At 51.8% G+C, this 115,343-nt stretch carries 95 protein-coding genes (2 of these 95 only partly in view); 23 read left to right on the forward strand and 72 right to left on the reverse strand.

The window, feature by feature from the left end; genetic code table 11:
• From cysK to H8B09_RS15260, 5 genes are all read right to left on the reverse strand, one after another.
• Positions 1 to 395 carry the 5' end (the start) of a cysteine synthase A gene (gene cysK, locus H8B09_RS15240; RefSeq protein WP_191204356.1) on the reverse strand. Its footprint begins 523 nt before the window's first position, so the window shows 395 of its 918 coding nt (coding positions 1–395); it begins with the start codon at positions 393 to 395; its stop codon lies beyond the left edge, outside the window.
• The gene (locus tag H8B09_RS15245; protein WP_224753621.1) at positions 289 to 1,662 is read right to left on the reverse strand and encodes an MFS transporter; all 1,374 of its coding nucleotides are present in this window, start codon (positions 1,660 to 1,662) and stop codon (positions 289 to 291) included. Before H8B09_RS15245 ends, cysK begins: the two co-directional genes overlap by 107 nt.
• A gap of 72 nt (positions 1,663 to 1,734) precedes the next feature.
• The gene (locus H8B09_RS15250; protein ID WP_191204357.1) at positions 1,735 to 2,298 is read right to left on the reverse strand and encodes a hypothetical protein; all 564 of its coding nucleotides are present in this window, start codon (positions 2,296 to 2,298) and stop codon (positions 1,735 to 1,737) included.
• A 112-nt stretch (positions 2,299 to 2,410) separates the two neighbouring features.
• A complete protein-coding gene (locus H8B09_RS15255) occupies positions 2,411 to 2,830 on the reverse strand; it encodes a DUF350 domain-containing protein (protein ID WP_191204358.1) in 420 nt (139 codons plus the stop codon).
• 13 nt (positions 2,831 to 2,843) lie between these two features.
• A complete protein-coding gene (locus H8B09_RS15260) occupies positions 2,844 to 5,213 on the reverse strand; it encodes an endonuclease MutS2 (protein ID WP_191204359.1) in 2,370 nt (789 codons plus the stop codon).
• Between the two features lie 164 nt (positions 5,214 to 5,377).
• Between H8B09_RS15260 and H8B09_RS15265 the strand changes: the two genes are divergently transcribed.
• Positions 5,378 to 5,743: a phage holin family protein gene (locus H8B09_RS15265; protein WP_191204360.1), complete on the forward strand. Its 366-nt coding sequence runs from the start codon at positions 5,378 to 5,380 to the stop codon at positions 5,741 to 5,743.
• 221 nt (positions 5,744 to 5,964) lie between these two features.
• Positions 5,965 to 6,345, forward strand: coding sequence for a cupredoxin domain-containing protein (locus tag H8B09_RS15270; RefSeq protein WP_191204361.1), 381 nt, complete (start codon positions 5,965 to 5,967; stop codon positions 6,343 to 6,345).
• A gap of 149 nt (positions 6,346 to 6,494) precedes the next feature.
• Here H8B09_RS15270 and H8B09_RS15275 read toward each other — a convergent pair whose 3' ends face one another.
• From H8B09_RS15275 to H8B09_RS15330, 12 genes are all read right to left on the reverse strand, one after another.
• Positions 6,495 to 9,260, reverse strand: coding sequence for a hypothetical protein (locus tag H8B09_RS15275; protein WP_318152638.1), 2,766 nt, complete (start codon positions 9,258 to 9,260; stop codon positions 6,495 to 6,497).
• Between the two features lie 247 nt (positions 9,261 to 9,507).
• Positions 9,508 to 11,949 (reverse strand): phenylalanine--tRNA ligase subunit beta, encoded by a 2,442-nt coding sequence (gene pheT / locus H8B09_RS15280; protein ID WP_191204363.1) that lies wholly within the window; start codon positions 11,947 to 11,949, stop codon positions 9,508 to 9,510.
• A gap of 59 nt (positions 11,950 to 12,008) precedes the next feature.
• A complete protein-coding gene (gene pheS / locus H8B09_RS15285) occupies positions 12,009 to 13,043 on the reverse strand; it encodes a phenylalanine--tRNA ligase subunit alpha (protein ID WP_191204364.1) in 1,035 nt (344 codons plus the stop codon).
• Positions 13,044 to 13,466: 423 nt separating this feature from the next.
• Positions 13,467 to 14,108, reverse strand: coding sequence for a YcnI family copper-binding membrane protein (locus H8B09_RS15290; protein WP_191204571.1), 642 nt, complete (start codon positions 14,106 to 14,108; stop codon positions 13,467 to 13,469).
• A 1,440-nt stretch (positions 14,109 to 15,548) separates the two neighbouring features.
• Positions 15,549 to 16,277: a response regulator gene (locus tag H8B09_RS15295; protein WP_191204365.1), complete on the reverse strand. Its 729-nt coding sequence runs from the start codon at positions 16,275 to 16,277 to the stop codon at positions 15,549 to 15,551.
• On the reverse strand, positions 16,267 to 17,115 hold the full coding sequence (locus tag H8B09_RS15300) for a sensor histidine kinase (protein WP_191204366.1): 849 nt from the start codon (positions 17,113 to 17,115) through the stop codon (positions 16,267 to 16,269). Before H8B09_RS15300 ends, H8B09_RS15295 begins: the two co-directional genes overlap by 11 nt.
• A 51-nt stretch (positions 17,116 to 17,166) precedes the next feature.
• A complete protein-coding gene (locus tag H8B09_RS15305) occupies positions 17,167 to 18,828 on the reverse strand; it encodes a copper resistance CopC/CopD family protein (RefSeq protein ID WP_318152630.1) in 1,662 nt (553 codons plus the stop codon).
• 485 nt (positions 18,829 to 19,313) lie between these two features.
• Positions 19,314 to 19,730, reverse strand: coding sequence for a gamma-glutamylcyclotransferase family protein (locus tag H8B09_RS15310; RefSeq protein WP_191204367.1), 417 nt, complete (start codon positions 19,728 to 19,730; stop codon positions 19,314 to 19,316).
• Between the two features lie 22 nt (positions 19,731 to 19,752).
• A complete protein-coding gene (locus H8B09_RS15315; RefSeq protein ID WP_191204368.1) occupies positions 19,753 to 20,520 on the reverse strand; it encodes a LamB/YcsF family protein in 768 nt (255 codons plus the stop codon).
• A gap of 737 nt (positions 20,521 to 21,257) precedes the next feature.
• On the reverse strand, positions 21,258 to 22,319 hold the full coding sequence (locus H8B09_RS15320) for a 5-oxoprolinase subunit C family protein (protein WP_191204369.1): 1,062 nt from the start codon (positions 22,317 to 22,319) through the stop codon (positions 21,258 to 21,260).
• Positions 22,320 to 22,398: 79 nt separating this feature from the next.
• Positions 22,399 to 23,178 carry a 5-oxoprolinase subunit PxpB gene (gene pxpB, locus H8B09_RS15325; protein ID WP_191204370.1) on the reverse strand — a complete coding sequence of 260 codons (780 nt, stop codon included), beginning with the start codon at positions 23,176 to 23,178 and terminating at the stop codon, positions 22,399 to 22,401.
• Positions 23,179 to 23,424: 246 nt separating this feature from the next.
• On the reverse strand, positions 23,425 to 24,741 hold the full coding sequence (locus tag H8B09_RS15330; protein WP_191204371.1) for a VWA domain-containing protein: 1,317 nt from the start codon (positions 24,739 to 24,741) through the stop codon (positions 23,425 to 23,427).
• A 116-nt stretch (positions 24,742 to 24,857) separates the two neighbouring features.
• On the opposite strand from H8B09_RS15330, the gene H8B09_RS15335 reads away from it, so the two are divergent.
• Positions 24,858 to 25,166: a hypothetical protein gene (locus tag H8B09_RS15335; protein ID WP_191204372.1), complete on the forward strand. Its 309-nt coding sequence runs from the start codon at positions 24,858 to 24,860 to the stop codon at positions 25,164 to 25,166.
• A gap of 104 nt (positions 25,167 to 25,270) precedes the next feature.
• On the opposite strand, the gene H8B09_RS15340 is transcribed toward H8B09_RS15335, so the two are convergent.
• Positions 25,271 to 26,152, reverse strand: a complete 882-nt coding sequence (locus H8B09_RS15340; RefSeq protein ID WP_191204373.1) for an SDR family oxidoreductase — start codon at positions 26,150 to 26,152, stop codon at positions 25,271 to 25,273.
• Between the two features lie 138 nt (positions 26,153 to 26,290).
• On the opposite strand from H8B09_RS15340, the gene H8B09_RS15345 reads away from it, so the two are divergent.
• A complete protein-coding gene (locus H8B09_RS15345) occupies positions 26,291 to 27,322 on the forward strand; it encodes a helix-turn-helix transcriptional regulator (protein WP_191204374.1) in 1,032 nt (343 codons plus the stop codon).
• A 187-nt stretch (positions 27,323 to 27,509) separates the two neighbouring features.
• Here the strand turns inward: H8B09_RS15345 and H8B09_RS15350 are convergent, their stop codons facing one another.
• Together H8B09_RS15350 and H8B09_RS15355 are read right to left on the reverse strand one after the other, a co-directional pair.
• A complete protein-coding gene (locus H8B09_RS15350) occupies positions 27,510 to 29,594 on the reverse strand; it encodes an ABC transporter ATP-binding protein (protein WP_224753622.1) in 2,085 nt (694 codons plus the stop codon).
• 92 nt (positions 29,595 to 29,686) lie between these two features.
• Positions 29,687 to 31,432 carry an ABC transporter ATP-binding protein gene (locus tag H8B09_RS15355; protein WP_191204375.1) on the reverse strand — a complete coding sequence of 582 codons (1,746 nt, stop codon included), beginning with the start codon at positions 31,430 to 31,432 and terminating at the stop codon, positions 29,687 to 29,689.
• Between the two features lie 574 nt (positions 31,433 to 32,006).
• Between H8B09_RS15355 and H8B09_RS15360 the strand changes: the two genes are divergently transcribed.
• Entirely contained in the window at positions 32,007 to 33,857 is a 1,851-nt protein-coding gene (locus tag H8B09_RS15360; RefSeq protein WP_191204376.1) for an ABC transporter ATP-binding protein, read from the forward strand.
• Between the two features lie 226 nt (positions 33,858 to 34,083).
• On the opposite strand, the gene H8B09_RS15365 is transcribed toward H8B09_RS15360, so the two are convergent.
• The 29 genes from H8B09_RS15365 to ilvB all read right to left on the reverse strand — a co-directional run bounded on the left by H8B09_RS15365 (position 34,084) and on the right by ilvB (position 74,148).
• On the reverse strand, positions 34,084 to 35,049 hold the full coding sequence (locus tag H8B09_RS15365) for an aldolase catalytic domain-containing protein (RefSeq protein WP_191204377.1): 966 nt from the start codon (positions 35,047 to 35,049) through the stop codon (positions 34,084 to 34,086).
• Positions 35,050 to 35,235: 186 nt separating this feature from the next.
• The gene (locus tag H8B09_RS15370; RefSeq protein ID WP_191204378.1) at positions 35,236 to 37,674 is read right to left on the reverse strand and encodes a beta-mannosidase; all 2,439 of its coding nucleotides are present in this window, start codon (positions 37,672 to 37,674) and stop codon (positions 35,236 to 35,238) included.
• A gap of 62 nt (positions 37,675 to 37,736) precedes the next feature.
• Positions 37,737 to 38,834, reverse strand: coding sequence for an SGNH/GDSL hydrolase family protein (locus tag H8B09_RS15375; protein WP_191204379.1), 1,098 nt, complete (start codon positions 38,832 to 38,834; stop codon positions 37,737 to 37,739).
• A gap of 54 nt (positions 38,835 to 38,888) precedes the next feature.
• The gene (locus H8B09_RS15380) at positions 38,889 to 41,156 is read right to left on the reverse strand and encodes a DUF5060 domain-containing protein (protein WP_191204380.1); all 2,268 of its coding nucleotides are present in this window, start codon (positions 41,154 to 41,156) and stop codon (positions 38,889 to 38,891) included.
• Positions 41,157 to 41,194: 38 nt separating this feature from the next.
• Positions 41,195 to 42,223, reverse strand: coding sequence for a carbohydrate ABC transporter permease (locus tag H8B09_RS15385; RefSeq protein ID WP_191204381.1), 1,029 nt, complete (start codon positions 42,221 to 42,223; stop codon positions 41,195 to 41,197).
• Positions 42,224 to 42,252: 29 nt separating this feature from the next.
• Positions 42,253 to 43,155, reverse strand: a complete 903-nt coding sequence (locus tag H8B09_RS15390) for a carbohydrate ABC transporter permease (protein ID WP_191204574.1) — start codon at positions 43,153 to 43,155, stop codon at positions 42,253 to 42,255.
• Positions 43,155 to 45,731 (reverse strand): DUF5696 domain-containing protein, encoded by a 2,577-nt coding sequence (locus tag H8B09_RS15395; protein WP_191204382.1) that lies wholly within the window; start codon positions 45,729 to 45,731, stop codon positions 43,155 to 43,157. The genes H8B09_RS15390 and H8B09_RS15395 overlap by 1 nt, the downstream gene beginning before the upstream one ends.
• A 21-nt stretch (positions 45,732 to 45,752) precedes the next feature.
• Positions 45,753 to 46,373 carry a Yip1 family protein gene (locus H8B09_RS15400; protein ID WP_191204383.1) on the reverse strand — a complete coding sequence of 207 codons (621 nt, stop codon included), beginning with the start codon at positions 46,371 to 46,373 and terminating at the stop codon, positions 45,753 to 45,755.
• Positions 46,363 to 47,826, reverse strand: coding sequence for an NHL repeat-containing protein (locus tag H8B09_RS15405; protein WP_191204384.1), 1,464 nt, complete (start codon positions 47,824 to 47,826; stop codon positions 46,363 to 46,365). Before H8B09_RS15405 ends, H8B09_RS15400 begins: the two co-directional genes overlap by 11 nt.
• A gap of 18 nt (positions 47,827 to 47,844) precedes the next feature.
• A complete protein-coding gene (locus H8B09_RS15410; RefSeq protein ID WP_191204385.1) occupies positions 47,845 to 48,717 on the reverse strand; it encodes a carbohydrate ABC transporter permease in 873 nt (290 codons plus the stop codon).
• Between the two features lie 4 nt (positions 48,718 to 48,721).
• The gene (locus H8B09_RS15415; RefSeq protein ID WP_224753678.1) at positions 48,722 to 49,615 is read right to left on the reverse strand and encodes a carbohydrate ABC transporter permease; all 894 of its coding nucleotides are present in this window, start codon (positions 49,613 to 49,615) and stop codon (positions 48,722 to 48,724) included.
• 96 nt (positions 49,616 to 49,711) lie between these two features.
• Positions 49,712 to 52,648, reverse strand: a complete 2,937-nt coding sequence (locus H8B09_RS15420; protein ID WP_191204387.1) for an extracellular solute-binding protein — start codon at positions 52,646 to 52,648, stop codon at positions 49,712 to 49,714.
• 73 nt (positions 52,649 to 52,721) lie between these two features.
• Positions 52,722 to 54,113 (reverse strand): ABC transporter substrate-binding protein, encoded by a 1,392-nt coding sequence (locus H8B09_RS15425; RefSeq protein WP_191204388.1) that lies wholly within the window; start codon positions 54,111 to 54,113, stop codon positions 52,722 to 52,724.
• Positions 54,114 to 54,618: 505 nt separating this feature from the next.
• Positions 54,619 to 55,620 carry a LacI family DNA-binding transcriptional regulator gene (locus H8B09_RS15430; protein WP_191204389.1) on the reverse strand — a complete coding sequence of 334 codons (1,002 nt, stop codon included), beginning with the start codon at positions 55,618 to 55,620 and terminating at the stop codon, positions 54,619 to 54,621.
• 121 nt (positions 55,621 to 55,741) lie between these two features.
• Positions 55,742 to 57,073 (reverse strand): MFS transporter, encoded by a 1,332-nt coding sequence (locus tag H8B09_RS15435; RefSeq protein WP_191204390.1) that lies wholly within the window; start codon positions 57,071 to 57,073, stop codon positions 55,742 to 55,744.
• Between the two features lie 226 nt (positions 57,074 to 57,299).
• Entirely contained in the window at positions 57,300 to 58,811 is a 1,512-nt protein-coding gene (locus tag H8B09_RS15440) for a leucyl aminopeptidase (protein WP_191204391.1), read from the reverse strand.
• A gap of 67 nt (positions 58,812 to 58,878) precedes the next feature.
• On the reverse strand, positions 58,879 to 60,255 hold the full coding sequence (locus H8B09_RS15445; RefSeq protein WP_191204392.1) for an ATP-binding protein: 1,377 nt from the start codon (positions 60,253 to 60,255) through the stop codon (positions 58,879 to 58,881).
• Positions 60,256 to 60,257: 2 nt separating this feature from the next.
• On the reverse strand, positions 60,258 to 60,665 hold the full coding sequence (locus H8B09_RS15450; protein WP_224753623.1) for an ATP-binding protein: 408 nt from the start codon (positions 60,663 to 60,665) through the stop codon (positions 60,258 to 60,260).
• Positions 60,666 to 60,950: 285 nt separating this feature from the next.
• Positions 60,951 to 62,489: an anti-sigma factor domain-containing protein gene (locus tag H8B09_RS15455; RefSeq protein ID WP_224753624.1), complete on the reverse strand. Its 1,539-nt coding sequence runs from the start codon at positions 62,487 to 62,489 to the stop codon at positions 60,951 to 60,953.
• Positions 62,483 to 63,313 carry an RNA polymerase sigma factor SigI gene (gene sigI / locus H8B09_RS15460; RefSeq protein WP_318152631.1) on the reverse strand — a complete coding sequence of 277 codons (831 nt, stop codon included), beginning with the start codon at positions 63,311 to 63,313 and terminating at the stop codon, positions 62,483 to 62,485. The genes H8B09_RS15455 and sigI overlap by 7 nt, the downstream gene beginning before the upstream one ends.
• A gap of 164 nt (positions 63,314 to 63,477) precedes the next feature.
• Positions 63,478 to 63,891, reverse strand: a complete 414-nt coding sequence (locus tag H8B09_RS15465; protein ID WP_191204395.1) for a hypothetical protein — start codon at positions 63,889 to 63,891, stop codon at positions 63,478 to 63,480.
• A gap of 219 nt (positions 63,892 to 64,110) precedes the next feature.
• Positions 64,111 to 64,659 carry a peroxiredoxin gene (locus tag H8B09_RS15470; RefSeq protein WP_191204396.1) on the reverse strand — a complete coding sequence of 183 codons (549 nt, stop codon included), beginning with the start codon at positions 64,657 to 64,659 and terminating at the stop codon, positions 64,111 to 64,113.
• Positions 64,660 to 64,781: 122 nt separating this feature from the next.
• Positions 64,782 to 65,861 carry a 3-isopropylmalate dehydrogenase gene (leuB, locus tag H8B09_RS15475; protein ID WP_110042699.1) on the reverse strand — a complete coding sequence of 360 codons (1,080 nt, stop codon included), beginning with the start codon at positions 65,859 to 65,861 and terminating at the stop codon, positions 64,782 to 64,784.
• Between the two features lie 120 nt (positions 65,862 to 65,981).
• On the reverse strand, positions 65,982 to 67,553 hold the full coding sequence (locus tag H8B09_RS15480) for a DUF2339 domain-containing protein (RefSeq protein ID WP_191204397.1): 1,572 nt from the start codon (positions 67,551 to 67,553) through the stop codon (positions 65,982 to 65,984).
• A 597-nt stretch (positions 67,554 to 68,150) separates the two neighbouring features.
• The gene (locus H8B09_RS15485; RefSeq protein WP_224753625.1) at positions 68,151 to 68,816 is read right to left on the reverse strand and encodes a response regulator; all 666 of its coding nucleotides are present in this window, start codon (positions 68,814 to 68,816) and stop codon (positions 68,151 to 68,153) included.
• 54 nt (positions 68,817 to 68,870) lie between these two features.
• Entirely contained in the window at positions 68,871 to 70,271 is a 1,401-nt protein-coding gene (locus tag H8B09_RS15490; RefSeq protein WP_191204398.1) for a sensor histidine kinase, read from the reverse strand.
• A 387-nt stretch (positions 70,272 to 70,658) separates the two neighbouring features.
• A complete protein-coding gene (gene ilvC / locus H8B09_RS15495; RefSeq protein WP_191204399.1) occupies positions 70,659 to 71,651 on the reverse strand; it encodes a ketol-acid reductoisomerase in 993 nt (330 codons plus the stop codon).
• Between the two features lie 266 nt (positions 71,652 to 71,917).
• Positions 71,918 to 72,403, reverse strand: a complete 486-nt coding sequence (ilvN, locus tag H8B09_RS15500; protein ID WP_191204400.1) for an acetolactate synthase small subunit — start codon at positions 72,401 to 72,403, stop codon at positions 71,918 to 71,920.
• On the reverse strand, positions 72,400 to 74,148 hold the full coding sequence (ilvB, locus tag H8B09_RS15505) for a biosynthetic-type acetolactate synthase large subunit (protein ID WP_191204401.1): 1,749 nt from the start codon (positions 74,146 to 74,148) through the stop codon (positions 72,400 to 72,402). Before ilvB ends, ilvN begins: the two co-directional genes overlap by 4 nt.
• Positions 74,149 to 74,649: 501 nt before the next feature.
• Here ilvB and H8B09_RS15510 point away from each other — a divergent pair.
• Positions 74,650 to 75,150: a GNAT family N-acetyltransferase gene (locus H8B09_RS15510; protein WP_191204402.1), complete on the forward strand. Its 501-nt coding sequence runs from the start codon at positions 74,650 to 74,652 to the stop codon at positions 75,148 to 75,150.
• 29 nt (positions 75,151 to 75,179) lie between these two features.
• On the opposite strand, the gene H8B09_RS15515 is transcribed toward H8B09_RS15510, so the two are convergent.
• On the reverse strand, positions 75,180 to 75,614 hold the full coding sequence (locus H8B09_RS15515) for a hypothetical protein (protein WP_191204403.1): 435 nt from the start codon (positions 75,612 to 75,614) through the stop codon (positions 75,180 to 75,182).
• 533 nt (positions 75,615 to 76,147) lie between these two features.
• A complete protein-coding gene (locus H8B09_RS15520; RefSeq protein WP_191204404.1) occupies positions 76,148 to 76,822 on the reverse strand; it encodes an HAD family hydrolase in 675 nt (224 codons plus the stop codon).
• Between the two features lie 337 nt (positions 76,823 to 77,159).
• Between H8B09_RS15520 and H8B09_RS15525 the strand changes: the two genes are divergently transcribed.
• Complete coding sequence (locus H8B09_RS15525) at positions 77,160 to 78,101, forward strand: hypothetical protein (protein WP_191204405.1); 942 nt, start codon at positions 77,160 to 77,162, stop codon at positions 78,099 to 78,101.
• A 523-nt stretch (positions 78,102 to 78,624) separates the two neighbouring features.
• On the opposite strand, the gene rplT is transcribed toward H8B09_RS15525, so the two are convergent.
• The 5 genes from rplT to H8B09_RS15555 form a co-directional block, all read right to left on the reverse strand.
• The gene (rplT, locus tag H8B09_RS15530) at positions 78,625 to 78,984 is read right to left on the reverse strand and encodes a 50S ribosomal protein L20 (protein ID WP_191204406.1); all 360 of its coding nucleotides are present in this window, start codon (positions 78,982 to 78,984) and stop codon (positions 78,625 to 78,627) included.
• 63 nt (positions 78,985 to 79,047) lie between these two features.
• Positions 79,048 to 79,248: a 50S ribosomal protein L35 gene (gene rpmI / locus H8B09_RS15535; protein WP_015842912.1), complete on the reverse strand. Its 201-nt coding sequence runs from the start codon at positions 79,246 to 79,248 to the stop codon at positions 79,048 to 79,050.
• A 25-nt stretch (positions 79,249 to 79,273) separates the two neighbouring features.
• Positions 79,274 to 79,846, reverse strand: coding sequence for a translation initiation factor IF-3 (gene infC, locus H8B09_RS15540; protein ID WP_191204577.1), 573 nt, complete (start codon positions 79,844 to 79,846; stop codon positions 79,274 to 79,276).
• Between the two features lie 229 nt (positions 79,847 to 80,075).
• The gene (locus H8B09_RS15545) at positions 80,076 to 81,317 is read right to left on the reverse strand and encodes a glycosyltransferase family 2 protein (protein WP_191204407.1); all 1,242 of its coding nucleotides are present in this window, start codon (positions 81,315 to 81,317) and stop codon (positions 80,076 to 80,078) included.
• A gap of 360 nt (positions 81,318 to 81,677) precedes the next feature.
• Positions 81,678 to 82,862, reverse strand: coding sequence for a glycosyltransferase family 4 protein (locus H8B09_RS15555; RefSeq protein ID WP_191204409.1), 1,185 nt, complete (start codon positions 82,860 to 82,862; stop codon positions 81,678 to 81,680).
• Positions 82,863 to 83,169: 307 nt separating this feature from the next.
• Here H8B09_RS15555 and H8B09_RS15560 point away from each other — a divergent pair, with 307 nt between their 5' ends.
• Positions 83,170 to 83,730: a phosphatase PAP2 family protein gene (locus H8B09_RS15560; RefSeq protein ID WP_191204410.1), complete on the forward strand. Its 561-nt coding sequence runs from the start codon at positions 83,170 to 83,172 to the stop codon at positions 83,728 to 83,730.
• Between the two features lie 11 nt (positions 83,731 to 83,741).
• Here the strand turns inward: H8B09_RS15560 and trmB are convergent, their stop codons facing one another.
• Both trmB and H8B09_RS15570 read right to left on the reverse strand, forming a co-directional pair.
• Positions 83,742 to 84,521 (reverse strand): tRNA (guanosine(46)-N7)-methyltransferase TrmB, encoded by a 780-nt coding sequence (gene trmB, locus H8B09_RS15565; RefSeq protein WP_191204411.1) that lies wholly within the window; start codon positions 84,519 to 84,521, stop codon positions 83,742 to 83,744.
• Between the two features lie 169 nt (positions 84,522 to 84,690).
• A complete protein-coding gene (locus H8B09_RS15570) occupies positions 84,691 to 84,888 on the reverse strand; it encodes a hypothetical protein (RefSeq protein WP_191204412.1) in 198 nt (65 codons plus the stop codon).
• Between the two features lie 284 nt (positions 84,889 to 85,172).
• Here H8B09_RS15570 and mnmL point away from each other — a divergent pair, with 284 nt between their 5' ends.
• The 5 genes from mnmL to H8B09_RS15595 all read left to right on the forward strand — a co-directional run bounded on the left by mnmL (position 85,173) and on the right by H8B09_RS15595 (position 90,454).
• Positions 85,173 to 86,129, forward strand: coding sequence for a tRNA modification radical SAM protein MnmL/YtqA (mnmL, locus tag H8B09_RS15575; RefSeq protein WP_191204578.1), 957 nt, complete (start codon positions 85,173 to 85,175; stop codon positions 86,127 to 86,129).
• Between the two features lie 4 nt (positions 86,130 to 86,133).
• Positions 86,134 to 86,724, forward strand: a complete 591-nt coding sequence (mnmM, locus tag H8B09_RS15580) for a tRNA 5-(aminomethyl)-2-thiouridylate-methyltransferase MnmM (protein WP_191204413.1) — start codon at positions 86,134 to 86,136, stop codon at positions 86,722 to 86,724.
• A gap of 42 nt (positions 86,725 to 86,766) precedes the next feature.
• The gene (locus tag H8B09_RS15585; RefSeq protein ID WP_191204414.1) at positions 86,767 to 87,156 is read left to right on the forward strand and encodes a VOC family protein; all 390 of its coding nucleotides are present in this window, start codon (positions 86,767 to 86,769) and stop codon (positions 87,154 to 87,156) included.
• 125 nt (positions 87,157 to 87,281) lie between these two features.
• Positions 87,282 to 88,256: a type I phosphomannose isomerase catalytic subunit gene (locus tag H8B09_RS15590; protein WP_191204579.1), complete on the forward strand. Its 975-nt coding sequence runs from the start codon at positions 87,282 to 87,284 to the stop codon at positions 88,254 to 88,256.
• A 167-nt stretch (positions 88,257 to 88,423) separates the two neighbouring features.
• Positions 88,424 to 90,454, forward strand: coding sequence for a YhgE/Pip domain-containing protein (locus tag H8B09_RS15595; protein ID WP_191204415.1), 2,031 nt, complete (start codon positions 88,424 to 88,426; stop codon positions 90,452 to 90,454).
• 51 nt (positions 90,455 to 90,505) lie between these two features.
• Here H8B09_RS15595 and H8B09_RS15600 read toward each other — a convergent pair whose 3' ends face one another.
• Complete coding sequence (locus H8B09_RS15600) at positions 90,506 to 92,299, reverse strand: B12-binding domain-containing radical SAM protein (protein WP_191204416.1); 1,794 nt, start codon at positions 92,297 to 92,299, stop codon at positions 90,506 to 90,508.
• 234 nt (positions 92,300 to 92,533) lie between these two features.
• Here H8B09_RS15600 and H8B09_RS15605 point away from each other — a divergent pair, with 234 nt between their 5' ends.
• Positions 92,534 to 93,511, forward strand: a complete 978-nt coding sequence (locus H8B09_RS15605) for a hypothetical protein (protein ID WP_191204417.1) — start codon at positions 92,534 to 92,536, stop codon at positions 93,509 to 93,511.
• A gap of 111 nt (positions 93,512 to 93,622) precedes the next feature.
• Here H8B09_RS15605 and H8B09_RS15610 read toward each other — a convergent pair whose 3' ends face one another.
• The 5 genes from H8B09_RS15610 to H8B09_RS15630 form a co-directional block, all read right to left on the reverse strand.
• Positions 93,623 to 95,767: a peptidoglycan D,D-transpeptidase FtsI family protein gene (locus tag H8B09_RS15610; protein WP_191204418.1), complete on the reverse strand. Its 2,145-nt coding sequence runs from the start codon at positions 95,765 to 95,767 to the stop codon at positions 93,623 to 93,625.
• Positions 95,768 to 96,062: 295 nt separating this feature from the next.
• Positions 96,063 to 97,601: a stalk domain-containing protein gene (locus H8B09_RS15615; RefSeq protein WP_191204419.1), complete on the reverse strand. Its 1,539-nt coding sequence runs from the start codon at positions 97,599 to 97,601 to the stop codon at positions 96,063 to 96,065.
• Positions 97,602 to 97,762: 161 nt separating this feature from the next.
• Positions 97,763 to 99,898: a peptidoglycan D,D-transpeptidase FtsI family protein gene (locus H8B09_RS15620; RefSeq protein WP_191204420.1), complete on the reverse strand. Its 2,136-nt coding sequence runs from the start codon at positions 99,896 to 99,898 to the stop codon at positions 97,763 to 97,765.
• A 110-nt stretch (positions 99,899 to 100,008) separates the two neighbouring features.
• A complete protein-coding gene (locus H8B09_RS15625; RefSeq protein ID WP_191204421.1) occupies positions 100,009 to 101,196 on the reverse strand; it encodes a transglutaminase domain-containing protein in 1,188 nt (395 codons plus the stop codon).
• Positions 101,197 to 101,279: 83 nt separating this feature from the next.
• Positions 101,280 to 101,717 (reverse strand): hypothetical protein, encoded by a 438-nt coding sequence (locus tag H8B09_RS15630; RefSeq protein ID WP_191204422.1) that lies wholly within the window; start codon positions 101,715 to 101,717, stop codon positions 101,280 to 101,282.
• 211 nt (positions 101,718 to 101,928) lie between these two features.
• Here H8B09_RS15630 and H8B09_RS15635 point away from each other — a divergent pair, with 211 nt between their 5' ends.
• The 3 genes from H8B09_RS15635 (at position 101,929) to H8B09_RS15645 (ending at position 103,923) form a co-directional block, all read left to right on the forward strand.
• Positions 101,929 to 103,134 carry an MFS transporter gene (locus H8B09_RS15635; protein ID WP_191204423.1) on the forward strand — a complete coding sequence of 402 codons (1,206 nt, stop codon included), beginning with the start codon at positions 101,929 to 101,931 and terminating at the stop codon, positions 103,132 to 103,134.
• A 138-nt stretch (positions 103,135 to 103,272) separates the two neighbouring features.
• A complete protein-coding gene (locus H8B09_RS15640; protein ID WP_191204424.1) occupies positions 103,273 to 103,395 on the forward strand; it encodes a sporulation protein YjcZ in 123 nt (40 codons plus the stop codon).
• Between the two features lie 156 nt (positions 103,396 to 103,551).
• Positions 103,552 to 103,923, forward strand: a complete 372-nt coding sequence (locus tag H8B09_RS15645) for a toprim domain-containing protein (protein WP_191204425.1) — start codon at positions 103,552 to 103,554, stop codon at positions 103,921 to 103,923.
• 55 nt (positions 103,924 to 103,978) lie between these two features.
• Here the strand turns inward: H8B09_RS15645 and H8B09_RS15650 are convergent, their stop codons facing one another.
• Entirely contained in the window at positions 103,979 to 104,599 is a 621-nt protein-coding gene (locus H8B09_RS15650) for an SCO family protein (RefSeq protein ID WP_191204426.1), read from the reverse strand.
• A 27-nt stretch (positions 104,600 to 104,626) separates the two neighbouring features.
• Complete coding sequence (gene cyoE / locus H8B09_RS15655; RefSeq protein ID WP_191204427.1) at positions 104,627 to 105,487, reverse strand: heme o synthase; 861 nt, start codon at positions 105,485 to 105,487, stop codon at positions 104,627 to 104,629.
• Positions 105,488 to 105,973: 486 nt separating this feature from the next.
• Here cyoE and gerQ point away from each other — a divergent pair, with 486 nt between their 5' ends.
• On the forward strand, positions 105,974 to 106,510 hold the full coding sequence (gerQ, locus tag H8B09_RS15660) for a spore coat protein GerQ (protein WP_191204428.1): 537 nt from the start codon (positions 105,974 to 105,976) through the stop codon (positions 106,508 to 106,510).
• A 3-nt stretch (positions 106,511 to 106,513) separates the two neighbouring features.
• On the opposite strand, the gene H8B09_RS15665 is transcribed toward gerQ, so the two are convergent.
• Entirely contained in the window at positions 106,514 to 106,828 is a 315-nt protein-coding gene (locus H8B09_RS15665) for a hypothetical protein (protein ID WP_191204429.1), read from the reverse strand.
• Between the two features lie 120 nt (positions 106,829 to 106,948).
• On the opposite strand from H8B09_RS15665, the gene H8B09_RS15670 reads away from it, so the two are divergent.
• Positions 106,949 to 107,935 (forward strand): metal-dependent hydrolase, encoded by a 987-nt coding sequence (locus H8B09_RS15670; RefSeq protein ID WP_191204430.1) that lies wholly within the window; start codon positions 106,949 to 106,951, stop codon positions 107,933 to 107,935.
• 152 nt (positions 107,936 to 108,087) lie between these two features.
• Here the strand turns inward: H8B09_RS15670 and H8B09_RS15675 are convergent, their stop codons facing one another.
• Positions 108,088 to 108,306: an alpha/beta-type small acid-soluble spore protein gene (locus tag H8B09_RS15675; protein ID WP_191204431.1), complete on the reverse strand. Its 219-nt coding sequence runs from the start codon at positions 108,304 to 108,306 to the stop codon at positions 108,088 to 108,090.
• Between the two features lie 142 nt (positions 108,307 to 108,448).
• Between H8B09_RS15675 and H8B09_RS15680 the strand changes: the two genes are divergently transcribed.
• Positions 108,449 to 108,637, forward strand: a complete 189-nt coding sequence (locus tag H8B09_RS15680) for a DUF5325 family protein (protein ID WP_191204432.1) — start codon at positions 108,449 to 108,451, stop codon at positions 108,635 to 108,637.
• A 136-nt stretch (positions 108,638 to 108,773) separates the two neighbouring features.
• Here H8B09_RS15680 and trpS read toward each other — a convergent pair whose 3' ends face one another.
• Positions 108,774 to 109,763, reverse strand: a complete 990-nt coding sequence (trpS, locus tag H8B09_RS15685; RefSeq protein WP_191204433.1) for a tryptophan--tRNA ligase — start codon at positions 109,761 to 109,763, stop codon at positions 108,774 to 108,776.
• Positions 109,764 to 110,550: 787 nt separating this feature from the next.
• Between trpS and H8B09_RS15690 the strand changes: the two genes are divergently transcribed.
• The gene (locus H8B09_RS15690) at positions 110,551 to 111,588 is read left to right on the forward strand and encodes a permease (RefSeq protein WP_191204434.1); all 1,038 of its coding nucleotides are present in this window, start codon (positions 110,551 to 110,553) and stop codon (positions 111,586 to 111,588) included.
• 28 nt (positions 111,589 to 111,616) lie between these two features.
• Positions 111,617 to 112,093 carry a DUF1980 domain-containing protein gene (locus H8B09_RS15695; protein ID WP_191204435.1) on the forward strand — a complete coding sequence of 159 codons (477 nt, stop codon included), beginning with the start codon at positions 111,617 to 111,619 and terminating at the stop codon, positions 112,091 to 112,093.
• A gap of 99 nt (positions 112,094 to 112,192) precedes the next feature.
• On the opposite strand, the gene H8B09_RS15700 is transcribed toward H8B09_RS15695, so the two are convergent.
• Complete coding sequence (locus H8B09_RS15700; protein ID WP_191204436.1) at positions 112,193 to 112,612, reverse strand: O-methyltransferase; 420 nt, start codon at positions 112,610 to 112,612, stop codon at positions 112,193 to 112,195.
• A gap of 374 nt (positions 112,613 to 112,986) precedes the next feature.
• Between H8B09_RS15700 and H8B09_RS15705 the strand changes: the two genes are divergently transcribed.
• Entirely contained in the window at positions 112,987 to 114,240 is a 1,254-nt protein-coding gene (locus H8B09_RS15705) for a methyl-accepting chemotaxis protein (RefSeq protein WP_191204437.1), read from the forward strand.
• A 100-nt stretch (positions 114,241 to 114,340) separates the two neighbouring features.
• On the opposite strand, the gene H8B09_RS15710 is transcribed toward H8B09_RS15705, so the two are convergent.
• Positions 114,341 to 115,000, reverse strand: coding sequence for an SGNH/GDSL hydrolase family protein (locus H8B09_RS15710; RefSeq protein ID WP_191204438.1), 660 nt, complete (start codon positions 114,998 to 115,000; stop codon positions 114,341 to 114,343).
• A 48-nt stretch (positions 115,001 to 115,048) separates the two neighbouring features.
• A protein-coding gene (locus H8B09_RS15715; RefSeq protein ID WP_191204439.1) for a fumarylacetoacetate hydrolase family protein crosses the window boundary here: on the reverse strand, positions 115,049 to 115,343 show its end. It continues 599 nt past the right edge of the window; the window shows 295 of its 894 coding nt (coding positions 600–894); the start codon falls outside the window, past its right edge; its stop codon occupies positions 115,049 to 115,051.

Raw genomic sequence — 115,343 nt, forward strand, 5'->3', positions numbered from 1 at the left:
TCCAGTGCCTTCGCTATAGCGCCAGGCATCCGCTGCGCTGCTGGCGTGAGAACTACTTCAGCGCCGTATGCTTGGAGCATCTTAATCCGTTCCACCGACATGTTGTCCGGCATTACGAGAATGAGCCGATATCCTTTGGCCGCCGCATTCATTGCAAGTCCAATGCCCGTATTCCCGCTTGTTGGTTCAATAATGGTGCCGCCAGGTACGATCATTCCTCTTCGCTCGGCGTCTGCGATAAGCGCGGATGCAGCCCGATCCTTTACGCTCCCACTCGGATTAAGCTTCTCAAGCTTGACCAGCACCTCCGCGTCCTCTTCGGTTACCAGCCTTCTTAGCCGAACCGCTGGCGTGTCTCCAATGAGGTCCGTTATCGATTGCACGATGCGTGGCATGCGCGCCCTCCTTTCGTTGTGCTGCTTGGAATCCATCTTCTCCAGCAGCCGTTCTATTCAATAAATGTCTTGTGGCAATCCATCCGATAATCGGCATGCTGCCGACTCCGAATAACAGCCACGTAATTGCAGCCGGCGAATGCGTACGAGTTAGTACAAGCAGATAAGCCGTCATGCCGATCGCTCTGCCGAACGTGAGTGCTAGCTCTCGCAGCACGATCAATTCCTCACGCTGTCTTACCGACTCCTCATTACGACCAATTAAATCAAAAACTGTTGATGTCATTGGGATCATATAGAGCGGTATAAGCAGCGCCGTGCCAATACCGAAGACAAGCAGCATCGGGTAAGTAATGCCGAAGAACAACGGTAGAATGACTGCTGACAGCGCGATAACACCGATCAGCATCGCGCCGCTGCGTTGTTTCATTTTAAGAAAACGACCCGTGAGCCAGAAGCTGACGAGAGCTACAGCAGACGTAATTAAAGCATAGTTGCCGACTTTTTGTTCCGTATGTGTCGCTACATAAACGGTCAAGCCGACTAGAAACATAAAGACACTGTCGCGTATGCCCTGCGTCGTAATCGCAATGGCGAATCGGCGCCATGGATTGCCTCGCTCCTTCAGCTGTCTGAACGGAAGCATCCAATCATAATGCCCTTCCGGCCCTCGATTCTTCAGCCCAAGCGAACCGATCACTGCACCGGCAAGCACGATCAAGGAAGCAGTGAAGATGACTCGGTACCCGACCCCATCTCGCATCGACGTAATAATGAAGCCAGACAACCACGGCGCAATAATACCGGCAGCCGCCCCGAGAAGACCGGCAAGACCGTTATAGCGATCGCGATTGTCCGCCTCCGTCACTTCGAAGTAGATAATATTGTACGAGAGCCAGAACAAGCCAAGGGCAAGTCCATCCAATATGCCGATTGGCACGACCCAGCGGTAGGCAGAAGGACCAAGCATAAGCACCGTAAAATAAAAGCAGCCCGACAGCACAATGCCGAGCCGAAATACAATCATTTTGTTATGTTCCTTGACCCACTTGCCTGCGAGCCAGAACAGTAATCCGCTTACGATATATTGGCTCATGCAAAACCAGCCGATGCTTGCGAACGACTCCTTCGCCTTCCACAAATAAACGGGTATAAACGTGCCTGATAATGCACTAGCGGCCGCGTACATCCCATGGACAGCAATGAGCCGGCGGGATTGTCCATCCAGCCGACCAGGCATACGTTTATTCGCAGCTTCTACAGTCAATTCACATAACCTCCCGATTAAGACATCATCCTGTTTAAGATGTCCCGAACCAGGAGCGAGCATGCTTCATAATTACTTCGACGACTTCTCCAGAAGCTCCGTCAACTGTTGACGCGCTGCAAACGACAGCTTCGTCGATGTTTCGAAGCAGGTTGGACATACGTACAGCACCGTCTCGAATGGCGCAGCGAGCAATGGTTGTCCAAGCGCTGGCGGTTCCGCTGACTTGAAGCTGTCGCGCGTTACTTGATTGGTGCCAATCTCCAACATGTAGCCGCGGCAGGAAGGGCATTCCGGCACTTCGAGCTGGTCATCCTGTACACGCTCGATCTTCTCTTCTACCGCGAAACTCGAACGTCTCGCTTGACGGAAACCGTCGCCTGCCTTAGCCGATTCCGTCCATTCATTCGAATCATCCGACCATTCATTTTCTTCCTCATGGTCGTGACTGTGTTCCAGCTCTTCGTCGGAATCATCAGATCCCTGATCGATACCGATCTGCAGTGTCCGATAGCCAGACAGCTCATTGTTGCAATGCGGGCAGAATGGCTCTGGACCCAATTCCTCGTCCCATACAATTTCGGAATGGCACCATGGACAAATCGTTCCATTGTGCTGATGTTCGCCGCTGCTCATCTTACTTCACCTCTAGTTATTGGATAAATAATATACACCCAGCGCTACGAAAAGAAGCGCGAAGGCAAACAGCGTTCCCCACAAATACTTCACGTTATAATCCCCCGTGCAATTAGTTGATGGTCGCGCCTATTACAAAAGAAAGCGCTACGGAAATAACCATAGCAATGAATCCAACTGCGCGATTGTCTTGCTCAATTTCGTGATCGATACGGAATACAGGTGTAACGAATTCGAATAGAATGTATGCGGCAAGCAGAATGGCACAGCCGAATGCCGCCCACCCGATACACTCATAGATCGATTGGTCCGCAGCAATGGAGAAGCGGAAAATGTTGCAAATGCCCAACATTTTGCCCCCGGTCGCCATTGCAACGGATAAGTTGCCCTTCTTGATTTCTTCCCAGCATGAATAAGAGGTAACCAGCTCAAACAAGTATAACACGACTATGAGCGCGAGCACGGCAACCGACACATAAGCCATCGAGGCGACAAGCGGGTTGTCAAGAAATCGATCGAGTTCGCGTTCCATCTGCTTCCTCCCGTCAGTTGAGCTCGGCTACCGTCACTCCGGCTCCGCCTTCCCCATACTGTCCAAGCCGGTAAGACTTCACATGCTTATGCCGACGCAGATAATCTTGAATGCCCGTGCGGAGCACCCCGGTTCCTTTGCCGTGGATCAAATGTACGCGTCCGAATCCAGCCAAGAACGCTTCATCAAGGAAACGATCCGCTTCGATCAGCGCCTCATCAAGCGATGCGCCCCGCAGATCCAGCTCCATCGTTGCATTCTCGTCGCGCGTACGCTTCAGGCTTGCCGCCTGCTTCGGCTGCTGCTGCTTCGCAGCCGCTTCATTCGTTTTCAGCAGCTCCAGATCATCCAGCGCAACCTTCATCTTCATAATGCCAAGCTGCACCAATGCTTCCGAGCCAGCCAGTTCAATCACAATGCCCTTCTGATTCAGGCTGTACACACGAACCTCATCCCCTGGCTCAATTCGAGCCGGCTTCGCTCCGCGTTTGCCTCCTGTTGGCTTCGGACGATGCAGCTCTGGCGCTGCTTCATCCAGTCTGCGACGCGCTTCAATCAGCTTATGCTCCTTGACAGATGCGCCTTCCTCCATCGCCAGCTTGCGCAGGTCCGCAATGATCTGCTCTGCCTCTGCTCTCGCCTTCCGAACCGCTTCGCGTGCGTCATCCTGCGCTTTGCGCAGCAGCTTGTCGCGCTGTTCCTCGAAGCGTTCGCGTTCTGCTTCATGCTTCGCACGAAGCTCTTCGAGCTCGCGGCGGAGCGCTTCAGCTGTGTTGCGCTCGTTCTCGGCGCTAAGACGATCCTCTTCGAGCGATGCGATCATGTTCTCGACGCGTGTATCTTCTTCGCTGACCTCACCGCGCGCATGATCGATAATCGCCTTCGGCAGTCCAAGTCTCTCCGCAATAGCAAACGCGTTGCTTCGGCCAGGAACGCCAACAAGCAGCCGGTAAGTCGGGCTAAGCGTCGCTACATCAAATTCCATGCTGGCATTGATGACGCCTTTGCGATTATAAGCATAAGCTTTCAGCTCGCTATAGTGAGTGGTCGCGATAATCCGTGAACCAAGCTTATGAATGTGTTCGAGAATCGCGATTGCAAGCGCCGATCCTTCTGCCGGGTCTGTACCTGCGCCAAGCTCATCAAGCAGGACCAGACTCTTGGGCGTCATTGCCTTCAGAATTCGAATAATATTCGTCAAATGACTGGAGAAAGTACTAAGGTTCTGCTCGATGCTCTGCTCGTCGCCGATATCGGCATAGATCGCGTCGAATACGCACATCTGGCTGCCATCTTCAGCCGGAATGAATAAGCCTGACATCGCCATCAAGCTCAGTAAGCCTACCGTCTTCAACGATACCGTCTTACCGCCTGTGTTCGGGCCGGTGACGATAATGGCAGAGAACGAATTGCCGAGTTCAACATCCGTTGGCACAACAGCTTCGGTTGCAAGCAGCGGATGACGGCCGCGCTTCAGCTTCAGGAAGCCGCGGTCATTCATTCGCGGCAGCGTTGCACGCATTTCGTGCCCAAGCCGTGCCTTCGCGAATGCGAAGTCGAGCGCGCCAAGACCTTCAGCATCGGCAAGCAGATCTTCGCTCACATCAGCTGTAAGGGCGGTAAGTTTCTGCAGCACTTTCTCGATCTCGCGCTCTTCATTGGCGCGCAGTTCACGCAGCTTGTTATTCATCGAGACGATGACTTCCGGCTCGATGAACATCGTTGCGCCGGAGCTCGATTGGTCATGAACGATACCGCCAAAGTTCGAGCGGTACTCGGATTTGACAGGAATAACATAGCGGTCATTGCGCAGCGTAATAATGGCGTCCTGAAGCATTTTCTGAACAGAGCTTGAACGAATCATCTGCTCCAGCTTCTCGCGAATGCGGGACTCGCCGTTGCGAAGCTCGCGTCTGACCGCTGCCAGCTCAGGGCTTGCCTGGTCCATGACTTCCGCGTTCTCGTCAATACAAGCAAGAATCGCATCCTCTGTTGGCTTATGCTCAGACAGCGGCTCGGCGATTTCCGCAAGCAGCGGAATCGGATCCGCGTCATGCAGCTGCAGCACATGCTTCTTCACTCTGCGGCCAGCTCGAATCGTCTCCGCAATCTCAAGCAGCTCCGCCGGATTGAGCGTACCGCCAATGCGGGCGCGCTTGAGCGACATCGACACGTCCGCGATTCCTCGAAAAGGCGGCGAACCTTTGAGCCGGTCCGCCTTGTAAGCCTCATCTGTCGCCTGCAGCGAGTGCTTGACGATCGAGAGATCGGGGCTCGGCTTCAATTGTTCGATCACTGCTCTGCCAAGCGGCGTTGCGGCGTGAGCCGAAAGTTTATGAATGATTTTATAATAATCCATTGTATGCAAAATTTTGTGATCCAAGGCTTCAAACAGCTCCTCTCAACGTTCATTATAGCCGATGCGTGAACTGGATGCTATGACGTAACCTTCCATACATGCGACAGGCGCTAGTGGGGATGATATTTAGTATCATGCCCGGCATTTTATAGCTCGGATATGAGACACCCTAAGGAGGAGGACCCATCATGCATTTTCTAGGCCATGTCGTTCGATTCATTGTCGCAGCGATTGTGCTCATGCTTGTTGGTTTTATCGTTCCTCAATTCAGCGTCGGCGGATTCTGGAGCGCCTTGTTCCTTGCGCTAGTTATCGCCGCTCTGGGCTGGATTGTTGAAGGTATTTTCGGTACGAGGGTGACACCATTTGGACGTGGCATCGTCGGCTTTATCGCCAGTGCCGTGGTCATATGGGTCGCGCAGTTTATCGTTGGAGGCGTTCACGCAACGTTGCTTGGTGCTATCCTTGCTGCACTAGTCATCGGAATCGTGGACCTGTTCATCCCGATCAGCACACCGTTCGAGGCAGGACGCAGCGAACGGCACCGCGACTAATTATACATCGCGAATGAATCAGCCAGTCCCCTTGCTCTGTGGGCAAGGGGTTCTTGGCTTGTTCCCTCCTTCTTACGGTGAACAGCATCATAAAGCTTCACGATTTTGTAACTGCGGCGATCGCCGCTTATCGTATACAATAAGAAGGACATGCTTATCTTATTGCCGCACTTTACGACTGAAATACGAGAAACCATATCATGAGGGGAGTCTAACCGACGATGAATATGAAGAAATCAATCGCAGTCAGCGCGCTGGCCGTCATGCTTACGCTGGCGCTTAGTGCCTGCGGATCCAGCTCTACAACGATGAATGCTAACATTTCGGAGCCATCCGAAGCGACAGAACAACTCGTAATCCATGCGAAGAACTGGGAATTCGATCAAGAGGAATACAAGGTGAAGTTAGGCGAAGCTGTTAAAATCTCGGTAGAATCCGACTCCGGCTTCCACGGCGTGAAGATCAAAGACACGAGCTTCGACATTAAGACGAACGAATCCAAGATTCTGTCGTTCGATAAAGCAGGCACTTACGAAATCTACTGCAACATTGCGTGCGGCACCGGCCATACGCGCATGAAAGCGAAGATCATCGTGGCGTAAGGGGCGAAGCCCCTTACGACCTTAGCACCTTGTGTGCTGCTTGTTAAGCGAATTCGAAATGTGATACATAAAAGGACAGTCACATCACGATGCGGGACTAATCGTACCGCCTTCCGTGAGTGCCTGTCCTTTTGTCTTTCATGCGACGCTTAGCTGGATTCGATTAATTCGATCCACTCATTGTACTCCGTCTGCAGCTTCGTGTATTCCTGTTGAAGCTTGCTCAGCTCTGTGCGCAGCATATTCGTCTCACGTTCATGCTCGATGCGTGCCTCTTCCAATGTTTGCAGCTGTGCGCCAAGCTCAGAAGACTGCTCCGCCTCCGCTGCCGCAGCTTGCCGATATTGATCGAGCTCGGCCTGCAGTGCCTCCAGATGCGCATCGGATTGCTGAACCTTCGCCTCAAGCTTCGATTCACGCTCCTGCACTTGCGCTTGCTTCTTCGCCATCTCCTCCGCGGATTGCTGCGCCGCTCGCTCAAGCTCAGCAATGCGTGAAGTCAGTCGGCCATGCTCTTCTTGCTGGAGTGCAAGTAGACGGGACGCTGCCGCTGCATGCTCGATCTGATGCTCCAGATGCTCGCCCAGAAGCGTAAGCTCTTGCTCAAGGGCATCGGACTTATTCACCAGATTCTCGCTTGCTTGAACAGCGTTAATCAACTCGGCTTGCTTCGCTTCCAGCTCAAACTGTTTCTCTTCAAGTTCAGCTTGCTTCGAATGAAGCTGCTTCTCCATCCATTGCTGCTTCTGCATCAACTCCGAGATCTCGCCAGCAAGCGTCTGCTCCCGTTGCTGCAGCTGTTCGCCTAAGCGTCTAATCTCACCACGCAGCGTCTCTTCCTGCTCCATTGCTGCCATAAGCTGCTCATCGGATTCCGCCGTTTGGCGGTCCCAATATTGGCGTGCCTGATCCAGCTGCGATTGGTACGACTCGTTCTGTTCTTCCAGCTGCTTTCGCAGACTCCGCTGCACCTCTTCAGCTTCAGCCAACAGTTCTTGCTGTTCTGATGCCTGCTGCTCCATCTGACGCGCCTGCTCATCTGCAATTGTGCCATATTGCTCGCGGAGCTCCGCCATGGCCTCACGGTGCTGGGACTCCAAGCGATCCACATGTTCAATGCACTGCTGTTCCAGTGTGTTCAGCTGCTCTTGGCAGCGTTGTTCAACCGCTTCCAACTGCTCATCATTCGCGCGATGGGCGGCTTGAAGGCGTTCCTCATAGCGGCCGTTCTCAGCGGCAAGCTGCTCTTGATGCTCCTGCTTAACGGCAGCAAGCTGCAACTCGAATTCACGATACGTCTCCGCAATGTGCTGCTCATGTTCATATCCAGCCGCCGCTGCTTGCTCCTCATAACGACGAACTGCTTCATCCAGCTGCGCTTGATGCTGCTTCGCCATTCGATCAAGCAGCTCTTGGTGCTGGCTCTCTAGCTCAGCAACATATTCGGTCAGCTCATTCTCGAACGCTTCGGTTTTCGCTTTCAATTGTTCATCCGCCGCTGCTTGCTGTCTAGCTGCCACGCGTTCAAGTTCAGCCTGATGCTCTTCACGCGTACGTACCTGCTCCGCTTGATGCTTAGCATTCACCTGCTCCAGTACAGCCTTATGTTCCGCCGCTATACGTTCCAGCTCTGCCGTATGTTCGGCAATCGCAAGCTCCAACACTTCGCTATGCTCCGCATTCATACGCTCCAGAACTACACGATGCTCAGCATTCGTATGTGTCAGTTCAGCCGTACGATCAGCCTCGATACGAGCAAGCTCGCTCTGGTGCTGGGCAGCCAGTTGTTCCAGCTCAAGCTTCATCAGCGCAAGCTGCTCGCTGCATTCTTCATTCGCAAGCTCCAATACTGCAGCATGCTCAGCTCCTGTGCGCTCCAATATGGATGCATGCTCCGTCTTCATCCGTTCCAGCGCGGCCGCATACTCTGCAGCATGCTGTTCCACTTCCGTCTGCGCGGCAGCAAGCTCTTCAATCAGCTGTTCCTCATCTGCTCGAGCCTGTACCAGCTCCGCTTGCAGCTTCTCTTCATTCTGACGAAGCGCCTCGAGCTCTACGGTAACTGTCTCACTGCTTGTACGCAGCGCTTCAAGCTCAGCAGTCAACTGTTCTTCGCTCTTCCGAAGCAACGCAAGCTCGGCAGTCAGCTTCTCACGGTCGCGATCTGCCGTTTCGCCGCGTGCGACAATCTTGCGGTCATATTCATTGCGCAGCTCTTGCAGCTTCTTCTCAGCGCTATTACGCTGCTCTGCCAGCAGACGGTCTGCGGCAGCACGCTGCTCCTGAAGCTTGCGCTCCGCCTCCGCGCGGGCTGTGCCCGATTGGCGGCCAAGCTCTTCGCGCTGTGCAGCAAGCGCCTTCGCGTGCTCTTCAGCAGCGAGCTCCAGCTTCTGCTGTGCCTCTGCTTCAAGCTCGGCAATGCGCTGCTCGTGCGCTTGCCGAGCTTCCTCAAGCTGCTTGCTCGCAGCGGCCTCCGCCTGCTCCAGCTGTAAACGCAGCTCCGCAACTAACGCTTCTGCTTTCTCAGCCTGCTCACGTTCAACACGTGCGCAAGCTTCCACGCCGGCCTGCTCCGCTGCAGCAACTCGCTGCTCGGCTTCTGCCAGCATGTCCTGCCATTGCGCTGCATCTGTCCGAATTCGCTCCAGCTCTTCCGCAAGCACGCCATTGCGCGCTTCCTCTACGAGCAGACGATCCGTCTCCCGCTGCAAACGCATGACGTCTTCCGCCATATGTACCGCTGCAAGCACAGCGATCTTAGGCATATCAAGCCTCGGGTATCCTTTGGCCAGCTTATGCATATTCTCGTCGACCAGCGCCGCTACCCGCTTGATATAATCGGTGCTGGACCGGCCTGTCAGCTTATATTGATATCCGTATATGTCAACCGTTACGCGTGTCCGATCGGCATCCATCAAAGCAATATCCTCCTAGTTGTAATTAAAGTCGCATTTCGTGCTGCAAGCTTGCCTGTGACTATTTCATCAGACGGTGTGTGAGTCAGCGACTCCTTGAAATTAGGGTCGTAGGCGGTAGTATACATTAACCCAATCCACCTACTCCTAAAAGATTCGGAAGCTTATACCTGATTTAGTGGTTAAAAAAAAGCCACATCGCTGTTCCTTTCGGAACTATTTCGATGTGGCTTGGAATGTTTCCTGCCTACTTCCGCAATTCTGCACCAAAAGTTTGCTCAATTGCCGTAACGACTGCGCCATGCAGCTCCGTTACCTCTTCATCCGTCAGCGTACGCTCTGCATGACGGTATACCAGCGATAAGGCAACGCTCTTTTTGCCAGCGCCAAGCTTCTCACCTGTGTACACATCGAAGACACGAATCGACTCGAGCAGACCAACTGCAATCTCGCGCGCCTTCTCAAGCAAGCGGCCAGCTTCAACTGCCGAATCAACGACGACTGCAATATCGCGTTCCATTGCTGGGTAACGAGGCAGCGTCTGATAAACAATCGCACTATTCGCATACTCATACAGCGGAGCTAGCTCCAGCTCAGCTGCGTACGTATCCGGCAGATCCATCTGCTGCTGCAGCTGCGGATGCAATTGACCGACATAACCGAGCGTAACTTCGCCAGCTTCCGTCTGCAGCTTCACAGCTGCGGTACGGCCTGGATGGAATCCTTCTGGAGTCGCTGCTTCGTAACGAATGCGGCTGCTAACGCCAAGCGTCTGCATGACCGTCTCGATAATGCCTTTTGCATGATAGAAATCATAAGCTACAGCTTTCTGATTCCACGATGCCTGCACGGCATTGCCCGTCAGCAGCAGGCCGAAGCGATGCTTCTCATGTGGAAGCTGAGTCAGTGTCTCTTCTTCCGTGTGGTAGACGCTGCCAAGCTCGAATACGGCAAGGTTGTCGTTCTTGCGATTGCGGTTGTACACCGCCATATCAAGCAGTTGAGCGAGCAGCGACGTGCGGAGCACGCTGCGTTCTTCGCTCATCGGCATTGCCAGACGGATCGGACGCACATCGCCGGTCAGCGCTGGGAACAGTGCCGTACGCTCTGGACCCGTGAACGAATAGCTGATCACTTCGTTTAGTCCGGAGTCCGTCAGACGTTTGCGCAGCTCGCGGCGAATCGCTTGCGGTTTCGTGAGTGCGCCTGGCGTCGTACTGCCTTCGATTGGCGTTGTCGGAATGTTGTCATAGCCGTACAGTCGAGCTACTTCTTCAATGAGATCAACATCGCGTGTAATATCGCCACGGCGCGTAGGCACCGTAATCGTGAATGTGCCGTTGCCATCGATGTCGCCTTGGAAACCAAGACGCGTGAAGATCGCTTCTACTTCTAGCTTCGACAACGACGTGCCGAGGTACGAATTGATTTTGCTCAGCGTAACTTGGACAACAGCAGGCTCATGCGTTGCTGCAACAGCTTCAACGATGCCCTCTGCTACATGTCCGCCTGCAATCTGTTCGAGCAGCGAAGCTGCGCGGTCAAGAGCAGGAATAACGCGGCTTGGATCAACTTCCTTCTCGAAGCGTGCGCTCGATTCAGAACGAAGGCCAAGCTGACGCGATGTACGGCGCACCGTGCTGCCGTCGAAACGAGCCGATTCCAGAATAATGTCTGTCGTATCTGCCGTTACTTCGCTGTTTCCGCCGCCCATAACACCAGCCAGCGCGATCGCTTTCTCACTGTCTGCGATAACAAGCATTTGCGGCTCAAGCTTACGCTCTTGATCGTCCAGCGTCGTAAGCGTCTCGCCTTCCTGCGCAAGACGAACAACGATCCGGCCGCCAGCTACTTTGGATGCGTCGAACGCATGAAGCGGTTGACCGTACTCGAGCATAACGTAGTTCGTAACGTCAACGACGTTGTTGATCGGACGAATGCCTGCCGCCATCAGACGGTTCGCCAGCCAGAGCGGCGACGGAGCGATCTTAACGCCACGAATGTAGCGTGCTGTATAATGCGAACACAGTTCCTTCGCTTCGATCGATACATTCAGGTAGGAGGATGCCAGTTCCGGCGAATCCATAATCGCTGTCTTCGGCAGCTTTATTTCACGTCCCGTAAGCGCCGCAACCTCATAAGCTGCGCCCAGCATGCTGAGGCAGTCCGAACGGTTCGGCGTCAGGTCGAGCTCAAGGACCTCATCATCGATTGCAAGCGTCTTGCCGATCGGTTGACCGATTGGCGTCTCCGCAGGCAGGACGAGAATGCCTTCTTGCTGTTCCTTCGGCAGCAGCTTCTCGTTGAGGCCAAGCTCCTTCGCCGAGCAGATCATGCCTTGCGATTCAACGCCGCGCAACTTCGCGCGCTTGATGTTCAGATCGCCCGGCAGCTTCGCGCCTACCGTTGCGACCGGCACCTTCTGGCCAGCATCCACATTGCGAGCGCCGCATACGATTTGCAGATTTTCACCCGTACCAACATCCACTTGGCATACATTGAGCTTATCTGCGTCGGGATGCTTTTCCTTCGATACAACATAACCAACAACAACCCCGGATACGCCTTTGTTGCGCGATTCAACCACATCGATCTCGATGCCGCCGCGCGTCATCTGCTCCGCAATCTCCTTCGCAGTGAGATCCGAAACATCTATATATTCATTCAACCATTGATAGGATACATTCATTTCGTTTAACGTTCCCTTCTATCCCGTATATTGCAGCTAATCGGCTGACTGCCGCCTTATCACATTCGTGCGAACTGATTCAAGAACCGCTGGTCGTTCGTGTAGAAGTGGCGAATATCGTCGATGCCGTATTTCAGCAATGCGATCCGCTCAACTCCCATGCCGAAAGCGAAGCCGCTAACTTCGTTCGGATCATAGCCGCCCATCTCAAGAACGCGCGGATGAACCATGCCGCAGCCGAGAATTTCGAGCCAGCCTGTATGTTTGCACATCCGGCAGCCGTGTCCGCCGCATTGCGAGCACGTCACGTCAACTTCAGCGCTTGGCTCTGTGAATGGGAAGAAGCTTGGACGAAGGCGAATTTGTGCTTGACTGCCGAACATCAATTGTACGAATTGGAGCAGCGTGCCCTTCAAGTCGCTCATTCGGATGTTCGGGCCAACGACCAGACCTTCGATCTGATTGAATTGGAACGAGTGCGTCGCGTCGTCATCATCGCGTCGGTATACTTTGCCCGGGCAGATAACTTTGATAGGCGATTTGCCATTCGCCGCTTTCATCGTGCGGATCTGAACCGGCGATGTCTGCGTACGCATCAGAATCTCATCTGTAATGTAGAACGAATCCTGCATATCGCGCGCAGGGTGGTTCTTCGGCAGATTGAGCGCTTCGAAGTTGAAGTAATCCGTCTCCACCTCAGGACCTTCTGCAACCGAGTAGCCAAGGCCGATGAAAATATCTTCGATCTCCGTAACAACCTTGTTCAGCGGATGCACAGCGCCTGTTGGCAGCGCATGGCCTGGCAGGGAGACGTCAATCGTCTCTTCGCGAAGGCGTGCAGCCGTTTCTTCTTGACGGTACGCTTCCTGCTTCTCTTCGATAACCGCTTCAATTGCAGCGCGTACTTCATTACCCACTTGACCGATAATCGGACGCTCTTCTGCGCTTAAGCCGCCCATGCCGCGGAGAATTTCCGTCAGCGCGCCCTTCTTGCCCAAATACTTAACACGCAAATCGTTTAATTGCTGCTGTCCTGCAACCTGCTGAAGCTCTTGCAATGCTTCAACGCGCAGCGCCTCCAACCGTTCCTTCATGCTTGATCCCTCCATCAAATGTCCAACTATTCATCCATTCTGCTTGAACTACTTCTCGAATGAACGCAAAAAAGGCCCTTCCTCCCCGTTAGGGACGAAAGGACCGTGGTACCACCCTATTTCAAGCCACGCTGCATGATGCTGCAAACGTCTGATCCGACTGCAGTGAGTCAAAGACCATTTGGCTTCTCTTACCGGATAACGGCCGGCGCCGGACTTCCTACATACGCCCCGCTTGCGGTTCGCGTTCAAAAGTCTGCTCGGGAGCGAACTTCAGCAGACTGTCATCGCAAAGACGCTCTCAATCTATGGCGTCTTCTCCCTGTCCGAACAGATAAGCTTACTCTTCTCCGTCATTGCAATACATCTATTAGTACTACTATTATCCGTTATTATAACCAATTCTCTCGGATCTTAGCAAGCCTAACGTTTCTTGCGTGCAAGCGAGACGAGCAGCGAAGCAGCACCAAGCACTACGGCTACGATGGACAAAATAAGAGGCGTCTTGCTGTCGCTGCTGTCGTCCGACTCCACAGCCGCTGTCGATGCCGTGCCGTGGCTGTCGCCATGCGCATCGCCGCCTTCTGCTGCAGACGTTACTGTCGTTACCGAAGCAGGTTTATCCGCTCCGTCGCCGCCAACCCATTCTACCACTTGGCCGTCGCTGTACGTTTGGTAAGCTTTCCAGACGAGTTGCGTTGCATCGTCGGCAACTTTGCCGCTTACACGGAAATCTGTAAATTCTGTTGCCGCCAAGCCACCGTCTTCAGCCGTCCACGTAATCGACGTAATGACGTTGTCTGCGCTGCGCTCCAGCTCATATTTCCAACCCGGCTTCGGTTCTACGCGGCTCACGTTGATTTCCGCCGGAACGTTTACTTTAACCTTAACCGTATTGATGTCCTTCTCTTCGCTTGGTACACGTACGGCCAGTACTTGATATGTACCTGCTTGCACCTGCGTTGGTTGAACCGTTACATGGGCGCTTGCAATACCCGAGAATGCAAGCATGCTCACCGCCATTGTTGCTGCTACTGCAAACTTCTTCATCGACTGTTTCTTCATCTTCATCGCCATCCTTCGTTTCCGTATCGTCTTGCTCTTATGACGCTAAGTATACCGTTCAGCCGCCATCGTCAACATGACTCGAAAGGGCTAGGGGATGTGTCAACATCGTGAAATAGGGGCTGTGCCCCTCATGACCCCCTAAATTGAATGATTAGGGGCTTCGCTTCGAACCCTAAATTGAAATTATCTAAATCTAAAATTCTTTTTAAAATTCTACTGAAAGAGTTCTACCCACCCAAACCCTCCCTGCAAGGGAGGGCCCCATGGGACTCCCGTCCCCTGGACCCCGGAAGGGGCGTGGGATCGGCTAATGGAGGTATTGAGTTTACAACGTAGTGGGAGCGCGTACCCCTGTGGGGTACAGCTTTTGTTCGTATGGTTAGGGGCTGCGCCCCTTATGACCCCAGTTTAGTTGAGTAATGATTAAGGGCTACCGCCCTCACTGTAACCCAATTGTTCTACCCACCCAAACCCTCCCTGCAAGGGAGGGCCCCATGGGACTCCCGTCCCCTGGACCCCGGAAGGGGCGTGGGATTGGCTAATGGAGCAGTTGAGTTACAACGTGGTGGGGGTCGCGTACCCCTGAGGGGTACAGCTCTTGTTCGACGCGTGTGGTTAGGGGCTGACGCCCCTTGCGACCCCAGTGCGGTTAGGGGCTGTGCCCCTCTCGACCCCAGTTTAGTTGAGTAATGATTAAGGGCTACCGCCCTCACTGTAACCCAATTGTTCTACCCACCCAAACCCTCCCTGCAAGGGAGGGCCCCATGGGACTCCCGTCCCCTGGACCCCGGAAGGGGCGTGTGATCGGCTTACAGAGTTGTTAAGTTACAACGTGGTTGGAGCCGTGTACCCCTTTGGGGTACAACTCTTGTTCGAGCGTGTGGTTAGGGGCTGCGCCCCTTACGATCCCAGTGCGGTTAGGAGCTGTGCCCCTCTCGACCCCAGTTTAGTTGAGTAATGATTAAGGGCTACCGCCCTCACTGTAACCCAATTGTTCTACCCACCCAGCCCCTCCCTGCAAGGGAGGGTCCATGGGACTCCCGTCCCCTGGACCTCGGAAGGGCGTGGGATTGGCTAATGGAGGTGTTGAGATACAACGTGTTGGGGGTCGCGTACCCCTGTGGGGTACAGCTTTTGTTCGAGCACGGCGCCTAATAATGACTGGTTAGTTTCAGTGCCACTACATAATCGTAAGTGCATTTCTGCACCTACATAAATCATATAGCCCGCAACGGTCCTATGTAGGTGTATTTTTGCACCTACTCCCACCATTTCGTTGGTTACCGGCTTATGTAGGTGCACTTCTGCACCTACATCACCGACTCGTGCTTTCTGCAGCTAGTCTCGAAATATCCCAACATAAAAAACCGAGATAAGCGCAGCCGGCAGCGCTTATTTCGGTTTGGGCTATGACTTATTGAGAGGTGATAACGTCAATTAGGTACGGTCGTCCATCCCCTGTTGAATCGCGTAACGAGCGAGCTGGACGCGGTTGTCGAGATGGAGCTTCTGCAATATGTTTTTCAGATGATTCTTGACCGTATGCTCGGAAATACCAAGCGTAGCGGCAATTTCTCGGTTTGAATCGCCGTAGGCGACCCGCTCGAGAATTTCTTTCTCCCGCTCGGTCAGCGGCGTCGTTGACGAGACATTCAAGCGGGGCTCCGGCCTTGGGGAGCCGCCGAGCGGATTTGTTGGTGCGCGGCCGGATTGGCCTAACGCACCCGTGAATTCGAGCAGCAGCCTGGCTGCCAGCTCCTTCGACATTGGCGCCTCGTCGTATGCGACTGCACGCAAGTATTCGAGCCATTGGGAGGGCGTAATATTTTTGAGCAAATAACCTTGCGCTCCCCTCTTGATCGCCTCGAATAGATCGGCAATATCGTCGGAAACGGTCACCATCACGATCTTCACCGCCGGCCAACGGGACTTGATGCGCTGCGTTGCCTCCAGTCCGCCCATGCCAGGCATCCGGATGTCCATCAGCACCAGATCCGGCTGCTGCTGCTCCATCAATTCAAGCGCCTCTTCACCACTCTTCGCCTCTGCGATGATCTCAAATGATCGATCGCCGGACAAAATCTCACGCATTCCCTCACGACCATGCGGATGATCATCCACAAGCATGACGCGGGCAACAGACTGCGACGGTTTGCTATCGTTCATGGCGGCCCCCTCTTGTTTTCTCAACCGTAATTATGGTTCCCTGTCCCGTTGTTCCGTTAGCCGTAAACGTCCAGCCCATTGACTGCGCACGGTCACGCATCATCCGGATGCCGAAACGTCCCTTCGCCCACAGCGCATCGGTATCAGCCCCGACGCCGTTGTCGCGCACCGTCACATGAAAACCACCTTCCAGCGGCTCGCTGGCAATGACAAGCTCCGAAGCATTCGCATGCTTGCGTACGTTCATGACTGATTCTCTCAGAATAGCAAGCAGCTCAACCTGCTCTTTGCCATTCAGCAGGGCATCGGACAACCGCCAATCCAGCTTTACCTGCAGCCGACCGTTCACTCTAGCATCCTCGGCAAGCTCCCGAATCGCATTCATCCATGGCACATCCGTCGTTACCGGCGCCGCCTGCAAATTCGCAATCGACTGCCGTACGTCTGCGTACACATGCCGAACCGTCCCGCGGATTTGTTCCGCCGCTGCTGCACGATCACTGCTTTCCTCCGCATGCTCGAGCTTATCCAGCTTAACCGACAACAGAAACAGTGACTGCGAAATGCCATCATGCAGTTCGCGGGCAAGCTGCTCCCGCTCCTCGAATACAGCCTTCATCGCTTTCTCGCGCTGGAGCATGCTCTGCGTGTCTTCCATCATGCGGAATAGCTTGGTCAGCAGCGTTAACGTGACGATAAGCACGAGAAGAGGAGCTAGGAAGTTACCCAGCTCCATCGACAAGTACGGCAGCAGAAATTGATGCCGTACGTATTCCCATAAACCAAGCGTGATCGTTGGAATGAGCAGGATCGCCCATTTGATTTTGTTATAAGACATCGGTTTAACAACCTCTCATCGGGCTGGCCCCGTGGATCAACGACTTTCGTCTTAATAGTTGCGGAAGCTCGTCGTCTCAACCAGTTCGTTGTCGTTCTTATCCATTACCCGAATTTCTGCCGTCCATTGGCCTGGGTACGGAATGTACGGTCCTGACGCCAGATAAGCATATTTGCCATAGCCATCGAACGCTTCGATCTCTTGATCGTCATACGCCTCGAGCGGAATATCGATTGGCGCATCCTCATGCTGTTCCGAACGGAAGCGAAGCACGACGGATTTAGGAGCGCCGGTCACGTCGGGAAGCCAGATTTTGAGCGTAATCTTGTTGTCTCCCGGTACGTTCGGCGTTACGCGCAGCGATACGTGCATCTCAGCTCCCATTTTATGATAGGATACAGGTTCGTTCGCCGGCAGCGGGCTAACGTATGTGAACAGAGATGTGATAACAATAATGAGCGCCATAAGCACGCCATCGACTCGGAGAATCGTGGCAGAGGGCAGGTCGCCCCGTCTCACTCTCATGCGAAGCAGCGCTCCAACGATGATGACGAGCAGTGTAAGTCCCGCCTTGATCGTCAGCATCACGCCCCACGAAGTGAGCCATATATACGACAGCTTCGGCAGAAATAGCAGTGTCATGCCTACACCCGTCAACACAAGCGCAGCAAGGGACAGCACCGCTCCACCCGAGAAGCGGACAGCAAAGCGGCCAGCTTCCTTCCGGTCTTTGATCCACAATGCCAGCAGCAGCGCAAGTCCGCCTGCCCATAGCGCAGCAGCTGTAAGGTGGACGAAATCGAGACCAACCGTGAGTACCTTTGGATTATTTGCCTCAGCATGACCGCTCCAGCTTTCAACAGCGATCAACAGAACCGCCCATATCACGCTAACGGTCCGACCTCCGCGAAGAACGAGGAAGCCTATGAGCGATAGAACGACTGTTGCCAACCATGCCATGCCAACCGATGTTCGCGACAGCAGCTTGAGCCATTCGCTCAGCGGCTCATCCTCCATCACCTCACGGGCATGGAAGAACACATACAGTATCGAGCCGAACAGGAATGCGCGCACTGTACCAAGCGACCAGGTCTTGGAGAGTTGAAGCGACGCGCCTTCGAAGCGTGTAATGGACTTCCAGAGCATGACACCTGCCGCTAGCAGCAGCGTCGCGTAGTAGAAGAAGCGAACGGCATAAAGGATCAGCTCCGACGAAGTGAGCGCGGACGCAGTTGAACCATGTCCGGCATGTCCCAGCTGCGTATGCAAATCGAACGTTGCTGCATCTTTGGCCGCCGGCGGGTTGCCGACTACGAATACATAAGAACCATTAACGGGATGCCCGTCCTCCGAAATAATCCGATATGTAACGGTATATACCCCTTCGTCAAGATTTGCCGGCTTCACGGCAATCGATGTCCGGTCTTTATTCGCCTCAATGGCCGACACTTTTAATTGGCGGGACAACGAATCCAGCAGCTCGATGCCGCCAACTTTTGTCTCCACCGCTTCATTAAAAGTCAGTCGAATCTCTTCCGGGCTTTGCGCCAGACGAGCGCCAGCCTCCGGCGCTGTCTCCAACAGCTGCGAGTGGGCACTCACAGTCGATGCCGGCCACACAAGCCAGCAAGCAAGCAAAAGCACGCCAAGCGTGAATAGTTTCATAAAGCGGTTATAACGGTAATGACGATGATGTAATGCGTTGGTGTTCACAAACGGGCACGTCCTTTCTTGGTAAAATAGGGCTCCGCCCCTTGGAACCCATTGTTGTCTAGATGATTTGTGATTACTGCCCAACTAAATCCTCTCTGTAAAGAAAAGCCCTATGGGACTAAGCATATGCTTCCGATTGTGGATTCCTCTCGGAAACCTCTATTCCTGAACCCCGGAATGGGAGATGCGGAAATCGGCAGGGCGTGATCGCGTACTTGAGCGGTGGGAATCGAGTGCCCTGAGGACACTGCTGCTTCGTGTGCACGATAAAGTGTTAATGACAGAGTGGTAACAAAAAGCTTTAGGGAGTTAACAATGCTTTCACAACCATTGTACAGAAGATCACAGCACGTATGCTCGTCTCATTTTGAACATTATCAAAATGTTATGAAACAGGTCAAGCGAATGCATCCCATATCCTGTAATCGAAAAAGCCAACCTTTCGGTTTGGAAAGGCTGGCTGGCGGAGAGGTGAAAAAGTAAAGTTACGGACGCCTTCGTCCCTGCTTAGAGTTGTAATAATCAGGCCAATAAGAGGCATCGACAAGCGGGCATCCCCGATCCGAGTCCCACACGTAAACCCATCCCTCAACACCATGATTGTCTAGGTCTTGCACCCAGATCCGATCATAGTCGTTCGCCTCTTCCCAGCCGTAGAAGTCCTCAAGCATGTCCAGCGAGGTGAGGGCATTCAACGGGACTGTGATCCACAGACCTCGTGTTGTAATAGCACCTTGAGAAGCACTCGCATCACGAACCAGTGCAGGATATGAGCCGACGTCGACGAGACGCCCTGCTACCCGACCCGGGTGAGAATGATGGACGTTGTGCTCCACGACGTGATAGTTGTATTCTCCTGGCAGTAAGGAGCCATAAATAAAAACGCGGATCATCGTTTTCATCGTGGTGGTTGTCCCCTCATTTTTAAAAGGTTGGCGGCTGTATGCGTATATTCGCGGCTTCAAGCGCTTCGCGGATCGCCTTCGCCCAATGTGCAGCATGCGGACCATCGCCATGCAGACAGATCGTATCTGCGACAACTGAAGTTTCCCCACCGTCCGCTGTCATTGCTGCGGAGTTGCAAACCATTCGTTTCGCTTGCCAGATGGCCGACTCGGTATCGTCCAACAGCGCATTCGGCTTAGAGCGAGGCGTCAGCGTTCCGTCTGGCTGATAGGTACGATCGGCGAACGTTTCGGATACGACGCGCAGCCCCTGCGCTCGGCCTGCAGTAAGCAGCAAGCTACCCGATTGCCCGTACAGCAGCAATCTTCTGTCAAGCGAATGAACGGCGCGTGCGATCGCAGCCGCAATGTCGATGCTGTTATTCGCCATATGATAAAGCGCGCCGTGCGGCTTCACATGGGCAAGCAATCCGCCTGCTGCATGGACGAATGCTTGAAGTGCGCCGACCTGATAGAGCGTATAGTCGTACGCTTCTTGCGGCGAGATCGCCATCTCACGACGGCCGAACCCAAGCCGATCCGGCAATCCAGGATGCGCTCCGATCTGCACGCCAGCGGCAATGCTTCGCGCAACCGCCTCTCGCATCGTATGCGGATCGCCAGCATGCCATCCGCATGCGATATTGACACTAGTTACATAGGGCAGCAGCGTCTCATCCTGTCCAAAGGCGTAGGCGCCAAAACCTTCGCCGAAATCGGCGTTTAAGTCAACAGTAAAGCTCGTCATTATGTCACCTCGGGGTCATAAGTAAAGTTGATGGGATATTGGAGTTTTCTATTTGAATGGATCTACTTGAATAGATTTGAAATGAGCTAATATGATGAGTTTCGCTCATTAGATGTGGAGCTAAAGACTGAACTAAAGTCGGAACTAGGAACAATATGGTGCACCGGGATCGAACGGTTGCCACAGTGGCTATTAGAGTAATATCGCAGATTTCGTGAACGTAACGGCTGTCAGGAGTGCTAGTGCGGTTCCATGAGCTGATTTCTAGTACATTTGGTGCAAATAAGCTTTGGTGCAACCTTTTACGTTCGAGTTGGTGCAATTGAGCTGTATTAAGCATGATTGGCAACCGTTTAGCGGTATGGACGATGGATGGAATTGGCAGGCAGGTTAGGTGATTGGTGTCTGTTGATTAGTGCATACCTATGCCGATGCTTAAGGGTTTCCACAGTGGCTATTACTGCAATATCACAGGTTTCGTGTGCGTAGCGGTTGTCAGGATGGTTAGTGCGGCTCCATGAGCCGATTTCTATCACTTTTGGTGCAAATAAGCCTCGTTACAACCTTTAGTTTTCAAGTTCGTCTATTTAAGCGGCAATAAGCATTACTGCAACCGTTAGCGGTATGAGCGATGGATGTAGAGGACAAACATGCTAGTTGATTGGTCAGCATGTCTGAATCCCAGTTACCTACGTTACGCGAACGGAACAAAACTTGCAGATCGTAGCAACAAATGACTAGTATCTATCACGCGCTGCGCGACATCGGATTGCCCACTCCAGCGCACGGATGGCTTGCTCCGTTGAGAGATATAGCCGCTGCGCCTCGTCAAGACCGATCGGGCGGAACGTGATCCAGTCGCCCGGTTTCGCCTGCGCCAGCAGCGGCATATCGACGGCGGCAACATGCGCAAGCTTCGGGTAGCCGCCGGTTGTCTGGCAGTCGGCGGCAAGTATGATCGGCTGGCCGCCGTCAGGCACTTGAATGACGCCAGGGACTATGCCATGCGACAGCAGCTCGTTCCTGGCGATACGCGCAAGCGGCGGCGAGCCTTCGAGCCGCACGCCCATGCGGTCGGAAGCGGCCTGCACGCGATAGCGGCCGCTGTAGAACGCTGCACGGGCAGCTTCGCTGAACTGCCCGTGCTCGCTGCCTGGCATCACGCGCAGCTCGATGCCAGCTTCGCTTGCGCCGCCGTAAGCCTGCGGCGGCGCGTACCAGGCCGCCCATGCAGGCGGGCGGCCTCCGCCTTCGGCGGCATCGGCGCTGCTGCGCTTCGCCAGCGCCGAGAGCCAAGCGGTCGCCCACGGGGACGGGGCGACCGCCCCTGCGGCGATGCCGCAGGGGACGGCATCGCCGGCGCGAAGCGGCCGGCCGTCGATGCCGCCAAGACGCGCACGCGCGTCAGTGCTGCGGCTGCCAAGCGCCGCAGCGGTGCCGATGCCGCCGGCGACCGCCACGTACGCGCGGCATCCCAGACGGGCGCCGCCGAAACGAATCGTCGCGCCCGTTGGCACAAAGACCGGCCGCCACATCGCGAGCTCGTGGCCGTCGATATGCGGCGCCATATCGGCGCCAGTGACGGCGATCAGCAGATCTGCCTCCGCCTGAAGCACCGGCCCAGTCAGCGTAAGCTCCAGCCCTGCCTCGCCCTCCTCGTTGCCGACAAGCAGATTCGCGACGCGCAGCGCGTAATCATCCATCGCCCCGCCGCCTGTTAAGCCCGCAGTGCGATGTCCATTACGTCCTCGGTCCTGAATCGTCGAATACAGACCTGGCTTGTGTACGATTAAGCTCATACGCGACCATCCCCTTTCCCATTCTTCCGTACTGTCGCTCCCTCGAATTACCCGCCCAAATCTCGTATTCTCTCACTATTTATCGCTCCGACACTATCCGTCCAGTCCTCGTTTTCTCTCTCGATCTATCCCCTGCATTCCCCGCTACCTCCGCTTCCATTGTACGAAACTGTTCCTCGCTTATCGGAAAGAAACGAATGCGATCCCCTGCACGCAGCAGCGCTGGCTCCGGCCTAGCCGCATCGAACAGCCGAAGCGGAGTCCGTCCGATCAACTGCCACCCTCCAGGCACTTCAAGCGGGTATATTCCCGTCTGCCCGCCGCCAATCGCAACCGTTCCCGCTGGAACGCGTGCGCGCGGATTGACTCTCCGGGGTTGTGCAAGCTGTGGAGGCAAGCCTGCCAAATATGGAAAACCAGGCACAAACCCGACTAATGCAACGGTATATTCAGCAGACGAATGGACCTCAACAAAAGCATCAGCGCTCACGCCGCTCCGTTCCGCTGATTCTTCTAAGTCTGGCCCGTACTCTCCGCCATAACAGACAGGCACATGAATATGCTCGACCACCTGCCTCAATCCAACTGCCGTCGAAGCTAACAGCTCTTCTACTGTCTTCGAAGCCTTCTCGTAAATCGTCATTCCGTTATTCGAAGCGAGTGCCTGCCAGACACGCACAGGATCATACACGATCGTTACCGTTGTGTAGGCCGGAATGAGGTCGATCATCCATGGCACTTTCGCCTGCCGCAACCATTGTGCTGCCGCCCCGACCTGCACCCAGCTTTCATCAGCCGCCCCCGCAGCCAATTCCGCGACAAGCGCCCGATCGCCCAGCGGCGATATTCTCCAGCTCATCGTCGCTTTCCTCCGTTCTCGATGTCTATTTCTTCTATTATGGTAATGCTGGATAGCCATTTTCAACTATAAAAACAAAACGCCTGCGTACCGCATCCCTTAAAGATGCTTAAACGCAAGCGCTTATGCCGTACCTCTTTACTTTACTCTTCCTGAGCTGTTTACTCTACTGTTCTTGTGCCACACCTCTTTACTCTACTGCCCCTACGCCATATCTCCCTACTATCCCTATGCCCATCCCTCTACTTACTGTCCCTGTACGTAACGATTAATGACATCAACCATCAAATCGTTCAACGCACGCACCTCATACTCACCGACAGCCGGCTTCAGATGCTCATTGCCAACCCCGCTGTGATCCGTCAGGAAAATATACGTGCCGCCCGTTGCGACTGCCATATAACGGAGCAAATGCTCGGTCGGTATATCTACGCCGCTCGATGCGATTGGGATAATCCGAATTCCCTTCTCCGCCGCTTCCACCGTTAACGTCTTCATTTTCTTAATAATGTCCTTCTCATGATGCGGCGGTGCATCCAGCACGAGGAACAGCAGTCTTGTTAGCGCCTGTTTGCTCCAATCATGCTCCTCAATTGCATCCTCCAGCGCTTGCTCGACCGCCTCTGGCGTATCGCCGCCGCCGAATGCATCCTGCTTGGCAATCTGCGCAACCGCCTTATCGATATCTTCCGTGAACTTGAAGGAGCGAACCGTATAATCATCATGTACATCGCGGTAAAAATTCGGACTCACGCGAATGCTAAGCTGCCCTTTATTCGCATCGCCAACCCGTCTGACGACATCTTTCAGCTCCGTCTCCAGAAACTTCAGTTCATCTGCCATCGAACCCGTTGTATCAACGACAAGCATCAGGTCAACTAGGGATGACACATCGGCTGCTTCGTCAAGCTTGACCTCCAAGACGCCTCCCGTCTGTAGATCAACATTCTCAAATTGCTTCTTCTGTTGACCTGCCGTTACCGTCAGTCCATATTTCACTCTCCCACCCTGCTCTTCGAACAAAATCGGGAACAAATATGCCACGCCAGCCGCATTCGTGCGCGCTGTCCAGCCATCTTGACCATTGCTGCGCGTCAAGGCAACCTGGGCATCAACTGCAGGCCGCCCATTAGCTGTTACCTTAACCTCGAGCCGATCCCAATTATAAAACTGCCAATACGGCCGATATCGCTCACCCTCGTTAGATGCCATTAGATTCTTCCAATGGCTCCACAGTACATTATCATCCCACTCCCCGGCAGTCAGTGTTCCGGCTGACGCTGCCTCTTCTCCATTCTGGCTGTCGCCCTCTCCCCGGTTCTCTTGTGGTTTTACCGTGGATGACTCCGTCGTCGTCACCGCTTCATCCCCTGAGGCATCTGCGGATTCAGAAGCAGGTTTCGCAAGGTCTGCGCTTGATGTAGAATCGGCTTTGCTGCTTGACTTACTTTCGCTTTCATTGCTTGCAGCCTTACTGTCTCTGTCTGGTGAACCACAAGCTTGAAGCAGCAATACGGCAATGAGCATAAGCACAATACTTAACCGCTTTCCAATTGCCATCATATCCAACATCCCCCTATATATGGTCTGCACTAACAGACGATTCCAGACGGTGGGATGTTGCATGAAATACCCTATACTTATACAATCGATACATCTAGAGAGGAGCCTGAGCCACAATGATGGAAACAATCGATCTTGTACAATTAACGATCACCGGCGACAACAATCAATCGACCGAGTTGACCTTCAGCAGCGCTCAACTTGTTATCGTTCACGAATATGGCTCTAAGCAATGGTACGTTGATACAACGGACTCCGGCCCAGCCGAACTGTTGAACCATTACTACGTCAGCGATAACATCGCTGTCCAGATGACGGCACGCACAAGCGACGGCCGCAGCTTCAGCGGAACCGCATACGTCCACGCCAATGTTCCTCGTCAAGCCTGTGTTCTTCGCGGCGACGATGAACTTACCATTAGCTAGACAGTTCCTTTACGTGGTAACCCAATCAATGCTGCCGTCTCCTGCTCGGCAGCATTGATTCGAGCTGCTCCTTCACATTCCAACAGTCATTTCACTATTCACATTTATAACCCTTTCTCCTCCGCATAACGCCCCCAATGCGGTTGCCGACCGTCCACATCCGAAAAACCGTATTCATCTGACAATCCCCACGAACTGAGCAATTGTCCAGACTTCTGCATAACGTCTGGATCCGAAGCTAGAGCCGCTATCGCTTGACCAACAAAAAACGGCGTCTCCGACTGCAGGAAATGAATTTCCTTGGCCGCAGCGTCTCGCCAATTCGCCTCGGTTACGCCGAAATAATCCAGCATTTCCTCCGATCGAAGAAAGCCCGGCGTAACGGATAAAGCAGTTACCCCGTACGGCTTCAGTTCAGGAGCCATTGCTTGCGCGAGATGAGAGACACCGATCTTCGCCATGCTGTAATAGAGGTTGCCGCGATAATGATACCCCACGCCATCTGTAATCTCGACGATGAGTCCCTGCTTCCGTTCTACCATAAGCGGCGCTGCATAATACGAGGTGATCATATGCGAATGTACGGCCTGTCTTTGCAGGAATAAACCATTGTCCAGCGAGGCTTCCCAGAAGCCCTTCCCCCATTCCACATATTTCTCCCCGCCCCAAACGTCATTCACAAGAATGTCGAGCTGCCCATTCCGCTCTTCTCGGATACGGTCAAACAGCTTTTTCACCTGTGCCTCGTCTGTATGATCGACACGTACGTGGATACCAGTGCCACCTGCTGCTGTCACTTTCTCTGCCGTTTCCTCAATCGTTTCTGGCCGCCCAAGCGGAGATGGATTGCCTCGGACACTCCGTCCCGTTACATATACCGTCGCGCCTGCTTCGCCAAGTTTAATCGCAATAGCGCGTCCAGCCCCTCGAGTCGCTCCAGCTACAACGGCGATTTTTCCTTCTAACGGTTTATTATTGGACTGCATAAACGTCATTCCCTTCCTACTCATTCGTTAGTTTGAACTTCATATCTATCGTAAATTTCATATATGTCACCCACTGTCATATATCTATAATAAGATTGATGATACAAGTGAAACATTAAGTTAGATGGGAGGTTAGTTATGAGGGCGGACCGACTACTGCAGATCATGCTTCTGCTTCAATCGCATGGTTGCTTAACATCCAAGGCGCTTGCTGCCAAGCTAGAAGTATCGGAACGAACGATTATTCGTGACATGGAGGCGTTAAGCGCTGCTGGAATTCCGGTATACGCCGAGAGAGGTTCACATGGCGGCTGGAAACTCACCGAAGGCTACAAGACAAACTGGGCTGGATTAAATCGAGATGAGATCATATCGCTGCTGGCATCGAAACCTCATCGAAACATAAGCGACCTTGGTTGGAGCCCTATGTTTGAAGCCGCGCTTCTTAAGCTGCTTGCTTCACTCTCGCCGACGCTTCGGAACGATGTATCCTTCATGCAGGAAAGGCTATACGTGGATCGAGAAGGCTGGCATCCGACAGGCGAAGAGGTTCCATTGCTGCCGTTGATCCAAGAAGCGGTCTGGGCAGGTCGACAGCTGCGAATCGAATACGACTCCAACACTGGAAGTAATGGCCCGCGAACCGTTCACCCGATTGGACTTGTCCTTAAAGGCTCCCTTTGGTACTTGGTTGCCCTATCGATCACGCGCCATGATAGACAAGCTGTAGACAGTAGCCCACCACCAACTGCACCAGCCACCTATGAGCCTCGCACCTTCCGGGTTGCACGCATCCGTTCCGCCGAGCTTCAAGTAGAACCAGCCATACGGCCGGATGGTTTTGACCTCGCAGCCTACTGGGAGCAATCTGTGCGCCGTTTCCGTAAAGATTTGCCGCGATATCCTGCTCGAGCGCTCGTACGCACGAATGCAAGCGGTCGGTTCAATCAGACCCGATTCGTTCGCGTCACCCAGTGGGGAGAACCAACTGCGGATGGTCTCTGGCTCGAAGTAGCTCTAGCATTCGATACGCTGGAGTCAGCATGCGAAATTGCCTTAAGCTTCGGAATTAATCTCCTTATCCTAGAACCGGAGGAGTTACGGAATGCAGTCGTAACACGTACTAAAGAAGTCCTTGAGCAATATGAAAACATCCCTCCTGAGCATTAGACGAAGGCATCCGTTATTATACGGGTGCCTTTCGTCATTCTTGTCTGCAGCTCCCCACTTTATCCCCCATCACATGCTGTCTTTTTCCAGCATAATCCCGAGTGAAAGCGATGTGGTCATATACAAACATCAAGCCCCAGCTGCGTCTCGCAGCTGGGGCTTGATGTTATATCTATTAGATCTGCTATTATCGTTCAACAGCGCTCGCCATACTTGCTGACGCATCCGCGCTGCCTACACCGCCAGCCTGCAGCTGGTACATATCGTAGTACTTGCCGCCATGCGCCATCAGCGCATCATGGTCGCCGCGCTCGACGATACGTCCGCGATCGAGCACAAGAATTTGATCCGCTTGGCGGATCGTCGACAGACGGTGGGCGATGACGAACGTCGTACGGCCTTTTTTGAGCACATCCAACGCCGCTTGAATAATCGCCTCCGTCTCCGTATCGATACTCGCTGTCGCTTCATCCAGAATGAGGATGGCTGGATCGTATGCCAACGCACGAGCGAAGGAGATGAGCTGGCGCTGACCTGCGGACAATGTCGCCCCCTTCTCCACAACCGGCTCATCAATGCCGCCTGGCAGCTGCATGAACATGTCGTATGCGCCGACGTCTTTCAACGCCTGAACGATACGTTCACGGCTGATCGTCGGATTGTCCAGACTAACGTTCGAAGCAATTGTACCTGTGAATAGGAAAGGATCTTGCAGCACGATGCCCATATGCTGGCGAAGCAGCTGTTTCGGTACGTCACGCACATCGGCGCCGTCAACGAGTATTTGACCATTCCCTGGCTCGATATCATAGAATCGGAACAACAGGTTCAAGATCGAGCTTTTGCCCGAACCCGTATGACCTACAAGGGCCACCGTCTCTCCTTGTCGTGCCTCTAACGAAATGTTGCGAAGTACATATTCGTCTTCTTTATAAGCGAAGGAGACGTTGTCGAACTTCACCTCGCCTTTGCTGCGTGGAAGACTGCCTGTTGTCACATCCGTACCTTCCTCGTCGAGCAACTGGAAGACCCGGCCTGCCGATACGCGTGCCGTCTCCAGATTCGAGAGCTGGTTCACGATACCGACGATTGGCGTGAACATCCGGTTGATATAGTCGATGAAAGCATACAGGACGCCCACGGTTACATACGAGCTCAACGAGCCGCCCCAGAATGCCCACAGGACAGTAATGAACACGATATTCCTCAGCACGCCAGTCAAATTATGAGAGGTGAGCGAATTGAGGCTCAGCAGCTTGTTGGCGTTGCTGAACAGCTCCTTATTATGCTCGTCGAATTCCTCGATCGTCTTCTTCTGGCGACGGAATGCTTGAATGATCGGCATCCCTTGAATCGATTCATTGATCATGCCGTTAATGTCGCTCAGCTTGCTCCGAATCGTCTCATTGATGCGTCCCGCACGTCTGCGGTACAGAATAATCCATACCACCAGAATCGGAATGAGCGGAACCGCAACCAAGGCGAGATGCGGGTCGAGCAAGAACAACGCGCCAAGAATCGCAACCATGTATACGATGCCGGAGAAGAAATTCGCCAATACGGCCACGAACAGCTCGCGCACTGCTTCCGTATCGTTCGTAATTCGCGAGACAACTTTACCTGCTGGCAAATTGTCAAAATAATAAACCGGCAGCCGCTGAATATGCGCGAATACATCCTCGCGCATGCGCTGCACGATGCGATTCGCTGTCGTCAGCAGCAAGAGCCGTTGCCCGTACGTGAAGAAGGCTGCTATAACGAGCAAGCCCAAGTACATGCCTGCCGTCTTCAATAGGCGCGGCAGCTCTGGCTTATAGAAGTGATACAGCTCGCTCTTCGTCAGCTGTACAGCCGGATAAACAGCCTTCTCGCCTTCCTTCGAAACGATCGACAGCTTCCCATCCGCCGTTATTTCACGTGCGCCATCAGCCGCTATATCGCCTTCGACGAGATAATAATCACGCTTCACTTGAATGATTCGAATGATAGCACCGCCGGATTCATCCGCACTTAGGCGGTCTTCCCGCTTGTAGTTCTTGCCTGTATATTCAGCTGAGTCAGCTGTACCCGCAGTTACCTCGTGCCAAGGCTTCTCGATGCTGAGAATGTTCTGGTCGATCATCCGCTGCGCGATGAATGGACCGACGAGCTCAGCACACACTGCAAGCGCGAGCAGAACAAGCGCTATGACGATTTTGCTCTTGAAAAGCATGGCGTATCGAAACAGCCGCTTGCCCGTTCCCGGACGCTGCATTTGTTTTACGTCGTGCATAGTTGGTTACACCTTCATTTCTTTATTGAGAAATCCTCTTGCGAGGCCTATACATAGTCGAAAGCTTTCACTAATTATATGATGACAAAAGCTTACGCTTCCGCCAGCGCTTCCAGCTGCTGACGTTCATATTGCTCCTTGTACCAGCCGTTTAGCTCGAGCAGCTCTTCATGCTTGCCCGCTTCCGTAATGCGGCCATTGTCCAACACAATAATCCAATCCGCATGCTGCACAGCCGACAATCGGTGTGTCGTAATGATCGTCGTCTTGCCCGCTCGCTCGGTACGGATGCCTTCGATTATTTCAGCTTCCGTCCGCGCATCAACCGCAGACAATGCATCGTCGAGCATCAGAATCGGTGGATTCGCAATAAGCGCACGCGCAATGCTGACCCGCTGCTTCTGACCGCCGGACAATGCTACGCCCTTCTCCCCGACAAGCGTCTCAAGGCCGCTAGGAAGGAACATAATGTCCTTGGCAAACGACGCACGTTCAAGCGCACGCTGCAGATCTTCCTCTGTCGCTTCCTCTGCGCCGAACAGAATATTCTCGCGAATCGTACGAGAGAACAAGATTGGCTGCTGCGGCACGTAGCCGACCCAACCTAACATTTGATCGACTGCAATCCGCTCCATCGGCGTGCCTGCAATCTCAATCGCACCTTCGCCTAGCGGGTATTCACGCAGAAGTTGGCGAAGCAATGTCGTCTTGCCGCTGCCAGTCCGCCCAACGATACCTAGCGTCTGACCTTGCTCAAGCATGAAGGACACGTCCTCCAAATTGTTCACGGCCGAAGACGGATAACGGAAAGTAACTTCGCGGAATGCAATCGATTCCGGGGTCTCCAATGTGTCTAGATCCGTGCCATCCGTAACGTCCGGCTTATAGTTCAACGTCTCCGTTACACGGTCAAGCGAGGCGTTGCCGCGCTGCATGACGTTAATGAGCTCGCCAATTGCGAACATCGGCCAGATCAGCATGCCGAGGAAGAAGTTGAACGATACGAGCTCGCCGAGTGTAATTTCACTATGGAATACGAGATAAGCGCCATAACACAGGCCAATCAGATAACTAAGGCCGATTAGGATTTTATTCGTTGGTTCGAATAGAGCATCAATACGAGATACTTCAATGTTGCGTCCGAGCACTTCCTCTGTCTTCGCTTGGAAGCGCGCACGATCCGCTTCCTCCTGTACATAGGCGCGAACGACACGTACACCTGCCACCGACTCGAGCACCTGGTCGTTCAACTCGCCGAACGCATCCTGCGCCTTCATGAACCGGTCATGAATGCGGCCGCCGAAGTACTTCAACGCCAGAGCCAGCAGCGGCAGCGGCAGCAGCGCCGCGAGTGTCAGCTTCCAGCTGATGAGCACGACCATCATGAACAGAATGGTCAGCATGAACACCGTCGAATCGATCAGCGTTAGAATACCGAATCCGGCTGTCGTGGAGATGGCGCCAAGATCGTTCGTAGCACGAGCCATCAAGTCGCCTGTGCGGTTGCGCTCATAGAACGTTGGCGTCATCCGCAGAAAATGCCGCATCAGCCGAGAGCGAAGCAGCCTCTCCAATACGATCGCTCCGCCAAACAGCTGGTACATCCATATGTACGTGATGACATAGCAGATCGCCGTTAGACCGATCCATCCTCCGATAATCCAATAAAACGTCGAGTCTCCCAGCCGCCCCTGCGTAATGCCGTCAATGGCATAACCAAGCACCTTAGGCGGGATAACTTCAAGAATACCGACGATAATGAGCAGCACGATCGCTACTGTATATCGCCTCCAATATTGTTTAAAAAACCAGCTTAACTTGCGTAATACTGAGAACATATACCGCTGTTCATCCTTTCCTTGCAAGAGATCCTACGCGCCCATCCGCTGCAACCTTTCAAAGACAAGAAAGGCGCATCGCAGTCTTCTGTGCGATACGCCTCTCCAGCCTCGCCCAGAACATACGTTCTGAGCGAAGCCTGCAAAAAAGGCGCGTGATTACGTGATCGTAACCATGCGCCTTATACGAACAATTGTCGTGTTAAGCGGATGGATTACGGTCATGATTGTTATGGTGTTGAGCATGGTTGTTAGTCATGTTATTCATGGGTCGTAATCCTCCTTTCGTTTGGTAAAATCTATTCGTCAATGTACCATGGCTAAGAACGAGGTGTCAACCGTTTTCAACCTAATTTAGCAAGAAAATAACGTTCTTACATATCCGTTCGATTTAGATCGTTGTCAATGATTAACAAAATCATTATACTACTTAATATAACACCTAACGATTCCTCTTAACGATCTTCAATCCATTCTTACCTACTCCTTCGCTTATCTAACATATGTACGCTAGTCATTATCCATTCGAAGCACTACAGGTTGATATTCAAACCGACCTCTAAAGGGGGATTTTATGTCGATTCCGATGTCTAGTCCAAAGCCCAGCCGCCGCGAGCAATGGAAGCGGACAACTCAGCTGGTGTCTATTCTGCTGCGAATCTATGCATTAACCTGGCAGCAAGCACGGTGGGGACTTCTTGGCACTGCTGTGTGCCGGCTTATGCTTGCGCTTATTCCGCTAGTTAACATGTATCTGGTAACCCATCTCGTCAATGCCGTTACAGAAGTAATTACAGCAGGAGCGGAGCTCAACACCGTCCTCATCATCCTTGGCATGCAGACCGGGTTATCCATTGCTTCAGCAGCGATACGCTCGCTTGAACAAATGATAATGGCAGCGCTTAAATTACGCATCCAAGCCTATATCGAAGAGAAAATGGCCGAGAAGTCGACGCGGCTGCCGCTCGTTTATTTTGACCGATCCGATTATTTCGACTCGTTCCACCGCGCCATGGGCAGCCAGCACAGCCTCATCTTGTTCGACAACTCCTTCATGATCATCCAGAGCTCCATTACGGTTATCGGCTACTTCACGATTGTTGTCAGCTTCCATTGGCTGCTTGCAGTTGGACTTCTTATCTTCGTTATCCCGTCTCTTGTCGTGAATATGCGCATTGGCGAGCAACGCTTCATGCAGATGATTAACCAGACCGCTATTGCACGCCGTGTCAGCTATCTCTATAACCTGTTGATTGGCCGCGAGGCGGCCAAGGAAATCCGCCTGTTCGGACTTTCTTCCCATCTCATTGACCAATGGCGCACTTCATTCATGCTTAATGCGAAGCAGAAGCTGAAGCTTGAACGGAAGGGCATCGCAATGAACTGGGGCGTTGATTCGTTCAATAACATAGTCAGCTCATCGCTTATCATCGGGCTTGCATGGCTCGGGACAAAGGGGCGCCTGTCGATCGGCCAATACGTTGCGCTGACGGAAGCGTTCAATTCAGTGAACAGCCAGCTAATGAGCATTTCTAACAATCTCTCGTTCATGTATCAGAATGTGCTTTACGCACAAGAGTTGTTCACATTCTTGGATACGCCTGAAGAACATTCACAGCAATCAGCCCATGCTTTGCCTCTAGCAAAGCCGCTGCGCCAAGGAATCGATATTCGCGATTTATCGTTCCAATATCCGAATCAGCCTTTTCCAACGCTTCATCAAGTCAATCTGCATATTCCGCCGGGCTGCAAAATCGCCATTGTCGGAGACAACGGCGCAGGCAAGTCCACGCTTGCCAAATGTATTCTTGGCCTATACTCAGCATCCGAAGGTTCCGTTGAATACGACGGCGTCAATATCCTCGACTTGGATCCTGCTGAGCTTAGGAAACGGGTAACCGCCGTCTTCCAGGATTTCGTCCGATTTCAATCCACGGTGCGGGACAATATCGGCTTCGGCGCGCTTGACCGTCTAAGCGACAACAGCTGGCTGGAGGTTGCCGCCTCCAAATCAGGCGCAGACGAAATTATCGAATCGCTGCCGATGCAGTTCGACACGATGCTTGGTCCTATGTTTGATGGCGGCCGCGAGCTATCGCAAGGTCAATGGCAGAAAATCGCGATCAGCCGTGCCTACTTCCGCGACGCAGAACTGGTCGTGTTGGACGAGCCTACCGCTTCGATGGATCCGATGACCGAAGCCGCCATATTCGAAAATTTCCTTCAGATTGCCGAAGGAAAGACAACGCTGCTCATCTCGCATCGACTCGGCATTTGCAAGGCGGTCGATCTCATCATCGTCATGAAGCATGGACGTATCGTGGAGCAAGGGACGCATGAGCAATTGCTGCGCCTCGGAGGCGAATATGAGCAAATGTATCAGATTCAGTCCAAATGGTACGATTCTGAGACAGCAGCAGTTTAGCATCGATCGATTAAGAGCTGTACATTCGACATCTGAACCTCGAATCAGCGTCAATTGAGCCCAATAACGCTATTTGGGTTCGTTAGATCAAACATAAGCCCTAATTAGACAAACAAAGCCTGTACAGTTCGTTACTAATGCCAGCCAGCCCCCGCCTGTTGCTCCCTCAAGCCATGCACATACACAAAAAGTGGTTGAGCCCTATTGGCTCAACCACTATTGATCATTAGTTCTTATGTGCGATTTCTGGAGTCGTCAGACGGTCGTAGAACTCAACGACGCGGTCGCGCATCTCCACATTGTCACGTTGCGCCATACCCGAGCGTGGATGCTCGTCCAGCATACCCGTAACCATGTATTCCATGATGTAGCCCCACTCTTCTTTCTCGCGAAGCGGAATCATGTATTTCTCGATCATGTCCAGCACAGGGCGAACGTTGTACTTCGCGTGCGGCAGATGTGCAACGAGCAGTTCCGTATTGCAGTTACCTGCTGCGCGGCCCATGCCATATACGGAAGCGTCCAGAAGTTCTACGCCATTCTCTGCTGCGATGATCGTGTTAGCGAACGCAAGCTGCATATTGTTATGCGTATGAGCGCCGAGACGTTTGTTCGGCAGGTGCTCTTTGAACTTGTTCACGAGATATACGTAATCGTTCGGCTTCAGGCTGCCGTACGAGTCAACGATGTAGACAACGTCAACAACGCTCTCGCGAATCAGTTGGAATGCTTCGATAAGCTGATTGTCCATAACGTTCGAGAGCGCCATAATGTTAAGCGTCGTCTCGTAGCCGCGATCATGGAAAATATTGACAAGATCAAGCGCTTTGTCCACATCTTGGATGTAGCAAGCAACGCGGATCAGGTCGAGCATGCTCTCGCTGCGCGGCAGGATATCATTCTCATCAACGCGGCCGATATCGACGAGCGCCGACAGTTTCGTATTGCCTTTGTTCGGGATGACTTTGCGGAGGAAGTCATCGTCCAGGAAGCGCCAAGGACCTGCAGAATCTGCGCCTTTGAGCAGCTTCGGCGAGTTTTTATAACCAATCTCCATATAATCGACACCAGCTTCGTTCAAGCTGTTGTACAGATGTTGAACGAACTCAACGCTGAAATCCCAGTTGTTTACAAGTCCGCCGTCGCGGATCGTGCAGTCGACGATTTTGCAGTTGTTATTCTTTGCACTCATACGTTTGATGCTCCTTATCGCTTAGCATTAGTTCTTTTTTTCCATCATACTTGAAATACCCCTCGAACGCAAAACATAAATCGACTTCTGCCGCGCTTTCCGACAACACCGAACCGCAGATATCGGACATGGGAAAACGGCTATGCAAGCTTCCAAGCCTGCATAGCCGCTTCGCTTCTAACGCAATTATATATATTCCGCTGTTTGTACCGCTTCATTCAGGCAGGTTGGCACAAGCAGCTCATCCGCCTGCAAACCTTCGATCCGAATCGTTCTCGATTCGCCCGCGCGCAAGTCAAAATAATTGTCCGACAGCTTCGCTGATAGGTTCGGCAGACAGACGTCTTTGGCGAATACATCGCTCGTAATCGTCACGATGAGCACGCCATCCTCCTCATGCTGCTCCAATCGCAGGCTGGCAGGCTTAAGCTCCAGCTGATACGGCTTGCCGATCAGATAGGAGTTGTCAGCAAGCACCTGACCTTCCTGCAGCAGCCTCACGAACACGACCGTCCGTGCAGGATCATGCCCGCCAAGCTGCACTGTACCGATACGAGTGGAACGATACCCCGCGCCGTTAGCCGCTAGCTTATCTGTACGGACAACTTGCTCATCAATGATGTCATAGAACGAAACTTCGATTTCCCCTTGGAAATCGCCCCGCTCATGGATGAGGAATAGGCCTGCTTGCTCCTCGCCTTGAACTACGCGCAGCAGCGCATTCGGCGTCTGGAACGTGCGCTTCATGTAATAGTAAGAAGGTTTCTTCACCTTCTCGTAATCGACGATCGACCAGCTGATCGAAGGCCATAGATCGCTCCATTGCCAGATCAGCGCGCCAGACGTGTCAGGCATACGGGAAATCCAATGCTCGACGCCAATACGAAGCGCGTTCGCCTGCATAAGCTGATTAACGTATATGAAGTCACGCTTGTTCGCAGGCAGACGATAATCGCCAACCGTGTAATAGAGCAGTCGCTGCGTGCCGTTCGGCGCTTTCTGCATCGCTTGGAACTTCGCATGCCGCAGATCAGCCTCCCGATCCACTTGATCAATGACACGAACGGAAGGATAGGACTGCATGCCGAATTCGGACAGGAACCGACCGTTAATGGTCTGATAGTTCTCATACGGGGAGACATGGCCCCATACCTGCCAGTAATGCTGATCGCCGTAGTCATTATCATTATGGCCTTCATCGACCGAATACGAGAACGGGCTCGTCGGCCAATACGGACGCATCGTATCCCGGGCGCATTCGTCAGCCAGCACTTCGAAGTACAGCTTCTCGCCGTAGCCGTTCTGCCGTTTCTTGCGGCTGTTCTCGACGAAATGCTGATTCTCGTTATTGCCGCACCAGAGGACGATGCTCGGATGCTGGTTATACGTATCGATGACATAACGCGCTTCTTTGCGGACAAGCTCACAGAAAGCATCGTCATCCGGATAGTCGCCGCATGCAAACATGAAGTCCTGCCATACCATCACGCCTCGGCGGTCACACTCTGCATAGAAATCCGGATTCTCGTAATACCCCCCGCCCCAGATTCGGATCATGTTCATGTTCGCTTCCACGATCCCGTCAATCTCAGCAGCGTAGTCTTCCTTTGTATCCAGTCCCGGATACAGCGTCAGCGGAATCCAGTTCACACCTTTGCACAGCATTGGAATGCCGTTTACTTCAATAATAAACTTACGGCCTTGTTTGTCGTACGGCTGCTTGAGCGTTACTTCGCGCAGACCGATCTGACGCGACAATGCCGACGTCTTGCAATCAGCCGTTACCGCTGCCATCAGCGTATACATGGTCTGATCGCCGTATCCAATCGGGAACCAGCGTTTGGGTCTGTGAATAATGAGCGTCAACGTCGTCTCCGTGCCATCCTGCGACAGCTGTACCGAAGGCTCCACTGTTTCGGCTGCCAGTACATCGCCATCGTACAATTGACAGAGAATATTCGCTTCGCGGCTGTTCACGCCAACTGCCGAGGCAGCAACGGTTACGTTCAGAATCGCTCGTTCATCGCTAAGGTACGTTATGTTATACGTTAGGTTATCCGCATTGCAGCGCTCCTGCACTTCAATATAGATCGGTTTATGAATACCAACCGTCACAAGGCGAGGACCCCAATCCCAGCCATAGCCATACTGCGCCTTCCGCCCGAACAAGCGAGCAGGGATACCATTCCACTGCAGCAGCGGTTCGCCGAACTGGCGCTCCTTCTCTTGCAAATACCGCGTAGGGGATGACAACCGTACAATGAGCTCATTGTGCAATTGCGCAGCGCCGCTAATATCAAACCGATGGGCAATGAACATATTGTCCGTCCGTCCGATGATCTGACCGTTGAGGACCACCTCAGCGTATGTATCGACACCTTCCATGACAAGTACCAATCCATCTGCACCAAGCTGATTGGCGGACAACTCGAATGTTCGGCTATATGTCCAATCATCATGCTCTACCCATTCCACCACCGGCTCGAACAACGTCTGTCGCTCATTCGGAAGCAATCCGGCATTCATCAAATCTTTCTGCACAAATCCGGGAACTTGGGCAGTGTACTGCTCTCCTGTTCGTTCATTGCCGAGCCGCCACTCACCGTTAAGTGCTATTGTCTCCATGTCCATCCTCACCCTCATTATATAAGCTTCTCTATTTATCGAATCGATTCATGCCTATATCATTAAGCAATGATACCTATAATCGCAAGGCGCAGATTCGTCCCCTTGTTATTTGCAGTATTGCCTAAGAACGTCTCTAACTCGAGTTGATGAGCGCCTGCCTCAAGCTCATCACTGATCGTGAGCAGTCGCAGCCAGCCATCATTACCATTCCAATCTGGACGGTCCAGCTCGTAGTTACGCCAGTCACCGCCATCGAGACGGTACCGAATTTCGGCTGTTGCTTTGCCGAAATCAACGCCAAGCGCGATGCCCCGGCCGACAAACGGTATCGTCAGACGCGCTCCTGGCGCTGCCGTATCAAGCACACGATCTACCCACTCGTAGTAAGGCCAGCGCCGAATGGTCCACGGCCCCGATGTCTGCACCTCGGTAAGAGGCAAAGTAACAGCATCCCCCCAATGCAGCGGATTCATCGGCTCTGCTAATTGCCGATCCTCCCGCAGTTCAACTGATGCCTTATCCGGCGCCAGCTCCTGCTTCAAGTAGTGAATCACGCTCTCGCCGTAAGCCAAGCTTCCCCGACTTGTCGGATGCAGATTGTCAGGCAGCCATTCTTCCCAGCGCATAAGCCCGCGCTGCACTTGACGCATCGCATAGAGCCCCATCCACACTGAACCGATGCCATAATGTTCAGCCAGCACCTCCAGTTCGGCAACCGAAGGCGGCTGCTCGCCAGCCATCATCGGCTCGCACATATCCTGCGAGAAGGTATGAACAAGCACGACATCGCGCGTTCCATCTTCCAGCAGTTTGCGAAGCAGCCCCTCACGGGTCCGCATTCTCCGCTCCGTAGGAACCTCATTATCGTTCACGGCGTAATCAACGAATACAAGGTTACAGCCGCGGTCAATCAAATCCCGCTTCGCGCGAAATACCGCCAAGTCACTGCCTGTCGCACCAATCGCCGCATTCTCGACGACAATCCGAACATTCGGATACGTGTCGACGAACCATGCAATAACAGGCTCTGGCCAATTATGTCTTGGACGGGCATCCGTAATCGAGCCGCCGATGAAACCAAGCGTCAATTCGCCTTCTTCAATCGCACGCTTCATATTGGTCAGACTGCCTCTTTGATTCCATATTTGAAGCTCCATACCCGTCACCTCCGATTTAAAGTGAGTCCAATCAGCACGAATATGCTTCCTGTGTTACTTCGTGATCATGGATATCCGGAAAGCAATATCGCTTCGCTCAGTAGCTGGCGCCGTTAGCGGCAAGTTGCCTGAAGCATCCGGCTGCACCTGCTCTTCCTTCAGCCCTTCTCCCGTCCATGCATCGATCCAGTCTACCTTAGCAGCTTGCGAGCCCCATGCCGGGATCGTGATCGAATGGCCGCCGACGCTGCCTTCCGTTGCAATCTGCCAGCCATAAGACAACTGATTGCCTACCATGAGCCATGCACTGCTATCCGGTTTCATAACAGTAAGCGGCTTCTTCGCATTCAGCATCGGATGGCGTACACTGATCGTGACCGGGTCAGCTTCCTTCGGCGTTTGTCCCGCATACACTTTCACGCCCCAGCGCGTTATCGTATCCAGCGCTTCCTCTGGAATCGTTGCTTCCCGCCAATAATGCTCAGGTACATCTATCAGCGGCACGGTAATCATCGTCCACTCGCCGGATTTCAATTGTACCGACTGCGTGTCGTCCGCTTCCGTCCAGCTTCCGAGTGGATGCAGCACAGCCTTCGCCAACAGGCCGTCCGCGCCTGCTCCGTCCGCCTTCACCTCGAATGTAAAGGTATCGTAACCTCTCCAATCCGACAACCCGCCGGAATTGTCATAATACCCTTGCGAAAACTCGTTTGTTGCGAACCGCATCGGCATGCTTACGACCATGTCGTCTCCATTGCCCGATGCTTCTGCCGCAAATACGGAGCCTTGCGCATCCTTATTCGCAGGCGCCCAGTCCGGTACGGACCAAGTACTCATGTCTCCCTCTTGGCCAATCAATGCGATAGTCGAAGGCAGCGGCACCTCAACGCTTGGCGCAATTGCTTTCACCGGCTTCCGCTGCTCATTGAAGTCGATCGGAGCAACGAATCGCGATAACACCTTCATCTGCCCGAACATCGGCTCATCAACTTTCTCGATATCCCACCATACCGGCGATGAAGCAAGGCCGTTCGCAAGCGCTACCCAGATTGCATTGTGATAGGCATTCACATCTGCCACATTGCCTGTTTCCCCAATGATGAGCGGCTTCTCATAAGAAGCCCAGCGCTTCTGAATATCTTCTGCGAATGCTTCGTACCCAATATCGTAATAATTCTCCCGATCGGATACATCCACCGTCTGGTACGCGTGATCCCAATAGTCCTCTTTGTTGCCTGCCATCGACGCGCTTGTCGGACGATGATACGGATCATTGGCTGCAAAATAAGCATGAATCTTAGTCAGCCATTCATTCGCCTTCGCTTGATCGCCTAACTGCCAGCCGTCTGTACCGTTCATCTCGACAACGAGATCCCATACGGCCAGCGAGCGGCTGTAGCCCCAACGCGCGATCATATAACGATACAGCTTCTCCTGATACGCCCATGCGGCATCGCTGGCATAGAAATCCTTCGATTCTCCAAGGACTGAGTAGGCGTTCTTCGACCATGTCGCAGGCCAATTAATCTTATCAGCAAGCGAATCATGCGGCCATACCACGAAGTTCATCATCAGATTGCGCTGTTCAAAGCTTGCAATCAGCTCGTCTACGCGCTTTCCTTTGGCCATATCATATCGACCAATGCCGCTAGCGACCGACTCCAACTGCTCATTGCCGCCGCCGCTGCCCGAATTATCATAGTTTCCGTTCCAGTACGTGATGTAGTTAACGCCGCTGTCGACCAGATGATCCAGCATCGTTTCATTAATTCCCCACGGATACGCTACACCAACACCGTAGAACGATGTGCCGTCGTTGTATTGAAGGAACCGTTTATTCGATTTGGACACTTCCAACCAGCCGTGATGCTCGGATTGCGTTACAGCGAATTTGCCTCCGTCCAGCGTAGACGTTCCGCTGCTATCTTGTAAATTAATCGAATAACTCCAGTCGCCGATCTCGCTAGGCGAGAAACGAATAAGCCAATCACTTCCGTCATAGAAGCCGTTAATCGGCCAATCGACACCCGTTGGCGACTTGAAGGTTGCGCTCAAATCTACTTCAGCCGGGTCATATGGATTGCTGTAAACCGCACTTAGGCGAACAAGAAGCTCGAATTTGTCATATCGGCCAACCTGCTCCGCATTCGGCACAGCATCTACAATGCCTGCTTTCTCCTCCATCGTCTTCTGCAATGTCGCACTCTCTTTCTCGCCCTTGTCCCGATCGCGCAGCGACAATGAAATTGCCACTGCAGCGATCACGACAACGACTGCTATGATGGTAACGGGAATGGCGGTTCGCCAAACATTACGCTTCATCTCGAACTCTCGCTCCCCTTCGTGTGTGCAACAATCGATTAGCCGACGACGCCTGTACGCTCGACGCTCTCTACGAAATACCGCTGTACGAACAAATACATGATTATGAGCGGAGAAATCGCAATAAGCAATCCCGTATCGACGATCATTGCAACGTAGTTAGGATCCGGTTTCGCGTTAGGGTCTGCGCCACCATAGATGACGGTCGAAATATATACCCCCGCGTTGCCTGGGAGAGCCGCAATCTGCGACGGCATCAAATGCATGTCGCTCATGAACATCGAGTTGTAGAACGTATCGTTATACTGCCAGACAAAGGAGAACAACATAACCGTAATAAGCGGCGGAACTGCATTCGGCAGCATAATACGGAAGAATGTCTCAATGCCACCCGCGCCATCGATCAGTGCAGCCTCTTCGATCTCTGCCGGCATACCGCGGAAGAACTGACGGAAAATATAAATAAACAACCCTGCCTTTAGCCCGTTAGCCGTCGCGGACAGAATCGTAGACGGCCAATACGAATTCATCAGGTTAATGCCATCCTTACCGGTAATAAACGTCACAATGTTCAGAAAGTCAAAGCTCCGAAAGTGGAGATAAGTCGGTACCATGAGCGTCTCTGCCGGAACAAGGATCGTCAATACAACAAGTCCGAACAATAGATTTCGCCCTGGGAACGAGAATCTAGCAAATCCGTATCCCGCGAGTGCACACGAAGCGGTAGTCAGTATCATCATCGCAACGACAAACATGAGCGTGTTCCCAAGCGTCGGGAAGAACTTCAATACTTTAGCCGCGATTTCAACATTGCTGAATGTAAAGTGCTTCGGAACAATAAAGATGGTCGGATCGAAAATATCTTCTCTCGTCTTGAATGCCACGGATAATTTCAACAAGAGCGGATATACGATAATGAACGAAATTCCGATGATGAGCACATACCGGAATATCGACCATACCAGCTCCCCAGCCCTCGTCCGAACCCGATGGGCCTGACTGCTGTGCAGCAATGTGTCGGAACTTAACCCATCCTTGAGCTGAGTAATTCGCTTAGCCAGCTGCATGAATCACGCCTCCTTCGAAGCTGATCGCGTTAATTGTAATAGAATACTTTTTTGGAAATGAGATACCCAACGACGAAGAGCAAGAGTGCCGCCACAAGCGTATACAGCCATGACATCGCCGCGCTCAAGCCGAAGTTCTGCGAAGTGAACGCCGTCTTGACGATCGTCCTCGTCACCGTACTGTCCGTGAACGAATCGATAATGGTATAGATGACATTCGTTAAGATGAGCGGACTGACCATCGGGAACGTAATTTTCCAGAACGTCTCGTAGGCCGTCGCTCCTTCGATCTTGGCAACCTCATACATGGAACCAGGAATCGACTGCAGCGCCGCTAGGAAAATCAAAATCTGTACGCCGCTCGCCGTAATGATCTCGTAGATCCGGTCAACGGCATTGAGCAGATAATCAACTGCCCATAACGGCGCTCCGCCTTCTAACAGCGTATCTACGAGAGGCATCATATCGAACATCGCCGAAGCGCCTTCCATTTGCTCCGCTGTCGTCGAATCGCCGATTAGATTAATAAGTCCTTGCGCCTCCGCTGCCGCTACAGCTCCGGACGCCAGAATAACCGGCAGGAAGAACATGGCGCGGGCTAATCCGCGGCCTCTGAATTTCTGATTCAACAGCGTCGCGCAGAACAAGCTGAAGAATAGAATAAGCGGAACGTTAACGAGCATATTGATGACGGATTCCGTCAACTGACGATTGAAATTCGCATCAACGAAAAGCGCGTTATTGAAATTGCTCCAGCCGACACTCTTCAGCGTGAATCCGCCAGGTACAAGCTCAAGCTTCGTAAAGCTGAATTTGATCGATTGAATTAACGGCATTGCGAATAAGAAAATAAATCCGATCAGCCAAGGCGATATGAAGGCAAATCCGAGAAGCGATCTTCGCCTCTTCAACGTCATTGGAGGCATCTTCATCATGCGCCTTCACCACCTATTACATATTGATTAGAGTCGATCGAGACACCGTCTACGGTTACAGCAGTATCATTATAGTTCACCGTAATCGTCGTGCCGTTCCCGAACGTCGACCGATAGACGCCTTCCTGGAGCTTCTCATGATTCGTCATCGGCACGGAACGCAGCGGCGCAAGCACTTGATCTACCTTTCGGTACAAGTCAGAAGCTTGATCCAGCCAGTCGGTATACTGCGTCGCATACCAATAATCGAACTTCGTGAACTTGAATTCAGTCGACGACTCATAGGTCCATACGAATCTTGGCGATGCGCCGTATTCAAGCAGCTTGAGCAGCTGCTTAGATGGATCCTGCTCCGTCGATTGATTGATTGGCTCTCCGGCATAATCCGCATAACCATGCAGAACAAGCTCATAGAATGGTACGCTCTCATCTGTAATATTGAAGCCGCTGGATGACATCGGAGCATCAATGACATGAGACGCATATGGCAGCGAGTAGCTGTTACCGCCATCCACCATTAAATCCGCATATTCCGAATGCAGGGAGCTAAACCCATCTGCAGCGATTGACTTAGCCGTCTGGCGATTCACGACTCGACTGGCGCGATAATCGCCGTTTAGCTCCTCGCCCAAGTCGCGCAGCGACAAGGTAGTGAGTCCCAGCTTGTTATAACGCGACGAGAAACGTTCGATAAACGCCGGAAGCTTCGATGGCGACAACAGGTAGAAGAGGCCCAAGTCTTCATCCATCCGATTCAATGCGCGATTAATCGGCGCCTGCATCGCAACTTCCCGTGTCGTAAACCGAGCTGCGTCCGAGGATGGCGCGAAGCCTAGTGTATCCTCGTAGACGTGCAAGAGCGCCGTATCCGGGTACAGAGCGCCTCCGCTGTTCTTCAGCTTATCGGCAAGCTTCTTGAAGGCAGACGTTCCGCCCAACTTGCCAAGCGGCTTCGCAGCTGAAGGCTCATGATAGACACCGCCCGCCGACCATCCGAGCATGCGCATTCGGATATTGTCGATTCCTTGCGCTTGCATTTCATCTGCCATAATGCCGGCCTGCTTGAACGTCGTTACAGCGTTCAACGCTTCATATGGAACGCCTAATATCGACTTGGTCTTCGTCGTTGCACCAACAACGTCAACATAGAACGGCAGCTTATTCTCGCTTGTAGCAAGCGGCTGTAAGCCCGCTCCATCTGCCAACGTGCTGCGATATTCGGCAGCGATACCTGCGTAGTTCGCATTCGCTCCATTCAGGAATCCATAGGATACTTGAATGTCACCGGCATACAACGATTGGGTCAGAATCGGAATTTCACTCTCTTTGCCGCCGGAGTACATGAATAGACTATCTTCGCCTCTTACTTGGAAGCTTGCAAAAGCATGATTGTACGAATTCGTCTTGCCGGAAATATCAGCGTTAATGCTCGCAAGCGCCTCGCCCTTATCGATAACGCCGTACCATGCGGCATCACCCGATTTCATGCCGAACACCGGCATTCTGGCGCTCTCGCTCACCTGTGACCGTCGCGTCGAATTGTCCGTATGATCCTGACCATATACAACCTGCGAGTAATGATCATCATTGATCTTGCCGTTGTTGAAATAAATCAGGCTCCCCGATCCGTCAGGCACGAGAATATACCCCTGCTCCGATGTGCCGGCCGCGCCGAAGAAATTCATCAGTTCGATCGTGCGTAAAGTGAAGCCGTTCGTTTCTTCAATGGAACCAACGGGAATTCGGACCGATAAGCGGCCATCTTCCAGACGATATTCGAGCGTTACGACGAATTTCGCCTTCGCATTGCCTGCACTGCCGCCATCTGCACCGTTGTCGGCATTATCTGCAGCCAGGTCCTCTTCCGTATAGCCGGCCTTTGCGAAGCCATCGACCATTTTCTTCAATACGAGTTCCTTCTTAACTTGATCCTCCAGCAATTCCAACACTTCAGGATTCGATTTCGATGGATAGTAACGATTCGATACATACCCTGCCGTCGCTTCATCCAGCTTGTCGAGCACCTTCTCCTTCAGTCTGGCTTTACTGATCCGCTTGGGAAGAGCAGCAACCCCTTTGGAACTGTCTCCCACTGTATAAATAACGCGAACGCCGTTCTTGATCGACTCTACCGTATATTGTTTCTTCTCAACGCTGTCCACGTAGCTGCCGAACGTTACTTCGTTCATGACTTTATCGCGGAACGTCAGCATGAATTGGGAGTTCATCGTTCCTTTCTCGAACGGTTGAGCTTTGCTGTCCTCATTCGCTCCAGTCGGGTTGGAGTACCACACTTGCCCGCTCTTCAACTGCTTGACTGCAATTTGCGCATTGTCTGGATTGAAATACAATCCCAGCTCGTCATCCTGCGCGGCCAGCGACATGCCAGGCACGCCGCCCGTCGTCGAATCCTTCAATGGCGTATAGGCGGTACCAGCCTCAGGCGCTGCAGCATCTACATTCGCTATAGCCGCCGTTACAGGCGCTCCTCGGTTAAGCAGCTTGTAGCCTCCCCAGCACAACCCGATCAATACGAGGACGACAAGCAGTGAATAGATCGTTTTTTTACGCATAACTGACTGTGCCGCCCCCTTCTAATTCCGGAATATTAGCTCGTAGTAGATGCTGTAAATGAACCCGATGATTTGCTGAATGAGACTGAACACCAGCATGCCGAGGAACACGATAATGGCCATGACCACAATCGTCAGCAGCATCGTCACGATCGTCTTAGTCGCTGTATATTGATGGACGGTCATCATCCCAACGAACAGGAGCCATATGAACCACAGTCCTGCAAACGAATTAAGCAGATAGAAGAAAGACGACTCTTCATTCGTGATGAAGTTGCTCACCAGCGTCGTCGGATAATAAACAAGGACAAGCGGCGTCAGTGCATAAGCCGTCGTGATCATTATTTCTTTCAATCTGCCTTCTCCGTCGAGCAGCGTCGTGACGGACCAGTTACCTAGACACCATAGAATGAAAGGCAGCAGAATGTATTTGAACTCATCGATGCTGTTCAAGTACCGTGGATCGTTAAAGTTCACGAGAAAGCCGGAAAATTGCTTCTGAATAATGACCGCGACGATAAGAAGGACCAGGATGAGCAGTGCGACAAGCCCTTTGCCCTTCTTCTCGTATTTCATATCCCAGAAGCCATCGAAAGGACGTACGATGACATGGAGCGGAAATCGAAGCCACTCAACCTTCATGTGAGATCAACCTCCTTCTTCTGCGATAACGGACAACTACCCAGGCAGCCCATGACGCTAGCGCGATAACTAGAATCACGGTCATTGTCTGGCCAAAATGTTCTTTGATTACTTCACGACGGTACCGTTTGTAAGCGACCGAATAGTCCTTGCGATCCAGTCCCAGCTTGAAGTACGTCATCGCTTCCTTATTGCGTTTCTCCATCAAGTACGACTTGCCGATTCCGATATACGCGATATCGTAGTTGCTGTTCAGCTTTAGAACCTGCTGCCAGACTTCAACCGCCGCTTGGTCCTGCCCGTCATTATGGAGCGCAACCGCCTTATTGACAGCGCTGCCGAATGCAGTCGGATTGAATTCCACGATCCTGCCGCGTCCTTGATCCAATACGGCCACTCGTTCTCCGATCGCCTCGATCGCAACCGGAAGCTTGAATGTACCTAATTGGTTGCCTTTACCCCCGAATTCGTACAGCAGATTGCCTTCCTCGTCATAGGTGAAGATGCGGGAACGAAACGAATCCAACACGCTGTACATGCCAGCTTCGCGAACCTTGACATCAACGAGCTGTGACGGTCCCCCGTCGTTGCCCATCTGCCGATATCGAATATCGCCTTTGACCGGGAAATATCCGTAACGCTTCAACACGTCATCGCCTGAAGGGCTGATCCGCTTCACAGGCGTATCGGAACCAGGGTCAATGTTTGTCGCGTATACGAAGCCTTTGCTGTCGATATCGACGTTCGAGAACTCCGTAGGGATGAACAGCACCATCTTCGCGCGCTGCGCTTTGGTCGAGTACAGCCGCCAAGCGTAGTCGGCAGCGTTCGGCTGCACCTTGTTCGTGCCGACGAATCCGATGAAGGTTCCGTCCGAGTCGAATTGGACAATTCCTTCAAAGACGCCTCGAGTAACCACATAGACGCGTTTCGCGCGATCGACTGTCAGCTTAAGCGGGACAAACTCGAAGTTGGACGCAAGAATGTCTGACTTTGGTTTCTCGACAATGCCAGCTAACTGGCCATCCGAATGAAGGATGACAACACGTTTATTCTCCGTGTCTGCGATGTAGAGTGTACCGTCGTCTGCGACAAACATGCCCTCTGGCTTATTGAAACCATCCTGCTTGCCGTTGTTATCGAATCCGGCAATGACGTTCTTAAGCTTCCAACCGCTGTCCATAACGACGATCCGATTGTTGCCTCTGTCCAGCACATAAACATTGCCATTAGCCGCCGCGTACATATCAGATGGCTCTAGGAAATTACCGATGCCTAGCGTTTCTCCTGTGATCGAACGAGAGGGCATATAGGCTTCAGGCGAAGGAACCGCATCTCGCCAATAGTTATAGTTGTAACTCTCATAAGGGGCGGACGCCGCATAAGCCGGCGCAGCGCCCGATACGAGCATGACGATCGCCGCAAGGACGATCAGCATCCGTCTTGAACGCATGAACATTCCTCCAGCTCTTTAGTCTTTCATACCTGAAGTAGCCATCGTCTCAATGATTCGGCTCTGCGAGAATATGAACAAAGTAATCGGCACGCTCATCAGCAGGAGCGCTACAGCAGCGCCTACGCCTGCACGGGCGATCCCGCCCTGAACGATTTGGGTCGAGGCATAGTGCAGCGACTTCAGCTGTTCGCTATAGATAAAGCCATTGCCATCGGAGCCCCACAGCAGCTGGAACAGCAGAATAACAAGCGTGAGCCAAGCTGGTTTGACGTTCGGCATAATGATGGACCACCAGATCCGATATTCGCTTGCCCCATCGATCTTCGCTGCCTCAAGCAGCGCATCTGGAATTTGTTCAATAAATTGCTTCATTAGATACAGTCCGAGCGGGAATGCGAACGCAGGCACAATGACCGCCCAGTACGTATTGATCATTCCAAGCCACGACATGATCATATAGTTCGGAATAGCCGTAACCGCCGGCGTGAACATAAGGGACAAGACGACAACCGTGAACATGATCCCTTTGCCTGGGAAGCGATGCTTCGCCAATGGATACGCAGCTGCTGATGCAAGCAATACGTGCCCGACGATGCCCATTCCTGTAATGAATACCGTATTAAAAATGTAGCGCGTGAACGGCACCCACGAGTTGCCGAGCAAATTGATCAAATCGGTAAAGTTGCTCATCGTCGGATTGCGAACGAACAACCTCGGCGGGAACAAGAATATTTCATCCAGCGGCTTGAATGCATTGTTGATCGCATAGATGAGCGGCAGCACCATGAAGGCGCCGAATCCTGCCAGCAGTACGAAGAGCGATACGGTTCCTGCGAATGAACGGTTTACCCGCTTCTTCCGCGGCATCAGTCTTAACGTCATATTCATCCGTTCATTCACCTACCTTTCGCAGCAGTTTTTGCACAATCAAGTTCGTGCCGACCATCAGCATGAAGAGGACGGTCGCGATTGCCGATGCGTACCCCATCTCGAATCGAATCGTACCGAAGTCGATCAAGTGAGTAACGATCGTCTCACCCGCATAGTTAACGCTCGGGAAACCCGCCAAATAAATGGAGACGTCCGCTACGGCGAATGAAGTTGTCAGCTGGATAACGGCGCCAAACATAAGCTGCGGACGCATCGACGGAAGCGTAACATACCATAGCTCCTGCCAGCGGTTGCGAACGCCGTCAACTGCAGCGGCCTCGTACAGTGTCCTGTCAACCGTTTGCAATCCGGCGATGAAGGCAAGAAAGCCGGTGCCAAGCGACAACCACAACTGAACGAGAATCAGAATCGGCAAGATATAGTGTTCGGTCTTCAGCCACTGAATTGGCTCATAGATGATACCGAACTTCATGAGCAGACCGTTCATAATGCCGTAACGGTCACCGGAGAAGATGATCTGCCAAATGAAGAAAATGTTGCCCGAAATCGATGGCGCATAGAAGATAAGCGTCATGAGCGCGCGTACCTTCGGCGACATTTCGTTAATAATCCAAGCAAAGACGAAGCAGGCAATATAGCTCAGCGGTCCTGTAATGGCTGCGAACAGCATCGTGTTCTTAATCGTGATCAAGAAGACGTCATCATCCAGGAACAGCCGTGTATAGTTCTGCCACCCGATAAAGCGCGGAAACTCCAGCATGTTGAAATACGTAAAGCTGATCAGTACCGACATTACGACCGGGAGTACTGTGAACAAGCCGAAGAGCAGCATATAGGGTGCGAGCAAAATGTACGAATGCTTGCTCGTCTTCATTTGCCGTCTGAGCTCTGCCATTTTCGTCCGTTTGACGCGCTGCGTCTCGGAAGAGGATCTTTCCGTCTGCAAGCCCGTCTCTACTTTAGACAAAGATGTCATACCGGCATCCTCCTTCTAATTCGGCAGTCCGAATTCGGTCCGCTTCGTGCGGATCTCGTCTTGAATGTACTGCACGTAATCCATGAGCGACTCTCTCGCTTCTGTCTTGCCATTCACAACCTGATAGAACGCATTGACCAGATGGCGTCCTGTGAAATAACCGCCCGGAACCTCTGGCACGCCTTTCACCGTAGTGAATTGCTCGGACAGATTGCGGTAGTCGGTAATCGGCCAAGGCAGTTCATCGAGCGCTTCGATATTCGCCGTCGGATAACGCGCCGCAGCGCCCATCAGACCTTCCATCTCACGGCCGAACTTCGTTTGCGCCTCGCTGCTGGTCCACCATTTCATGAACTCCCATGCTGCTTCTTTGTCCTTCGCTTGCTGCATCATGACAACGCCGCTGCCGCCGCTCGGCACTGTGCGGTCAACCGATCCGTCTTCCTGCACCGTACCTGGAACAGGGACGAACTGCCATAATCCATTAATCTCTGGTGCAAATACAGACAGCGTGTTGTACATCGTGTAGTCCGCTATACCAATCGGCATCTCGCCTGTACGAAACCGGTTTGCGAAGTCGAATTCTCTCGGAAGCTTATAGTCGGTGTAGAACTCGGTCCATTGCTTGAACGCCTCGATGCCGATTCTGGAATCGAGATCCGACTGCTTGCTGTCATTGCGATAGAATTGTCCGCCGTGCTGATAGAGCAGCAGCGTATAGATGGAGTTCGGCGGGATGTTCTCGCCTGGAAAAGCCGGTGTCAGCGTAAGCGGAAGGCCGAAATCCATATGCTTCTTATTCAATACCGCCAGCAGGCTGTAAACATCATCCCAGGTTTGCGGCACTTTCAGCCCTAGCTCCTGCATCACGTCTTTACGATAGAACAGCATGTTAAACGTTTGAGTCTCCGGAAGTGCATAGGTGCCGCCTTCATAGTGATACGGTGTAATGGCACTGTCGCGGAATCGCTTCATGACATCGTCGAATCCTTCATACTTCGTTAGATCCTCCACCGCATTGCGCATCGCATAGTTAACTGGAATGTCGCTGCCCACCTGCATCGCAACATCCGGTCCCTGCCCAGCTAACGTTGCAGGAAGAAGCGTCGACATATTGACCAGTTCCACATTCACGCTGATGCCTGACTTCGGCGTAAAGCTATCGTCGATCATCGACTTCAACGTCTGCGCTTGATCTCGTCCGCTGCCGATCCATACCGTTATGGAACGATCAGCTCCTGCAGCAGCTACGCTGCCGATTTTGCTATAGTCGATAAAGAAGGAGTACAAGAAGGTCATCAGCTCATGCAGCAGCTTGCGCCACCAAGAAGAACCGCCCTTCGGAAGCTTCTCATCCGGCGAGGCAACATAGATCGCATCAATCTCCAGCGGCATCTCTCTTGCCCGTTGGATCCAAGTGCCGAGACCGCCTGCATTCGTCTTGAATGAGGTTAATTGCTTCGGAATGTAGTCCGGTCGGTCAACCATATCGTCAAGCTGATCCGCCATCGTCTTGAGCAGCGCTTCCGCGTCGCTCTGTCCGCCCGACATCTCTTTCAACTGCTTCGCGATCGAAGAGAGGCGCTTGCTCTCGTCCTTGAACACATCAAGCAGCGACGGAATTTTCTCTTCTACTTTATAGTCGCGGAACGGGTCGGGCGAACTGCTGGTGATCATCAGTATTTTGCGGTACATCGCGTTCAGATTGAGCAGGCTGGATTCAACTTCACGAATAAGCGGGGCGAATTGGCCCAAGCGGTCTTCCAACCGGAGCTCATGCTTGCCTTTCGTGAGATAAAACTCATATGGTTCATCCCCGCCAAGCACATCCATTCGATAACCACTCTTATATTTGAAAGGAATCTCTTCCATCTCCGAGAATGGCACCTTGCCATCGATGGACAAGCGGCGCACGGCATAAGTGCCGCGTACAAAATTTTGCTGCGTCCGCATGCCAATTTTATAAAGTCCCGATTCTGGCACGTCTATTTCCCAGGAAATCCACTGACCCGGCAGACGCCAATTGTATCCGCCGATCGTATTGACCTTCACCTTCGACGCGCTGTACGGAGAAACGGATGCACTCGCTCGTTCACTTACCGGATACAGCGTTGGCGAAGATTTGTAGGATGCTGCTTCACCTTGTATTTCAATAAGCTGGCCTTCCGCTGCACGGTAGCCCTGCTTCTCATATTCAGCTTTGACATCTGCATACGTTCTCGGTTGTTCGATCGGCACGAACGATAATTCTCGTAATACCATTGGCTCACGCTGCGAGACGAAGGAGAGTGTATGATTGCCCGCTGTCAAATGGAACGCAAACGGCCCGTCATACCTGCCGTCCATATCCTGCGCAAGCATTGTCTGCCAGATTGGCGACTCTACCTGCTCTGGACGGATATCGTTGCCCTGATTATCCTGTCGAACCTCTTTCAACTCATTGACCCATGTGCGATCGAATTTCACATAAGTTGCTTCATAGAACGGAAGCTTACCGTCAATTAGAATCGAGCGCTGAATCGCGGAGCTTTTACCTTCAATCGGAAAGTAATTAACAGACAAGTTATATTGACCTGTCTCTGGGACATTGAACGTCCATTCAATCGTTCCTTCTTCAGCTGTAACGATCGAGGAACCTTCCTTCCCTTCAAAGTTATCTCGCTTCTCCACTGTCATCCCTTCCGCCTTCGAGTACGACGAAGCGGGTATAACAATTGGGGTGGACGGATACGCATCATTCGAGTAACTGTCTATGTATTCGTTATATGGCAGACGATCATCGAACGAAGCGAGCGTATCAAGCGAGTCAGCAGTTTCTGCGACCTCTGTTTGCCCCCCATTCGCTTCGGCCGATGCTGGCAAGGCCGCTGCCGACATGGCAACAGATCCAGCCAACAGAACAGCAACGCTGCTTAACATCCATTTTCTAATCCGCCGTATGTCCTTGCCCATTCCGATCAGCCCCCCCATTATGACTGAGACCCCCATCACGGATGGAGGTCCCAGTCATCCTCATGGAATTGTCTTATTGCTTACCCAAGGCGTCCATCGCCGCTTGCGCTTCCTGCTTATGCTTTTCTACCGCAGCCGTTACCGATACGTTGTTATTCAGAATCTCTTCCATAACCGTGTAGTAAGGGAAGTTTGCATACGCCTCATCAAGCTCTACCATGCCCGTGTTTGCAATATGATTAACTACCATATCGATGTCTTCTTGATGTTTGTATTTGCTTTCCAGGTAGTCTTGGCTTGGGTACTCTTCGATTGGCGGGATGTTGTACAGCTCTTCGAAAATTTGGTATACAATACCAGGATCTTTAACGCCTTTAGGGATAACATAGCCGTTACCCGTATTCTCCGAGAACGTAGCTTCTTTCGTGCCATTAGGTCCAAGCGGGAACGGTACGATACCGAAATCCAAAGTCGTGTCGCCCATCATCCACTCAGCGCCCGCCCACATTGCGGAGTCGCCGTCTTTGAACGTATCGCGTTCTGACCATTCCGTTTTCTTGCCGCTCTTCACTTTAACTACCTTGTCTACATTCCACATTTTATTAATCAACTCAAGCGCAGCAATCGTTTTGGGATCCGTGAGGCCTTCTTTGCCCGTCGCGTCATCCGCGATTTTCGCGCCGTTGGCTGCTGCCAGATGACGTCCCAGCTCAGATGACCAACCTGCATAACCCCAACGATCGATCTTGCCGTCATTGTTCGTATCCTTCGTTGCAAGCTTAGCAACCTCGAGGAATTTATCCCAGTTCCATTCGCCGTTGTTATAAAGCTCCTGCAGATCCGGAAGACCAAGTTCTTTGAAGATGGCGCGGTTGTACATGAGACCCCAGCCTACGTTGCCCGGCGTATTGAACATGTACTCATCGCCCGCAATCGGTTTCATCTTTTGCATCAGCTTGTGGGCATTGTTAATGTCGCTGTCGCTCGTCGTGAACTCGCTCAATTTATAAAGTTGACCCGTCAGCGCAGAGTTGAGCGCATCCTTCGTTTCAACAATGCTTACGTCCGCCATAGGCGTACCTGCGATGATACCAGCCGTATACTGCTTCTGATAATCGCCGTAAGGAACGTTCAAGTATTCGATCTTAACGTTGTACTTCTTCTCTACTGCTGCCTTCTGATCAAGCAGCGCTTTGCTCGATGCCGTGTCGCCTGCTGGCTTCAGATCCCACCAAGCGGAAAGCGTAATCGTGCGTCCGCCAAGATCTACTGGATCTGCAACAACTGCTTCAGGCTCATCCGTAACCTTGGTGTCTGCAGGCGTATCCGTCGTTGTTGCTGTTGTTTCGGTTTGTTTCGTGTCTTCCTTGCTTGTCGTGTCATCCTTGCTGTTACTCGAACAAGCGGCCAGCAGTACAAGCAACATGCACATTACGGAGATTGAAAGCACTTTCATTTTTTTCATTACAACTTCCTCCCTCATAAGTGTTGCGCAGCAATTACAACATCCATCGCGACGCGGCTCTAACCGTTTCTGTTGACGCATGATGTGTGATGCTTAGCGAAACAACGCCGGGCTTGCCCCCTCACAGTGGTCGGCGCACTAACGCAAACGATTCTCCATGTCCTGTTGTCCTAATTTTGTGATTGGAAATAAAAACATTTGCAAAACAATATTAGCATCGTTTTTGAATTATCGTCAATCGCTTTTTGAAAATTTGTTTGGTTCTAAGGTACTTTGTTATTCCCTTGAAGCCACTGGGTTTTAGCAGGATTGATAACGCTTTCGACATGATTCTTATAGGACTTATGTCGATGTCCGATAGGATCAGTGCGGTACGACATTACAAAACTGAAAGCGCAAACAATTTATATATTTGTTATTCCGTATATTATTTTGTTATTACACATCGGCACAAAAAAAAGGGACATTCTCCCTAAGGAAAATACCCCTCTAACGAACTACTAGACTAACTAATCGTCGTTTCGCGCATAAGCACATCGCCCTGAATAAGCAGACGCTCCGTATTCGAGTTGCGGTTGGCACACCGCCACAGCAGCTTGTCGACCGCACGCATACCTAGCAGTTCCTTGTCCACATTAACAGTCGTCATGGTCGGAGACGTGTTATCGAAGCCCGTTACCCCGCAACGCTCTGGCACTTGAATACCTTTAGCAATAAGTCCAGATTTCACATTATCTGCAATAAAATCATTAGCGCAAACGAATACCTCAGGCAGCTCTGATTCATCAAGCCGCTCTACGTAGTCGCTCACTGTCGAATCCTCTTGTGCTATGAGCCCCTGTACCGGATCGAACTCGATCTGATGTTGATCCAATACAGAACGGAACGCGAGCCAACGCTCGTAGAAGCTATGCGCATACTCGACATCGCCAACAAATTTAAACTTGCGGTAGCCTCGGCTGACAAGCTTCGTCGTCAGCTCTCTCATACACATGAAATTGTCTGTAAACAGCGTGTCGCAATGGACTGCCGGATCGAAATGATCAACCATAACAACTGGAATATCAAGTCGCTTTATCTCTAGCAGAATCTGCGTAGAAATCGTGCCGACCGTAACAATACCCAGAATGGCTTCCGGATTAAGCAGGGTAAATACTCGGTCACTGGAAGGCTCCGTTAGCGTTAATATATCCATACTCTTCTGGTTCAGCCTTGCGCTAATGCCGTCAAACACAGGTCCCCAGTAGAAAGAATCTTTGTTCTGAAACCGTATATTCGGGAACAGCACGACGATCGTACCCGCAATAGGTGCCGATTCCGGGTCCTGCAGCTCCTCCGAAACATTCGTAACTCTTGTACGAAAATAACCAAGCTGGCCAGCCGCCTTCAGTATCCGGTCTTTCGTGCCTTCACTTACGCCTGACTTACCTGCCAGCGCGCGGGACACTGCGAATTTGGAGACGCCCGCGAAATCGGCTATTTGCTGAATAGTCACTTTTTCCCGCATCTTCACTCGTCCTGTAAACAGTTTAATAACTCAAATAACACTTTAGCATAACTTTTAGGTATATTCAAAACAAAAATAAAATATCTCTGACAAGCCCCATGAAAATGAGGAGTATAGCCTATTAAGCCTTGCTGAGCGCACTTTCCGACACCCGTTCACGGATGAACAGGGAGCTGAGCAGCGCGAACAAACTAATGATCAAACCATAGATAAACATATCGCGGAAACCGTTAAGCGGCGCGATCTCCCGCGTCAAGAACGCCCCCATTATCGTCACGCCGGCCGCTGTGCCTATATTGCGGGAGAACATTTGGAGCGATGCCGAGATCCCCTTGTCTGTAGCTGATACAAGCTGCTGAGAGCCAATAACGGAAACCGTCGAAAGCATTCCGAAAGCCAGTCCGAAAAGGATGGACCCTGAAAAAACAAACCAGAATCCTGTCGAATCCGAGAGGAACATAAACCAGACGCCGGACACAACAAGCAGAATATCCCCGATCACAATTAGCTTGCGGTAACCATACTTTCCGATCCAGCGCCCCGCAGGCACGCTGCATGCCATCCATCCGATGGACATGCCGAGCATCGCCACACCGCTCATGAATAGCGAATAACCTTGCTGCTGCAAGAACATCGGCAAGTAGCTTGATGCGCCGAACAGTCCGCCATACGCTAGCAGCGAATTCACATTCATCCAGGCAACCTGCCGATTACGGAGCAGCGACAGCGGAACGAGCTGCGAGGTTTGGCGTTTCTCAAACAGGTAGAATGCAACTAGCAGCACAACACCACCAAACGCATACCAGAGCGCGCCTTTATCAACGACTGTTGGGACGAGCAGCAGACTAATGCCAGCTGTAAAAATAACAGCGCCGCCATAGTCGACCTTCGCCCGTTTCGGCTCGTATCGCTCCTTGTAAGGCATTAGCAGCAGCAGCGACAACAAGCAGATCGGTACATTGACGTAGAATACATAACGCCAGTTCCAATATTCAACGAACGCCGAACCTAGCAGCGGCGCAATTACAGCAGATAATCCCCACATTGCGGTGAAGAGCGCCTGGATTTTGCCGCGTTTCTCTACGGAGAACAGATCGCCAGCGATAATAACCGGGAACGGATTCATAACACCTGCGCCAATACCCTGCACCGCGCGATAGATGACGAGCATAATCATCGTCTTCGCGCTGCCACATAGTACAGAACCGAGCATAAACAAAACAATGCCTACCGCAAACACGCGCTTGCGTCCGAATAAATCAGACAGTCTGCCCGCTACTGGCGCAAGCACTGTCGAGAAAATCATATAGCTGGCGAACGTCCATGCGTACAGCTCCAACTTCCCCAGCTCCTTGGCTATAACCGGCATCGTCGTGTTGACGATTGTACTATCCATTGAAGCGACCAGCATCGCCATAACGATGCTGGCCATGACACTATACTTGCCTCTCAATTCATCTTCTCCCCTTTACGCTTTTGACCACATATGAATCAATAAGTTTTCGAGTCTCTCGAAAGAACAGATTCTTATTGGCGATAAAACCTACCACTAAACGCGGTCGCTCATCTTCGAAAGGCCTCGATCGAGGTTTTCTCATCACGAAGCATAACAAAGCGAAGAGGCCGCTCTCGCGACCTCCCCGTCCGATCCGCATGCTCTGCAGATGAATGGATTGTTTCTAGCCTCTCGACGACAGCAGCTCAGCCAGCGTACGAACCATGACGCCTGTTGCGCCTTTGGACTCCCAGCCGCGAGCGGAATTAAGCCAAGACGTGCCTGCAATATCGAGATGCACCCATGGAAGGTTCTCAGCGAACGCGCCGATGAACAGACCGCCAGTAATAGCGCCTCCAAGACGTCCGCCGCTGTTCTTCATGTCCGCTGCATCGCTGTCCAGCTGCTTCCGGTATTCCGGATACGATGGCAGCGGCCAGATCCGCTCGCCGGATTGACGGCCTGCGCGGATAACATCTTGGATTAGCAGCTCATCCGTGCCTACGGCGCCTGTAGCGAGGTTGCCGAGTGCTGTCTCGACCGCACCTGTCAGCGTAGCCACGTCGATCAGACGCGTAGCGCCGCGGCGGACCGCCGTCGTAACCGCATCAGCAAGCACGAGCCTTCCTTCCGCATCCGTGTTCACGACCTCGACCGTCTTGCCGCTCATCGTGACGATAACATCGCCAGGTTTGAGCGCACGGTCCGACGGCATGTTCTCCGCTGCCGCGATAACAGCCAGTACGTTCACCTTCGGCTTCAGCTCGCCGATAATGCGCATAGCGCCAAGAACGGCAGCAGCGCCTCCCATATCGCCAATCATCTCTTCCATGCCGTCTGCGCGTTTAAGCGAGATGCCGCCTGTATCGAACGTAATGCCTTTGCCGATGATTCCCCACACATCCTTGCTGTCCGGAGCTCCTTCGTAATGCAGAACGATCATCCGCGGAGGGTTAGCACTGCCTTTGCCTACGCCAATCAAACCGCCCATCCCTTGATCTATAATCGTGTATTCATCCATAATCTCCACGTCGAAATTGTAGCGGTGACCGATCTCTTCGGCATACTCTGCCAATCCTTCCGGCACCAGTTCGTTGCCTGGCATATTCGTCAGATCCCGTGCGAAAATCGCGCCACCTGCGAACAATTCTCCCCGCTTCATACCCGCCGTCCAGCGTGCGGCTGCCGAATCGTCCTCTTCCACACCGGGTTCGGGTACGAACTGCACCGCAACAGGCTCGGTATCCGTACTGTCATGTTTCCCTTTGCGCTTCGGACGTTCATACCAGCCGAGAACGAGCCCTTCGACGAGCGATTGTGCCGCTCGCTCCGGCTGACAGTCTGCCGTCCCTTGAAGCAGCGAATGCGGCAGCAGCACCTTCACAGAGTGAGCACGCAGCTTCTTCAGACTCTTCGCTGCAGATGCACCAGCATCACGCAGTTCGTCGGCAGCAGCGCTGCCGCTATAGCCAAGCGCCAACACGCTGCCGCCTTCGTAGAGGCCCAGCGTTGCGATTGCTTCCTTCTGTCCTTTCTCTCCCGTAAACAGCCCTTTAGCATGCAGCCTGCGGAGCTCTGCGTCCAATTGCGGTTGAAGGAAAGCCGCATCGTTCTCGAGCTGCGTGCGCGAAATCAATTTCACGACGATATCAGCCGTCTGCCCAGGATTTGCCCCGTATGTAAACTGAAATTCCATTTTCTATCATCCTTTCATCCCCGATAAAATAAAAGAATCGGGATACATCTATCCCGATTCTAAGGCTTTATCCGATCAATGGCAAATGAATCGTGAACGCTGTTCCTTCGCCAGGCTTGCTATCTACGCCAATAGAACCGCCATGGTTGCGAATAATCCGATAGCTGACTGACAGCCCAAGTCCCGTACCCGCTTCTTTGGTCGTGAAGAACGGATCGAACAGCCGATTCATCGTCGCACGGTCCATCCCTTTTCCGTTGTCCCGGACGATAACGTCAACGCCGTCACTGCCCGTACGATGGACGATAATATCAATAAGCCCATTGCGATCGCTGCTTACATCTTCAATCGCATCCAGCGAATTTTTGACAATGTTCAAAATGACCTGCTTCACCTGTTTCACATCAATCGACACCATCATCGATTCTTCGTACGATTCGAGTTGAATCATACAGCCCCGCATCAGCGCTTCGCTCTCCGTGAGCAGAATAACTTCCTTCAACAGCGCTGTTATCGATATCTCTTGTTTCATCGGTGCAGTAGGTTTGGACGAATTAAGAAATTCATAAATAATATCGTTAGCGCGGTCAATCTCGGCGACGATAATACGCGCATACTCATCCTTGCCCAGCTGAAGCAGATGAGGGCGAAGGAGTTGAATAAACCCGCGAATAGACGTTAATGGGTTGCGAATTTCGTGTGCGATCGCCGCAGCGATTTTGCCAAGCATAGCGAGCTTATCGTTCTGGTAAGCGGTATGTTCAATCGCTTTAAATTCGGATACATCTTTGACGCTAATTAGAAAATCGCCTTCGAGCTGATCTCCGTATGTAATGGTTGTGAGAAAATGCCGGCCCTTATTGTCCTGAAACTCAAAATACGGATTGCGACGCATAATCGTCTCCTTGTAGAGACGAATGATCATTTTGCGCATGCTGCGTTTCAGCTTCGGATGAAGCATTAGTCCGCGCAGCGTACATCCAACCAGCGCTTTACGCGGCAAATCAAGCATACGGGCGAGCATCAGATTGACGAATGTCAGCGTGCCGCTGCTATCGAACAATGCAATTCCTGAATCCATATGCTGCAGCACGTTCTCGTATTTGCTTCTTACCCGCTCCGAGGAACGGTGAGACTTGAACAGCATTTCTCTCATTTCAGTAATCTTCTGCTCCGTTGATTTCTCCGTATCGTTGCGGAAACGATAGGCAACCATTAATTCGATCAAGAAGCTGAATGAACGATTGTGGAGCTTGCCTACATCCTCTTGCTCCATGTTCATCGCAAGCGCTTGTACACATTCGGCATGAACCGCGACAATCTCCTCTGGATGAATGTTCCCTAACATCTTGCCAAGCTCGGTTGCTTGGTACAGGGAAGCTTCACTCTCGCTGCGAATATATTCGGCAAGCGCGGGAAAATAGCGCCTACGAATCGCTTGCATACTTATTCCTCCCCGACAGCAAGAACATACGGATCAGCCTGTTTCTCCAACCCTTTGGATGATTTCAGCCATTTGCGAAAAACGATTATCGTCCCTCTGGACTCATGATAGTGCATTTCAAAATCATCGGCCCATTGCTGCAGCCAGCCCGAATTGATCCGACATGCATTTGTCGAATGATCATATAGACGCACCTCGATTCCTGTCTCGAACCAGTTACGATGAATCGACTTCATTACCATATGTCCACGATGCATGGATTCGATTAATTGGTAGGCTAACTCTGATATCGTGAATGCAATGCGCGTCTGGTCGACAATTGAAAAACCAACACTTCTGGCAAGCTCTCTCCCCTGCTGTCTAGCTTTGATAGCATCTATCAGCTCATTCATGAGGAACATGTCCATCACTGCATCGCTCTCCCGTCTTACTTGTCACTCCTGAACCGCTTCAGACAGACGATTACATCCTGCGACTTGTAACTCATATGATGTATGAAACGGGAATAGTTGTCAATCGGAGATCTTGTCGAAAAATGATGCACATCTGAGCTATAGAATTCGCTTTCATTTGCTTGATCCGAAAACGATACAACTACAAAAAAAAAACGAGCAGCATGGCCCTCCCTCGACAGAGGAAACGCTACTGCTGCTCGCCGTTTGTTGCAACGAGCATGAAGTCTCGTTAGTGCTGCCTCAATCTTTGCTATTATGCTTACCGGAGTTCTGGCCGCTGTTTCTGTCATTGCCATTGCTTTTGCCGCTGCCCTGATTCTTGTCATCCTGGTTATAATCATTACCGTTGTTCTTGCTGCCGCTGCTATTGCTATTCTTGCCGCTAGTGCCGGCTTTGTTGCTGTCCTTGCTATCGTTATTGCCGCTGTTGTTCTTACCGATGTTGTTCTTGCTGTTATTGCTCTTGGGGTCATAGCTTTGGCTTGTATTGTTCTTGCTGCCGCTGCTTCCTTTGCTGCTGTTCTTGCTATCGTCTTTGCTATTCCCATTCTTGCTGCCGCTATTGTTGCCTTGCTGGTTACCGTTCTGATTGCTGTTACCCTGCTGATTGCTATTGTTAATACCATTATTAATTATAGGATTATTGGGATTCCAATGATTTCCATTATTCCACTTTCTGTTAATTACGTTATTCCCGTTGCTGTTCCCTTTATTTTCACTCGGCTTAGCCGTATTCGGACGATTATTAGGGTTCGCTTCTCCTGGCTTCTGACCCGATGGTTCGGTTCCTGACGGATTAGTTGCAGTCGACTTATTGCCCTGATCCCTGCCGCTTTGCCGCTTCTCCTCACGCTTAGCCTTCGCCCGTTTCTCCCGTTCAAGCAGCGCCTTCAACGCTTCTTTCTCTTCTTTGTTCGAAGCTGCTTTGCTCTTCAGTTCCGTTTCCTTATCAGCTGAGGGATTTGCTGCCTTGGTCGCAGGCGTTGTAGAAGCTGCCGCAACCTCTTTCTGCTTGGAAGGTACGACCGACTGGACACCGCCTTCTGATGCTGTCCATTCTTGGATTGACTGATCCTTCAACGAATCAAGCTTCAGCTTCGGGTTTTTGCTCTTTGCCATCAAATAAACGGCCATTTTGCCCGTCGAAACACCACTTCGTTCCGCCTCGTCCCTAACTTCCTTCGGTACGGAGATGACGGTTACGTTATCACTGGACGGAACAACCTTCGTGACAGCCTCATGAATATCCGACTCCAACTGTACTTCGAATTGATCAGGATCAATTAATTTATTACCGACAACGACGCTGGCGATGACGATATCATGGTCTGCAGCTGCCGCTTGCGCATCAATAACTGACGAAGTTTTCTCAACCAGCGATGCAACAACATCAGCTGCATGCTTCCCTTTATAGTCAATGCCGCTCGCAAGATTCTTGCCTTCATCATTCAGTCCTCGAAGCTCTCGGACTTCTTCTTCATCATTAATGCCTAATTCCACACTCGGGTTAACATCAAGCGTGACATAAGCAACGATCGGTTCTGCCTTGGAGGTAGGCACCATTACGAGCGGAAACAGGAGCAGGACAACCAATGCCGCTGCTGTCCACGCCCATGCGCGGCGCGGGATTTGTCTCCGTCTATTGGCAAGTATAATCTCGTCCCCGATATCGGCATCAACTTGACCGGAACGCGGCACACGCCGGAATTCGCCGCTAGGCGTTAGAACGATGAGATGCTTCTCGCTCATCTCCATTACGATTGCTCGTCTGCTCACCATTTCACCTCCTGTGCTGTATGCTGCTTGATTGCTTGTGGTGGCATTTGTTGTACATAAGCTTGAACATAGGGATAGCTGCCCTTATGAATGAGGGCGAGTGCAATGATGTACTTGCGATTGCGTTCGATTGTTTTGCGCGATACGCCAGCCTGCTCGGCTAGTTCTGTAACCGGCAGCCTCCCTTTGTCCATGATGGAATCATAGTAACGAGCCTCCGTCGCCATGCGTCCAATATTGAACAGCATTGCACGCGTATCCGTATGTTTCGGAGCTTGATCAACAAGATCCGAGAACGAAATACCGAACTGCTGCAGCTTGGCTGACAGCTCCAATATTTCTTGCTTCCGCTCTTCCTTCTCCCGATCACGAGAATATTGCTGCTGGGCTTGGCTTGTCTCGATCGGATTCGTAACGGTCTGCTCGTCATCTTCCATATCAAACGCACTGTAAGGAACAGACTGCGTATGACGCTGCTCCTTGCGCACATAGTCGATTAAACGCCTGCGAATGACCGTTTCGGCGAAGCCCAAAAACGACCGGCCTGCAGATGACGAGAAGCCGTCGATTGCTTCATTAAAGGCTATTAACGCAATGCTGTATTCATCATCCTGCTGCGGGTTAATGTAGCGCTTGCTGAATTTGCTCGTTACTTTGAGGATGTAGGGCTCGTATTGGGCAATAAGCTCAGCACGCGCTTGCTCATCCCCTTTGCGAATCCGCTCGATTGTTTGCTCTGGCAAATCAGTCGGTTGTTTCTTTGAAGATCGTTCGCCGCTTACTTTGCTGATGAACCTTCGGAAGAGTACAAGCAGCAACCGTGTCACCTCACTTACATCATTCGTTTATAATCAGATAAATTAGGGGGTTCTCATAATATTATTCGAAAATGAGAAAACATTTTTTTATAGATAACTTAAATTTCAACTCTACTATATAATGAAAAGAGCCCCCGAAACCGGAGGCTCACAATCCAACCTACAATTATCCGTTAAGACGTTAGCCGTTGACGCAGCTTCGTGCGCCTTGCGCTTAGCACGCTAAGCCGCTTCTTCAGGTCGTTTTCCCAATCTGCGTCGTCGATTTGCTTCGCAACGGAAAGAAGATCGAGAGCCATATCGATCTGACTAATTACAATATCAAGCGGATCTTCATTCTCGTTGTTAACGCAATTCTCGAAGAGTACCTTCGGGTCTTTGTCGACATAATCCTGGAAATCGATTTCGGATGCGCCATCACCGTGTGCAAAATCAGCCAACACTTCGTACTCATTCTCAACCATATGATGAACCTCAACTCGCTGGCATACCGGACAGAACGTAATCGGAACGTTATGAATGTGTGTGCGGAAATGTTTGAGAGTTCCTTTCGCGCCGATCATGCTTGCTCCACAGCAAAAACTCATCGACTCTCACCTCTTCGTAACATCCAATTAATGGACGATCATTAAGGCTTTAAGGTTGCATACAAATTAGAGCTTACCCTAAACGTATTCGCTTCCACTGCACGAAATTCCTGCCAAGTTTCGATGCCAATTGCAGGAAGTCAGAAATTGATATGAATTGGACACACAAAAAGGCATGATCCTCACTTACACGGATCATGCCTTTATCGTAAATAATCGTTAATTCGTACTCATCGTACTCTGACCAGGCTTCCAGTTGATCGGGCATAAACCACCAGATTGCAGAGCTTGCAGCACACGCAATGTCTCATCGATGCTGCGACCCACATTGTTATGACTAACAACTTGGTACATGAGCTCACCATCCGGGTTGATGATGAACAAGCCGCGTAGTGCCACGCCCTCATCCTCAATCAACACGCCATACTCGCGAGCAACCTTCTTCGTAATGTCCGAGGCGAGCGGGAAGTTCAACTTACCAACGCCGTTATCGCTTGGTTCGGTACGAATCCAAGCCCGATGGCTGTGGATGCTGTCCGTACTGACGCCGAGTATATCGGTGTTCAAATTCTGGAATTGCGGATAGGCTGTACTCATCGCTGTTATCTCCGTAGGACAAACGAACGTGAAATCAAGCGGGTAAAAGAACAAAATGAGCCATTTGCCGCTGTAATCAGCTAATGAAACTTTGCCAAACCGCTCGCCATCGCCAGACGCCATCTCCATCGTAAAGGGTGGTGCCTGGCGGCCTACCATTCGCTCTGCCATATCGAACAACCTCCTTGTTGCCGCAAGTTCCCGTCAACAAGAATGGTATCATTACGAGTGAAAATCGGTCAATGTAGCTGCATGTACGAATTGCTGATCGAACAAGTCAATTTCAAATTCGATTACTTCACCATTGCAGCAACGATCAGATCGCCCATTGCCGTCGTGCCGATTGCTTTGCTCTTATCGACAGCGATATCGCCCGTGCGGTGACCTGCATCGAGAACCGATTTAACCGCATCTTCGATCAGTTGTGCCGCTTCATGGTAGCCGAACGTCAGGCGGTACATGAGTGCAACCGACAGAATCGTTGCGATTGGGTTCGAGATGCCTTGTCCCGCGATGTCAGGAGCAGAACCGTGTACTGGCTCGTACAGGCCGAAGCTGCCTTCGCCCATCGATGCGGACGACAGCATGCCGATCGAGCCCGTCAGCATTGCCGCTTCGTCACTCAGGATGTCGCCGAACATGTTCTCCGTTACGATAACGTCGAAGCTTGCAGGGCGGCGAAGCAATTGCATTGCGCAATTGTCTACGAGTACGTGCTCCAGCTCAACGTCTGGGTACTCAGGAGCGATCCGGTTAACCACTTCACGCCACAGGCGGGACGTCTCGAGAACGTTCGCTTTGTCGACCGACGCCAGCTTCTTGCGGCGCGTTTGTGCGATTTCGAACGCTTGGCGAACGATACGCTCAACTTCTTGCACGTTATATACGCAAGTATCCACTGCTTCTTGACCGTTCGCGCCTTCACGACGGAACTTCTCGCCGAAGTAGATACCGCCCGTCAGCTCACGAACAACGATAAGGTCCGTGCCTTCGAGAACTTCTGGCTTCAGCGTCGAAGCATCCATCAAGCAGTCAAATACGTTAGCTGGACGAATGTTGGAGAACAGGCCAAGCGCTTTGCGAATGCCGAGCAGACCCGTTTCTGGACGAAGCTCTTTGGAGTTGTTGTCCCATTTAGGACCGCCAACTGCACCAAGAAGAACAGCGTCAGCTGCTTTACAGATATCAAGCGTTTCTTGCGGAAGCGGCGTGCCCTTCTCGTCGATAGCGATACCGCCGAACAGGCCATGTTCGAATTCGAATTGGTATCCGAACAGCTCCTCCGTCTTTTTCATTACTTTAAGCGCTTCGCCGACAACCTCTGGTCCGATGCCGTCACCGGCGATAACCGCGATTTTTTTCACGTCTGCCATAATCGTATAGACACTCCTCTTCTAATGTACACTATGAAAATTTCATGCTCCCTACAGTTTACCCTAAACCGCTGCTCGGAGGAAAGATATAAAAGCTATCGACTTTATAGCCTACGCCTATCACGCCTTCGACTTCGCATTCCACCTCGCATTAATCCAGCTGATGCTCATCGAGATGAGGCCGAGCAGCAGGAACACAATGATTTTGTAGATGGTATCTTCTCCGCTTAGATCAAGCAGTATTGCTTTTAAGGCGACAATGATCAGAACAATCGAACCGAACCAGCGGAATATGCGTTGATTGCTGTATGCGCCCCAGATGAAGAGCAGAAGCGCATGAATCGCCCAGACAACCGACAGGAACAAATCGACATGTCCTGACCACAGATATTCGTCGAACCAATCCATCACCTGGATCGTCAGCAAACCGCCTACAATCAAATGTCCTATGATCGCATACAGGACAGAAAGAAGCGCTTGATCCGTTTGCGAAATAGATTTGTATTTCACCTTCCGCGACATGTAGAAGCCAAGCGCAGCAAGCGCGATCCAAGCGAGAGCCCCGCCATTGACAAAAGGTACATAGAAATCGCCAAACCAATTCAGCCGCGGCACATCCCAAGCTTTGCCGAACCAGTACACGCCTGTCATAAACCAGATGAACGAACCGGAGGCAAGCAGCCAGTTGTTACGGAGTCTTCCTCCCAACCATATAGCGACAGCTGCTATTGCAACCCAAATAAATACTGCTGCAAGCGGGCGGTACACCGAATCTGTACCAATACCGGAAGCGCCGACGAGCAGCGCCACTGCGCCAAGCCCCCCGTGGATATAGGAGGCAGCCGCAGGCTTCGCTGCTGTCCCCTTGATGCGGTATAGCAGCAGCGCCAGCAATCCGTACGCAGCGCCGATTACAATCATTAGAACTGTCATGCTGGCACGGTTCTGCAGCAAGCCCGCTGCCCATGCGCCGAACAACACGGTATTCGCGAAGCTGATATACACATCAGTGCATAAGAAGCTGTTGCGCGTCCGCCAAGCAGCGGCATAGAAAGAGATGAGGTAGAAGACGAATGCAGCAACTAGGTAACGCATCGGCATGCTCCACCAGCCATCAGAGATTGGATTGAAGTGAACGTAATAGACCGCATACAGCAGCCAAGTAAATCCGAACGAAGTCCAGCGCAGTTCCACCCAATCTTTGACGATGCTTATTGCAAACATTACCGTATTGATAACCAGTAAGTACAAGAACAGCTGCAGCACTTGATCCGACTCGGGACGCATGACGAGCGGCGCCAGCATGGCTCCAGTAAGCGATACAATCATCAACATACGGGAGTTCCGCATATACGCGTAAGTGGCGATCGCAACCGTAATGACTGACATAATGACAAGTACAAGCATCGGTTCCCACAGCGTCGTGTAGACACCTGCATAAGCCGAGGTCGAATACCAGACCGCTGCGCCAAGCCCGGCGCCGATCTCACCAGCGAGCGCTGCCGCGCCGCCACGTCTATGGAGCGCTGCTCCAATTGCACCGGCTGCTGCGCCTACCAACAGCCCAGCGCCAACCTTAATCGAATCGTTGATCCAGCCTTGATCCGAGCCATATTTCAATAATGTAATGAATGATACTAGAACGAATATCGCACCCAGTACCGTCGTCCAATGCTTTTTCCATGCTTCCATCTTACAAGCGCCCCCTAATTGGGATGATTGTTTAGGACCTGATCCTAACAATCTTTATTTTACTCGCGCCTGCGAGATGGAATAGTACCATCTTTGTATGGTACCCTCCGAAGTCCTCCCTTCAGGAGGATTCCAGGGGCGCTGCCCCTGGTCCCCCGGTAAGGTCAAAACATTTAAATCTAAAAGATCTACCTTAAAAACTCTACTTTCCTAAAGTTCTACCCACCCAAACCCTCCCTGCAAGGGAGGGCCCCAAAGGTCGTGTGACCTCTGGACTCCTCACAAGGACGCAGCTTTGACTATTTGGGAACGTGTCCCCGCACTTGCCGCGCCTGCGCGGCAAAGCTAATGTTCGCGGTATCTAGGTACGGTCAGTCGACCGCATACTTCATTCGCTCGCGTCCACCTGTCACCGCCCATTGATGCTGCTTCGATCGATGACCCTGGAACCAGAAGGAGATGTTAGCGAGAGTGCGGCGCAGGTGAGATACTGCGTGCTTGGGGCACCACTTTTGTTCGAATGCAATACTTTTAATCCGGGGGTTGAAAACAACAAAGTCCTCCCTGATCAGAGAGGACTTTGTTAAGGAGAATATTTTAAAAAAGGCCCATATCCTTGGCTTTATCCGCCGCTTCTTTGCTGCTGCCTACGCCGAGCTTGCGCAGGATGTTGCCGACGTGGTTCTTGACCGTGCGGATGGATAAGAAGGAGCGCTCTGCAATCTGCGATTGGCTGTGCCCTTCATGGATCATCGATAGAAGCTGCACCTCGGCTGGCGTCACTTGGCGTTTGAACTGGTCCACCTCATAGTTACGTTCAACGCTGCGCAGCCGCCGAAGCTCCTCGAGCACAAGCTTCGCTGCCGTTGCATCGATCTCGGAGCGATCCGCTGCTGCACGACGTACCGCTTCAGGAATACCTGCGAAGTCCGACTTCACGATATAGTTCACCGCACCCGCCCGCAATGCATCGGACACGAAGCTGCCACTGTCCATGGAGGTGAGCATAATGATCCGCGCGGATGATTGAACAGACAGCTGTTCAGCCAACTGCAAGCCTGCTGGATTATCGGCCATCATGATATCGAGCAAGATAACAGTAGGCTGTGTATGTTCGCACAGTGCCGCCGCTTGCTGCGGATCACCGGTCTCTGCAACGATCTCCATGTCCGGCTCAGCGTTCAAGAAGGCTGCGAGCCCTCTCCGCCAGTCCTCGTCATCCTCCACGAGCATGATGCGTATTGGTGTCTGCTGCAGTTCCAACGTTCTTCACTCCTTACATCAGGATCTTTGAATGGAGTTCAAAGTCACTCCGCTTTACATCAGGATCTTTGAACGGAGTTCAAAGTCAGTTGGCTGCATGCTGCGTTTGATAGCAGGAAAAGCGAACGTTACTGTTGTCCCTTGTCCCCGCTCGCTTCGGATACGAAGCTCTCCGCCCTGTCGATTCATCAACTGGCTGCTGTACGCGAGGCCAAGCCCGAAATTCATCGCTTTGCTGTTACCCTTCGTCGTGAAGAAAGGCTCTGTTACTTTATGCAAATGATGCCGCTCAATGCCATGCCCTGTATCTCTGACCTCCAGAATCGAACCACGCTTACCGCCAGTAAGCGTAATGGTTAGTTGACCTCCCTCAGCCATCGCCTCGAGTGCATTGTTCAGCACATTGCGTATCGCCTCTTCCGTCTGCACCGTATCCGCAAGAATATAGATTGGTGCTGTTTGCTCAGGTACGTTGAGCGCCACTTCCACTTTGGCTGCTGCAGCAGCAGGTTGAATCATAATCGCTTGCGCGCGAGTCAACGCGACTAGATCGATTATCGAGGCTCGAAGAACAAGCTCCTGTGTCCGTTCATGAACACTGCGGATCATCGCTTCAATATGTTCTGCCGACCGGACGATAACTGCAGCATCCTGCTGCAAATCAGCGTCTTCAGCTCCGGAACGTTTGATTTTCTCAGTAAACAGCTTGATCTTCGCCATATCATTCTTAATCGCATGGTTCAGCATCGCAGTTCCGCTAGTAATAGCACGCATGGAGTAGTCCAGCCTGCGCCGCTCGATCATCAGTTGGACACCCATGAAGCCATATTTGAACAAGGAGGTTATAAAAATAAGAAAAGCGACCGGGATCGACCACACGTTATATCTCCACAGACGGTACACACCGAACAACGGCATCGTATAGTTCATTGCAAGCGCGAACAACACAGCAGGAAGAACGGCCGCAGTCACGATCAAATGCGCACGCCGCTCCGCCGGGTGATTCACCCGTTTCGTTAAGACAAGCGCTGTGCCGATCAGCATATAAGGAATGGCCCAACAAGCAAGCGGAATGTAGGATACTGGATATCCTCCTTCGATCGGAAGAGACAGCATGATCACGATCGGAACCAAAGCTACCCATGGCATCAGCTTGCTCAGCCGGGGCGGAATCACATTCGGATGATAACCCGTACCAAATAACAGATAGGCATAAGGAAGTCCATAATAGCTCGTCCACGAACAAGCTTGCTGAACGCGACGCAGCACATTTGCCGTATGTAAACCATCAGGATCAATCTCGTATGGCGTGATCCAACCCTCCAGCACAGATGCAAGCGCCCCCATCCCGCCACAAAACGCAACCAAGCCAAGCCAGCGAAAAGCAGCGCTATGCCGATTAATCACAACAAGCAGCAGCGCCGCAATCCACAATACCGCCCAGACGACAAGCATTATAAACACCTCCTTATATCAAAATATCGTCCCACGCGTCCCTTATAATAAATTCATCCCTTACAAACGTTTGTTACCGCACAATCGTAAAGCGTGTCCCGCAGGGACGTAAGCGAGTTCTAGCTCGCTTGACGCCATCGTCGAATCCGTATTGCATATCATCAACCCCACCTAGTCACCAACAACATAGAGCGTGTCCCAACGGGACTAAAGCGAGCACACGCTCCAACCGTTCCTAGACCAGTCCTGCGGGGTCCAGGGGGCAAGCCCCCGGGGCCCTCCCTCGAGAGGGAGGGTTTGGGTGGGTGAACTTTTGTAAAAATAAAAAACTGCCAATCAATGATTGGCAGTTTGATTATTACTTATAATTGCTCGAAGAGCAAGCTATTACTTCTTGATCCAGTGCATCAGTTCACGCAATTGACCGCCAACTTGCTCGATCGGATGCTCAGCTTCGCGGCGACGCGTAGCTGTCATCATTGCTTTGTTCGATTGGTTCTCGAGGATGAAGTCGCGTGCGAAGCGGCCGGATTGGATGTCATCCAGAACTGCTTTCATTGCTTTCTTCGTCTCGTCCGTTACAACGCGTGGGCCTGTAACGTAGTCGCCGTATTCAGCTGTGTTGGAGATGGAATCGCGCATCGAAGCGAGACCGCCTTCATACATCATGTCAACGATCAGCTTCAGCTCATGCAAGCACTCGAAGTAAGCCATTTCTGGAGCGTAGCCAGCTTCAGTAAGCGTCTCGAAACCTGCTTTAACGAGTGCCGTAGCACCGCCGCACAGTACCGCTTGCTCGCCGAACAGATCCGTTTCCGTCTCTTCACGGAACGAAGTTTCGATAACGCCTGCACGCGTACAGCCGATACCTTTAGCATAAGCAAGGCCAATTGCTTTAGCGTTGCCAGTAGCGTCTTGCTCGATTGCGATCAGACCAGGAACGCCGAAGCCTTCAACATACGTACGACGAACCATGTGGCCCGGCGATTTAGGAGCTACGAGCAGAACGTCCGTGTCTTTGCTAGGAACGATTTGGCCGTAGTGAACGTTGAAACCATGGGAGAACATGAGCGCTGCGCCTTTTTTGAGGTTAGGCTCGATTTCTTCTTTGTATACTTTTGCTTGCGTTTCGTCTGGCATGAGGATTTGAACAACGTCAGCTACTTTAACAGCTTCAGCAACGTTCAATACTTCAAAGCCATCATTTTTTGCTTTGTCAGCCGATTTACCTGGACGAAGGCCGATAATAACTTTCAGGCCGCTATCGCGAAGGTTTTGTGCTTGTGCGTGGCCTTGGGAGCCGTAGCCGATAACTGCGATTGTTTTGCCTGCGAGAACGCTTTGGTCTGCGTCTTTTTCATAGTACAAAGTAACTGCCATTGTAGAATTGCCTCCTTTAAATTAAACCCTCATTGAGCGGGTGTTTAAACGGAGAAGCCGCGGAAGGCGCATGAACGCCTTGTCGTATTCCCTGCTTAAACACCCGCCCAATTGCGGGAATTTGCATCATTCGTCCGATATGCTTGTCCACATTCGGCACTGGATTGGATACGATTATTGCTCGTTAACTTGCGCCTGCCTATCTCTATTGTCTAGGATAAGCAGATTGATTTCAAACCCCAAATCGTGGCTTTGCGATGCAAAGCTTACTTCACGCTGCCGCGAACCATTGCTGTCACGCCAGTGCGCGTCAGCTCGCGAATGCCATAAGGCTTCAGCAGTTCAACCATCGCGTCAATCTTCTCCGTATCGCCGACAACCTGTACGATCATCGACTGCGGACCGATATCAACGACTGCCGCACGGAATGTCTCGACGATGCCGAGCACTTCCGGACGAGCCGCAGGCTCCGCGCTCACTTTAATGAGCGCGAGCTCGCGGCCAACCATCGGATTGCTGCTAACATCGACAACCTTGATAACGTCGATCAGCTTATACAGCTGCTTCGTAATTTGCTCCAGCGTGTTGTCATCGCCAGAAGTGACGATGACCATGCGGGACAGACCCGCCTCTTCGCTAGAACCGACCGTAATGCTCTCGATATTAAAGCCGCGGCGGCCAAACAGGCCGGATACACGCTGCAGAACGCCGGGCTGATCGTTGACGAGAATTGCTATCGTATGTTTTTTCATTCCGCATCCCCCAAGATCATGTCGTCGATCGTGTTTCCTTGCGTAACCATCGGATACACGTTCTCACCTTTACGGACGACGAATTCAACGACCGCAGGACCTGGATGACGAAGCGCTGCTTCCCATGCTTCACGAGCTTCTTCCTTGTTCGATGCACGGAAGCCTTTAACGCCGTATGCCTCAGCAAGCTTCACGAAATCCGGGCTGCCTGCCAGGTCGATGTGGCTGTAACGGTTGTCATAAATAATTTCCTGCCATTGACGAACCATGCCCAGCACTTGGTTGTTAATAATCGCAACTTTAACCGGAATGTTGTTGATCGCGCAAATTGCAAGCTCTTGCGCACACATTTGCATGCCGCCGTCACCGTTGATGGAAACGACTACACGGTCCGGGTTCGCCATCTGAGCGCCGATTGCCGATGGGAATCCGAAGCCCATCGTACCAAGGCCACCCGATGTTACGAACGAGCGCGGCTTATTGAATTTATAATATTGAGCTGCCCACATCTGGTGCTGACCAACGTCCGTCGTTACGATTGCATCGCCGTTCGTCGTCTCGTGCAGCATTTCGATAACCCATTGCGGCTTAAGCTCTGTATTCGAATCCACATACGTCAGCGGGAATTCAGCTTTGAGCGCTGTGAGTTGCTCACGCCATGCAGCAGCCTTAGCAGCTGGCTTCGCTTCTGCGTTCGCAACTTCCAACACCGTCTTAACGTCGCCAACGATTGGAATGTCTGTCGGCACGTTCTTGCCGATCTCAGCGGGATCGATATCGATGTGAACGATCTTTGCATTCGGAGCAAAACCGTCAAGCTTCATCGTTACGCGGTCGTCGAAACGTGCGCCGATGTTGATCAGCAGGTCCGAACCCTGGATCGCTTTGTTCGAAGTATAAGCACCGTGCATACCCGGCATACCAACCCACAGGTCGTTGCCGCTAGGGAAACCACCCAGACCAAGCAGAGTCGTTACGACAGGAATACCTGTCTTCGTCGCGAACTCGAGCAGCTCTTCATGTGCACCGGAGTATACAACGCCGCCGCCTGCGAGAATGACCGGACGCTCCGCCTCTTCGATCGCTTTGAGCATTTTGTCCACTTGCTGCTTCTTCGGCGCTACCGTCGGGTTGTAACCGCGCATGCTGACTTCGCCAGTTGCTGGCTTGAACAGCGTCTTCGCTGCGGATACGTCCTTCGGAATGTCGATCAGAACTGGACCTTTACGGCCTGTGTTCGCAATGTGGAATGCCTCATGGATGATGCGCGGCAGATCATCAACGTTGCGAACCAGGTAGCTATGCTTCGTGATTGGCATCGTGATGCCTACGATATCAGCTTCTTGGAATGCATCCGTACCGATTGCCGATTGAACAACGTTACCCGTAATAACTACGAGTGGAACTGAATCCATGTACGCCGTTGCGATACCTGTAACAAGGTTCGTTGCCCCTGGACCCGACGTTGCGATACATACGCCTACGTTGCCGCTTGCACGAGCATATCCGTCCGCTGCGTGAATGGCGCCTTGTTCGTGGCGAGTCAGGATGTGATGGAAATCATCAAATCCGTGCATCGCATCGTAAATATATAAGACGGCGCCGCCTGGGTAGCCGAATACACACTCGACACCTTCAAGCACCAGACTACGAAGCAGTATTTCGGAACCGGTAATGACCTCCGGTTTGCTCATTTTCTCGATCAGTTCTTGTTTCGAACGCAGTGTTGCGCCTTGCGTCGCCATCCTTCATCTCTCCTTTCATTAAACCAAACAACAAAAAAGCCTTCCGTCTCCGTCTGCTCATTGTGAGCAACGGGACGAAAGGCATTATCTTCCGTGGTACCACCCAATTTTATTACGCATTTCGCAATGCATAACCTCGGCAGGTAAAAACGGCGTGCACGCCAAACGTTCTTACCTTCAGCACAGTAACGTGTGCCACGCGATTCCCCCTAATACGCGAATGTCAATTCGCTTTTCAAGGGAATGGCTCCGAGGTGAGCTCGTCGAAAAGGGGTTTTGGCGATGGTTGCAGCAAGTTCCATCCGCTCTCTGAGCAAAAGAGCCCTTAACACTTCGTCCTCATCATTGCCGATTACGTATTAGCTTAGAACCTATTATATGCTTGCGGTTACGGTTCGTCAAGCCTCGGATTCCCGCTAACAAAATCTTATGTACCGGATGCGCCGCGGGCGTTCGCACCGCATACATTACCTTAGACACCGTTAAGGAGGCGACATGGCCGTGAGCGTGACCATTCGTCCAAGATCTCCACGTCAGGATGACACAGCAATTCTCCAGCTTATTCGCAACGAGATCATTCCATATTCTTTCCTATACTCGCTTCAAGATGCCCCTTCGCAAGATGAGCTGCGCAGCAGGCTTAATTTGGGGGCGACTTATTCTGCGGTATTTCCTTCCACAAGTCAGCCCTATGGCTTCGTGCATGCGGTAGCCCAAGGCCATATCTTATATGTTGACCTGCTTGCTGTATTTCCATCCTGTCGGCAGCGCGGCGCAGGAAGACGGCTCATGGATGAAGCGGAGTCCTACGGCATAATATCAGGTTGCCAGGAGGCACTCCTGTTCGTCGATGAGGGCAATGACGCGGCGCGGCGCTTCTACGAGAAGCTTGGCTACCGCGTCACCGGATTCTCAGACCGTGTGCGCTGTTATGAAATGCGTAAGACGCTCCGTGGGTTGGGCGGGTTTAGCAACAGCAGACGCACGAGAAGACGCGGTTAATCATACCCGCCGCTCTTCTGTCCATATGGCTAGCCGCCGCCGTATGGACCATATTGTCCGCCGCCGTAAGGGGCGCCACCATAAGGGGCGCCACCATAAGGAGCACCACCGTAAGGAGCACCACCGTAAGGAACGCCACCGCCATAGCCTTGGCCACCACCGTAGCCACCATAACCAGGACCACCGCCGCCGTAGCCGCCGCCATACTGTGGGCTGCATTTTCCGCCGCCGCATCCCCAGCCGCCGCCAGCAAACAAGCCTATCGCCAGCAGATCAAACAATATGAGCGGCAAAATCGCTCGCGTCTGAACGCCGCCATTATTGTTGCCGACCGTCTCTACATAAAGTTTATGATCATCAACACGCATAAGCCTGCCAACGACAACCGTCCCGTCACGCTTCGTTGCGTAAATCGTTTTGCCAATCAATTGCTTCGCTTCATACTCGGAAACATTGCGTTTCATCAAAGAACACCCTCCTTTCCCGTAGTCCTGTAGACTATGCGAAAGGTGTTTATTGTGCTTGTACGTTTGTACCTGAAGGCGATCTGCCCGAACAAGGGCCGTGCCCTTTGTAAACCCCATAATCACCTCCTGCCCCCTCGAGGGGAAGTCCCACCCCACCCAAACCCTCAAGCAATCCCCCTCCCCTCGAGGGGAAAGTCCCACCCCACCCAAACCCTCCCCTCGTAAGGGAGGGCCCCCGGGGGCTTGCCCCCAGGACCCCCAACAGGACTGGTCTAGGTACAGTGGAACGTGTGCCCGCTTACGTCCCTTTCGGGACACGCTCTCATGCGGAATGGTTTGGTTATGGGCTCTTGTGGTGCGTACGTGTTCGGCGTGCTTGCCTGGTCCGTGAGTATGCTCGCTTTCTTCCCTTCGGGACACGCTTTACGTTTGGTGTGCTTGCTGTTCCCTATTACCTCGAATGAGGCATGGGTAATTAAAACTGATTGAATTTCGGTGAGGCTGTTTCTTCCCTAGCGGGCATCTTTATTTCATAACTTCAACAAAGGAATCAATTCGGTTAAAGATTGTACGGTATAATCTGGGGTGCAATGTTGTGGGGTGGGTTTGTTTTTGCGATTTATCCATGCTGCACGGATGCCGGCGTTGTGGGCGCCTATGATGTCGTTGGTGAGAGAGTCTCCGACGTGAAGAACATCTTCGGGTTTCAAATTGCTGATATGAAGTGCTTGGTGGAAAATATCCGCTCTGGGTTTATACGCCCTTGCATCTTCACTCGTGATAATATGTTCGAATGCCAGACCGTTGTGTTGAATGGCAGCTTCGATATCATTGCGGTCAATGTTGGACACTATGATTGGAGGAACATCGATGGCTCGCAGAAAAGCAACCGTGTCTTCGAACAACGGCGGGGCTTGCCAATGGTTGAACAATATTCGGCACAACTCCTCTGGATTACAAGTCGATTCGAAGAATGCAATCGTCTCCTCGAGCGCCTGGAGTTCGATTTTACGCTGCGTAATAAACGCATTCCCATAGGATGGAATAAATCGGCTTGAAAACGAATCCCACCAAAATCGTCCGATCTCTCCCGTAGTGGCCTGTACAGACGATGAAGCTAAGATTCTGTTGCATATCGCCTCAATCCACACATCATCCTCATGGACTAGCGTACCGTAGAAATCTAGAAATACAGCTTTAAACATGTTCTCCCTCCCAAATCCTTTAATTCGTTATCACAGTAATACTTTACCACAACATAGAATGAAAGCGTAATAAGCAATACAAATCAAACTAAATCCACTTTGGGCCAGTGATCATATCCACTCCCCCTTAAGCCCCTCCTTCGCAGGATGCATGTCCATATCGATACAGTCCAATTAGAATAGACAAGAAGTGCATAGGCATAAGCACCACCACTCCAATTCCACTTGCGCTATCTCAATCCGTAAAGGAGGAAATATTATAATCTCCGCTTCCCATGGCATTGCGCTACCTGTCCAACAGCCGCCTATTGCCTCTTGGGCAAATCACGCCCATCTTATGTCGATCATTCTCAAGCATCCTGCGAGCCTGGAATGGATCTACTCCCATTACATTCAACTTGAGCTTCTTCAAGGCTTATCCGGATTAGATTCCGTCATCAACTACACCTTTCCCGACGCCCCTGAAGCGGTCTGTCCATGGCTTGATGTTCAACACATTCCAAGAGCAGCTATCGATGGCAATATCGTACGTTGGCTGCAAGAACGCCTCACGGAAGGTCACTACGTCTATTTATTTCTTAACACATTTCACCTTCCCAGCTATCACACCTACAGCGAACGTCATTCTGCGCACGATCCGCTTATTGTCGGATATGATAACAAAGCCCGCACATTTGCTATCCGCGACTTTCATACCAGCACACAAGGCCTCGTCAAATACGAAACGTTTGATGTTGACTTCACTTCATTAGAGCTGTCTTATCACGATATATCCCCAGACATGGATCGTCTTGAGGGTGTCCAGCTTCTTCGTTTAGATTCCACTTGCACATTTCGACTCGATACAAAGTTACTTACCCATTCCATAAGCGACTATCTGGATGCCAAATGCTCTTATCCCAAAAATCACAACTGGCTCACTACGCCCGTGCTAGCATATGGCTCCCAGTTGTACACGTACATCGCCGAACATCTCCGCAGCGTAGCTGCTGAATCCGTTGAAGCGGACTTCCGCTTTATTCATGTGCTTCACGACCATAAGCTCCTTATGTCGAAAAGACTCTCCTTCATGGCCGACAGACGCCTCATCCCTGAATCTCTCGCCAACAGCTACAACGAAGTACTCACAACCAGCCAACTTCTCAGAAGCACCACACTCAAATACTACCTCACCCAAGACCTTAGACATCTCCAACGAAGCGAACAACTCCTCCACGATCTGCAAAATAAAGAACAACACGCACTTCTCTCCATCCTCGATGCTCTACAAACAACTTAGCTCTAAACCAAATATGGCCTCGTCCCATAAAGGGACAAGGCCTCCACTCCACACAAAACCCAAACTCGCCTTTCCGCATCGCACACCCTCCAACGTAAAGCGTGTCCCGCAGGGACGTAAGCGAGTACCCGCACGCATGATGCACACATTCGAACAAGTGGGCAGACGCTCAACCGTACCTAATCACATCCCACGCAAAGCGTGTCCCGCAGGGACGTAAGCGAGCACACGCTCCATCGTATCTAGACCAGTCCTGCTGGGGGTCCCGGGGGCTGGCCCCCGGGGGCCCTCCCTTGAAAGGAAGGGTTTGGGTGGGTTGACAATATCCCTTTTAAGGGTATGGGGGTTCATCCGAGGGTTTGGGTGGGTTGACAATATCCCTTAGAGGTTAGGTTTGAATCATTTGCGGTATCCCCCTTGAGGGGGCAGGGGGGTGAAAACCCGGGATCTCTAAGGGCAAGGCCCTTAGAAACAAAAAGAGCCTCGCTCCACAAGTGGAACAAGGCTCGTACATCGCGTAAAACTACGCGTTGATTTTTTGTTTAGCTACGCCTGCGAGCGAGTTGAACGCGTTGATGTCGTTGACAGCGAGGTCAGCGAGGATCTTACGGTTCACTTCGATGCCAGCCAGCTTCAGGCCGTACATGAATTTGTTGTACGACAGACCGTTTTGACGTGCTGCTGCGTTGATACGAACGATCCACAGTTTGCGGAATTCGCGTTTAACTTGACGGCGGTCGCGGTATGCATACAGCAACGATTTCATTACTTGCTCTTTAGCTGTTTTAAACAGGCGATGTTTCGAACCGAAGTAACCTTTCGCCAGCTTCAAAATCCGTTTACGACGACGAGCGCGGACGAATCCGCCTTTAACTCTTGCCATGAGTGAAGACCTCCTGTAGGTTGTTTTAGTTTATAGTGCATCGCGAGTGCTCGCGATAATAGACTATTTCAGGTTAGCCAAACCTTGTTGAATACGACGAACGTCGCCAGCTGCCATGAGCGGTTGACCAGCGAGAACGCGTTTTTGACGACCGGATTTGTGCGAAAGCAGGTGGTTTCTGTACGCTTTGTAGCGTTTCACTTTGCCCGTACCAGTAATTTTGAAGCGGTCTTTCAGACTGCTGTGCGTTTTCATCTTAGGCATTCGAGTGTTCCTCCTTGAATTTATGTTAACTTGTAGTTTTTGGCGCCAAAATCATGATCATACTGCGGCCTTCCAATTTAGGGAAACGCTCAACGCTGCATAATTCGGCGACTGTAACTTCTTTCGCAAGGCGGTCAAGGATGCGCTGTCCGATTGCTGCGTGCGCAATTTCGCGACCGCGGTAACGAACGGAGCATTTGACTTTGTCGCCTTCCTTCAGAAACTTCACAACATTGCGCAGTTTCGTCTGGTAGTCGTTTTCTTCAATGTTCGAGCGGAACCATACTTCCTTCAGATCAACGATCTTCTGGTTTTTACGGGCTTCCTTCTCTTTCTTCTGCTGCTCATACCGGAACTTGCCGTAATCCATGATCCGACAAACTGGCGGTTTCGCCTGCGGTGCGACATTGACAAGATCCATGCTTGCATCGACTGCCAGTTGAAGAGCTTCGCGAATCGACATAACGCCGAGTTGCTCTCCCTCTGCTCCAACTACGCGAACCTCGCGAGCTCGGATTTCGTCATTGATCTGATGTTCTCTGCTAATAACGTGCCACCTCCAAATATTAGTTTCCACGCAATAAAAATGCGGGCCCATCAGGACCCGCATGCCATAACCATTCGTAAATGCATCTTCGTCATCATCGACGGGTGCAATGTTATCGATCGGTCGCATATAACCAGCCGGTGTCTAGCCGTTAGGTGAGAAGCGGGTGCCTCTTCTTATTGCGATAAGTTTTAAATGTTACCGACTTACTATATCACAGCGGGACAGCTGTAGTCAACAACGTTCTGACCGACAAATCCCCCAGCTTAAGACAATCTTATTAGCCTTGTTTGCTCTGTACTTCTTCCAGTCGGATAACGCGCGTATGCTGCGTGTGGCTCCACTGTTTGTTGTTCTGCGTGAAGAACGCGTAGAACGTAATTGGCCACCACGACAACAGGAAGAACGGCAGTGTCAGCAAGTGTGCGTACATTCTCCAGTTGCGCACATTCTCCAGAATGAGAGACAGCGGGAACATAATCACGGATGCTGCGATAGCAACAACTGGCATCCACCATGGCAAGTACTCATAGATCGAACCGAAGATGTTATCTGCCGGAATGATGTTATCGCCCCACAACATTGCTGTCAGAACGAAGCCGAGCAGCGTGTTGTATACCGAGATCGAGTATAACGCTGCGTCAAACTTAACGAAGCTGCGTTCCTTGATGCTCGCCCACAGCAGCGGGAAGAAATAGTTGCGTGCAACATTGAAGTGACCTTGCATCCAGCGCAGACGTTGACGTGCGGATGCTCGGAACGATACCGGCTTCTCGTCATACACCTTCGCTTCGTAATTCAATACCGGATGCACGCCGCGTTTGATGCAGCGCATCGTAAATTCCAAGTCTTCGACAAGGCTTGTTGCGCCCCATCCCATATCCTTCAGCAGCTTCGAGTCGAAGCACATGCCGGTGCCGCCAAGGAAGTTCGCCATCCGTAAATTGCGACGCGACAGCTGCCATAGACGGTTGCAATACCAGTACGTGATACCATAAGCAGCCGTAACCCACGAGTCGTTCGGGTTTTTCGTATCGAGATAGCCTTGAATAACTTGATGGCCTTCGCACAGGTCATCGTTCATCAGATGCAGGAAGTCGCTGTTGCACAGGTTATCCGCATCGAACATGACCACAGCATCATACTGTTTTGGCATTTTCCACAGCTCTTTGAGCATCCATTCAATCGCATAGCCTTTACCGCGCAGCGTCGAGTTGTTGCGGACGCATGCGTGAACACCTTCATAACCACGAACGACATTAGCTGTACCGTCGGTGCAGTTATCGCAAATAACAAAAATATCGTACAGCTCTCTTGGATAATCAAGCTTAAGCAAATTCTCAACCAGTGCGCCTACAACTTGCTCTTCGTTATGAGCAGCGACGAGTACGGCGAACGATTTCTTAGGTTCATGACGACGTTGATTCTTCTTCCGATAAATCCCGAACAGCGCAAGCACAAACTGATAGACACCGATGAACACCAGCAGGATCTGGAACGCCATCATCAAAACATTCAACATTCTTGGTATTGCCCCCTTGAGACCCCAATTTTTTAATTAGCCCTTTTTTCTTTTTTCTCTGTATTGTTTAATTTTTTTAACCACCAGCACGATTAACAAACCATCCCATATCTAAAGCCGGCTTTCTCTCTATTTGCGGCACTTAGTGCATTTTGCACCGTACGGTCTGCTTTGTCAAAAACGGTTTGAGCGCCCAAATCGTCATGAGCGCCAAGTAAAACGCTTCCATGGCGATCAATTATCGGCATTACCTCATTTTCCGTCTGCATCCCCCTTATTTTCATCCATTTGCACCGTTTTTAATGCTTACGTCCGTCAAAAATGAGTACAAAACTTCCGCTATACCAGATTTTGTACGGATTACGTGCTAATATGCTGCACTATCGTCCCTATGTTCCCGGACTCAGCTTCCAGAAATTGCGACAGCAGCCGTCCGAATATCGCGTCCCACGACTGATTACGGCTGTATGCGAGTCCCCTCGCAGCAAGGCGGCCGCGCTCCTCCGGCTCCTGGTACAGACGCTCCAGCGCATCTGCGAATGAATCGACACTGCCCGGGTCACATAACAGACCATTGACGCCGTGGGTTACGGTATCTGCAACACCTCCCGCTCTAGCACCAACAACAGCCGTTTCACATGCCATCGCCTCGAGCACAACGTTGCCGAAAGTCTCCGTTGCCGAAGGGAACAAGAAGACATCTGCGGCTGCATAAAGCTCACGGAGTGCAGGAAGCGACTGAAACCCAAGGAAATGAATCGGCAGCTGCTCTCGGTTGCATCTCGCTTCAAGTTCTCCTGCTGAAGGACCGTCGCCAGCAATCAGCATGACCGCATTCGGATGAGACTTGCGGAACTTATCAAAAGCATCGATGGCAATGCCTACATCCTTTTCCGGCGACAGCCGTCCGACATACAATACCACGAACTGCTCGGATGTAATCGCATAGGGACCCGGCAGTTGAAGCGCTGTCCGTTCGACACCCGGGTAGAATTGATCGGTCTTAATGCCTCTTGCCCAGACATCAAGACGTTCTCCGCGCCATCCGCGGCCGACTAACTGAGCCTTCGTGGATGGGGAAGGAACGAAGATCATTCTGCATTCTTGGTGGAACCACTCCAGATATCTCCATAACAGCTTTGCCATCCACTGCAAATTGTAATACGGCAAATAGCGATCGAAATGTGTATGATAGGAAGCCACAAGCGGAATCCGGTATTTCTTGGCATAGTGAATACCGAACAATCCCATATTGAAGGGTGTGGCAACATGAATCAGGGTCGGCTGAAATAATTGAAGCGCGCGGCGTACAGGTACGGGGTTCGGCACGGCAAGCCTGCATTCGGGGTAAAGGAAGAATGGAAACGAGGTAAAGCGCTGTACTTGAATAGAGGTTTGCAACGAGGTGTTATCCATGGCTGGGTCTGGCGCGAAAACCATCACCTCAATTCCCTGTCTGCGCAAAAAATCGGTCCAACGACCCAAAGTTCGCGCAACTCCGTTCACTTCCGGCTCATAAGTATCCGTAAATATCGCTAACCGCATCCTCGCTCCCTCCGCTTCTATCCGATCTAGCCGCCAGTTCCGCTCTCAGCACTAATTGTACGCAGATGAAACGGCGGCATGCCTACAATATAGCGGCATACTGTTTCCTTAGCGTCAATGGCGCATTAAGGGTTCATTAATATCAGATTTGCACAACGATGACACAGCGGAAACAATCGGGTGCTACATTGTGCATGAGTCGTGCCGCCAAGGTGAACGGCTATCGCCATCCTCACGGGCTTCACACGAAAAAACCGCCTCGCATATCGCGAAGCGGCAAATCCGAAGGTTATACGGAGGGATCGGTATGGAACGTATGATGGGTTGGCTCCGCTCTCGCGATCATCAAATGCTTATGATTGCGAATCGCAGACCCGCACACCGGATGCTGCAAGCAAGTCTTGGACGCTTCCTCGAAACGATCACTCATATGGGCGGCGCTACATTCACGCTCTGCACCGCACTGTGCGCAGCGATTGCAGGAACGGCAGCTTGGAGCACAGCAGGCTGGCAATGTATGGCTGCAGTTGCAATAAGCCATCTGCCGGTCGCTGTGATGAAGCGGCATTTTCGCAGGCTGCGTCCTTATCAGAAGCTTCCGAACATTACCGCGTGCCGTTACCCGCTCCGGGATTCTTCATTCCCATCGGGTCATACGACCGCGACCTTCGCTTGGCTTATCCCGCTGATCGCCGCTGCCGGCGCTTCCGCCGTCCTGCTGCTGCCAGCTGCCATTATAATCGGTACATCAGTCGCTTGGTCGCGCATGTATCTCGGGCTGCACTATCCATCCGACGTGTTCGCCGGCGCCATGCTCGGTTCCGCCACTGCAGTGGGTATGCTGGAGCTATGGCCGATTATGCTCTAATCCCGCAGCGCTTACTCCTCAGCCGATTCCGAGTTCTGCTCATCATCCTCTTCCTCTGCTTCAACGGCTTTCGCTGCTTCTGCTGCTGCCGCGTCTCGCTTCGCACTGCGGTAAGCAGCGATCGCTTCCTCGCCGATCAGCACCTCGATGCGATGAATGTTTTGTCCGCGATTGAAGAACTTCATCTCATATTCCGTCGGTACGAGGTCGTCGCGCAGACCATCTTTATGCAGGTTCAGTGCAATGTTGCGCGTGAGCAATTCCATATCTGCGAAGCTGTTGAGGGAGAATTCGAACAACGACACGGAATCGGTCTTGAAATGAATCTCTCCACGCTTATTCAGCGCGTTCATATACTTGCTGATGAAACGCGGATGCGTCAGGCGACGGCGCGCATGCTTCGCCTTCGGCCATGGATCGCTGAAGTTCAGATAGACGCGCTCCAGCTCGTCCTCCTCGAAAATGTCTTCGATGAATTCGATGTTCGCCCGCAGCAGCGCCAGGTTGGGCGGACTGTCCACACCGCGCTCCGCCCAAATGCGGCGAGCCTTCTCGCTGGCACGGCGCACGAGCTCGTCGTACATATCAACGCCGATATAATTAATGTCTGGATTGCGGAAACTTTGCGTACTGATGAACTGTCCCTTGCCCATGCCAAGCTCGACATAAATCGGGTTGTCGTTGCCGAAAAATTCGTTCCAGCGTCCTTTGTAGGCAGTGCCGTCTAAGACGACAAGCTCCGGCTGGCTTTCGATGCTTTCCAATATTCCTTTTCTTCCACGTAAGCGCATGTTCTCTCGTCCTCCACATTGAACTAGCCCTAATTGTGCCGAAGATAAGCAAGAAAGTAAAGAGTCTGGCATAAGCTGCAAATGAAAAAGACAGCCCGGCATGTATCCGGACTGTCTCCAAGTAAGTACGATCGGCATGTTCGCGTGAACTTCGCCGCCGTTATATATGCTAGAATTCGTATGCCGACGAATTGCGGCCTTCGATCTCGTAAGTCTGTTCCAACACTTCATTCAGCTTCTTACGCGCACCGACTTCAATCAAATGGTTATTAGGAAAACGCGCGCCAGCCAGCACCATAAGTTCTTTAACCGTTAATTCTACCTTCACTTTGTCTTCGCCGTGCGGAATTCTCAAATTCGTATTCATCACGAATCACCTCATCGATTTTTTCATTATAATTCCCAGAAAATCGACATTCTATATCACATGCTGCGATGTAAGGTTTCTACGAAAATTTCATTGATTTGTCGCACTTTTAATATAACACATCATGTAAGGTTTAGCAAGTGAAAACGGATAAATCGGGCTGTTTATTTTCCAGCTCTTTTTTTGTCCCAAACGCACCTATAACATGGAAATCGACCCCGAATTTCGATACAATGAACGGTAGCAAGCATCAGAATATACGGATTTCAACCGAAGGAGCTATTATGACAGCTGTTAATGATAACGTCGTATCTCCGCGGTTGTGGAGCGACAAACGATTTCATACATGGAATTATGAAATGAAGGAGCAATTCGGCGAGAAAGTGTTCAAGGTTACATTGGACGCCGGCTTTACTTGCCCGAACCGCGATGGATCCATCGCTGCAGGAGGCTGTACCTTCTGCAGCGCACGCGGATCCGGCGACTTCGCGGGCAGCCGGCGCGATGATCTCGTGACGCAGTTCAATAAGATCAGAGACCGCCAGCATCTGAAGTGGCCGAATGCGAAGTACATCGGCTATTTCCAAGCCTACACGAACACTTATGCGCCGCTTGAAGAACTCCGCGAATATTATGAGGTCATCCTGCAGCAGCCCGGCGTTGTCGGACTTTCAATTGCGACCCGCCCAGACTGCCTGCCGGATGATGTGATTGATTATCTAGCGGAGCTCAATGAACGGACCTATCTATGGCTCGAGATGGGACTGCAGACGATTCACGAGTCGACATCAGCGCTCATCAACCGTGCCCACGATACCGCCTGCTACGAGGATGCCGTACGCCGACTACGCGCACGCGGCATTCGGGTCTGCACGCACGTTATCTACGGTCTGCCGCAAGAAACGCATGAGATGATGATGGATACGCTGCGTGCCGTGTCACGGATGGACGTCCAGGGCATCAAGATTCATCTGCTCCACTTGATGCGCAAGACGCCTATGGTGAAGCAGTACGACGCTGGCCTGCTTCAGTTTCTAGAGAAGGACGAGTATATTAAGCTGATCGTCGATTCACTTGAGCAGATGCCGCCGGACATGATTGTCCATCGTTTGACCGGCGATGCGCCGCGCGATCTGATCATTGGGCCGATGTGGAGCATGAATAAGTGGGACGTACTTAATTCTATTGACGCCGAGCTTGTCCGCCGCGGCACGTGGCAGGGCAAGCTGTGGAAGGAGTGATCGCATGGGCTTCCTATCCGTGCTAAGCATGGCGCACCAGATGATTCGCGAAAGGATTCAACCAGGCGACATTGTCATTGATGCAACGGCAGGCAACGGCGTTGATACCCGCTTCCTCGCCGAGCTTGTCGGGCCACGAGGCGTCGTGTATGCCTTCGATATTCAAGAGGCAGCCATTACAGCGACCCGCAAACGGCTTGAGCCGCTTGAAGAGCATAAGCTTCTGCCGGACCTTCGTCTCGTATTCGACAGCCACGAAGCGATGGATCGGCATGTAGAGCAGGATCATGCGGGTAATGTCGCAGCCGCAATGTTCAATCTCGGCTATCTGCCAGGAGCGGATACGTCTGTTATCACGAAGACGGACAGCTCGATAGCCGCACTCGAAACAGCTGTTTCGCTGTTGAAGCCAGGCGGTATCATTACTTGTGTACTTTACCCCGGCCATCCTGGCGGAGGCGATGAAGCCGAAGCTGTTCTGCAATGGACACAGGCGCTGTCTTCTGTCAAAGGACAAGCTGTTCTGTATCGGATGGCGCAGAAAGAGGCGGCTCCATTCCTCATTGCGATCGAGCGAAGCCGGAAGCAATCGTAACGTTATTTTATCCATATCCAATACCATAGGGAGGTCATGATAATGGCTATTCGCAAAATCGAGCATGTAGGCGTTAGAGTAACTAATCTGGAGCAATCCATTGAATTCTACAAGAAGGTGCTTGGTTTGGAGCATCGCAAGACATTGGTTCCAGGCAATGGTGCCGTACGGCTAGGTTTTCTTGCATTCGTAGGCTATGAGGAAACCGAGGTTGAGCTGATCGAGAACGCCGCAGCGTTCCCGGCAGAAGGAAAAGTGCATCATCTCGCTTTCACCGTCGACGATGTAGAGGCCGAGTTCAACCGTATCAAGGAACTGAATGTGCCGCTTCGCGATACCGAGATCACGACACTGCCAGATGGCAGCCGATATTTCTTCTTCTATGGCCCTGACGGCGAGCTGCTGGAGCTGTTCCAGCCGGGCGAACATTAAGATCCTATCTACTCCCAAGTTCAGACATTCTGCTCATCAAGACATCAGGTCTCTAACCCGAAGTGGATAAACGTATCCAATCCTTATTCCATTCATTCAAGGAGAGAGAAACGATGACGAAATCGATGACACAACCCTATCCGCTGCTGTTCCAGCCGGAGATGAAAGAACGTATCTGGGGAGGAAGAGCGCTAGCGCAATTCGGACTGAAATTGCCAGAAGGCTCAATCGGAGAAGGCTGGATGATCGGCGACCATCCGAATGGGACAACTTCGATCGTGAACGGTCCGCTTGCCGGTATCGGACTTGATGCAGTACGCGAGCAACATGGCCCGGAATGGTTCGGAACCAAAGGTTTCTCTGAGCGTAATGGCCGTTTCCCGCTGCTGATTAAACTGCTTGATTGCAATGACGATCTGTCTGTGCAGGTGCATCCGACCGATTCCTATGAAGGGCTGCCGCATGGCGAGCTCGGTAAGACCGAGATGTGGTATATCCTCGATGCGAAGCCTGGCGCAACCATTGTTTACGGGTTACAAGATGGCATCGACCGCGCCGATATGGAAGCCGCAATCGCCGAAGGACGTATCATGGATACGCTGCGGGTCGTCCCTGTTGAAGCAGGCGATGCTTTCTACATTCCTGCCGGAACGGTTCACGCGTTGTGTTCGGGCGTTGTCGTGGCGGAAATTCAGCAGAACTCCGACACCACATATCGACTCTACGATTATGATCGGCCGGGGCTGGACGGCAAGCTCCGCGAGCTGCATATCGAAGACTCGCTCAATGTCATTGCCTATGAAGGCGCTGGCGCACAGCGAATGAAGACGGGCGGCATTCAGCCGGGCGAATGGTTGACGATTGCAAGCTCACCGTATTTCATCGTGGAGAAAGGCATCGTAGACGGCCCGCTATCGCTTGCAACTACGCCAGAGAGCTTCGTCATTCTCGTCGTTGCCGACGGAGACGGAACGATCCGTTGGAACGACGGAGTTGATCATCTGCCGCTTCGTTCCGGGCAATGCCTCCTGCTGCCGGCAGGTCTTGGCGAATACGCGCTGGATGGCACCATGACCGTGCTGAGAAGCATGGTTCCATAAAGGTATCTCATAAGAAACAGCAGTGCGTTATCGCCGCAGATGGCGATGGGCGCTGCTGTTTTATTTTTCATACATGCCATCTTTCCGTTCGTTACGGTTAGGTCTACCCCATTCGGAAAACAATAGGTAAGATTCATTCATCCTAGATCAGCTTGGGGGACACGGTCATGCGCACTATCCTATCCATCTATATAACTGACGTGAAGAGCATGCTTAAGTCACGCAGACTGACCATGCTGGTCATCGCGCTCATGCTGCTGCCTTCCGCATATGCTTGGATTAATATTAAGGCCGTGTGGGATCCGTACAGCAATACGACTGGTATCCCTGTCGCCATCGTCAATGAGGATACAGGCGCGCAAGTCGAAGGCAAGACGATCAATGTCGGGGAGGAAACGGTCAATGGACTGAAGGCCAATCCGAAGCTGGGCTGGGTGTTCGTCGACCGAGCGGAGGCGGAGCGCGGAGTCCATTACGGCGATTATTATGCCTATCTCATTATTCCAAGCGACTTCTCTTCGAAGCTGACAAGCATACTAGAGGCGGAACCTCAGCAGCCGACGATTACATACGCGATTAACGAAAAAGTGAATGCACTAGCGCCGAAGATTACCGGTTCAGGCGCGGCTGGCGTAACGGACCAGATCAGCAAGTCGTTCACGCAGACGGTCGGAGACGCTGTGCTTACCGCCTTCCATACAGCCGGAATCGAGCTAAAGAAAGAGCTGCCGACGATTCATAAAGTGGAGAATGGCATCCTCGAATTAGAAAAAGCGCTGCCTCAGATCGAAGCAATTGGCCAAGGCGCGATTGCATTAGAGGCTAAGCTGCCTGCGATCAAGCAGAAGGTTAACAAAGTCATTGCGCTTCAGCAGCATATTCCAGACCTCAACAAAGCTGGCGATGCGATTGTGAAGCTGGAGTCGGAATTACCGAAGATCAAGACAGCAATGGACAACATTACTGCCCTGCGGGATAAAGTGAACAGCCTTCAAGGCATTCCGACAGCTATATCCGACATGGAGAACCGCCTGACAATTATCGATGCTAATCTAAGAAAGGCGCTTGAAGAGGCAGAGAAGACGGTCGCAGAAGCGAATACGGAGGGCACGGTCGTAGGGAATCCTGCGATTGCGGGAGAACTGCAGAGGCTGACACAGCTCTTAGATGAGCTTGCGACACTTCGCACCATTCTGAAGGAAACGCGAACCGGCTTAAAGCTCAAATTGGATGAGGCGCTGACCGTCATGGATAAGCTTAACACCGACTGGCCATCGATTGAGCAGCGCGTGCATAAAGCGGCCAACTTCGTCCGCAATGATCTGCCCGGCGTGGAGGCCGATATCAAGACAGCCACCACCCTGTTGCAGGAGAAAATGCCTGCCATGGAGGAGGCGATCCATAAGGCAGCTGATCTAGCCCGGAACGACCTTCCTGGATTCGAGCAGAAGGTTCGAGAAGCCGCTAACAAGATTCGCACCTTGCAGGGAAGCGCCGACTTGAACGAACTCATCAGCTATCTGATGCATGATCCGTCGAAGGGCAGCCGATTTCTCGCCGACCCTGTTCATCTGGAAACCGTGCGCATTTTCCCGATCGAGAATTATGGTACGGCAATGACGCCGCTCTATACGATGCTGGCGTTATGGGTTGGCGGTACGATTCTCATTACGGCACTCCCCGTTAACGTACGCAATCCCGATCACAAATTCAAGAGCTATCAGGTTTACTTCGGACGGCTGCTCACATTCTTATCGGTTGGCCTCGGGCAGGCAATCATTGCAACACTCGGTGTGCTGTTCCTGCTGCATGTGCACGCTGCCAACAAGCTGTGGTTCGTATTAACCGGCCTATTCGTCGGCATCGTATTCGTCGTTATCACATACACGCTGCGCTCCATCTTCGGCAACGTAGGCAGCGGTCTTGCCATGCTGTTTCTCGTGCTCCAGATGTCGAGCTCAGGCGTTACGTTCCCTGTCAGCATGACGTCCCGCTTCTTCCAGATCGTTAGCCCATTCATGCCGTTCACCCATGCGATCATCATGTTACGGGAAACGATCGGCGGCATGATCACGTCCATCATGTGGAAGGAAGCGACGGTTCTGCTATCCTTCATCGTCCTCTTCTTCGGCCTTGCTATATTGCTCAAACAATCGCTGAGCAAGGATATCGAGTTGAATAGCGAAGAGGAGTTGTAAGGCTGCACATAGAAAAAGAGGCTTGGGACCATCATCCCAAGCCTCTTGCTGCTATACAAGCATATCGTGCGTAATCCGCAGCGCATAAGGTTTACCCGCAGTCGTGTCACCTTGGTAAATCATGACGACCAGCGATTCCGAAGCGCGGTCGATCTCGCCATCCTCCAAGTACCGCGCCAGATCGAACGGCACTCGGTCGATCACCGCATGCTTCTGCAGCTCCTTGTCGGCGAAGCCTAGCGATGCGAATCCGCCGGATACTTCCTCCGGACGCTCGGTGAGACGCTTCATCCAACTGCTCCACTCCGCCTTGTCCATCGCGAAGTCCCACCATACCTTGCGCGGCTTGAACTTATGCTGCATGAAGTAGTCCAGCTTCATTAAACCTAGCGTTACGTCCAGATCGAGTCGGCCTTCCGATGCCTCTAAGCCACGATCGTTGAGGAACGCCCATAGACGCGAGAACAGATCTTCGAGCTGATGACCGATCCGCTGCCAGCCACGCTCCTCCCAATAATCGCCGAACGACTGGAAGAAATCGAATGGGGAAGGGAAAACGTGCTCAACGAGATGCAGCAGCGTGTGATCCATTCGGTGCGCATTCCAATACTTCTCCAGCACGTCCTCCACTCGCTTGATGCGGACGATGTCCGCGAATGGCAGCAGGTCGTTGCCAAGAATCTCGTATGGCGCGCGGTCCATGTACACATAACCGAATTTCTCCGCATCAATGCGCATGCCTGTACCGCGAAGCATCTTCAGGAAACCGAGCTGCAGTTCTTCGGGACGAAGCGCGAATACGTCATTAAACGTCTTGCGGAACGTATCGTAATCCTCATGCGGCAAGCCCGCGATCAAGTCGAGATGCTGGTCGATCTTGCCCGAATCCTTCACCTTCGTCACGGTACGCGTAAGCTTCGTGAAGTTCTGACGGCGCTTCACCGCTTCGTTCGTCACATCGTTCGTCGATTGGACACCAATCTCGAAACGGAAAACACCTGGAGGCGCATGCTCCGCCAAATAATCGAGAACTTCCGGACGCATAATGTCCGCTGTAATCTCGAACTGGAATACGCAGCCTTGATGATTCTCGATCAGGAACTTGAACATCTCCAGCGCATAGTCGCGCTTAATGTTGAACGTCCGGTCAACGAACTTGATCAGCTTCGCACCCTGGTCGATTAAGAACAGAATATCCGACTTCGTGCGCTCGATATCGAAATAGCGTACACCGACCTCGATGCTCGACAGACAGAACTGACAGCTGAACGGACAACCGCGGCTCGTCTCGAAATAGACGACGCGATTGCCAAGCGTCGGCATGTCCTCCTCGAACCGATATGGCGATGGCAGCGTCGCAAGATCAAGCTTCGGCCGGCCTGGATTCACCAATATCTCGCTCACGCCGTTACGAACTTTGCGGTAAGCAACGCCGAATACGAGATGGAACTTACGAGTTCCCTGCAGCTCTTGCAGCAGGTGATGGAACGTTTCTTCGCCTTCGCCGACAACGATGTGATCGACCTGCGGAATGCGCTCCATCCAGAACTCCGTATCGTAGCTTACTTCCGGCCCGCCGAGGACAATCGTTACCTCAGGCATTATTTTGCGCAGCATATCGATGACGACAATCGTCTCTTCAATGTTCCAAATATAGCAGGAGAAGCCGACGACGTCTGGACGGCGTGCGAAGAGATCCGACACGATGTTCATCGCCGGATCTTTAATTGTATATTCCGCGATGTCGATGTCCGGAAAATCTTTCTCTGCGAACGCCTTCAAACAACGAAGCGCTAGCGAAGTGTGTATATACTTGGCATTAAGCGTTGCCAGAACAACTTTCATAGCAGTCAAACCCTCTCTAAACGTTGGCAAATGATTGATCACGCCCTATTGTACCATTTTTCTAGCGCCAAATAGAACTGAATCCGCGAATTGCCACACTGAGCCGCAAATGTTCCAATGAGCCGACAGCACTGTTCGACAGCTTATCCTTGTCGATTACGCTACGATAGAGACAAGCTCTAGGTGCACATCACAGATCGTGTACCGAATATCGCTGAAGGAGGCCTTGCCGTAATGGAACGCGTATGGACGGAGAAAGAGCCGCTGGTGCCGGAGTGGTATGATCATAAAGACGACAAGAGAGATCAAGCCGATGGAATGCCCAAGCTTACGATGAAACTTCTATATGGAATGATTCAAGAATTAAAACAATGCAGCGATCGGTTGAGCGCAAGGCTTGATGATTTCGAGCATTATATGATCGAAGTGCAGGCAACGCGCGCGCAGCTGGAAGCTGATGCAGCCCGAACGATCGCGCGAACGAAAGTTGCTGCCTCGCTTCATGACCGTTCTGCGTTCGCTGAGGCAGCTATGACAGCACCTGGACAAGCCGCTGTCGCAGTCGCTTCTCCTATGCATATGCACAATCCAGCCGATACAAGTGACATTCCTGACGATGAATCAACTGAGACCTTTACAGCAATGGAGGACGAACCGCTGACAACTGCCGTCGAACCTGAGACGGAAGAGTCCGTTTCGTTAATCGATATGTCTGATGCTGCATCAATAGAGGCGGCAATCGATGATCTTGCAGCTTCTATTGATGCAGTTGAAGTCATCAGCCACAACTCCGATATCGAAGAGCTGGCTGCAGCCACTATTACGAATGAGCAAGAAGAAGCAGTCGCTATCGACACCATTGATGTTATCGACTTGATTCCGCTGCACGCGAAACCTAGCAAGCTGGAATCGCAGCCTTCCTATCTCATGTCGCTGGCACAGGAGGTACTTGGGTTCACAAACCCTGACGATGCCGAAGAAGGACTTGATCCAGGCGAAGGCGCGAACCCGTTCGATCCGGACAGCTTCGCTGCTCATAGCATGGATACAGCCGAAGCACAAGCTGCGTCAGCGTCATCCCTTCCTGCAGCCGTTCAACATAGCACATCTTCCGCAATGACTTCTCCGTTCTTCACGCCTCGCTCACAACGTCATCCGTCGTCGAAGAAGACGTTTCTCAGCTTGTTCGGCTTCCGAACACGGATCTCCTAAAATAGCCCCCCTGCCTACCGAACAGACGACACAAGAGAACCCTCCGCCAGCGCTTGCCGGCAGAGGGTTCTTCTCTTTTGGTTATCATCGATAGGATTGAAGCTTAATCGTTTATTCGGCGTTCGCAGTCTTAGTTACAACGGCATCACCTGTCGCTGTCTGCTCCGTTACTGTCGTCGTCCCAACTGTCGAATTGTTCGAGTAAGTTAGCTTACGAGGCTTACCTGACAACCCGATTTCATCATCGTACGCATCGAAAATGCGGCGGGCGATCGGCGCCGCGCCTTTGGCACCGAAGCCGCCTTCTGGCACAACGACCGCGACAGCCAGCACCGGATTAACGGCTGGCGCATAAGCGATGAACACCGCGTTATCGACGAGTTTGCCTCCGACGGATTGCTGCGATGTACCCGTCTTACTTGCGTACGTGTAGTTAACGCCAGAGAATGCTGCGCTCACGTTAACGAGCCGCATGCCTTGTTCAACCTCTTCCCAGTACGCTTCCGGGAAGTCGACCGAATTAAGCACTTCCGGCTCAATGCTCTGAACGACATGACCATCGGAATCGACGATCTTATCGACGAACTGCGGCTTCATCCGCTTGCCGCGGCTGGCCAGCGTCGCTGTGTATTGAGCAAGCTGCAGCACCGTGTAACGCGCCTGCTGACCGAAGGAAGCACGAATGAGTGCGGACTGCGTACTCGCAGTCTCTGCTTCGTGGTAATACTCGATGATGCCTTCATTCTCGAACGGCAGATCGCTGCCGGTCTTGATGCCAAGACCGAATTCCTTCATGTAAGCGTCCCATTTGTCGACGCCTTCAATATTCCCATCGTATTTCCGATACATGCGGTCACCGACCATCGCCGCCATGAATGGGTTGGACGATTTGCCGATGGCATGCGCCGGGTCGAGCGTACCATAAGCATGTTTCAGAGCGTTTTGGATTGGGACTTCGCTGCCCTTCTTACCAAAGGTGAACGTACCCGTATCGGGATACGTCGACGTAGTCGTGAACAGTCCCTCATTCAAGCCGACCAGAACGGAGAGCGGCTTCTGTGTCGAACCCAGCATGACCATCGACGGCGCATGTTTGCCCGCTTCCTTCTCATCCTCGTATGGTGCGAGTACATCGCGAATCGTTCCGTTCTTCAAATAATATTCGATGTTATCATAGTCTTCCTGGCTAATGCTGCCGCCAGACCAGACGTTCGTATTGTAATCCGGCATGCTCGCCATTGCGATGACTTTGCCCGTATTGACTTCCATTGCAACCGCGTAGCCGGTCTTCGGCTTCTGATTCACCTTCAGAATGTCCGGACTTGTCTTCAGATAAGCAAGATGTCTCGTAATCGCATCTTCCGTCCGCAGCTGAACATTCTTGTTGATCGTCAGATACAGATCGTCACCCTTCTCAGGGTTCGTAATCGTCGGCGGTCCGATAATCTTACTGAGTGCATTGATCGGATAAATCTTCAGCCCGTTCTTGCCGCGAAGCACATCTTGATACATGAGCTCAATGCCGTCCATGCCGACATCCTCTTGATCGAGATACTTCAGCTTCGGATCGGTCGTATCTTCTTTCTTATCCTTATAGAAATCAAGCCCCTTCGTATTAACGGCGGAATTGAATTTCTTCAGATAACCGACCAACTGAACGGCAATGGAGCTATTGTCATAATGGCGGACGCTTTCCTCAACGATGTCGATGCCATCGAACAGATCGCGATTTTCCATGAAATACGCAATTTCATCGTTCGTCAGATCCGTCTTGATCCGGCGAGGCGTTGAGATCGTGTTCTTCTTAAACCCTAGGTCGAGTTGTCGAATGACATCGTCAGCCGTCATCTGCTTGGCAGGGTTGCCGTATTCAGCGAATATCGAAGCAAGCTGCTCGGCGAACGGACGCATCCGCTCCTCGATAACGGCCTGCTGCTCCTTCGCGGTCGAGCCCTTAGGCAGCTTCTTCCGAATATCTGGATTGAGCTTGTAGTAGAGCGATTGTGTCGATGTTGAATACGCGATCGGGTAGCCCGTCGAATCAAGAATGTCGCCTCGAATAGGTGAAATCATCACCTTCTGCGAGCCGATGTTGTTCTCCTCCGCCTTAAGCGAAGGACCCTCCACGAATTGCAGAATGGCAAGCCGTATAATAAGTACGCTGAACATAAGAAAAACAATAAAAAAGTACGCATTCAACCGGAACGAAAAATGTCGCCGGCTCACAATCTTGCGTTTCTGCGGATCGTCTTGCATGTGTTTTCAGTTTCTCCTCCTTGTTCGAATGGACGGCCCGGCCGTATCAAACTCTCCTTACCTATTCGCGCTTGTGGCCCAGTATGTTTCTCCGCACCCAAATACAACCATATACCATTACCCTAAGAAACGATAAATCTAACCCTGTTTCTACCATTCGAGACCAAATTAACTTTAAATATTGAATTCCTCTCCGAATAACAAAAAACGCCCTTTGCCAGCGCATGCAGGCAAAAGGCGTTCTTGTTATACGTAATATTCTTATAAGAATGAGTGCTTTGAATATAGACTGCTTCTAGCGCATCTTCACTACCGCAGTTGTTTTGCCTTGGTAATCCAGAATCGCAAAGTGGAGGCGCCACTTGCCATCGCCGAGCGCCGTCAATTCGCTTGGGGCATAACCTTGCGGTTCAAAGTCATACACACGATCGTAGTTGATGACAATGCGTACCGTCTCGTCCGGCAGACGTTTGCGAAGCTCATACCCTGTATTATAAGCCCACGAGCCTATTTGATCTTTCACTTTCTCGCCGTAAAGCGAATAGAAAATCGGATCAATATTCGCTTCGAATACGAGCCAACCCTTCTCATCACGCTTAACTGTCCAGTTCGTCAACGCTCCGTCGCTCATAGCGGTCGTACTGATCGAGGAGAAGTTCTTGGTCATGAATGAGGCAAGCTGATCCGTCGACAAATCTTTCAACGATTCCGGCAGCTTAGACGCAATGAATTTAGGCGTCTGTTCAGGCTTCGAAATATAATCGACAAGCAGATCAAGCACATCGTCGATGGATACAGCAAAGTTAATATCCATGTTCACATCGTCGTAACCAAGCGTGTTAATGCCTACAAGTTCACCATATTGGTTGAATAATCCGCCGCCAGAGCTGCCGTGATCGATTGGCGCGCTGAACTGGATGTATGTAATATCTTTGTCTGCGACTATGTTGCTGACGATACCGTCAGTAGCTGTATTTTGCACGCCGAGCGGGCTACCGATTGCAACGACGGGATCCCCTTTTTGAATATCGTACGGGCTTGCAATCGACACAGGATCGATGTTCAGCGCTGTTTTTGTTTTGACGATTACAAGGTCATCCGACTCGTTGCTTGCAACGACGCCTTCAATCTTAAACGTCCGTCCGTCAACATCATAAGCCTCTGCAGAGGTTGCTTCATACATAACGTGATAGTTCGTCAGGATTTCGTTCGGACCAACAACGACGCCGCTGCCTTGTCCAAGATCCGTCTCGATCATCACGACTTTCTCATCATTAAGCGCCACGTTCTGAGTTGTCGTAAGGATTTGGCTTGCACGTTCCTGCTCCCACTTCTGCTGCTCCCGCTCCATTAACGCTTCTAAAGATGTAATGACGACCTTCTGCTCCGAAGCTTTCCACGCAACTTCCGCCCCAAAGGCTTCGCCAATGAATCGCAGCGGCACGAAGGTTGTGCCATTAACCAGCTCAGCAGGCGCCGTCAGACTCACGCTCTTCCCGTTGATCGTAGCTTTCTTGGAGCCTACCTTAAGCGAAATCGTCGTGCTTCCTTTGCGCGAAATAATCGTCTTCGTGCTTGGCTCATACGTCACGCTAGCATCCAGCGCTTTGAAGATAGCCGACATAGGGACGAACGTTACCCCATTGCGCAAGTACGGGGCTTGTGCAAGTGCAAGCTTCTGGCCGTCAAGGTACACGGCAATTTCCGATTGAACGGAAGCCGCCTGTTTCGTTGCTGCGTGCGCTGTCTGCGCTCCGCCGCTCGCAAGGGGGACAATTGCAAGCGATGCTGCCAACGTCGTGGCAACTACCCATTTCGCAACATGCTGTTTCACTAATTCGTTCCTCCAGCTCTCCTATTAATCTATTAAGACTAAGACTATCCTATCATTCCAATAATCGCATTGTCCATTAAAGCAAACTGAAAATAAATAGGAGCCCTCCCTAACCGCCCTGATAGGGACAGTCGGAAGAGCTCCGGTTGATTCGTATTTCATTAGTCTACATTAGCGTCCGCATTCGCCGCAGTACCGTCAGCAGGCGTCTGCTGCTTGCCCATTGTCGTACCTGTCGACGACTTATTCGAATTGCTTGGGTTGCGCGGCGTTCCTGTCAGACCGATTTCATCGTCATACGCATCGAAAATTTGGCGGGCGATCGGCGCTGCGCCTTTGGCGCCGAAGCCGCCCTCTGGTACGACGACTGCAACAGCCAGCACAGGATTAACAGCAGGCGCATAAGCGATGAACACCGCGTTATCGACCAGCCTGCCGCCCACGGACTGCTGCGATGTACCCGTCTTACTTGCGTACGTGTAGTTAACGCCAGCGAATGCTGCACTCACGTTTACAAGCCGCATGCCCTGTTCAACCTCTTCCCAATATTGTTCTGGGAGGTCGACCGTATTGAGCACTTCCGGCTGCATCGACTGAACCGTATGGCCGTCCGAATCAACGATTTTCTCGACGAACTGCGGCTTCATCCGCTTGCCGCGGCTCGCCAGCGTCGCCGTATACTGCGCAAGCTGAAGGACCGTATAGCGAGCTTGCTGACCGAATGAGGCACGAATGAGCGCAGATTGTTTACTTGCAGTCTCTGCTTCGTGGTAATACTCAATGATGCCCGCATTCTCGGATGGCAGACCGCTGCCGGTCTTGACGCCAAGGCCAAACGCTTTCATGTATTCATCCCATTTGTCAACGCCAGCAATTCCGCTATACTTCCTATACAATCTGTCCCCGACCATCGCCGCCATGAATGGGTTGGATGATTTGCCAATTGCATGCGCCGGATCAAGCGTGCCGTAAGCATGGTTGAGAGCGTTTCGGATCACGACTTCGCTGCCCTTCTTACCAAAGGTGAACGTACCTGTATCCGGGTACGTCGAGGACGTCGTGAACAGTCCCTCATTCAAGCCGACCAGAACGGAGAGCGGCTTCTGCGTCGAACCAAGGAACACCATCGAGTCCGCATGACGCCCTGCCTCCTTATCATCTGCGTAAGGAGCAAGCACCTCGCGAATCGTACCGTTCTTCAGGTAATATTCGCTGTTATCATAATCCTCTGGGCTAATCTTGCCGCCAGACCAGACATTCGGATTATAGTCCGGCATGCTCGCCATCGCGACAACCTTGCCCGTATTCACTTCCATCGCTACTGCATAGCCGGTCTTCGGCTTCTGATTGACCTTCAGAATGTCAGGGCTAGTTTTCAGATAGGCAAGATGGTTCGTAATCGCATCTTCTGTCCGCAGCTGTACATTCTTGTTGATCGTCAGATACAGATCGTCACCCTTCTCCGGGTTTGTAATCGTAGGAGGTCCGATGATCTTGCTGAGGGCGTTGATCGGATAAATCTTCAGTCCGTTCTTGCCGCGCAGCACATCCTGGTACATCAATTCGATGCCGTCTAGGCCAACATCTTCTTGATCAAGATATTTGAGCTTCGGATCGCTTGTATCTTCTTTCTTCTCTTTGTAGAAATCGAGTGTATTCACAGCCGAGTTGAATTTCTTCAAGTAACCGACGAGTTGTACGGCAATGGAGCTGTTGTCGTAATGACGAACGCTCTCCTCTACGATATCGATGCCATCGAACAAATCCCGATTCTCCATAAAGTAAGCAATTTCTTCATTCGTCAGATCGGTCTTGATTCTACGCGGCGTTGAAATCGTGTTCTTCTTGAATCCAAGGTCGAGCTGGCGCAGCACATCATCAGCCGTCATCTGCTTGGTTGGGTCGCCTCTTTCAGCGAATATGGCAGACAGCCGCTCCGCGAATGGTCGCATCCGATTCTCAATCTCTGCCTGCTGTTCCTTGGCCGTCGACCCTTTTTTCAAGTTTTTGCGAATATCAGGATTGAGCTTGTAATAGAGCGATTGCGTCGATGTCGAATAGGCGATCGGATATCCGGTCGAATCGAGAATATTGCCTCGGATCGGTGGAATCATCACCTTCTGAGAGCCGATGTTATTCTCCTCCGCCTTGAGACCAGGACCCTCTACGAATTGCAGAATGGCAAGCCGTATAATAAGTACGCTGAACAAAAGAAAAATGACAAAAAAGTACGCGTTCAGCCGGAACGAAAAATGCCGCCTGTTCACAATTTCGCGTTTTTGTGGATCGTCCTGCATGTGCTGTAGCTTCTCCTTCCTCTCCCGAACGAAGGCTTAGCCGTACCGGGATTATAACCATTGTTTACTTAAAACGTGCTAAGCGCTTCAAATGTTATCCTTAGCGGACATCAAACGCTTGGAATATGCGTGGTCTCAAATCCTGGCGGATTGAACCAATCGCCCGACATCGCCCAAGTCGCATCGAGCGGCACCCATATAGGATTACCCTCAGGACCCATAATTCTAACTTCATTCCATGCATGAGGACCGAAACCGCTTGCCGTTGTACCGCCCATGCCTGTTACTACACGCACTTCAAGACCAGAAGCCCGCGCCATTACGGCATATAGACGGGAAACATCGATACAAACGCCAAGCCTCGACTGGAATGTATCCTCCGGCGTTTGCTCTTTCCATATACCATGTTCCTCATAGTTACGCGCTTTATCCCAATCATATGCAATGCGCGTACCGACCCAGCGATACAACGCACGTGCCTTCTCTTCATCGGTCGTCGCATCCTTCGTGACAGAAAGCGCTGCTTCCGCGATATTATCCGGAATGGCATAGTCCTTGATTTCGTACTTGCGTTGAATGATTCGCTGCAGTTCGTCGCCAACCGCTTCTGTCAGAACCGGTCCACGATCGGCCAGCAATTGACCCGCCACTGGCTCCAGCAGTTGAGCGGATGCTTCGCTATAGACGTCTGACGAACGAATCTTCTCCGTGAACGGTCCGTTCGGGGCCAGCGTCGAATAAACGAACAAGACCGCAACAAGGAGGAACGACCGAACGGCACCATGAATTGCGCCGATAATACCGCCAATTACGCGACTTGCGAGTCTGCCCCCTGGGAGAAGATGACGTCCATCCTCCATGTCATGATCTGCCATTCTACTCGAACGCCGTCCGCCAAGCCGGTCTACCCATCTCTCGATAGGGGACGCCAGCCGAGCTGCAGCAAAGCGGAAGACAGCATAAAGCAGCAGCATGAGAACACCATATCGGAACAGAGCAAAGTCGCTTAAGCTCGTCACGAATGTGTACCACAGCTGAACGAGTGATCCAACCTCTTTCTCGGGAGGATGAACACCCGATAGCAGCTTCGCAATGACTGGGGAGAGCAGCGCCGCCGTCTTCCACGCCGCGAAGAAGGATAGCAGCATGAGTACGCCATCCCATACAAAAAAGAAAAGACGCTTCGCGGAGCCCGATGCGCCTTTGACCAGCCCTTGCACAAGCGAAACGAGCAGCAGCGCCAAAATGATTAGCGCCACTGGTTCGAACGTCGTTATTGCATGTATCCAGGATGCCATAAGATCCGCTCCTCTTGCTGCAACACGATCCGCTTGACCGCTGTCCGTTCAACCGGATCAACAGCCTTATGCCTTGGTGCAATTTAGCTGTTGCTCTTGGCTGTATTGATCAATGTCCGGATCGTATCGTCAATCTTCCAGCTGCCGATCTTCGTACCGCGGAATTTCACTTCCACCTCGTCAGCATTTGGCTTGCCTGTCAGCTCCAAATTGTCCGTCTTCACGGTGAAGGAACCGTCACTATTCTTCGTATAAGTTGCTTCCGATGCCTCGCCTGCCATCGCCGTGATCGCTTCCTGTTTCACGCTGTCCGCTACTTTATCGCCAAGGGACTTCACATCTTCCAGCGAATAACCGCTGTATGCTATAACCCCTATAACGACTATCGCAACAAGCGCCCATTTAACGACGGTGCGCACAATGCCAATAATAACGAACAAGGCTACGAGCGCGAGCGCAAGAACGAGCCAATTGTCTTCGAAAAATGTCTTCCACGTCTCTGTGTCATAGACGAAATCCATCTAGCAGATATCCCCCTTATTATACGCGCATTCTATACCATTTCAAAAAGCATTCTCTTACATTTCAAAATTTACTATTATCCATTATAACCGAGGAATGGCGGTCGGTAAACGGACAGCGGGGCTTTAAGGAAGGACAGGCGGCATATCCTGTCCGTTAGCTGCGTACAAGTACATAGAGCAGACTTTTACGAAGGAGGGCTTAGCTGCTGTGAAGACCGCTGTGTGGCTGTACTTATTTCTGTTTATCGCCTTTTTCGACCTTCATGCGCAATATCCGATTCTTACGCCGTTCGCCGTCTCTCTAGGAGCAGCCCCGTCGTTTATCGGATTAATGATGGGTATATACTCCATTACCCACCTGCCTGGCAATCTGATCGCCGGTGTTGGTGTCGACCGATTCGGCAGCCGGCTGTTTATTGTTCTCAGCTTGCTGTCTGCAGGCATCATTCTGCTGCTGCAAGCCCATGTAGCAAACCCCTGGCAGTTGCTTGCGCTTCGCTCGGTAAGCGGCTTCGTGCTCGCTTTCCTGTCACCAGCCTGTATGGCGATGCTGGCCCGTCTAGCGACCGATCGAATTCAGCAGGGCAAACTAATGGCCGGCAACGGGCTCGTTCACACGTTCGCATCCGTCTTCTCGCCAGCGGCTGGCGCACTGCTCGTCGCTCAGATCGGCTTTACGCGCGCATTCGAATGGCTGGGATGGCTGCTTATTGCCACTGCCATCTGCGCACTGCTCTTCATCCACGAGCGTAAGGTAACGACAACGCCCATGCCAATCAAAATGGCAAAGCAGGATAATGCCAAACTTCAGACCGAAATCGCTTCTCCTTCTCCAGACCTGAAAGAATCACTGGAGGAGGACCGTCCATTGCCTTGGCTTGTCTACGTACTGCCGATTGCCACCAGCTGCGCACAAGGCATCTTGTCATTCGAACTGCCGCTAATGGCTGATAAGCACGGAGGACATTCCATCATGGCGACCGGGCTGCTGTTCTCCGTCGTCAGCTTCGGAGCACTCGTTACGCTGAGCATGCTGTTCCTGAACAAATATTCGCCTTATCTGCGCACCTTGTGGGGGTCTGTATTGCTGGCAATCGTTTATTTCGCGCTTGCCATCGGCGTACCAATCCCGCTGGCAGGCATGCTGTTTATGCTCGGCATGGTTAAAGGGGTTATATGGCCCGCCGTCCCGACCCTCCTTATCGATCTTAGCGGCGGCAAGAAGTACGGGCGAACGTTCTCGCTGTTGTCGATCGCTTATTCCGTCGGCGCCTTCCTCGGTCCGATGGCCGCAGGTATATTGCGTGACCGAATGTCGCCTTACTTTATTGCTTTCGTCGTTCTTATGGCCGCTGCTGCAATATTGCCGTTCCATGGTCCGCGTCGCATCTCAGCTAGAACCCATTTTTCTTAGATCTGGGTATTCGCACAAGGCACAACCTCCCCTTCTACATAAGATACATTGTGTCACGAGATGACAGTCGTTACGGAGTGATAAACGTAATGGCAGGCGCAAGTGACTCTCATGAACAGTAAAGGGGTGACAATATAAATGAACTATGTTGATCCAGCTCACAAAGGCTGCGGCCAAGTCGGCGGTCTCTGGACGTCCACTGGTGTAATTCTCGTACTGTTCATTCTCCTCGTAATCGTGTTCTCCGGCTGTTTCTGCTAATTGCTAACAACAGTCCTTCAAACAGCTCGCTGCGCTGCAGCGGGCTGTTTTTGGTTTCACGATAGTAATTGCGCCTTGCTGCTAGCGCTGCTGTGGCATTGATAACGCCTTACGGTTACAATAGATGCAGCTATCGCAATCGGAGGTGCCGCATACTTGGATATCGCCATTATTGTAGAAGGCAAAAACGACCGCAGCCGGCTTCGGCGCGTTCTGCAAGAAGATGTTCCCGTGTTCATTACATATGGGACGCCAGGCAGCAGTCAGTTAGAAACGCTGCGCAAGCAAGTTGGCGACCGACAGGTTTATTTGTTCATGGATAATGATTCATCCGGACGGCGCATTCGGGGGCTGCTTCGCGATCTGTTCCCCGACGCTGAGCATCTGTATACACGGCGCGGCTATCCAGGCGTCGAGAGCACGCCAGAGTCGTACCTCATCGAACAGCTTGAGAAGGCGGGGCTTGATTCATACATCGTATACCCCGATCCGAGCTCGATCCCGTTCAACAAAGAGGATTTCGATTAACGCTAGCCGCGCGCACAAAAAAGCCGCTCCACCAATGGTGGAGCGGCTTTCTCGGTTACATAACCGATTCAATGTCTTTCATAATCGTATCGGCGGACATCGTTTCCTCATGCGCACCGTCGATATATTTGCGTACGTTGCCGTCACGGTCAACGAGAACCAGCAGATCCATATGCGAGAACTCATTCGTTTTCTCGTCTTTGTACAGCATCAAACCTTTGAACTTCGGTATGAGCTCCGCCGTATACTTCTCGTCGCCCCGCAGGAACTTCCAGCCGGCATAGTCAGCATGGAATTTCTCTGAATACTTCTTAATCGCCTCTGGCGTATCGCGCACAGGATCGAACGTAATCGACATCAGTTCAACATCAGAGCCGAACTTCTTATCCGCAACCAGCTTGTCCTGCACTTGCGACATCAGTTGCGTCGTTGGCGGACAGACGTCCGGGCAGTTCGCCCAATAGAAATAGATAAGCCGAACCTTGCCATTGGAATCAGAGAAGTTCACATCGCCGCCATCAATGGCATTTTGCAGCGTAAATTCAGGTGCTGCCTGCATATTCGGAAGCTTCGGCGCCTTGTCCGAACCACCGTACGTCAGATACAAATAAATCGCCATAAGTACAACAAGCGAGCCAATGGCAAGCTTGAAAGAATGCTTCAACAGAAACTGCATAGCCAGACCTCTCCTAACTCTCCCGATCTAACCGACATGCGCGGTATCAACCATCATCACGATAAAGATAATCATTAAATAATTGACCGAAATAAGGAAGTTCGTCTTCGCCCACTTGTCCACATTCGCCGCGCGTAAGCCCATTAACGTCTGAACGAGCCACCCAGCACTCAGCAGTGTCGAAATAATCAAGAAGGCGATACCTACGTAGTCATACGCGTACAGCAGGATGCCCGTCGGAATGAGCAGCGCAATATACGGAATCATCTGCAGCTTCGTCCGTTCAATCCCCTTAACGACCGGAAGCAGCGGGAATCCCGCAGCACGATACTCTTCAACCCGGCGAATCGCCAGCGACCAGAAATGCGCCGGCTGCCACAAGAACAACCATGCAAATAGGATCCATGCGCCTATATCAATCGAATCGGTAACCGCGCAGTAGCCAATAACTGGCGGCATTGCACCAGAGATCCCGCCGATCGAGGTACTCCAGGTCGAAGTGCGCTTTAACCACATCGTATAGACGACGATATAGGCGAACATTCCGATAATCCCCAATATTCCGCACGTCGTGTTCACTAATGTGAACAGAACAGTAAGGCCAAGCACCCCTAGAATAATACCGTATACCAATACCGCATTCGGATTAAGACGACCGTTAGGGAGCGCGCGATGTTGGGTACGCGTCATTTTCTTATCGAGCTCACGGTCCCAATAGTTATTAATTACGGTAGCGCAAGCCATAACAAGCGTCGTACCAATCAACATGTACAGCAGAGTCCACCAATCAAAATGCCACTTCGAAGCAACCCAGAAGCCGCCGAATGCAGCAAATACGTTAAGCCGCAGCAGATTCGGCTTCGTTAGCTCTATCCAATCCTTCCACACAATAAAGCCTCCCGTTCCATTACAACAAGGTGAAACGGCTGCGCCGTTCTTTACATGGTGCAGTACGTTTCATTCCGGAGAAATCCAAATCCAAGTATAATGCAAAACTTATACTTTCGCGGATTTCAAGCAGCCGTTGTCGGCATACCTTGGCGAATCGTACTAATCATACAGAAAATTTATAGCATTGACAACGTTCGTCCCTGCTGTTCAATAATTTGACACGTTCCAATGGCAATTTGTCGAACAACGTCTAAGTTGTTGTTGCTTTCACGACGAGTCACCATTCCAGCACTCCCGCATACGATGGGTATGTAGTCGATAGCCCAGAGGGAGTGAGCGACATTCGATCGATTCCACAAATGGTGTACCAAAGCCCCGGTGGATTTGAAACGACGCAAAAGATCCAACGAAAATTGCCCTAGCGTTTACTAAGTTCCGTTCATTCGGGACTACATTACTTAATGAAAAGCGAGGAAATGAACAATGTCTTACCACAACGCAGTAAGTCCAGCATCGCAAGGTTACGGTTATTCGTACGGCTTCAGCGCAGCAACGCCAGCCCCATTCCCAGGCGCTAGCGTGAATGCTCCTACGACGACGACGCTCAATGCAACGATCCCGCCAATGATGGGAATGGGAGGTATGCCGACGATGATGGGAATGCCACAAATGCCGCAATTCGTACCGACCGGCGCAGGCACAGCTCCGCTAGGAACGATGGCGGCACCAGCAAGCGAAGAATCTTATGTTGAGAATATTCTTCGTCTGAACCGCGGCAAAGTCGGCACGTTCTACATGACGTACGAGAACAATCGCGAGTGGAATGCGAAAATTTTCAAAGGCGTAATCGAGGCTGCTGGACGCGACCACATTATTATTAGCGATCCAACAACTGGCATGCGTTATCTGCTGCTCATGCTGAACCTCGACTACGTCACGTTCGACGGTCCGATCAACTACGAGTACCCTTTTGCCGGCGGTACAGTTTCAAACACAACGCCGCTCTCGACATCGAGATAACGGCTATCGAGGCGGAGCCGCATCTGCTGGGGCGGGGATGACGGGGCGGAAGGTCCAGACGTGAACCTTCTCTCTGCCTCCCTGCACCCAACTGTCGGCACGCCGCCACGGAGAACGCTCGCTGCAGCGTTCTTTTTTGATACGATCCGCTTGTTCTTCGGTATGTGCCGTCCACAGCTCGACGAACAGCGATGGCTGATCGGTTCCTTCATATACGATAAAGGAGCCATTCGCTGACTGGACAAGCTCGTCCGCGAAGGACAAATACGATGCTCGATGCTCCGGTTTAATGCGATATTCAGCAAAGCATATGTACATGGAAGTCACGCTTCCTTTCCTGATTGGCGTTCAAGTTCCGGGTATGATATTACGCTGGCAAACCGACACTAAGAGCGATACGGAGACCCACATTATATCACAACGAAGGAGGAATCCCGATTGGATACAGGCACGCATCTCGTCATCGGACTCGGGCTCGGCGGCCTTGCTGCCGTTGACCCGGTTATCGCTGACAATGCGACGTTCCACACCGCCGTATTAATCGGCACCGTTGTCGGCTCGCAGGCGCCAGACTTTGATACGCTGCTTCGCTTTAAAGGCAATGCATCCTACATCCGCAACCACCGCGGCGCTTCGCATTCCATTCCGGCCATTATCGGCTGGACCGCGTTGATTACGATCGTGCTTCAGCTGCTGTATAGAGGGTCGCTTCCTTGGCTTCATCTTGCGGGATGGATCTTGCTGGCTGTATGCGTGCATGTCACAACGGATCTGTTTAATGCCTATGGAACACAAGCCGGCAGGCCATTCTCAAACAAATGGATCTCGTGGAATATTATCCACATATTCGATCCCGTTATTTTCACCACTCATGTCATTGCCATTTCGCTCTGGGCATTCGGTCTGGTGAGGCCAGCTGCTACCTTCTCCTTGTTATACAGCCTGCTCGCCCTTTATTACGTGTGGCGGACCGTCGTCCATCATCGGCAGCAGGCACATGTACAAGCGATAGATAAAGAACATGCTGAAGGCGACCGATATTGGCTTATTCCAACGATCTCGCTTAACACCTGGAATGTCGTCAAACGCAAGCATAACGGTGTATTCATGATTGGCGATCTCAGAACGAACGCACTCCGCTGGCAGGACTGCGTCGCGTGCTCCGACCATCCAGCCGTCGATCGCTCCAAGAACGATCCCTCGATCCAATCGTTCCTTTATCTAACCTCATTCGCATGCGCCGATGTGAAGGTTCATACATGGGGATACGAGGTACGCTGGAGTGACGTACGTTATCGGCATCGCAAGCAATACCCGTTTGTAGCCGTCCTTATGATGGACCATGATTACAAGACGGTTGGCTCCTATGTTGGCTGGCTCAGCGACAAACGACTTGAGAAACGGCTCCGCATGAATACGTATTGACGTATTGACGCGGGGCTTTTTTTTCTGCACAATGATTAAGGATGAAACGATAACGATTCTCGTCTGTTTATGAATGCTGTACACAATCCTATAAATCGAACAAAAAAGCTCAAGGTTTCCCTTGAGCTTTCTCGTCTGTGTATAGTTAAAGCTTAACGTTGACCGGACAGCTGTTGTTCAGCGATTTGCACCAGCTTTTTCGTGATGTAACCGCCAAGCGAGCCTGCGTCACGAGTGGAGACGTTACCGTAGTAGCCATCGGCAGGGATTTGAACGCCGAGGGACTGCGCAGCCTCCATTTTCAATTGTTCCAAAGCCTGGCTTGCTTGTGGTACCACCAGTTGGTTGCTGCTGCGGGATTGGCTTGCCATAAGAAAAAACTCCTTTCATCCTCTGCACGTTGTGATGGGTTGCAAGCTTGCAAAGTTATTATGGCTCGCGTTTCGAATATATATGCTAGCGCTCAAAACTTTTACTAAATAATTTGAAAACTTTTTTGGAGTGTGATTTACAATGTCCAAGCTGCTGTCGCTCTGGTTCGCTGTCTCGTCTGTTATCCTGATGGGAGCTACCGCCGTCATGATCAGCCACAATGGTTGGATTGCAATCCTTCTTGCCCTCCTGACGGTATGTAACGTAGGCTACGGGTTCGTTGTCAAAGCAAGAGCACGTAGACGTAATGATGGACAAGCCGCTAAGTAGGCAAGGGGCCTGCGTAGGGAAGAACTGCGTGCCCTTTAACGCAAACTTCTGGCTGAGCTTGATAAAGTCCATATCTATAAAGAAACGACCGCATCGAATCCGATGCGGTCGTTTCTTTATAGATAGCTGCTGCAAGTTACTTTCTTGGCGCCAGGAAGCCCATAAGCTCCTTCGCATCTGCGAGCGTTTTGTCGGCTGCTATAGAAGCTTTCTCTGCGCCTTGCTTCAGAATGTCATGAATCGCACCGGAGCTGCGGATTTCATTGTACTTGTTCTGCAGTGGTTCGAGGACGGAAACAACAGCTTCCGCAAGATCCTTCTTGAATGCGCCGTAGCCTTGACCGTCGTATTTCGCTTCGATCTGCTCGATCGACATGCCTGCGCAATGCGAGTAGATGCTGAGCAGGTTGCTCACTTCCGGCTTGTTGGCAGGATCGTATTTCACTTCGCGGCCGGAGTCTGTCGTTGCACGGCTGATCTTCTTGCGGACAACGTCCGGTGGATCAAGCAGTGCAATGAAGCTTCCCGGATTCGGATTGCTCTTACTCATCTTCTTGCTCGCATCGTCAAGCGACATAATACGTGCGCCAACCTTCGGGATATAAGGCTCTGGCACTTTGAAGTAGTCGCCGTACTTCGTATTGAAGCGGTGAGCCAGGTCGCGGGATAGTTCAAGATGCTGCTTCTGGTCATCCCCTACTGGTACGAGATCCGCGTTATAGATGAGAATGTCGGCTGCCATCAGCGTCGGGTAGACGAACAGGCCGGCGCCAACCGAATCTTTGCCAGCAGATTTGTCTTTGAACTGTGTCATGCGCTCCAATTCGCCCATATAAGCAAGCGTTGTGAACATCCAGCCCAGCTCGGCATGCGCACGCACATGGGACTGAACGAACACATTCGATTTCGCCGGGTCAATTCCCGCAGCGATGAAGAGAGCTGCTACCGCTTCCGTCTGCTCGCGCAGCGCTGCTGGCTCTTGGGGAACGGTAATAGCATGAAGGTCAACGACCATAAAGTAGCATTCTTCGGTCTCCTGCAGCTTCACGAAATTTTGCATAGCGCCAATATAGTTGCCCAGCGTTAGTTGACCGCTTGGTTGAATGCCGGATAGTACACGTTTCATTAACATCCACTCCTTTAGAGGTAGTTCAAAAAGTACGCTTTTGATCACGAAGCATCACATGAAGTCTATTCGGCATCGAATCTTGAATGAAGCAGTGACTTCCGGTTCTCGCGTAGCACTTCACTACGCTCCGATCCTCATTCCCCGCTTGATCCAACCTTCTCGGTGCTGAAAACCGTACTTTTTGAACATTAATTTGAAATACAATCATTATTCATTCCATTATTATCGAGGCTTTGAAGCAGCTTGGCCGAGCTGCACTCGATGCCTGCACTTCCAAGTACGCAAAAAGGCCCCCCGTCGCAAGGGACGAGGAGCCGTGGTACCACCCTAATTCGCATGTCTGCACAAAGCAACCCATCCTAGGTAGGGTCGTTGAATATGAGCATGCCTTAAGTTCCGTAACGAGGAACAATCGGATCAGTATAGGCAAGCAATGAGAAGACCAAAGCCTCCATTGAAACACCTGCGTTCCACTGTCCACTCCCGGATCCATTCGGACACGCGCGCTGCACCGGTTTGCACCAACCACCGGCTCTCTGCGAGCAGCCTCGCACGCTTACTTATTCCGTTCATCGCGTTTACAACGATTATACTCTCCAAGCTTCAATTGTCAAGGTGAACCGACTGTCACTTTCCATTGGAGCGCAGCACCGTCAAGTTGTCCTAACGGATGGGACATGCGCATATATTGAGAATAATGTTTGGCCGCTAGTCCATCATCAATCAGGCTCTCGATGCTGTGCTCCCTTCATTATCTGTGGCGGCACGTTAGGAGGTTATTGCTATGCCCTTGAATCGATTGCTCCGCTGGTCACCGCCAGCATTGACGGTAGGATGCGCAGTTCTGCTCATCCTGATCGCGTTCAATCGTCCGATCTATCTGCCAACACTTGGGACGGCCGAACTTCATGCATTCACCACGCTGTTCCTAAGCGTCGTGCTCGAAGCACTCCCCTTCATGCTGCTGGGGGTCATCGTATCCGCGCTGCTGCAAGTTTTTGTCTCGGAACAGGCTATCCGAAGCCTTGCCCCCCGCAATCCGGTTCTTGGCTCCGTATTCGGCGCACTGCTCGGACTGCTGTTCCCATTGTGCGAATGCGGCATGATTCCTGTCGTCAGACGGCTAATTCGCAAAGGCATGCCCGCCTATATAGGGATCGTGTACATCCTTGCTGGACCCATCGTTAATCCGATTGTATTCGCCTCTACATACACCGCTTTCCATGCGCAGCCTGGCATCCTCTACGGACGCATGGGACTGGGCTTTCTAGTCGCATTCCTTATCGGCTTGGTGTTAAGCCGTTATATGAAAGCCAATCCGCTGAGAACGGGGCATGCCACTCATGCTCATGCTCATGCTCACACTCATGAGCATGTCCACCATTCGACCAGCCACTCGGAGCGTCCGCCGCTCGGAGCAAGGCTTGCATCCACTCTGGGGCATGCGTCCGAAGAATTTTTCGATATGGGCAAATATCTCATATTCGGTGCGCTGCTCACTGCGCTCATCCAGACGGGTGTAGATCGGTCATCGCTTGATGCGATCGCGTCCCACGAGGCGCTGTCCCAGCTGTTCATGATGGCATTCGCTTATTTCTTATCGCTTTGTTCAACATCGGACGCCTTTGTTGCCGCTTCTTTCAGCCATCTGTTCGCTGCAGGGCCTCTGCTTGCTTTTCTCGTATTCGGACCGATGATCGATTTGAAAAATACACTAATGCTCTTCTCCGCTTTCCGAGGTCGCATTGTCATCGCTGTGGTCGCACTAACGGCTGCGCTCGTATTCGCTCTGTCATGGTTGACTGGACAGCTCATCACTTAGCTATTTGCCCGGAAAGGAATGACTCGCTATGAATGCCGAAGACTCATTCGCTCCGCTTATTCACCGCATGCTGCGGGCTGTCGTCTTAATCGGATTCGCAATGCTGATTATTCATCTCAAACGAACAGGGGAACTTGCATTATTCGTAACACCTCGCATCGAGCAAGCGGTTAAGCTGTCAGCTCTTGGACTACTTGCGGCTGGCGCTTATCAAGCCTATTCCTTCTTCCGAATGTGGCCGAACCGCTCCCGTCACCTCATTGACGATAACTGCGCCTGCGAACATGATCATGGCGAACACCATCACCACATCCACTCGCATGACCACGCACACCATCACGATCATGACCACGATCATACGTCAACCCCAGTTCGAAGCGTGCTGTTATACGGCTTGTTCCTGCTGCTTCTGGCAGTCGGCTTCTTCATGCCCCACAAGCCACTTGATTCCGACCTGAACGGAAAGCTCGGCACAACGGTTCATTCCCATGTTAAGGGTGAATAGAAATTGTGATTCTAATACAGTATTGTGAACAGCAAGGGCGCACCATCAATGCGATGGGGCGCCCTTGTCTCCTATCAGCCACAATTATAGTGGTCCTGCTTAGCCTTCTTCCCAGCGATTGCGCGGCTGCTTCGGCACGAATTGGAATAAGGAGCCGGTATGGTTCGACATATTGTAGTTAGACTCGTACATAATACTTGCTGACCACGCGCCTGTACCAGGTCGTACAGCAAAATCGTAGGAAATGTCTCCATGCGTCCAGTCCCGTTTCAGCTTCAGCGCTTCGATGGCCATTTTGCGGAAAGCCTCCACCTGCTGCGCGTTCAACCCTGCTTCCACAGGCTTAAGTTCGCCGTTCCGGCTTTCAATGGGGTGATGCTTCATCCCGAACTTGCCGACGGCATTGTTGCGAAGTTGAATATGTACGGTTCCAGCCGCTGCGTTCTTTAATTCACCCTCCAATTGTCTAAACACGTAATCAACTTGTCTTGCTAATGGAATATGATTCAAATTAGTCAACTAACTCCCTCCACCTATCATTTGGTATGGTTCAGTATGCCTATCCCTCATCACACACATCAGTCCAACAACCTGCAGCAATCAATAAATCCGAGTAATCACTCCCCTATTCAAACAAAATAGATAACGCTTTCATTTACGTGTGGTCAAAAGCAAACATCCACCAAAAGAACTATGCAGGTAGATATTTAGAACCATCATATGACAGAAATTTTAATATTTCAACAATTTTGCACACTTTTTGTCGGGAATTTAAGTAAATTTTAGATTTCCGCTGGAATTTCCGATTCCAGAAACATGAATTAATGATATAGACCCAAATTGGGACCAGTGATATACTATGTCTAAATTTACTATTAAAGGAGCGCTTACATATGCAATGGTTCTCCACTTTATCAACGAAAAGAAAATTATTTTTAGGTTTTTATTCAATTGTTTTAGTATTTTCCATTGCATCTATTCTTGTGACAGCATTCAGTGGGGGCTCCGTGCTGGCCGCGATAATTGTCGCAATTGTATTAGCGATTGCGATTATACCTATTGTCAACTTCATTGAGAAAGCGCTTACAGAAGCGTTTTACGAATTACGTTCCGCAGCGTCCGGCTTGGCAAAGGGTGATTTCTCGCAAAAAGTGGACGTGTCCGCATCAATGGGCGAACTTGGGCACTCCTTCAACAGCATGATCGACAAACTTCGCGACATCATCACTGACACTTCGAAGATTTCCCGCCAGGTCAGCGAAGCTAGCCGCAGCATCTTCGATAAGAACCAAGCCATGAAGATCGCTATGGAGCAAGTTGCTGCATCCTCCACTGAGTTAGCAACTGGCGCAAACGAAATTTCTTCCGAAGTATCGTCCATGACCGATTCGATTCGCGATATTGAAGACATGGTCGGATCTTATGCCCGCTCCGTTAAAGGCATGAACGACCGCTCGGAGCTGACGCTTGAGCTCGTTCAGCAAGGTGTGCATGCTGTCGGCAACCAGAAGACAAGCATGCAGAGCAATGCCGACGCAACGGCCAAAGTATCCGAGACCGTTCGCGAACTGGCGCGTGACGCAGCCGGCATCACGAAGATTACTCGTACCATCTCCGAAATCGCTGAACAGACGAACCTGCTGTCGCTTAACGCTTCGATTGAAGCCGCACGCGCCGGCGAGCATGGTAAAGGTTTCGCGGTCGTAGCACAAGAGGTACGTAAGCTGGCTGAAGAGTCGTCGACTTCAACGAAGGAAGTATTCACGCTCGTACGCGGCATCGAACGCGGCATTAAGCAAGCCATCGAGAACATCGTTATCAACGAGCAAGCCGTACAAGTGCAAACAGAGACGATTGAATCCGCAGAGCGAATCTTCGGTGAAATGATGTCCAGCATCGAGTTCATCGCGGAGCAGATCGCACGCTTCTCCGAAGAGAGCGACGTCATGCTGGAGAGCGCTCAACGCATTTCCTCGGCGATTCAGAACATCTCGGCGATTACGCAGCAATCGGCTGCAGGAACAGAGCAAATGTCCGCATCCATGAACGAACAGATTGGTTCCGTTCAAGCAGTGGTCGAAGAAGCGGATCGAATGATGCTCAGCGTCAACCAACTGCAAAGAACGATTCAAGTGTTCAAACTGTAATCTATTTACTAGCAGGTTGATGACGTTAACCTATACAAACAAACCCGGCCTGAACAACGATCCACGATCGTCGTTCAGGCCGGGTTTTATTTTAAGCCGCTTACGCCCGTTTCGAATAATCGAATTCGACTGCATCAAGCAGTGCGCGAGCAAGAATCATATGTCCTGCCTTGTTCGGATGAACGCGGTCCCACGTCAGCTGTGCGGAGTAGATATGCTCCAGTACACGGTCGAACGTTGTCTGCGTATCGACGAACAACGTGCCGTTACGTTCAGCTATAGCACGGACGACAGCGCCATATCGGTCCATCTCCATGCGCATTCGGTCTTCCCGGCAAGCTTCCACGAAGAATGGCGTCATTAGCACGATGCCTTTGACGAGCGGCTTCGTCTGTACGACCAGTTCTTCGAGCGTGCGCTCGTATTCATCGATCCGCACATGCAGCTCTGGAAGCATGGGACGGTCGAACTGCCGCCATACATCATTCGTACCGATCATGATCGTCAGCCAATCCGGCTTCTGATCGATGACGTCCGTCTGCCATCGTGCTTGGAGATCGCGGACCGTATGGCCGCTAGAGCCGACATTGACGACTCGAAGCTTACGCTCCGGGTAACCGGATTGCAGAAACGCGTCAACCAGCTCCACATAGCCGTGTCCCGCTCCGCCATTGCCTGCTTCGCCAATAGGACGTCCTCGATCGCAGTCTGTGATGGAATCGCCGATCAGTACAATTTTGTCACCTTGTCCGAATAGCAAATGCAACACTTCTCCTCTCGCGCAGCGCGCATCCCGTGAATAGGTGAATTACACTTCCTGCTTCATCGTAACGGTAAGTGCACCAAGCTTCTCGATCTCGATCGTTACAACGTCGCCGTCCTTCAAGTAAACTTGCTTGTCCTCTGGGTAGCCGAGCACAACGCCTTCTGGCGTACCCGTCAGAATGATGTCGCCAGGCTCCAGCGTCATGTATTGGGAGATGTAGCTCACGATCTCTTTGCAGTTGAAAATCATGTCCGACGTGTTGGACGATTGGCGAACTTCACCGTTAACCGTACACGAAATAGCAAGCTTGTTCGGATCGCCGACTTCATCAGCCGTT

Source organism: Paenibacillus terricola (assembly GCF_014779765.1).
Lineage (GTDB): Bacteria > Bacillota > Bacilli > Paenibacillales > Paenibacillaceae > Paenibacillus_T > Paenibacillus_T terricola.

Coding starts and splice junctions, on each gene's coding strand:
- H8B09_RS15250 (WP_191204357.1), bottom strand. CDS start 2,298: ATGAGCAGCGGCGAACATCAGCACAATGGAACGATTTGTCCATGGTGC.
- H8B09_RS15255 (WP_191204358.1), bottom strand. CDS start 2,830: ATGGAACGCGAACTCGATCGATTTCTTGACAACCCGCTTGTCGCCTCG.
- H8B09_RS15265 (WP_191204360.1), top strand. CDS start 5,378: ATGCATTTTCTAGGCCATGTCGTTCGATTCATTGTCGCAGCGATTGTG.
- H8B09_RS15270 (WP_191204361.1), top strand. CDS start 5,965: ATGAATATGAAGAAATCAATCGCAGTCAGCGCGCTGGCCGTCATGCTT.
- H8B09_RS15275 (WP_318152638.1), bottom strand. CDS start 9,260: ATGGATGCCGATCGGACACGCGTAACGGTTGACATATACGGATATCAA.
- pheT (WP_191204363.1), bottom strand. CDS start 11,949: ATGAATGTATCCTATCAATGGTTGAATGAATATATAGATGTTTCGGAT.
- pheS (WP_191204364.1), bottom strand. CDS start 13,043: ATGAAGGAACGGTTGGAGGCGCTGCGCGTTGAAGCATTGCAAGAGCTT.
- H8B09_RS15290 (WP_191204571.1), bottom strand. CDS start 14,108: ATGAAGAAACAGTCGATGAAGAAGTTTGCAGTAGCAGCAACAATGGCG.
- H8B09_RS15295 (WP_191204365.1), bottom strand. CDS start 16,277: ATGAACGATAGCAAACCGTCGCAGTCTGTTGCCCGCGTCATGCTTGTG.
- H8B09_RS15300 (WP_191204366.1), bottom strand. CDS start 17,115: ATGTCTTATAACAAAATCAAATGGGCGATCCTGCTCATTCCAACGATC.
- H8B09_RS15310 (WP_191204367.1), bottom strand. CDS start 19,730: ATGAAAACGATGATCCGCGTTTTTATTTATGGCTCCTTACTGCCAGGA.
- H8B09_RS15315 (WP_191204368.1), bottom strand. CDS start 20,520: ATGACGAGCTTTACTGTTGACTTAAACGCCGATTTCGGCGAAGGTTTT.
- H8B09_RS15320 (WP_191204369.1), bottom strand. CDS start 22,319: ATGAGCTTAATCGTACACAAGCCAGGTCTGTATTCGACGATTCAGGAC.
- pxpB (WP_191204370.1), bottom strand. CDS start 23,178: ATGAGCTGGAGAATATCGCCGCTGGGCGATCGGGCGCTTGTCGCGGAA.
- H8B09_RS15330 (WP_191204371.1), bottom strand. CDS start 24,741: ATGATGGCAATTGGAAAGCGGTTAAGTATTGTGCTTATGCTCATTGCC.
- H8B09_RS15335 (WP_191204372.1), top strand. CDS start 24,858: ATGATGGAAACAATCGATCTTGTACAATTAACGATCACCGGCGACAAC.
- H8B09_RS15340 (WP_191204373.1), bottom strand. CDS start 26,152: ATGCAGTCCAATAATAAACCGTTAGAAGGAAAAATCGCCGTTGTAGCT.
- H8B09_RS15345 (WP_191204374.1), top strand. CDS start 26,291: ATGAGGGCGGACCGACTACTGCAGATCATGCTTCTGCTTCAATCGCAT.
- H8B09_RS15350 (WP_224753622.1), bottom strand. CDS start 29,594: ATGCACGACGTAAAACAAATGCAGCGTCCGGGAACGGGCAAGCGGCTG.
- H8B09_RS15355 (WP_191204375.1), bottom strand. CDS start 31,432: ATGTTCTCAGTATTACGCAAGTTAAGCTGGTTTTTTAAACAATATTGG.
- H8B09_RS15360 (WP_191204376.1), top strand. CDS start 32,007: ATGTCGATTCCGATGTCTAGTCCAAAGCCCAGCCGCCGCGAGCAATGG.
- H8B09_RS15365 (WP_191204377.1), bottom strand. CDS start 35,049: ATGAGTGCAAAGAATAACAACTGCAAAATCGTCGACTGCACGATCCGC.
- H8B09_RS15370 (WP_191204378.1), bottom strand. CDS start 37,674: ATGGAGACAATAGCACTTAACGGTGAGTGGCGGCTCGGCAATGAACGA.
- H8B09_RS15375 (WP_191204379.1), bottom strand. CDS start 38,834: ATGGAGCTTCAAATATGGAATCAAAGAGGCAGTCTGACCAATATGAAG.
- H8B09_RS15380 (WP_191204380.1), bottom strand. CDS start 41,156: ATGAAGCGTAATGTTTGGCGAACCGCCATTCCCGTTACCATCATAGCA.
- H8B09_RS15385 (WP_191204381.1), bottom strand. CDS start 42,223: ATGCAGCTGGCTAAGCGAATTACTCAGCTCAAGGATGGGTTAAGTTCC.
- H8B09_RS15390 (WP_191204574.1), bottom strand. CDS start 43,155: ATGAAGATGCCTCCAATGACGTTGAAGAGGCGAAGATCGCTTCTCGGA.
- H8B09_RS15395 (WP_191204382.1), bottom strand. CDS start 45,731: ATGCGTAAAAAAACGATCTATTCACTGCTTGTCGTCCTCGTATTGATC.
- H8B09_RS15400 (WP_191204383.1), bottom strand. CDS start 46,373: ATGAAGGTTGAGTGGCTTCGATTTCCGCTCCATGTCATCGTACGTCCT.
- H8B09_RS15405 (WP_191204384.1), bottom strand. CDS start 47,826: ATGCGTTCAAGACGGATGCTGATCGTCCTTGCGGCGATCGTCATGCTC.
- H8B09_RS15410 (WP_191204385.1), bottom strand. CDS start 48,717: ATGAATATGACGTTAAGACTGATGCCGCGGAAGAAGCGGGTAAACCGT.
- H8B09_RS15415 (WP_224753678.1), bottom strand. CDS start 49,615: ATGGCAGAGCTCAGACGGCAAATGAAGACGAGCAAGCATTCGTACATT.
- H8B09_RS15420 (WP_191204387.1), bottom strand. CDS start 52,648: ATGGGCAAGGACATACGGCGGATTAGAAAATGGATGTTAAGCAGCGTT.
- H8B09_RS15425 (WP_191204388.1), bottom strand. CDS start 54,113: ATGAAAAAAATGAAAGTGCTTTCAATCTCCGTAATGTGCATGTTGCTT.
- H8B09_RS15430 (WP_191204389.1), bottom strand. CDS start 55,620: ATGCGGGAAAAAGTGACTATTCAGCAAATAGCCGATTTCGCGGGCGTC.
- H8B09_RS15440 (WP_191204391.1), bottom strand. CDS start 58,811: ATGGAATTTCAGTTTACATACGGGGCAAATCCTGGGCAGACGGCTGAT.
- H8B09_RS15445 (WP_191204392.1), bottom strand. CDS start 60,255: ATGCAAGCGATTCGTAGGCGCTATTTTCCCGCGCTTGCCGAATATATT.
- H8B09_RS15455 (WP_224753624.1), bottom strand. CDS start 62,489: ATGGTGAGCAGACGAGCAATCGTAATGGAGATGAGCGAGAAGCATCTC.
- H8B09_RS15465 (WP_191204395.1), bottom strand. CDS start 63,891: ATGAGTTTTTGCTGTGGAGCAAGCATGATCGGCGCGAAAGGAACTCTC.
- H8B09_RS15470 (WP_191204396.1), bottom strand. CDS start 64,659: ATGGCAGAGCGAATGGTAGGCCGCCAGGCACCACCCTTTACGATGGAG.
- leuB (WP_110042699.1), bottom strand. CDS start 65,861: ATGGCAGACGTGAAAAAAATCGCGGTTATCGCCGGTGACGGCATCGGA.
- H8B09_RS15480 (WP_191204397.1), bottom strand. CDS start 67,553: ATGGAAGCATGGAAAAAGCATTGGACGACGGTACTGGGTGCGATATTC.
- H8B09_RS15490 (WP_191204398.1), bottom strand. CDS start 70,271: ATGCTTGTCGTCTGGGCGGTATTGTGGATTGCGGCGCTGCTGCTTGTT.
- ilvC (WP_191204399.1), bottom strand. CDS start 71,651: ATGGCAGTTACTTTGTACTATGAAAAAGACGCAGACCAAAGCGTTCTC.
- ilvN (WP_191204400.1), bottom strand. CDS start 72,403: ATGAAAAAACATACGATAGCAATTCTCGTCAACGATCAGCCCGGCGTT.
- ilvB (WP_191204401.1), bottom strand. CDS start 74,148: ATGGCGACGCAAGGCGCAACACTGCGTTCGAAACAAGAACTGATCGAG.
- H8B09_RS15515 (WP_191204403.1), bottom strand. CDS start 75,614: ATGAAACGCAATGTTTCCGAGTATGAAGCGAAGCAATTGATTGGCAAA.
- H8B09_RS15520 (WP_191204404.1), bottom strand. CDS start 76,822: ATGTTTAAAGCTGTATTTCTAGATTTCTACGGTACGCTAGTCCATGAG.
- H8B09_RS15525 (WP_191204405.1), top strand. CDS start 77,160: ATGTCGATCATTCTCAAGCATCCTGCGAGCCTGGAATGGATCTACTCC.
- rplT (WP_191204406.1), bottom strand. CDS start 78,984: ATGGCAAGAGTTAAAGGCGGATTCGTCCGCGCTCGTCGTCGTAAACGG.
- rpmI (WP_015842912.1), bottom strand. CDS start 79,248: ATGCCTAAGATGAAAACGCACAGCAGTCTGAAAGACCGCTTCAAAATT.
- infC (WP_191204577.1), bottom strand. CDS start 79,846: ATGGGCCCGCATTTTTATTGCGTGGAAACTAATATTTGGAGGTGGCAC.
- H8B09_RS15545 (WP_191204407.1), bottom strand. CDS start 81,317: ATGTTGAATGTTTTGATGATGGCGTTCCAGATCCTGCTGGTGTTCATC.
- H8B09_RS15555 (WP_191204409.1), bottom strand. CDS start 82,862: ATGCGGTTAGCGATATTTACGGATACTTATGAGCCGGAAGTGAACGGA.
- H8B09_RS15560 (WP_191204410.1), top strand. CDS start 83,170: ATGGAACGTATGATGGGTTGGCTCCGCTCTCGCGATCATCAAATGCTT.
- trmB (WP_191204411.1), bottom strand. CDS start 84,521: ATGCGCTTACGTGGAAGAAAAGGAATATTGGAAAGCATCGAAAGCCAG.
- H8B09_RS15570 (WP_191204412.1), bottom strand. CDS start 84,888: ATGAATACGAATTTGAGAATTCCGCACGGCGAAGACAAAGTGAAGGTA.
- mnmL (WP_191204578.1), top strand. CDS start 85,173: ATGACAGCTGTTAATGATAACGTCGTATCTCCGCGGTTGTGGAGCGAC.
- mnmM (WP_191204413.1), top strand. CDS start 86,134: ATGGGCTTCCTATCCGTGCTAAGCATGGCGCACCAGATGATTCGCGAA.
- H8B09_RS15585 (WP_191204414.1), top strand. CDS start 86,767: ATGGCTATTCGCAAAATCGAGCATGTAGGCGTTAGAGTAACTAATCTG.
- H8B09_RS15590 (WP_191204579.1), top strand. CDS start 87,282: ATGACACAACCCTATCCGCTGCTGTTCCAGCCGGAGATGAAAGAACGT.
- H8B09_RS15595 (WP_191204415.1), top strand. CDS start 88,424: ATGCGCACTATCCTATCCATCTATATAACTGACGTGAAGAGCATGCTT.
- H8B09_RS15600 (WP_191204416.1), bottom strand. CDS start 92,299: ATGAAAGTTGTTCTGGCAACGCTTAATGCCAAGTATATACACACTTCG.
- H8B09_RS15605 (WP_191204417.1), top strand. CDS start 92,534: ATGGAACGCGTATGGACGGAGAAAGAGCCGCTGGTGCCGGAGTGGTAT.
- H8B09_RS15610 (WP_191204418.1), bottom strand. CDS start 95,767: ATGCAAGACGATCCGCAGAAACGCAAGATTGTGAGCCGGCGACATTTT.
- H8B09_RS15620 (WP_191204420.1), bottom strand. CDS start 99,898: ATGCAGGACGATCCACAAAAACGCGAAATTGTGAACAGGCGGCATTTT.
- H8B09_RS15625 (WP_191204421.1), bottom strand. CDS start 101,196: ATGGCATCCTGGATACATGCAATAACGACGTTCGAACCAGTGGCGCTA.
- H8B09_RS15630 (WP_191204422.1), bottom strand. CDS start 101,717: ATGGATTTCGTCTATGACACAGAGACGTGGAAGACATTTTTCGAAGAC.
- H8B09_RS15640 (WP_191204424.1), top strand. CDS start 103,273: ATGAACTATGTTGATCCAGCTCACAAAGGCTGCGGCCAAGTCGGCGGT.
- H8B09_RS15650 (WP_191204426.1), bottom strand. CDS start 104,599: ATGCAGTTTCTGTTGAAGCATTCTTTCAAGCTTGCCATTGGCTCGCTT.
- gerQ (WP_191204428.1), top strand. CDS start 105,974: ATGTCTTACCACAACGCAGTAAGTCCAGCATCGCAAGGTTACGGTTAT.
- H8B09_RS15665 (WP_191204429.1), bottom strand. CDS start 106,828: ATGTACATATGCTTTGCTGAATATCGCATTAAACCGGAGCATCGAGCA.
- H8B09_RS15675 (WP_191204431.1), bottom strand. CDS start 108,306: ATGGCAAGCCAATCCCGCAGCAGCAACCAACTGGTGGTACCACAAGCA.
- H8B09_RS15680 (WP_191204432.1), top strand. CDS start 108,449: ATGTCCAAGCTGCTGTCGCTCTGGTTCGCTGTCTCGTCTGTTATCCTG.
- trpS (WP_191204433.1), bottom strand. CDS start 109,763: ATGAAACGTGTACTATCCGGCATTCAACCAAGCGGTCAACTAACGCTG.
- H8B09_RS15690 (WP_191204434.1), top strand. CDS start 110,551: ATGCCCTTGAATCGATTGCTCCGCTGGTCACCGCCAGCATTGACGGTA.
- H8B09_RS15695 (WP_191204435.1), top strand. CDS start 111,617: ATGAATGCCGAAGACTCATTCGCTCCGCTTATTCACCGCATGCTGCGG.
- H8B09_RS15705 (WP_191204437.1), top strand. CDS start 112,987: ATGCAATGGTTCTCCACTTTATCAACGAAAAGAAAATTATTTTTAGGT.